Below are 115,343 nucleotides of genomic sequence, written 5' to 3' on the forward strand. Positions count from 1 at the left end.
GTCAGAACAGGAAGTAGCGCTGTGCCATCGGCAGGACCTCGGCCGGTTCACACCACAGCAATACACCGTCGGCCTTGACCTGATAGGTCTGCGGGTCGACTTCGATCGCGGGCAGATAGCCGTTGTGGATCAGATCCTTTTTCTGCACATCCCGGCAGCCCTTTACCACCGCGATTTGCTTTTGCAAACCCAGCGCTGCGGGGACGCCCGCGTCAAACGCGGCCTGGCTGATAAAGGTCAGGCAGGTGGCGTGGCGCGAGCCGCCGTAGCTGGCGAACATCGGGCGATAGTGAACCGGTTGCGGCGTGGGGATCGAGGCGTTGGCATCGCCCATCAGGCTTGCCGCAATGGCCCCGCCCTTGATGATCAACGTCGGTTTGACGCCGAAAAACGCCGGGCGCCACAGCACCAGGTCGGCCCACTTGCCGACTTCGATCGAGCCCACTTCATGGCTTACGCCATGGGTGATCGCCGGGTTGATGGTGTATTTGGCGATATAGCGCTTGGCGCGGAAGTTGTCGTTGCCCGGTGCATCTTCAGGTAGCGGCCCGCGCTGTTTTTTCATCTTGTCGGCAGTTTGCCAGGTGCGCGTGATCACTTCGCCCACCCGGCCCATGGCCTGGCTGTCGGAGCTGATCATCGAGAACGCGCCCAGGTCATGGAGGATGTCTTCGGCGGCTATGGTCTCGCGGCGGATCCGGCTTTCGGCGAAAGCCACGTCCTCGGCGATGCTCGGGTCGAGGTGATGGCAGACCATCAGCATGTCGAGGTGTTCGTCGATGGTGTTGCGCGTAAAAGGCCGCGTCGGGTTGGTGGAGCTGGGCAGCACGTTGGTCAGGCCGCAGGCCTTGATGATGTCCGGCGCATGCCCGCCACCGGCACCTTCGGTGTGATAGGTGTGGATGGTGCGGCCCTTGAAGGCGGCGAGGGTGGTTTCGACAAAGCCCGATTCGTTCAGGGTGTCGCTGTGGATCGCCACTTGCACGTCATAGAGGTCGGCAACGGTCAGGCAGTTGTCGATGGACGCCGGGGTGGTGCCCCAGTCTTCGTGCAGCTTGAGGCCGATGGCTCCGGCTTCGACCTGTTCGATCAGCGGTTGCGGCAGGCTGGCGTTGCCCTTGCCGGTAAAGCCCATGTTCATCGGGAACGAATCGGCGGCTTGAAGCATGCGCGCCATGTGCCACGGCCCCGAAGTGCAGGTGGTGGCATTGGTGCCGGTGGCCGGGCCGGTACCGCCGCCGATCATGGTGGTCACGCCGCTGTTGAGCGCTTCTTCGATCTGTTGCGGGCAGATAAAGTGGATATGGGTGTCGATGCCGCCTGCGGTGAGGATCATGCCTTCGCCGGCGATCACTTCGGTGCTGGCGCCGATGGCGATGGTGACGTTGGGCTGGATATCCGGGTTGCCGGCCTTGCCGATGGCGTGGATGCGCCCGTTCTTGAGGCCCACATCGGCTTTGACGATGCCCCAGTGATCGATAATCAGCGCATTGGTGATCAGCGTGTCGACCACTTCACTGGCGAGCAGTTGGCTCTGCCCCATGCCGTCACGAATCACCTTGCCACCGCCGAACTTCACTTCTTCGCCGTAGGTGGTGAAGTCGTGCTCGACCTCAATCCACAACTCGGTGTCGGCCAGGCGGATCTTGTCGCCGACGGTGGGGCCGAACATGTCGGCGTAAGCCTGACGGGAGATTTTCATGGTGAGTTCCTAAAAATTGGTCCGGACCCTGTGGGTCAATCCAGATTGCCCATCACCCGCCCGGCGAAGCCGAACACCCGGCGCAGACCGGCCAGTTCCACCAGTTCCACTTCACGGGTTTGCCCCGGCTCGAAACGCACGGCGGTGCCAGCCGGAATGTTCAGGCGCATGCCGCGACTGTCGCCACGGTCAAACATCAGGGCGTCGTTGGTTTCAAAAAAGTGATAATGCGAGCCGACCTGGATCGGGCGGTCGCCACGATTGGCTACGCTCAGGACCAGGGTGCGGCGGCCGACGTTCAGTTCGATCTCGCCCGACTCAATGCGGTATTCGCCCGGGATCATTGCGGCTCACTCAGGGTTTTGAAGTAGATGGCCGTGGGGCTGTAGTGGCCGTCGGGGCTTTGGCAGTAGTTGGGCAACTCGCCCACGCGGGTGTAGCCCAGGGCACTGTAGAAGTTCTCCGCCGGGGAGCCGGCTTCGGTGTCCAGGTGCAACAGGCCGCGCTTTTGCTCGCGGGCGCCTTGCTCCAGGGCGTGGATCAGTACCTGGCCCAGGCCGCGGCGACGCACTTCATTGAGCACCAGCAGCTTTTGCACCTCGGCACGGTTCAGGCCGTTGGCCTTCTGGCACAGCACCAGTTGCACGCTGGCCAGCACGCGCTGGTCTTCGACCAGTACCCACAGCAGCAGATTGCCTTGTTCCAGTTGCCCGTGAACTTCGTTGAAGTAACGGCTGGCCTGAGGCTGATCCAGGTCGTTCATGAAACCCACCGATGCACCGTGCCCGACCGCATCGAGCAGCAGCACAATCAAGTCATCGCGGTATTGAGCAAAGCTCTGCGCCGTCACGCGTACCACCTGTTCGGCGTTCATTGTGCGAGCTCCTTGGGCGGCAGGGCGCCGGGGTTAAGCATCAGTTGCATAAAAGTCAGGTCTAGCCAGCGGCCGAACTTGATCCCCACTTGCGGCATGCGCCCGCTGGTGACAAAGCCCAGTTGCCTGTGGACATGGATCGAGGCCGCGTTGGCGCCTTCGATGGCGGCAACCATCACATGCTTGTCGCAGGCACGGGCGCGCTTGATCAACTCGGCCAGCAACTGTGGCCCGAGTTTTTTGCCGCGCTGCTCGGGGTGGATATACACCGAGTGCTCAACGGTATGGCGAAAGCCCTCGAACGGCCGCCAGTCGCCGAACGAGGCATAGCCCAGGGCGATATTGGTGTCGTCGACGATCACCAGAATCGGGTAACCCTGGGCCTGTCGTGCGTCGAACCACCGCTGGCGGTTGTCCAGGTCTACGGTGTTTTCGTTCCATATGGCCAGGGTGTTGAGCACCGCATCGTTGTAGATATCGCGAATCGCCGGCAGATCCGCCGCGACTGCATCACGAATGACATAAGACATGCTCGGCCTCAGGCGATGGGTTGGTGGACGGTGACCAGCTTGGTGCCATCCGGGAAGGTGGCTTCGACCTGGATATCGGGGATCATTTCCGGAATGCCTTCCATCACCTGGTCGCGGGTCAGCAGGGTGGTGCCGTAGTGCATCAGCTCGGCGACGGTGCGGCCATCGCGGGCACCTTCGAGCAGGGCTGCGGAGATATAGGCGATGGTTTCCGGGTAGTTGAGAATCACACCGCGGGCCAACCGACGCTCGGCCAGCAGGCCGGCGGTGAAGATCAGCATCTTGTCTTTTTCGCGTGGAGTCAGGTCCATGGTCGGGTCCGTGTTCGGCAGTTAAAAATGAGTCGGGCCTTGGCCCTCACCCTAACCCTCTCCCAGAGGGTGAGGGGCTCTTCAGGTACTCCAGATGCGTGGCGCCAACGCCTCGCGCCCCAGCAATGCCGGGCGCAGCAAGCGCCATAAATCGATCAGCCAGCTGCGCGCCTGCAAGGCTTCACTGGCCAGGCAGCGCGCTACCAGTAAACCCGGTAATTGAGTCAAATCACCGCGTACCGGGTTGGCCAGCGCGCGGCAGCGTTCCAGCAGCTCGGCACTGACTTCACCCGTTACCAGCAAGGTGGCAAACACCGGGTTGCCATCCAGGCCGATGGGCGAGTCCAGCAGCCCGTCGCCGCCTGCAATGCGCTGGCGTTCATGCCAGAGCAACTGGCCGTCGCGGCGGATATCCAGGCGTGACTGAAAATGCCCGTGCTCAAAACGCTCGCCGCTGGCCAGCCGCCCCAACGCCACCATGTCCCAGTAAAACAGCCGTGCATCGCCTGCAAGTTCGATACGGGTGGTGAGTTCGGCCTGGGCTGCGCTGAACACGATGGTTTCTTGCGGTAGCCATTCCAGGGTCGCGCCGGCAGCCACGTTCAATTCGACTGTCTGGTAAGCCGGGCCCGCCGCGCGATACCACTTGGCCGCGCCGGGGCTGGTCAATTGCGCCCAGGCATCGGGGCCGACGCTGGCGCTGATATTCAGTTGGTCACCCCCGGCAATTCCCCCCGGCGGGTGGACGATGATGTGCTGGCACACCTCGGGGCCTTCGGCGTACAAATGCTTTTGCACCCGCAACGGGCCGAGGTGGCGCCGCAGGGTAGGGCGGGTGCTGTCGCCAAAACGGCCATAGCCCAGCTCCAGCTCGGCGAGCCAGCTGGGGGTGAACAATGCGGTATTGGCCGGCAGGTTCATATGTAGGACTTCTTTGTAAGAAAAGCACCAGGAAAGAGGGACAGATTAAATCGTCACCAGCCCGCGCACACCCTCTGTTTGCATATTTTCGCCACGCCCCTGTTGCACGATTTCACCTCGCGACATCACCAGATACTGATCGGCCAGTTCTTCGGCAAAGTCATAAAACTGCTCCACCAGCAAAATCGCCATATCGCCGCGGGCGGCGAGCATTTTGATCACTGCGCCGATCTCCTTGATCACCGAGGGCTGGATGCCTTCGGTGGGCTCGTCGAGGATCAGCAGACGCGGGCGGCTGGCCAGTGCGCGACCGATGGCCAGCTGTTGCTGCTGGCCGCCGGACAAATCGCCGCCGCGCCGGTGTTTCATTTGCAGCAGCACCGGGAACAGTTCGTAGATAAACGCCGGCACTTCCCTGGCCTCGGCGCCGGGAAAGCGCGACAGGCCCATCAGCAGGTTTTCTTCCACCGTCAGGCGCCCGAAAATCTCCCGGCCCTGGGGCACATAGGCGATCCCTGCGTGGACCCGCTGATGAGGCTTGAGCGTGGTGATGGGCTGGCCCTCCCACTGCACGCTGCCTTCCTTGACCGGCAACAGGCCCATCAGGCATTTGAGCAGGGTGGTCTTGCCCACGCCATTACGGCCGAGCAGGCAGGTGACTTCACCGACTTTGACCTCGAAGGACAGGCCGCGAAGGATATGACTGCCGCCGTAGTATTGGTGCAGTTTTTCGACGTTAAGCATGTTCAGTTCTCTCCATGCCCCCTGTGGGAGCGGGCAGTTTTCAGCGACCCAGGTAGACTTCGATCACCCGTTCATCCGCCTGCACCTGCTCCAGCGAGCCTTCGGCCAATACGCTGCCCTGGTGCAGCACGGTGACGTGGTCGGCAATCGAGCCGACAAAGCCCATGTCATGCTCCACCACCATCAGCGAATGTTTGCCCGCCAGGCTCTTGAACAGCTCGGCGGTGAATTCGGTTTCGGCATCGGTCATGCCCGCCACCGGCTCGTCGAGCAACAGCAGTTGCGGGTCCTGCATCAACAACATGCCGATTTCCAGAAACTGTTTCTGCCCGTGGGACAACAGCCCCGCAGGCCGCAGGGCTGAGCCGGTCAGGCGGATGGTATGCAGCACTTCGCCGATACGGTCCTTTTGCTCTCCTGTCAGTTTCGCGCGCAGGCTGGCCCACACCGACTTGTCGGTCTTCTGCGCCAGCTCCAGGTTCTCGAACACGCTCAGGGCCTCGAATACCGTGGGCTTCTGGAACTTTCGGCCAATCCCGGCCTGGGCGATCTGTACTTCGCTCATCTGGCGCAGGTCGAGGGTTTCGCCAAACCAGGCCTGGCCTTCGCTGGGCCGGGTCTTGCCGGTGATCACATCCATCATGGTGGTCTTGCCCGCACCATTGGGGCCGATGATGCAGCGCAGTTCACCGACGCCGATATACAGGTTGAGGTTGTTCAGGGCCTTGAAGCCATCGAAGCTGACGCTGATGTCTTCCAGGGTCAGGAGGGTGCCGTGGCGGGTGTTCAGGCCCGGCCCGGCGGCTTGTCCCAGGCCGATGGCGTCGCGACTGCTGCCAGCGTCCAGCACCGGTTCGAGCATGAATTCGGCGGTCGGTGTGATTCTCATTGTTCGCCCCTTTTCTTCAGCAGGCCGATCACGCCTTTTGGCAGGTACAGGGTCACGACGATAAACAGCGCCCCGAGAAAGAACAGCCAGTATTCGGGGAAGGCCACGGTAAACCAGCTTTTCATGCCATTGACCACGCCTGCCCCCAGCAGCGGGCCGATCAGGGTGCCGCGCCCGCCGAGGGCGACCCATACGGCGGCTTCGATGGAGTTGGTCGGCGACATTTCACCCGGGTTGATAATGCCCACCTGGGGCACATACAAGGCCCCGGCCAGGCCGCACAGCACGGCGCTCAGTACCCAGACGAACAGCTTGAAACCGCGCGGGTCGTAGCCGCAGAACATCAGGCGGTTTTCCGCGTCGCGCAGTGCGGTCAATACCCGGCCGAACTTGCTGCGCGCCAGTCGCCAGCCAAGGAACAGGCTGGTCACCAGCAGCAGCACGGTGGCCAAAAACAGCGCCGCGCGCGTGCCCGGCTCGGTGATGCCAAAGCCCAGAATACTGCGAAAATTGGTGAAACCGTTGTTGCCGCCAAAGCCGGTTTCGTTGCGGAAAAACAGCAGCATTCCGGCGAAGGTCAGGGCCTGGGTCATGATCGAGAAGTACACGCCCTTGATCCGCGAGCGAAAGGCGAAAAAGCCGAACACCAGGGCCAGCAGGCCGGGGGCCAATACCACCAGACACATTGCCCACCAGAAATGCTCGGTACCGACCCAGTACCATGGCAGCTCGGTCCACGACAAAAAGGTCATAAAGGCCGGCAGCTCGTCGCCCGAGGCCTGGCGCATCAGGTACATACCCATTGCGTAACCGCCCAGGGCGAAGAACAGGCCATGGCCGAGCGACAGCAGCCCGGCGTAGCCCCAGACCAGATCCAGGGCCAGGGCGACAATGGCGTAGCAGAGAATCTTGCCCACCAGCGTCAGCGTGTAGGCCGAGACCTGCAACGGGCTGTCGGCGGGCAACAGCGAGAGCAGCGGCAGGGCCAGCAATACCAGCAGGACCAGAACGCCCACCAGTGTAGTGACCGCAGGTCCGGCCTTTTGTGCAGCAGTGACCATCAGAGGCTGATTCATCAGTCGATCACCCGTCCTTTAAGCGCGAAGAGCCCCTGCGGACGCTTCTGGATAAACAGAATGATCAGTCCCAGGATCAGGATTTTGCCCAGCACGGCACCGATCTGCGGTTCGAGGATCTTGTTGGCGATACCCAGGCCAAAGGCCGCATACACAGTACCGGCCAATTGGCCGACGCCGCCCAGCACCACCACCAGAAACGAGTCGATGATGTAGCCCTGTCCCAGATCCGGGCCCACGTTGCCGACCTGGCTCAAGGCCACGCCGCCAAGTCCGGCAATCCCCGAGCCCAGGCCGAAGGCGAGCATGTCCACGCGCCCGGTGGGTACACCGCAGCAGGCAGCCATGTTGCGGTTCTGGGTAACGGCGCGCACGTTGAGGCCCAAACGGGTCTTGTTCAGCAGCAGCCAGGTCAGTACCACCACGGCCAGGGCGAAGACGATGATCACCAGACGGTTATACGGCAACACCAGGTTGGGCAGCACTTGCAGCCCGCCCGACAGCCAGGCCGGGTTGGCCACTTCGACGTTTTGCGCGCCGAACAGCACACGTACCAGCTGGATCAGGATCAGGCTGATGCCCCAGGTGGCAAGCAATGTCTCCAGCGGGCGGCCGTAGAGGTGACGGATGATGGTGCGCTCCAGCAGCATGCCCACGGCTGCGGTAACGAAGAACGCCACGGGCAGGGCCAGCAGCGGGTAGAACTCGATGGCGCCGGGAGCAAAGCGCTGGAACAGCAACTGCACGCAGTAGGTGGAATAGGCGCCGAGCATCAGCATTTCGCCGTGGGCCATATTGATCACCCCCAGCAGGCCAAAGGTGATGGCCAGGCCGAGTGCAGCCAGCAGCAGGATCGATCCGAGGGACAAACCGCTGAACGCCTGCCCCAGCAGGTCGCCGATCAGCAGCTTGCGTTTGATTTGCACCAGGCTGGTTTCGGCGGCGGTGTGCACGCTGGCATCGGTTTCTACCCCTGGTTGCAGCAGGTTTTCGAGGCGGGTGCGGGCCAGCGGTTCGCCAGTTTCGCCCAGCAGGCGCACGGCGGCCAGACGCACGGCAGGGTTGGGGTCGACCAATTGCAGATTGGCCAGCGCCAGGCTTAATGCGCTGTGCACATCGCTGTCCTTTTCAGCGGCCAGTTGTTGGTCGAGGAAATTGAGTTGCGCCGGTTTGGCGGATTTCTGCAATTGTTGCGCTGCGCTCAAGCGCAGCTTGGGGTCGGCTGCCAGCAGTTGATGGCTGGCCAGTGCGGTATCGATCAAGCCGCGCAAGCGGTTGTTCAGGCGCAGGGTTTTAACCTGGCCGTCTACGGTAACCTGGCCCTGTTGCAGGCTGTTGATCAGTTCGATGCGGGCGGGCGCGGGTTGTGCGGCCCAGCTTTCCAGGAGTTGGGCTTGCTGGGCGTTATTGGCTGCGGCGAAGTCGCTGGCGTCGTCGGCGTGGGCGGCCAGGGGCAGCAACAGCAGTAGCGCGACGATAACGCGGTAAAGGGCAGTGGGCATAGTTATGGCCTTGCACAGATAGAAGCAATTCAACACACCTGTGGGAGCGGGCTTGCTCGCGATGCAGGCAACGCGGTCTTTCAGTCAAACCGTGTTGACTGCATCGCGAGCAAGCCCGCTCCCACAAAAGCACAACGATGAGGCTGGCCTCAGTTACTCTTCACCGCGTAATCCGGCTTCTTGTCATTGCCCGGGATGTAAGGGCTCCACGGCTGGGCGCGGATCGGCCCTTCGGTCTGCCATACCACGCTGAACTGCCCGTCCGGCTGGATCTCGCCGATCATTACCGGCTTGTGCAGGTGATGGTTGGTCTTGTCCATCGTCAGGGTGTAGCCCGAAGGCGCGGCAAAGGTCTGGCCCGCCAGGGCTTCGCGCACCTTGTCGACATCGGTGGACTTGGCTTTTTCGGCCGCCTGGGCCCACATGTGAATGCCCACGTAGGTGGCTTCCATCGGGTCGTTGGTCACGGCCTTGTCGGCGCCCGGCAGGTTGTGTTTTTTGGCGTAGGCTTTCCAGTCAGCCACGAATTTGGCGTTGACCGGGTTCTCTACCGACTGGAAGTAGTTCCACGCCGCCAGGTTACCCACCAGCGGTTTGGTGTCGATGCCGCGCAGCTCCTCTTCACCCACCGAGAACGCGATCACCGGCACGTCGGTTGCTTTCAGGCCCTGGTTGGCCAGCTCTTTATAGAAGGGCACGTTGGAGTCACCGTTGACCGTGGAGATCACCGCTGTCTTGCCGCCCGCCGAGAACTTTTTGATATTGCCCACGATGGTCTGGTAGTCGCTGTGCCCAAACGGGGTGTAGACCTCTTCGATGTCCTTGTCGGCCACGCCTTTGGAATGCAGGAATGCGCGCAGGATCTTGTTGGTGGTGCGCGGGTACACGTAGTCGGTGCCCAGCAGCACAAAACGTTTGGCGCTGCCGCCGTCTTCGCTCATCAGGTATTCCACCGCTGGAATCGCTTGCTGGTTCGGCGCAGCGCCGGTGTAGAAGACGTTGGGCGACATCTCTTCGCCTTCGTATTGCACCGGGTAGAACAGCAGGCCGTTGAGTTCTTCAAACACCGGCAGTACCGATTTGCGCGACACCGATGTCCAGCAGCCGAACACCACCGCAACCTTGTCCTGAGTCAGCAACTGGCGGCCCTTTTCGGCAAACAGTGGCCAGTTGGAGGCCGGGTCGACTACTACGGGTTCGAGCATCTTGCCGTTGACACCGCCCTTGGCGTTGATCTCGTCAATGGTCATCAGCGCCATGTCTTTGAGCGAGGTTTCGGAGATCGCCATGGTTCCGGACAACGAATGCAAAATCCCTACTTTGATGGTCTCGGCGGCTTGCACCGTCCAGGTCATGCCCATGGCTGCGATGGAGGCGCTCAGGGTGAAAGCCTTGATCAAGCTACGACGCTTCATGGTGCGATCTCCAGGTCTCTGATTTTTAGTGATGAATTCAATGACTGGAGAGGTCTTTAGCAAAGGCTGTGCCTATACCTGAAAAGGGCTCTGGAACAGTATTTTGCGCGAAGAGTGGGCGCGACGACGCACCCGTTTGGTGCCGCCGGGAAGGGGTGGTGCGGGGTTATGCTTCACCTTGGTGCTTTGCGGGTTTGACTCACTACCGCCCTGTCAGGCGGTGTTAGCGTTTGCGCATCAACCCGATAAAAAACAGCCCGCCAATCGCCGCCGTGGCCACGCCTATGGGCAGGTCTTCGGGGGCGATCAGGGTGCGTGCCGCCACGTCGACCCAGACCAGGAACACACTGCCCAGCAAGGCGGATACCGGCAGCAGACGTCGATGCTCCGCGCCCACCAGGCGGCGGGCGATATGCGGAATCATCAGCCCGACAAAACCAATGGAGCCACTGATGGCCACCAGCACGCCGGTCATCAGCGAGGCGATCAAAAATACCCGCAGGCGCACATTGCGCGCATTCAAGCCCAGGGTCACGGCGGTTTGTTCGCCGGCCATCAGGGCATTCAGCGGGCGTGCCATACCCAGCAGCAACACCAGCCCCAGCAGCACGCTAGCGCTGGGGATGGCCAGCAGCTCCCAGCGCGCCAGTCCCAGCCCGCCGAGCATCCAGAACAGCACCGCGGAACTGGCCCGGTGGTCGCCCAGAAACAGCAGGGTATTGGCCACGGCCATCATCACAAAGGATACGGCCACGCCGCACAGCAGCAAACGGTCGCTGTCGAGCCGGCCGTGTCGGCTGGCGATGGCCAGTACCAGAGCCATGCTCAACAGCGCCCCGATAAATGCGGCAATGGGCAGGGTCAGCAGCCCGACGATTTCGCCCACATGCAGCACCACAATCACCGCCCCCAGCGTGGCGCCGCTGGTCACACCCAGCAGGTGCGGGTCGGCCAGGGGGTTGCGGGTCACGGCCTGCAACACCGCGCCGATCAGTGCCAGCCCTGCGCCCACCAGCGCCCCCAGCAACATGCGCGGCACGCGGATCAGCCACACGATATGTTCCTGGCCCGCGCTCCAGTTAACGTCGCCGATGCCAAACAGCTTGTGCAGCAGAATCTGCCACACCACGTCCACTGGCACCCGCGCCGGGCCAAAACCCAGCGAAACCACACACGACACCAGCAGCAATGCGCCAAGACCAGTGAGCAACAGGGCGTAGCGGCTGGCTATCATTGCGGGTGAAAGCCTTTAGCCAGGGTTTCGATGGCGAGCACGTTGTCGATGCCCGGCGTGGCCTGCACATAAGGGATAACGATAAAGCGCTTGTTACGGATCGCGTCTACCGATTGCAGCGCCGGGTTGGTTTCCAGGAAGCGTTGTTTCTGCTCGGCGGTGACCTCGCTGTAATCAACGATCACGATGACTTCGGGGTTGCGCTCGACCACGGTTTCCCAATTGATACGGGTCCAGCTGGCGTCGATATCGCTGAGGATATCGTTGCCACCGGCGGCTTCGATCAATGCGTGGGGGATACCCAGTTTGCCCGAAGTCATGGCCCGGTCTTCACCGCTGTCATACAGGAAAACCCGGGGCTTCGAGGTGGGCAGGGTGTTTTGGACGTCTGCAATTTTTGCCTGCATCTGGGCGATCAACGCACTGGCGCGATCCTGCACGTCGAAGATCCTGCCCAGGTTGCGCAGGTCGTTATAGGTGTCTTCCATGCTGGCGGGCGGGCGCTTCATCACAAATGCGCAGGACTCGGTCAGCTCATACACATTGATGCCCAGCGGGGTCAGGGTTTGCGGCGTGAGGTCGCCGCCCACGCGCATGCCGTAGTCCCAGCCGGCGAAGAAGAAATCGACGTTGGCATTGAGCAGGGTTTCCACTGACGGGTATTTGCTCGCCAGTTCCGGCAGACCATCGAGGATCACTTTCATCTGCGGGGTCACGGCCTTCCACCCGCTGATCCCGCTGTAGCCGGCCATGTGTGGCTTGAGACCGAGGGCGAGCATCATCTGGGTCATGTTGATGTCATGGCTGACCGCGTGTTTGGGGGCCTGGTCGAAGGTTACGTCGCGATTGCAACTCTTGATAGTCAGCGGGTACTGCGTGGCCTCGGCAAAGGCCAGGGGCGAGGCGAGCACTGCGCCCAGGCAGAGGGCGAAACGAATCAGGTTCATGCGTGGGTTATCCAGGTTATGCGCGGGTAGCCGGACAGCGGATGGTCGTCGATCAGGGCCGCCACGCCAAACACGTCGCGCAACAGCTCCACAGTCAAAACTTCACGGGGCGTGCCGCTGGCGATGATCTTGCCGTGGTCAATGACGTACAGCCGGTCACAAAAGGCAGCGGCCAGATTGAGGTCGTGGATGCTGGCCAGGGTGCCGATGTTCAGGCGCTTGACCAGTTGCAGCAACTCCAGTTGATAGCGCGGGTCGAGGTGATTGGTGGGCTCGTCGAGGATCAGCAGTTCGGGTTGCTGGGTCAGGGCACGCGCCAGGATCACCCGTTGTTTTTCGCCGCCCGAGAGGGTGGCGAAAGCGTGGTCTTCAAAACCCTGCAGGCCGACGGATGCGAGGGCGTTTGTAGCCAGTTGGCGATCAGCTTGGGTGTCGCCATCGAACAGGCCTTTGTGCGGGGTACGGCCCATGGCGACCACTTCATCGACGGTCAGGCCGAAAGTGTCGGGGAATTCTTGCAACACCACGGCGATGCGTTGCGCGCACCAGCGGGGTGATTGCTGCCAGAGATTGTGGCGGTCGAGCTGGACAGTGCCCGATTGCGGCTTGCTGAAACGGTAGGCGCAGCGCAACAGGCTGGTCTTGCCGCTGCCGTTGGGCCCGATCAGCCCCACAAACTCACCCGCCGCGACATGCAGGTTGGCATCACGCAGCTGGAACTGGTGATGGCAATGGCCGTGGCCCAGAGGGCTCCAGGCGAGCTGGGTGAGGGTGAGGCGGGTCATAAAAGTCCGGTTGTTCTTTAAAGTCAAAAGCCCCTCACCCTAGCCCTCTCCCTCCGGGAGAGGGTTAGGGTGAGGGCCAGCGGTTAAAAGGTGTAATCAGCCGTCACGAAAAACGAACGCGGTTCGCCCATGATCCATTGCTGGCCGCCATTGTATTGGGTTACGGCGTACTGGCGGTCGAACAAATTGTTCAAACGCAAACCCAGGGTGGTTTTGGGCATCGCTTTCCAGCTCACGCTGGCGTCTACCACGGTGTAGCTCGGCAGCTCGACGTTGTTGGCCATGTCGGCATAACGCGAGTCGACATAGCGCACGCCGGCACCGGCACTTACATCATCGTTGATGGCCTTGCTCAACCACAGATTGGCGGTGCGACGGGGTACGTCGGTGGGACGGTTGCCTTTGCGCGATACGCCTTCATCGTCGAACTTGTCGTACTGCGCGCGCACCACCGAGGCGTTGGCTTGCAACGCCCAGCGCTGCGGCAGTTGCAGGTCAAGGCTGGCTTCCAGGCCGCTGGAGGACTGCTCGCCCACTTGCAGCGTATTGCCCGGGATATTCGGGTCGGAGGTCAGCAGGTCTTTTTTGACGATGTGATAGGCCGCCAGGGTCCATTCGCCGCGCTGATCCCAGAACATCTGCTTGAAGCCGATTTCGGTCTGGCGCGCATGGGCCAGCTCGAAGTTTTGCTGCTTTTCGCTCAGGCTGATCAAGCCGCCCACGCCATCAACGCTGGTGGCTTGCTGGGCATAGATCGACATGTCCGGTGTCAGTTCGTATACCAACCCGACTTTCCAGCTGTTGGCCGACAGGCTGCGGTCAGTTCGAGTGGCGTCGCCATTGACCGCGAAGTCATCGCGGTCCAGATGCACGATATCGCGGCGCACGCCGGTGACCAGCGACAGTTGATCGCTCAGCTCGGTGCGGTTTTCGGCGAACAGCGAAACCTGTTGCGTGGTGGTGGTGTATTGATCGCGGTACGGCGAGTCACTTTCAAATTCGCCACGATCCGGGTGGTACAGGTCAATCGGCTGACCGTTTTCATTCACGTCTTTATACGGCGAGTTGCTGTGCAGGTTGAAGTGGATGCGGTTGTAATCCGCGCCCACCAGGGTTCTGCTTTCAAGGCCGAACAGGTCGTGGTTGAGGGTGAAGGTCTGGCGGTCGCCGACTTGTTCCTGCTCGTGCTTGATGCTGAAGTAGCCCCTGCGCAGCAAGGTCTGCTGGCTTTCATTCCAGGCGTGGTTTTCGGCGTTCTGCCAGCGGCGTTGGGCCTTGAGGTAATACAGCTCGTTGTTGGCACTGAGGGCGTCGTTGATCTGCCATTCAGTATTGAGGCGCGTCCACTGGTCGTTGTAATGCAGTTTTGCATCGCGCACGTTGTAGTTCTTGTCCCGCAGGCTCTGGTGATACCGGCCATTGATCAGCGGTACGCCGAAATCGTTTTGCGGCTCCTGATCGCCATAGTCGTGGCTCAGGGTAAACGCCAGGTCATCGCTGGCTTGCCAGCGCAGAGCGGCGCTGACAAAGGTGTTTTCGGAGTCGCCGTGGTCGATCCAGCCATTGCTCTGGACGTGGTTGATATTCAACCGATAGCTCAGGGTATCGGTCAGCGAGCCGCCGCTGTCGAGTGCCTGCTGGCGGGTGTCGTACGAGCCGTAGCCCACACGGACATGGTTTTCTATGGCACCGGAGAAGGGTTTTTTCGGGATTACGTTAATCACTGCGCCGGTAGCGCCTTCGCCATACAGCACCGAGGCCGGGCCGCGCAGCACGTCGATGCGTTCCACCGACCAGTCGTCCACCGGGAAGGTCACGGTGCCCGCGCCGCTGTACATGCGTACGCCGTCATAGAGCTGCATCACCGAGCCTTCGCCGACAAAACCCCGGGCCGAATAGGCGGAGCCGCCGTTACCCGGTGTGCCGGTGTTGCTGATGCCGGTCGTGCGGGTCACGGCGTCCTGCACGCTGCGGTCGCCACGGGCGCGGATTTGCGCGCCGGTCAGGCTTTCAACGCTGGCAGGCGTTTCGAGACCGGTAAGGTTCAGGCGTGAGCCGGCGCTGGTGGCGGTCTTGAGGTCGATGCTTTCAATCTCGACTTCAGGCGCGGTAACGCTCGCGGCAGGCAGCATCAGAGAGGGGGCGGCGTCATCGGCCTGGGCGCTGTTCAGCGCCAGCAGGCAGAGACTGGACAAAAAGTACTTGTTCATCAGGGCAGTGAGTCGCTTATTTCAGAGGGTGTCCCCGCTGCCTCCTGGCGGCGGGTGATGGAGCTTAAATGGTTTTGTTATACAGTAACACTTATTTCGCGCATGATATTGGCGTGCCATTATAGGGGTGGCTCTGCAATGCGCCTCTCGGATGGTTCATGCTGGTTATGAAAGGCGCTCATCCGGCCGTAGTTTGCGCACCATCAGCCATAACCGGTCGAGCCCCCACACTGCGATCAACGAGGCGCCCACCAGCGGGAACGCGATAGCCAGAGCGAGCATGATGGCAACGCCGGCCTTCCAGGTCGGCAGGTCGTGACGCAGCGGCGGAACCCCCAAACCGCCTTGCGGGCGACGCTTCCACCAGATCACCAGGCCGCTTACGGAACTGAGCAGGATCATCAGGCACACCAGCAGCATCACGATCTGGTTGAGCGGGCCAAACAACTTGCCTTCGTGCAGCATCACGCCCATTTCGGTGGCGCGGGCGACATTGCTGTAATGCTGCCAACGCACGTCGGCCAGTACCGTGCCGGTGTATTGATCGACATGCAGGGTGGCGTCGTTACGCGGGTCGTCGGCGAATACGGCAATGGTGAATACGCCGGTAGCGGTGGTCGGCAGGGTGATGCTGTAGCCGGCCTCGACCTGGCGGGCCGTGGCGGTGTCGACCACCGCTTGCAGGGTGATGCCGGGGGCGGCGGGGCCTGAGGTGTGCGCGGCGTGGGCCATATGTTCGGCGTGGGCGCCGGAGACCGGCATCGGTGTGTTTTCCATTGCCCAGGGCACGGTCTGGCGATTGGCGGTATTGAGGCTGCGGGCCTCGATATCAGACTTCGGCACGTCGTTCCACATGGCTACCGGGAAACGGTTCCACAGGTCGGCATATTGCTTGCCCCAGAAGCCGGTCCAGGTCATGCCGCTGATCAACATGAACAGCAGCAAGGCGGCCCCCCAGAACCCTGTGACAACGTGAAGGTCGCGCCATAGCACGCGCCCGCGCCTGCTCAGGCGCGGCCATAGAATTCCGGCAGCCGATTGCCCCCGCGGCCACCACAGGAACAGGCCGGACACCACCAGCACCACGCCCCAGCCAGCGGCCAGTTCCACCAGCCGGTCGCCGAGGGTGCCGATCATCAATTCGCCGTGCAGGGTGCGCGCCACGGCTTGCAGGTTGAGCTTGGCATCCTGCTCGCCCAGCACCTGGCCGGTGTAGGGGTTGATAAACACATTGAGCTCGTGCCCGCCGTTGTGAACCACGAACTGGCCGCTGCGTTGCGGATTGATCGGCGGCAGGTACTGGCTGATATGGCCCTGTGGATAAGTGGCCTGCACACGGCTGAGTTGCTCATCGGCGCTGAGGCTGTGATGGGCCGGGGTGACGTTGAGCAGATGGTCGTACAGCAGTGGATCAAGCTGGGGTTTGAACAGGTAAATGATCCCGGTCAGGGCCAGCAGGATCATAAACGGGGCGACAAATAACCCGGCGTAGAAATGCCAGCGCCAGGCCAGGTTGTAGAAAGACGGTGTTGGTCGGCTCATGTGAGCGGCTCCGCAAGGTTGAAATTGTTGTCGTCAGCAAAGACCCTCACCCTAGCCCTCTCCCAGAGGGAGAGGGGACTGACCGCTGCGGGTTCAAGCACGGCGCAAATCAGCTCCCTCTCCCTCCGGGAGAGGGTTGGGGTGAGGGCTGGCGGTTTGTCAGAAACTCACATCCACCTTGGTCCACAGCGTGCGGCCCGGTTCATTGATGGCGCGCGGGTCATTGGCCGGGTAGCCGTAACCGGCGTTGCCCGCCATGTTCAGGTGCTCGCTGTAGTTTTTGTCCAGCAGGTTGTCGACCCCGGCGCTGACCTTGAGGTTTTTGTTGATGCGGTATGCACCGTTCAACGAGAACACGCCAAAGCCGGCACTTTTGCCAAAATCCTTGCCGACCACATTGCCCGCGTTGCGGTCTATGCGGTCCTGGCGCGCCACGACGCGCCACAGGGCGCCGGCACTCCAGTCGTCTTCGCTGTAGGTCAGGCCCAGGCGGGTGTCCAGCGGCGGCATTTGCGGCAGGGCCTTGCCATCGCTGGTGTTCTTGCCCCAGGCGTAGGCCAGGGTGGCGTCGGCTTTCCAGTTTGACGTCAACTGATACGCCGCGCCCAACTCGCCGCCCATGACCCGGGCGTTGATGTTTTGCGCTTGGGATGAGCCCTTGGCGTAGTCGAACAGGATGTAGTCGCGAATCTCGCCGGCGTACACCGAGGCCCAGGCCTCCAGGGTGTCGGTCTTGTATTGCAGGCCCGCATCGAGCTGCGTGGTTTTCTCGGGCTTGATGGCGTCGAATGCATTCACCGAACCGGTCGGGCCGGAGCTCGGCGAAAACAGCTCCCAGTAATCGGGGAAGCGCTGAGTGTGGCCCAGCCCGGCGTACAGGGTGGTCGGGCTGTCGCTCAGGTCATGCTCGTAACGCACAAAACCGCTGGGCAGGGTGTCGGCGCGGGTCTTGTCCAGGGTCGGGTTGGGCTTGCTCATCATCCCCGAGCCGAGTCGGGCGCGGTAATCCTTGGCGGATGCGCGGTCAAGACGAGCACCGGTAATCAGCCGGTCGCGCTCGGCGGCGTACCAGGTCAACTCGCCAAAGGCGCCGTAGTTGTGGAAATCGGCGTCCTTGCTCCAGTTCTGGTCCTTGTAGGTATCGATGCCCATGCCCATGCGTTTGCGGTGTTCGTTGGTCTGCGCATCGATGCCGCTGATTAGCTGGTAATCGGCCCAGCGCCAGGTGGCCTTGATCCGCGCACCGAGGGTGCGGCGGTCGACGTTGGACGCCATCGGCCCTGCCATCATGCCGGTGCCCGACGGGGTACGCAGTGTGTAGTTGTCCATCACATGGTCGGCGTAGTTGTAGTAGACCTGGGCTTCGATCTTGTCGAGAACGTCGCCGATATTGGACTTTTCAAAGCGCAGTCCCAGGCTTTCGCGCTTGTACTGGCTGCCGTCCATGCCGCGTCCGGCCGAGCGCGCTTCACCGTCGCCCTTGCCGGCGGTGAGTTCCAGCAGGGTGTCGGCGTCCGGGGTCCAGCCCAGGGCAATGTCGCCGTTCCATTTGTCGTAACGCGACGGCACGGTGTCGCCGTTGCCGTCCTTGTAGTCATCGGCATGGGCGGTGTTGCCGATGACCCGCACATAGCCCAGCGGGCCACCGGCGGCGGCGTCGATGGTTTTGTCGAAACGGCCGTTGGAACCCACCAGCAGGCTGGCATTGACCCGTGTGCCCAGTTCGCCGAAGTGCTCGGGCTCGCGTTCGAAGAGGATGGTGCCCGCCGAGGCGCCCGGGCCCCAGAGCACGGTTTGCGGGCCTTTGATCACCGTGAGCTGGTCGTAGGTTTCCGGCGAGATGTAGGAGGTGGGTGCGTCCATGCGCCCGGGACAGGCGCCGAGCATCATGCCGCCGTTGGTAAGGATATTCAGGCGCGAGCCGAACATGCCGCGCAGCACCGGGTCGCCGTTGGTGCCACCGTTGCGGATCAGGGCGAAGCCGGGGATGGTCTTGAGGTAGTCGCCGCCGTCACTGGCAGGCACGGGCTGGCGCGGGTCCTTGGGGTTGGTGACGATGGTCAGCGGTGAGCTGGGGGCGATGGCGGTGATCACCAGCGGGCTCAGCTCATTGCTGTGCCCGGCATGTTCGTCGGCCACAGCGGTGGTTGCCAGAATCGCACAGCACAGGGTGCTGAGGGTAAAGGGCAAACGGGAGGCAGCAGTAAAGCGGGACATAGACATTCCAATAGTCAGACGAATACAACTCGGCCACGCACCTGCGACTGTCTGAAACAGTGCATGCAGGTCGGCCAGATGATGTGTTGTGGTGTCGGTAGCTAAAGGAATACGGGAGGCGCGCGGGAGCGGGAGCCCGGGAAGACCGGTTGCCGGGCGTGGCCCAGGCGGGGATTGGCGGCCAGGTAACTGCGGGGTTCTGGTGAGTTATAGAGGGTCAGGCCCGGGGTGCCGGGCAAGGCCGGGCAACTGAACAGCAGGGTGCAGTAGCCGCACTTTTCCCAGATGGCATGGTGGTCGGCTGAAGGCTGTTCATGTTCGGCGTGCGCAGACATGTCCATGCTCATATCCATCGACATGGGCATGGAGGCGTGATGATCCATCGGCATCGCCTGGGAAATCAGCGGGCCGATAAAAATCATCAACATGGCAAACAGGCTCAGCCAACTGCCGCGAATGTGCGACATGGAGTGCCTGGCGCGAGGTTCGCGCACGGGGATCAGCAACCTTGGCCGTTAGTGGGCGTGCATGTGTTCCATGCTGTCTTCAGGTGCCTGCTTCTGCACATTGACCTCAACCGGCACGGCGCCGGCTTTTTCAAAATGCAGGGTCAGCGGGAAGTGCTTGCCGTCCTGCAGCAGGCTGCGGTCCTTGAGACCGAACATCATCACGTGGTACGCCATGGGCGCAAAGGTGACGGTGCCGCCGGGCGGCACTTCGACGCTGGCCACGGGCAGCATCTTCATCAAGTCGCCTTCCATGATGTGCTGGTGCAGTTCGGCCTTATCGGCAATCGGCGTGTCGACACTGACCAGCCGATCGGCCGTGCTGCCGGTGTTGTGAATGATGAAATACGCGGCCACGGTGGGCGCATTGGGCGGCAGCTCCTGGGACCACGGGTGGGCGATTTCGAGGTCGCCGCTTTTGTATTCGTGGGCGTTGGCAAAACAGGCATGCAGCAACACAGCCGCCGCAATCACGACGTGCTTGAACAGGGAAAGGTTCAACATGGCAATTCTCCGGAATGATTCAAAACGCAAAGGGGTTGCGAGGAAGAATCAGACCAGGGGCGATGCGCGGGGGTTGAGGCTCGGCCATTGCTGTCGCGGGGTGGGGCGCTTGAGGTGATCCGGGACCAGGCTGTGGCCCCGCTCGATGGCGGCAAAGTAGAGCTTGGGAATATGCGCGGGCAGCGCCACCACCGGCGCGGCGCCCGAGCAGCACCAGCAATGCTGCATGGTGGAATGATCGTCATGCTGGTTGTCGGCGGGCTCGAACGTGCCCAACGATACGGCGACCATCTTGGTGCCGGTGGAGGAGCAGAAGCTGCTCCACATGAACTGCTCGGTGGGCCCTCGCTCAACGGATTGGGTCGCTCCGGCCATCGACATGGCGAGCATGTTGAACAGCACTGCAAAGCAGGCGATCCAGGCAAATGCAAACCGTTGTCGGGACATGACGAATTCCGTGAGTGGAGCGATCAAGGGGCTATTTAGCCTGAATGCTCGGCGTAAGTAAAAAGTGCGGGTGTGGCGAAGTGTCGCGATCGGCCAGTACGCGCAAATTTCAGGCTGCTGTGGCATGCAGCTTGAGCCCCAGCGCCTTCATCACTTTGATGATAGTCGCGAACTCGGGGTTGCCCTTGCTGCCCAGGGCCTTGTACAGGCTTTCACGGCCCAGCCCGGCTTCGCGGGCGATTTGAGTCATGCCTTGGGCGCGGGCGATATCGTTGAGCGCCGCTCGGATCAGACTGCCGTCGCCGGGGTCCTCTTCGAAACAGGCGTCCAGGTAAGCCGCCATATCCTCCGGGGACTTCAGGTAGTCAACGGTATCGAAACGGGTAAGTTGCTCGGTCATGCGTCAGTCCTCATTACCCAGTGTGTGTGCCATTTGTTTTGCGCGTTTTATATCTCGTGTCTGGCTGGTTTTATCGCCGCCAACAAGCAGCAGGTAGAACACTTCGCCTTTGCGGGTGTAATAGACTCGATAACCGGGCCCGCAGTGAATCCGCATTTCGTAAACACCGCCACCGACGCACTCGCAGTCGGCGAAGTGACCCAAACCGGCTGCTTTCAGGCGAGCAAGAATGCGGGCTTGCCCGGTTTTGTCTTTAAGTGCGCCCAACCATTTGGCGAATTCGCGTGTTTGTTCGAAAGTGATCATGGGGCATGATCGTATTCTGAAGGATACACCATCGCCAGCTTTTACACATTCACAAATAATTCCCCTGCGCCAACCCTTCCATCAGCTCCTCGACCGTCCGGAACTCCCGATCCACCTGCGCCAGCGTCGGCCGCTTGAGGATCAACACCGGCACTGCGCGCTCGCGGGCAACTTGCAGCTTGGGTTCGGTGGCGCTGCTGCCGCTGTTTTTGCTGATCAATACGTCGATGCGCCGTTGTGCAAACAACAGGCGTTCGTCATCGATGAGGAACGGCCCGCGTGCGCCGATCACGTCGCAGCGTGCAGTGCCGGGGTAAGCGTCGAGGGCGCGCAGGGTCCAGAACTGCTCTGGCGGAATTTCGTGCAGGTGCTCCAGCGGCTCACGGCCCAAGGTGAACAAGGGGCGCTGGAAGGTGGCGAGCGCTTCCACCAGTTCGCTCCAATCTGCCACTTCACGCCAGTCATCGCCCGTCTGCGCCACCCAGGCCGGGCGGCGCAGCGCCCAGCACGGGATGCCACTGGCAGCAGCAGCGAGGGCCGCGTTATGGCTGATTTTCGCCGCGTAGGGGTGGGTGGCGTCCAGCAGGATGTCGATGCGCTGTTCGCGGATGTACTGTGCCAAACCTTCAGCGCCGCCATATCCGCCCACCCGTACCTCGCAGGTCAGGTCCGTCGGTACCCGGCCAACCCCGGCCAGGCTGTAGACATGCTGCGGGCCCAGGGTACGGGCAATGGCCAACGCCTCGGTGACGCCGCCCAATAACAAAATACGTTTCATGCAAAGGCTCCGGCGTGACCGACAATCCCGCCCTGGCGGTCGATGGCAAACACTTCGACCTGTACCTGGGCCGGCACCACGCTGCGGGCAAAGTCCAGAGCGTGCTGGCACACCGCATCGCCCAACGCGATACCGGCCGCACTGGCCATCGCCAGGGCTTGCTGGCTGGTGTTGGCCTGGCGGATGGCCTCCTGGAGTGGATGGTCGGCCCCGATATCCGCTGCCCATTGGGCCAGTTGCGGCAGGTCGATGCTGGAGTGGCGACTGTGCAAGTCCATATGCCCGGCGGCCAGTTTGCTGATCTTGCCGAAACCGCCGCAAATGCTCAGTTTATCCACAGGCACTTTGCGCAGATGCTTGAGCACTGCGCCGACAAAGTCGCCCATTTCGATCAGGGCGATTTCCGGCAAGTTGTAGACCCGGCGCATGGTGTCTTCGCTGGCATTGCCGGTGCAGGCGGCAATGTGCAGGTAACCGTTGGTCTTGGCGACGTCTATGCCCTGGTGGATAGAGGCGATATACGCCGCGCAGGAAAACGGCCGCACGATGCCGCTGGTGCCCAGGATCGACAGCCCGCCGAGAATCCCCAGGCGCGGGTTCATGGTTTTCAGGGCCAGGGCTTCGCCGTCCTGTACGTTGACAGTCACTTCAAAGCCACCGCCGTAACCCAGTTCGGTTGCCAGTTGCTGCAGGTGCTCGGTGATCATTTTGCGTGGCACAGGGTTGATCGCCGGCTCGCCCACGTTCAATACCAGACCCGGGCGGGTTACGGTGCCGACACCTTGCCCGGCAACAAAGCCAATGCCCGGTTCCGGTCGCAAGCGCACCCGTGAATAGAGCAGTGCGCCGTGGGTCACGTCGGGATCGTCGCCGGCGTCCTTGATGGTGCCCGCTTCGGCGCCGTCTTGCCACAGACGGCAGAACTCCAGGCGCATTTGCACCTGTTTACCCTTGGGCAAAGTGATTTGCACGGCGTCGTTACACACGCCGCCCAGCAGCAGGCGGGCAGCGGCCAGGCTGGTGGCGGTGGCGCAGCTGCCGGTGGTCAGGCCGCTGCGCAGGGGGGCGGGTTGTTCGGCAGTTTCGTCACGCATCGAGAGGCTTGGTCATGTCCAGAAGGGTAATCGGCAACGCCTGACGCCAGGTGTCGAATTCACCCAGGGGCTGGGCCTGGGCAATATGGATGCGGGTCAGTTCGCCGCCGTGGCGCTCGCGCCAGCTCATCAGCAGCATTTCGCTTTGCAGGGTGACGGCATTGGCCACCAGCCGCCCGCCGGGCTTGAGTCGCTGCCAGCAGGTGTCGAGCACGCCTTCGCGGGTTACGCCGCCACCGATAAAAATCGCGTCCGGGGGCTCCAGACCGTCAAGAGCCTGGGGTGCCTTGCCGCGAATCAGTTGCAGGCCGGGCACACCAAGGGTATCGCGGTTACGTTCGATCAGTTGCTGGCGGCCTTCGTCGGCTTCAATCGCCAAGGTGCGGCAACTCGGCCAGGTACGCATCCACTCGATGCCGATCGAGCCGCTGCCCGCGCCTACGTCCCACAGCAATTGGCCTGGCAGTGGCGCGAGGCGGGCGAGGGTTACGGCGCGCACATCGCGCTTGGTCAACTGGCCATCATGCTCGAACGCGCTGTCGGGCAGCCCACCGATACGTGACAGCGGCCGGGCGCTGGCGTCGGCCAGGCAATCGATGGCGACCAGGTTAAGCGCCGCGACGGGCGGGTCACTCCAGTCGCAGGCGCGGGTGTCGATCCTGCGTTCAGCCTGGCCGCCCAGGTGTTCCAGCACCGTCATGCGGCTGGGACCAAATCCCTGCTCGCTCAGCAGACGGGCGATGATGGACGGGCTGCTGCCATCGTTGCTCAGTACCAGCAGACGTACACCGCTGTGCAGGTGGGCATTGAGGGCGACGACGGGGCGTGCCACTACCGACAGCGTGACTACGTCCTGCAGGGCCCAGCCCATGCGTGCTGCGGCCAGGGAAAAGGACGATGGCGCTGGCAGCACCTGCATTTCATCCCGCGCTACCCGTCGCGCCAGGCTGGCGCCGACACCAAACAGCATGGGGTCGCCGCTGGCCAGTACGCAGGTCGGCGTGTTGCGCAGGGCCAGCACTGGGGCCAGTGAAAACGGGCTCGGCCAGGTCTGGCGCTCGGCGCGAATGCAGGCGGGCAGCAGGTCGAGCTGGCGCTGGCTGCCGATTACGCGGGTCGCGCCCAACAAGGCGCGGCGCGCATTTTTGCCCAGCCCGGCAAAACCGTCCTCACCGATTCCCACAACTGTTAGCCAGGGCGACATGCCGATCCTCTTGATAAACGCCGGGTTGTTCCTCCGCTACCGGGCGAAGGCCCTGCGGAAACAGGTGCGCATGATAACGCGCCTTGCCCTGCACCAGAGTTCATCTTTACAGGTGGTAGCCGGTTAATGCCGTTGTACCGGAGATTCGGGCCAAGATTTGCCTTCCGTGGGTTCTGAGGCAGTCGCCAGTGACAGATGATCAGCTTGAGCCGGATGACTGGCTCGCCGCCATGCAAACAGGGTATCTGGACAACCTGGCGCGGCTCGATGCCGCGGGGCAACTCACGGCGCAAGAGTTTATCTGTCTGCAGCAGGTCATTGCGGTGCAACCGCAGCATGTCTATGCCCTTGAGCTTGGCGCGGACAACGCCCCGGCCGCCGATCTTGCCGGCCATTTCATCGTAACCCGGGCAGACAGCAACCCGCCGGGCGCATTCCTGTATTCCCCTCTCGGTGGATTGGAGCGCATCGCCAATTCAACCGCGCTGCGCATAACCCTCAAGCGGCGTCTGGCCGACCCGCTGGTACGTGACACCTTGCTGCGCTTTATGCCGATCGAGGTGCGTGAAGACCTGAAAAAACTGCGCTCCCTGAGGATCAGGCGGTGCTTGATTGAAGGTCGGGTATTTGAGCATCGCACACGCTCGTTGCAGGATCTGCGTTTGCACAACCTTGAGTTGTTGAGGGCGCGCCTGCTCGATCTTCCGTCCCTGCGCGGGGTGCTCAATGCCCAGCTCACGCTGGCCCTGGAGCACGAGTTCCAGGGGTTGGGCCTGTCTGCTCAGACGCTGCAGGTCAACAGCTATGCGATGGCGACGGCTGGCAGCCAGCCACCGTTGTCGAGCATGAGCCTTCTGGATCTGGCACTGGCGTACCTGGGCAAAGGCGAGTGGCCGGGTAATCACATCCGCGAGTATCTGAGCCCGACCGTAGCCTTCGATGCAGCTCAAGCACGATCACCCTCGCTGGATGTGCGCATGTACCAGTTGGTCAGGGAAATTGTCGGGGGCATTCAGGCCGTGATGCAGCAGCAACTCGAAGCCTGGTGGTATCTGGACATAAAAGGGTTGAGCCTGAGGGTGCTGGCTGTTCAGTTTATGGGCGACCGGTTTTTCAATGGGTTGTTACAGGCTCGTCACGAGGGGCGGATTGATCCCGTGCAGTTCGATGCACTGCTGGCTGTGGGGCGCTCGCGCCTGAATGATGATCGATATGCCCATGGGCAATGGCGGCCCGCCCGCCTGTCATTGCTGGGGCAGGGGGGCGCCAGGGTAGAACTGGCCGGGCTGTTCAGTGTGTCTGTACCGGTCTCCACTCCCGAGCTGTTTTTGTTCAGCGAACAGGCTGCACTTGAGCGCTTTGACAATGACGAGACGCTCAAGGGCCAGGTGCTCGCACGGCTCAAGGAGCCCCGCGACAGAGACAACCTGCTCGGTCATGTGTCACGCGATCAGCGGCCGGTATTGCGCCTTATGCTTGACCCGGTCCTGAGTGTCGAGACCATCGAGGGTGATCTGTTCGAAAACCGTGTGCGCTCCATCATCGACAAGCAGGCGCGGGATTTTACCTTTCTGCTCGGTGCCATACGTGGCAAGGACTGTAATGTGAATGCCGTGGTGGATCACGGGCTGGATGTGCGTGCGCTGCTCGATCCACGCTTGACGGAGCCCAACCAGCAAGGGCGCTGGAGTACCCGGCTGGCGCTTGATGGCCCGGCGACAGCTGCGGCTACGGCAGGTGACAGCGCTACGTTACCTTTGATCCAAAGCAAACTGCAGGTGCTCAACGGGCAGGTAGCCCTGATGCTGCTGGGCCGGCCCGAGCTCAGGGGCTTTGCCCACCGACGGCTCAAGCAGCATCTGGCGTCGCCTGGTTTGAGCCATTTGATCCCCGGGGATCTGGTGCTGCGTATTTATGGCACCGCGACCTTGCGCAAGCAGTTGGAGCCGTTGCGGGTTATCCCGCTGGTCGATGCGTTGCTGGATCGGGTCACAGGCTGGAGTCCGCTCCCGGTCGATGGCGCGCGAATACGTCTTGGCGTGCAAAAAAACAGCCCGGACATCAAGCCGATCCATTACCCCGATGGCGCAGCCGTCCTGGCCTTGCTCGACCACGCTTCTGAGGGCCTCGTTGCGCAATTCATGCAGCAACTGCACGGGTTTTACTATATGGGGATGGCCGCATTGGCGGGTTCGGCCGTGATTAGCCGATTGGCCCGGTTCCGGGGCTCGGCGCTGCGTTACGAGGCATTCTTCAGGCAGATGGACGGGCGCCTGGACAGTAACGGGAGTGCCATTGTCAGGGCTGTGCTGGAGCATTCGACTTACCTTGCACGACGGGCGCTCAACGGGTTTATCCCCGATGTCTGCGAGCTGGCGTTAACCCTGCCGGGCAGACGCCCAAGCATCACGCTGCGCAACTGCCTTGTGATGACCGGGCGCGGTGGCACTGACAGCGTCAACTCCGGGCAAGCCGTCTTGTGGACGGCAGCCTGGAGCCTGGAATGTTTCGATTCACTGGCATCATGCCTTGAGACCTTGCAGGCCCGCTTGCGGGATCGTGTTGAACAATGGCATCTGTTGCGCTGTATCAGCTTGCGTGAGCGCGAAAGGGTGCAGGCCGCCGTTGATGTGAAATGGACTGCCAGCGTGATCGACACCGACTGGCTTGAAGCCTGCCAGCGCCGGGAGACAGAAAAACACCTCAGTGATATCGGCTTCCTGCTGGAGCGAGGTGTGGTGCAGCAGGTGTCGGCACCGGAACTGGTCAACCAGGTGGATTGCTACTGGTCGGAGCAGGCGCAGTTCAATGTTGACGCAACGCTCGCCGCCGCCCGCCAATGGCAGTTCCGTGAGGGTTTGCCTGACTGGCTCAAGCACGCTGCGGCCAGTGACCAGCAGGCCTACGGTCGGATCCTGCTGCGAATTCAACAGGCCGGGAGCGAGGGGTATTCGCAAGACGTGCCCGAGCTGCTCGACTATGCCCGCGAGCGGTTGTTGGCACGCTTGAGGGCTGACTTTCCGGGCGTGGCAATTGACCCGGACAAGGTCGAAATCAGCGTGGTGCAATACAGCGGACCGGCTGGCGGAGAGATCGCCGGAGGCGCGGCAGTCTCCAGGCTGAGGCGATCGCTGACGTATTTTGCCCTGAGTCATTTTTTCAATGTGCACTCTGGCGTGCGCAGCTATCGCTCACTGGGCGAAGAACCTTTGCCTGCGGGGCTGGATGACCACTATGTGAGTGAGCTGGTGCGTTCGCTGGATCTTGGCGAAAGCTATCAGGCCCTGCTGGTCGAAAAGCTCACCCCGGGCCATGAGGGGGCTGCACGGCGTCAGGGTTTGTTCTGTCAGCAGCTGCCTGCGCAGGTGCTCGAATACGCGCTGCAAGCCCGAATCAAGGGCGCATTGAGCCAGACGGCCCATGATTTCGTTGAGCATGTACTGAACAGCCCGGACGCCAAAGCCCGCGAACGCTTCAAGGGCATCGAGCTGGTTGTGCGGCCACTGGCTTTTTGCGCCGTAACCGGTCGTCATCCCGACCGGGCGCAGGGCATGTACCTGATTGGTCCGGCTGCTCTGGATAGCGGGCCGCAGGTGTTGTATGTGCTCTACGGCAAGGGGCCTGCGCTTCGAGAGTACAGCAGCCAGTCCGATTTTCTGCATCGGTTGCACGGTTCTGGAGCCTTGCAGGACGAGGTGCTGGAGCGGCTGGAACCCCGGGTTCGTAAAATTTATGAATATGGGGGATTTCGCGAGCCGCATATCGGCTATGTCGATCCGACCTTGAGCTCGCCGCAGGTGGCCAATCCTCCCGCCAGCCTCGATCCCGGTCAGTTGACCGGTAACTGCCTGAACAGGTTGTACGTCGATACCCTCAATGTGCGGCTGGCCCTGGCTCGTACCCAGGCCCGCAGCGCAGCGCAGGCGGACTGGGCTTCCCTTGTGTATCTGCTGTCGCTGCTGGCGGACACTGCTTTGCTGATTCTGCCGGGCAAGCTGAGTGTGCCCTTGATGATCTGGCAGGCCCAGACCAGTGCACAGTCAGCTGTTCAGGCCGTGGCAGATGATCGCTGGGGGCAGGCTGTGTTTGATTTTGCCACGGCGTTGTTGATGATCGCGGGTAGCCATGGCGCACTGAGGCGCACAACCGGGGAACCCCACGTCGTTGCTGCCTTCGAGGCCCCTCTGGAGACCATGACCCGTGAGCAGCAGGCCAGCTTGCGGCCCTATGCGGCCAATCATGTGTCGTTGAATAACCTGCATGAAGACACTGGCTCCGGGTTGTTTACTGACCCCGAGTCAGGCCACCGCTTTATCGTTCTGGACGGGCAGGTGTTTCAAGTCGCAGCCTGGCAGGATCGATGGCGTATTCATATTGGTGAAGACCGCGATGGCCCTCTGGTCAAACGCAGCCCCCATCAGCGCTGGGTACTCGATCTCAAGGAACCGTTGCCAGGCGGTGGTCAGGCACTGGGCACGCGGTCGGGTACATCGGGGAGCGTTTCGTTTGGCCGGGAGCACACAGTTACGGTCCTGGGCATGCCTGCCATCGAACGTCTGCAGCCACGCAAGGCCCAGGTGATTCGGGAGGCGCACGAACAGGCTATTCGCTATCTGACTGATTGCAGGGAGCATCTGCAATCAGTCGGCTCCGCCAGCCAGCTGAATGCCCAGACCCGGCGCTTTCTTGCCAGGGTGTTCAGTGTGAGCCAAGTCGACGACCCCTTGCTCGACAAGCTCAAACGCATCGTCGACAAACTGCTGACGGCCCTGCAATCCACCGAGTTTTCACCACAGCACTCCAGCCGCTACGGCTTGTACTCACCGCCCAACCCGCGAGAAGTGGCGCGAGTTTCTTCGCTGGGCAGCGTGATCAAACGCAAGACCGTGCTTTTTTCTCAGGGTTACTTCGCCTCGGCCGACGAGATTTTCAGCCTGTCAGTGATGGGGGTGGACGGCCGCGAGTTCGACCGGGTCAAGCATTCGACGGCCACCATTCTGCTCCATGAATTCAGCCACCTGGTCATGGGCACCATTGATATCAATTATCTGGGTGTAAGCCATCCCTTCGAAGAGTTGCTGGTTCCCGAGCGTGACTGGGATGGTCAGATACGTACGCTTAAAAGGCAGATGCAGGATCACCGTTATCGTCAACTGACCACCGAAATTCGCAAGGCAGATCTTTTCAAGGAGAAGTACAGCAACCGGCGCAGTTACCTGCCCCTCCCTTTCAAGCTGGCACACAGCTTGATCCACAAGACCCGCAGCAAAAACATCGAAGAGGTGCGTGACCGGTTTTTCAGTGACCCGGTGTTTCGCGAGAGGGTGATCCTGATGAATGCCGACTCTCAGACGTTGTTGATTACCTGGCTCGGGTACTTCAAACCGGCAACTGTCGCTGTCGTTTGATCCCCCGGAAAGTGCCCGGGTATCTATGTAGTGCCGTTGTCGTCCGGGGGCGCGATAGCGTGTTGTGCATTGTCCGCAAGCGAAGAGAGATCACCCATGAAGGCAATCACTTCCACATTTAATTCCGGCTCTGCATCGAACGAAACCTTCAATGTCCGCCCGATGGCTGCTGGCAACGGCGGGCAGGCCGAGGGGCTGGTGATGCAGTTAATGAACATCGCTTCCCAGGTTGATGAATTGTTGCGGCCATGGCCTGCACCGTTTTCGTATGCGTATTCAAGGCTGGTGAAAGCGCTGGCCCGCGCGGGGCATGACGTGCTGGAGCTCGACCGTATGCGGTTACGGGTCGCTGGCTTGCGTGAGCCGGTGTCGCTGATGGAAGCATTGTTGCAACAGGTCACCGGACTACAGCCGCTGCCGCGTGATCCCGAAAGAATAGAGGCGGGCCTGCACTTGCTGGATACCCCGGATCTCAATCCGCCCAAGCCACTTTCAGGCAGTGAATTAATCAACGTCATGGATCAGGCCGCAGCGGGGTTTTTCCAGGGGTATGTCAATCAGCTCCGTGCGTTTTTCTATACTCCGGCCCCACCGCCGAGGGCCGATACGTTGATCGACAGGCTGTGTACCCTGAGGTTGGCGATGCTACGGGCCGAATTGCAGCTGATGCAATCGGGCAACCGGCTTTCAGCGGCGGACCTGGCGGTGCTGGGCGCGGTGCTGAGCCAGCCGGTGAGCACCCGGCGTCCAGCATTGGCAGGGTTTGTTCCCGATGTGTTTGCCATTGCACTATCAATCAATGGCGCACAGGCCGGGCTGGATATCGTCAACTGTCTGTTGTTCACCGAACGCGGTGGTCAGCAGCCGGCAACTGCCGGCCGGGCCATATTCTGGAGCCCGGATTCGGGGTTCGAAGGCTTTGCGTCGGTGGGCGAGTGCACCACCCAACTGCAAGCCCGCCTGGCGGACAAGGCACGGCGCTGGGAACTGCTGAGCCATGTCAGCACGGGCACGCAGCCGCAGGTTACGGCCTGGCTGGACAGCACCGCTAACGGGAAAATTGGCGGGCTTCAATTCGAACGTGTTGAACACGACTTTGTCCGAGAGACCCAGCTACGGGCTATTGCCAAGGTGCTGGCGGACGCCGGCTTTGCCTGCCGTACGGCTCAAGCCATCCCCTTGTCGGCGCAAGCCTTTGAAAATCTTATCCACAGTGAACTGGTACAAGGTCGGGCAGGGCTGGTGTTGGAACCTGTGGTTGAAATGGCGCGCCTGCAAGCGTTTGAGGCGGCAATACCGCAGTGGTTGAAAAACGCCTCGCAGGCAGACAAGTTGGCTTATGCCGGGTTGTTGCAGCGCTATCCAGGGGCAGGGCAGGAACAGCAAAACTACCTGCATGATATCCCGCCGCTTGCCGAGTACGCCCGCGCGTTACTGAAACTGCGTCTGGAGCTCGACTTCGCGGGGCAGGCGCCAGACCCGGATGCGATCGAGGTGGTGATCGACACCTATGTGCCTTCCCCGGTACCGGTTGGTAGCACGCCCTCTTTTTTGCCAGCGGCGACGACGCGCACTGTTCAGACCCTCACGCAATTTTCGCTTAACGGTTTTTACCGGCTCAATGCAGGCGCGATTTCCTTGCGAGTCCCTAATGGCAGTGCGTTGCCGACGGCCTTGAATGCGACGTATGTAAAACGACTGACCCGACAACTGGAAATCGGCGCGCATTACCGTGCTTTGTTGCAAGACAAGCTGGCGCCCGGAAAACCGGGGGTGACCTTGCGCCAACAACAATTCTCCGAGCAGCTCTCGCTGCAGGTGATGGAACAGGCCCTGCGGGAAAAACTGATCGACCCTGGCCAGGAGATGGCGTATCGGTACATACAGCAGGTCATCAACATGCCAGATGGAGCGGCCCGCCTGACGTTGGACAGAATGCCGATCATCGTCCGGCCATTTGAGCTGGTAGCCGAGCCCGAAGCCGATCCTGATCGGGCCAGGGGGCTCTACATCATTGGGCCTGTGGAGTCAGGCGCCGGGCCGCAGATCCTGTGGGTCAACTACAGCGAGCGCTTTACATTCAAAGCGTACAACAACGAAGCCGCCTTGCTCGACGACCTGCGTATCAACACGGACCTGCAAGCGCTGGTGCTCCAGCGTCTTGAGCCCGAGGCCCGTAAAACCTACAACTATGGCGGTTTTGTGGAGCCCCATATCCCGCAGTATGTGGACGCGTCCCTCGGCAGTTTCATGCTCAGGCCGGCCCCCCCGACCCTGGCGCCAAGGCCCATCGCGGGCAATCTGTTTGAACAGTTGTATGTCGACAACTACCACCTGTTGCTGGACATGGCCGCCGCCCAGTCGAAGACCTCCGCCGAAGCCGACTGGGAGTCATTCAAATACCTGTTTTCGTTGATTGCATCGACTGCGTTGATGTTTTTGCCTGCCAGGCTGAGTATTCCCATGGTGGTCTGGCAAACGGCGGGTTTTGTGCAGCAGGGTTTCGAGGCCGCGCAAAAAGGCGAGTGGGGTGAAGCCGTGGCTGATTTTGCCTCGTCGCTGGCACAGATAGGCAGTGGTTATCTGACACTGCGCCAACTGAAAACAGTGACTCCGACAGTCTTGCGTCAGCCGCAGTCCGAAGTGGCGGTGCACCTCACGCCTGAGCAGGAGATCGGCTTGCAACCCTTTCAGGCCAATGATGTGGCCTTGCTGGAGCTCAAGCAGGACAGCCTGACCCGGTTGTACCGTCACCCGGGCACAGGTCTTCACTATGTGCTGCTGGGCGGGCATGTTTTTCAGGTGCAGGCCTGGCGCGAGCGCTGGCGCATTTTTATCGGAGAAGGCCGCGAAGGGCCGCTGGTAGAAATCAACGAACGTGAGCATTGGGAGCTTGATCTCAAGGAACCGCTACTGGGGGGCGGCCCTGTGCTGTCGACCACGGCTTCGATATCCGACCGCCTGACCCATGAGATGCAGGCCATCGGCATGGCCAGCATTGAGCGGCGCTTTCCTGACAAGGCACAGGCCATTCGCGAGGCCCATGCCCAGGCCGTCACCTACCTGCAGCGCAGTCAAAGCGCCCTGCACACCTTGCTCGAACCGGGGACGCAGAATGCCCGGAACCGAGCGTTGATACAGACGTTCTTTGATGTGGAACACGTTGATCAGCCGTTGCTTGACCGACTCAATGAAACGGTCGGGCCCCTGCTTTCGAGGTTTTTGCATCCCGATCTGTCGCCGCTGACTTCCAGTAAATACGTGGTCTGCCGCTCCCGGTTCAACGACAAGGCCGTCGCCTGGATACACCGCTGGGATTTGCACAAGCGCCTGTACTTGAGTGAGCATTTTTTCAGCACTCTATTTGAAACACCCACCGCCTTGAGCCAGGCGTTTGTGAAAGCCACCCAGCCACCTTTCAGGATCAACGTGCATTATCGGGCGGCCTTTATGCTGCATGAGATCAGCCATCAGGCGCTTGATACCGAGGACATCAACTATCTGAATCCCGGCTTTCCTTACGAGGACCTGCTGGATGAATCTACCCCCCTGGGCAGCCAGATCAAGTCGTTTAACCAGATCGTCCAGAGTTGCCATTCACCCTATATCTCGACCGAGCACCTGTTTCAGCAATTTGATCCTGAAGAGCGCACCTGGGCGGATATACCCGCTAACCCGGGCAAGGCCAAAATCAAGGCGCTTAGCGGTGTCAGGACCCTTGAGCAAGCGCGGCCGATCTTTAAACACGATGCTCGTAAACGCATTGACCTCATGCTGGCCAATGCCGATTCCGTGGTGTTGTTGATCACCCGTCTGGGCCGGGATCATCCACAACTGCCCGAGGTTAATACACGGGAGTAGTCATTCCGTCCGGCAGGCTTTTCATGCACTCGCCCAAAGCAGGCATAATGCGCGACCTGCAATAGCGTATTGCCTGCTCTGGATAGCTCCTTGAACTTGCCACCTGAACTTTCTGTCACGACGCCTGTGCGCCCTTCGGCTTGCCCGGGGTTACTGCGTATCGTCCAGGCAATGGATGGCGGTATCTGTCGGGTCAAGCTGGATGGCGGCGCGATTAACGCCGATCAGGCTCGCACGGTGGCAGATGTGGCTCAGCGGTATGCCAGTGGTGTGATCGAAGCGACCAACCGTGGCAATTTGCAAATCCGTGGTGTGGGGCCGCAGCACAGTGCATTGATTGCGCCCTTGCTGGCGGCCGGGCTTGGGCCTGCTACTGCCGCCAGTGACGACGTGCGCAACTTGATGCTCAGCCCGAGTGCCGGCATTGATCTGCAGATGCATATCGATACGTGGCCGCTGGCCCGGCAGATACTGGCCAGCCTGCAAAGCACGCCAAGGTTCACCGAGCTGTCGGCCAAGTTCGCCGTGCAACTGGATGGCGGCGAGGCCCTGGCCATGCTGGAGCATCCGCATGATCTGTGGTTGTCGGCATTTGTGCGTAATGGCCAGACGCTGTTGGCTTTTGGCCTGGCCGGGTGCCCGGCGCACGATTGCGCGTTGGCAGCCGTACCCGTGGAGTACGGGCATGAGCTGGTGTTGGCCGTGCTGATGCAGTTTCTGGATCTGGCGCGACCTGAGCAAACCCGCATGCGTCATCTGCTGGAGGAGGTCACCACTGAGTCATTTGTCGGGCAGCTGGCACAGCGAATCAGCGTGGCACTGTTGCCTGCTGGCGACTGGCAGTGCAGGACCATTTCGGCGTCCATGCACCTTGGCACTTGGCCACAGCAAGCGCCTGGTCGGGTCTATATCGGCGGGGCGCCGGCACTGGGGCGGCTGGATGCGGCGATGCTCACGGGGTTGGCCGAGCTGGCCGAGCGCTACGGCGATGGCACTTTACGGTTCACGCCATGGCAGAGCGTCTTGTTGCCCAACATAGCGGCCGCTCAGGCCGCTGCGGTGATGAGCCAGTTGATGGTGCTCGGCTTGATCGTAGAGGCTGGCAACCCGCTGGCGCATCTGGTGGCCTGTACCGGCTCCAGTGCCTGTGCCAAAGGGCTGGCCGACACGAAGCAGGATGCCCGTCAGTTGGCCGCGTTGCTGCCAAAGCCTTTGAATATTCACCTGACCGGCTGCCAGCGCTCCTGCGCGGCAGCCCACGTCGCGCCGGTCACTTTACTGGCCGTGGCGCCCGGTCATTACGACCTCTATTTACGCACCCCGGAGCACGCCGGTTTCGGTGTTCTGCGCGAGCGCAATCTTACAATTGAAGCGGCGGGCGCCTGGCTTGAGGCCCGCCAATGGAGCAACACCGATGATTGATTACATCCGCGATGGTCAAGAGATCTATCGCAATTCGTTCGCCATTATTCGTGCCGAGGCCAACCTCGACAGCATCCCGGCGGACCTCGAAAAACTGGCCGTGCGTGTGATCCACGCCTGCGGCATGGTCGATGCCATTGAAGACCTGCGTTTTTCGCCGGGTGCCGGCAAGGCCGGGCGTGATGCGCTGGCGGCAGGTGCTGCCATTCTGTGCGATGCGCGGATGGTTTCCGAAGGCGTCACCCGTACCCGTTTGCCAGCCAACAACCCGGTGATCTGCACCCTGCGCGAAGAAGGCGTACCTGAGCTGGCGCTGGAGAAGGGCAACACCCGTTCGGCGGTGGCCCTTGAGCATTGGCGCCCGTACCTGGAAGGCAGTGTGGTTGTGATCGGAAACGCGCCCACCGCGCTGTTTTACCTGCTGGAAATGATCGATGCCGGCGCTCCCAAGCCGGCACTGATCCTGGGCTTCCCGGTGGGCTTTGTCGGCGCCGCGGAATCCAAGGCCATGCTTGCGGCAGACAGCCGTGGCGTGCCGTTTGTGATCATGCAAGGCCGCCGTGGCGGTAGTGCGATGGCGGCTGCGGCCGTCAACGCCCTGGCCACGGAGATCGAATAATGGCGCAACCAGGACGTTTGATCGGCTTGGGCGTAGGCCCCGGCGACCCTGAGCTGATCACGGTTAAAGCCCTGCGCCTGCTGCGCGAATCGCCGGTGGTGGCGTATTTCGTGGCCAAGGGCAAGAAGGGCAATGCGTTCGGCATCATCGAAGCCCATCTGCAAGACGCGCAAACCCAGATGCCGCTGGTGTACCCGGTGACCACCGAGGTGTTGCCGGAGCCGTTGTCCTACGAACAGGTGATCAGTGATTTCTACGATCAGGCTGCGGTTGAAGTGGCCGTGCATCTGGATGCCGGCCGTGATGTGGCAGTGATCTGCGAAGGTGATCCGTTCTTCTACGGCTCCTATATGTACCTGCACGACCGTCTGGCCCAGCGTTTTGAAGCACAAGTGGTACCGGGCGTGTGCTCGATGCTGGGCGGCGCTTCGGTATTGGGCGTGCCGTTGGTGTATCGCAACCAGAGCCTGTCGGTGCTCTCGGGTGTGCTGCCCCACGAAGAACTCAAGTCGCGGCTGGCGGTTGCCGATGCGGCAGTGATCATGAAGCTGGGGCGCAACTTTCATAAAGTGCGCGAAGTGCTGGGCGAGCTGGGGCTGGCCGAGCGGGCGTTGTATGTCGAGCGCGCCACCATGAGCAATCAGAAGATCGTGCCGCTCAATGAAGTGGAGCCGATGTCTTCGCCGTATTTCTCGCTGATTATCGTCCCAGGCGAAAGGTGGCAGGGTTGAGTCGCCCGGCACCGGCCATTGTCATTCTGGGCAATGGCAGCCTGGACACTGCACGCCGTATCCAGCAGTTGCTGCCCGGCGCTTCTGTCCTCGGGCTGGCAGGGCGGGTAGACGGCGGTGATCGCAGTTACAGCGATTTCGGCGACACCCTGCGTCAGCTTTATCAGCAGGACACACCGATTATTGCGCTATGCGCTGCGGGTATTGTGATCCGCACGCTGGCGCCGTTGCTGCTGGAAAAAGGCGCCGAGCCACCGGTACTGGCGGTTGCCGAAGACGCCAGCGCGGTGGTGCCGTTGCTGGGCGGGCTGGGCGGGGTGAATGATCTGGCGCGGGTCATTGCGGCGGGTCTGGGCATTGCTCCGGCGATCACCACCAGCGGCGAACTGCGCTTTGGCACCTGTCTGCTCAATCCGCCTGCGGGCTATGTGCTGGCCGATCTGGAGCTGGGCAAACGCTTTGTTTCGGACCTGCTGGCCGGCGAATCAGTGCGTATCGAAGGCGATGCGCCGTGGCTGGCGCGGGCGCAACTGCCCGAAAGCGGGCAGGCGCGTCTGGCGATCCATGTGGGCAGCGCCGAGCGCCTGCCAGTGGCAGACGAGTTGCTGATTTATTCGCGCAATGTACTGGCGCAGGTGTGTGCCGAGGTTTCGCCACAGTCAGTCCTCGAATCGTTGTACCAGGCCGGGCTGGCACGTCAGTCGCTGGCGTGCATCGTCGCACCGGAAACCTTGATGGCCAGTGCAGCGCTGCGTGAAACGGCCCTTGAGCTGGCGGTGCCGTTGCGGTTTGTGGGCAGCGATGCAGCGTTGCTGCCTGTTGCCTGGTGTGAACCGGGCAATGGCGTGGTGCTGGGTGTTGCCGCGGCGCCGCTGGAACCTGAAACGATTGGCCGGGCCCGTGGCCGTCTGGCTGTAATTGGCCTGGGCCCCGGCGCTGCCGAACTAATGGTGCCTGCGGTCAAGGCCGAGCTGGCGCGGGCCAATGATGTGCTGGGTTATGAAACCTATGTGCGTATGGCTGGCCCGTTCCGCGACGATCAGGTGATGCATTGCACCGATAACCGCGAAGAGATGCAGCGCGCCCGCCACGCCTTCGAGCTGGCGGCGCAGGGGCGTTCGGTGGTGGTGGTGTCTTCGGGGGACCCTGGGGTTTTTGCCATGGCCGCGGCCGTGCTCGAAGCCTTGCATGAGTCTGTGGACCCGCAGTGGCACAGCGTCGATCTGGAGATCCTGCCGGGTGTGTCAGCTTCACTGGCAACGGCCGCGCAGGCCGGGGCGCCGCTGGGGCATGACTTCTGCGTGATGTCGCTGTCGGACAACCTCAAGCCGTGGAGCATTATTGAGAAGCGTCTGGACCTGGCTTGCGAGGCGGATCTGGCGTTGGCGTTCTACAACCCGATTTCCCGTTCACGGCCATGGCAGCTGGGCGTTGCGCTGGATATCGTCAGGCGCCATCGCACGCCGCAAACGCCGGTGGTGCTGGGTCGTGACATTGGCCGTCCGGGCCAGACCCTGCGCACCCTGACCCTGGGCGAGTTGACCCCGGAGCAGGTGGATATGCGCACCATGGTGCTGGTGGGGTCGTCGACGACGTGCACCTTTGCCCGTGCTGACGGCATGCAATGGGTGTACACGCCGCGCTGGTATGGCGAAAAACCCTGAGCCCTGTGGGGGCGAGCCTGCTCGCGAAGCGGCTGTCAGAGCCTTTCGCGAGCAGGCTCGCTCCCACAGTTCTATGTGTTTTCAGGGGACCATATAGCCCCTGATCCCGGTAAAGATGATCTGGGCTGCAAGGGCGCAGACAAACAGGCCCATCAGGCGGCTGACGATCTGCAAACCCTGCTCACCGAGAATCCGTTCGATGCGGTTGGACAGGTAAAGCACCACGCCCACCGTCAGGCTGGCCAGGGCAATACTGACAATCGCCATTAGCTTGTCATCCCAGTGGGGCTGGCTGACACCCATGACCAGCAACGCACCGATCGTGCCGGGCCCGACAGTGAGCGGGATGGTCAAGGGCACAATCGTCACGTCCTGCTGCACATTGTCTGTTTGCACCGCAGACTTGCCTTGGGCCATGCCCAGCGCCGAGATAAACAGCACGCTGCCGGCACCGATGCGGAATGCATCGACGGTGATGCCGAAGACGCTGAAGATCGTGCGCCCGAACAGGTACAGCAATACACTGGAGATCAGCGTGGCCAGGGCCACTTTCCAGGCCAGCCGGCGGCGTTCCTTGTTCGAGTAACCCCGGGTCAGGCTGATAAAGCACGACAGCACGAAAAACGGGCTGTAAAGCACCAGCATCTTCAAGTACACACTGAACAGCACATGGAGCATGGTCTGAGCTCACATCGATAGGGGGCGCCGAAAGTCTATCAGGGGGATTGGCTGTCTGTTAGGACAGTTGCGTACGGGATTGACGCAGCTCACGTTGTTCGACCCAAAACTCCACCAGTTCGCGCAGTTGCGACAGTTCCACGGGTTTGGACATATGCCCGTCCATACCGGCCTGCCGGGCGCGTTCCTTGTGTTCGGTAAGGATGTGGGCGGTCAGGGCGACAACCGGAGTTCGTACCCGCTGGTGGCTGACTTCCCAGGCGCGCAACTGCTCGGTGGCGGAAAATCCGTCGAGTACCGGCATTTCACAGTCCATCAGCACCAGGTCATAGCGCTGGGTCTTCATCGCCTTGAGCGCTTCGGCACCATTGCAGGCCGTGTCCGGGTTCAGGTTGAGCTTGCCCAGCATGCCGCGGATAACCTTGGTCGAGATGTTGTTGTCTTCGGCCACCAGAATGCGGAAGTCGCCGGGCACGGAGACCGCAACGGCAGCGGGGCCATTGGCGGTGGTTTGTGCGGCGGCATGGCCTTTGTTGCGCTGGGTCAGTTCGTCCGCCAGGGTGGTCTTGAGGGTGTAGCCGGCCACCGGTTTGGCGAGGATGCGCTTGATCCCGCAGTTACGCGCAATGATCTTGCTAGGGGCATTACTGATACCGGTGAGCATGACCAGCAGGATGTCGTGATTGAGGCTCGGGTCTTCCTTGATCTTGGCGGCCAGTTGCATGCCGGTCATGCCGGGCATGTTCTGGTCCAGCAGGACAATGTCGAAGTAGTCACGCAAGTGCGCCTTGGTGCGCAGCAAGGCCAGGGCTTCCTTGCCCGAGGCGGCGGCGCTGACATTCAAGCCCCAGGCGGAGCATTGCTGCACCAGCACTTTGCGGCAGGTGTCGTTGTCGTCCACCACCAGTACCCGCGCGCCTTTGAGCGGGCTGTCGAGGTCCGAGGTGGGGTGTTCCAGGTGTTGCGGGTCCAGGGGCAGGGTCAGCCACAGGTTGCTGCCGGTGGTTTGACCGGACTTTATGCCGAATTCGCCGCCCATCAGCATGATCAGCTGGCGGGCGATCACCAGCCCCAGGTGGCCGCCCAGGCGGGTGGCGGCAAGGAAGTTCTTGCTGTGCAGTTCGGCGTGCAACAGGGCGTCACGCTCCTGCTCATCCATCGGCTGGCCGGAGTCCTGGATGGCAATGCGCAAGCGTGGCGGGCCATTACGCTCCTCAAGGGCCACGACGATCAGGATCTCACCCTCGTCGGTCTTTTTCAGGGAGCTTTCGAGCAGGCTGAGCAGGGTCTGGCGCAAGCGTGTGGGGTCGCCGCTGATCACCCGTGGCACTTGTGGCTGGATAAAGCTGATGAGTTCGACGTTCTGCTGTTCGGCCTTGGTGCGGAAGATGCTCAGGCAATCCTCGATCAGGGCATTGAGGTCGAACTGCACGTCATCCAGTTCGATCTGCCCTGACTCAAGCTTGGAAATGTCGAGGATTTCGTTGATCAGCGTCAGCAGCTCATTACCGGCGCTGTGGATGGTCTGTACGTAGTCGCGCTGCTTGACCGAAAGCGGTGTGCCCAGCAGCAGCTCGGTCATGCCCAGCACGCCGTTCATGGGGGTGCGGATTTCATGGCTGATCTTGGACAGGAACTCGGCCTTGGCATTGACTTCGGCCGTGCTGGCCGCCAGTTCGCGGCTGATGCTGAACTGGGCCTGGGTGATGCTGCGGTTGCGTTCGCTCAGGGCGAAGCTCATCAGCAAGCCGCTGATGCACACCACGCACATCAGCGCCAGCACCAGCTCCTGCGGTGCGATGAGGGTCAGGCCCAGTAGCGCCGGGAGAATCACCAGGGTGCCGATATTGAAAATCACCATCGCCATGGCAAACATGCGTGCCGGTTTGTAGCCCTTTTGCCAGTGGTAAACCGATACGGCCAGAATGCTGACACTTGCCAGTCCGACCAGGGCATAGGTAATGAGGTTCAGCGGCAGGTTGTCGATAAACAGCAGCAACAGGCCACCGAGGGCGATAATAAGAATGTCCAGCAGCAGCAGTTTGAGCAGCCGATGGGCACCGCGACTCGCGAAAAAACTATAGGTGAACATCAGCCCGCACGGCGCGGTCAGCAGCAGTGTCAGGTAGGCGCCCGGGGTTTGCAGGCTGTGCCACTGCCCCAGCCAGGGGTCGAGCAGGTTCAGGAACAACACTGAACTGGCCATGAGCAATGCTTCGCAGATCGCCAGCCACAGGCTGCTGGGCGAGCGGCTGAAGGCAAAGCGCACAATGTTGTGCAGCAACAGCATCGTCATGCAGCCCAGCAACAGGCCATAGAGCAGGGGCTTGCTCTGGCTGGCGGCCAGCATCACGGCAGTGTCGAGAGTAATGTGGGGGCGCAGCTGGTGGTCAGAGACCATGCGCAGGTAAACATCCAGCGGTTCGGCGCTTTGCGGCAGGGGCAGCAGGTAGTCACTGCTGGGCACCGGTTTGCGGTTGGTGGGCAATGCCGAGCCGGTGTTGATTTCGCTGATCAGTTTTTGATCATCGAATACATACATGTCCAGGCGCGCCAGGTCAGGGGCAAACAGCCGCAGGATCTGCTCGTGCTTGTCGGGTTGCAGGCGTACACGCAGCCACAAGGCTTCGCCGGGTTCAGCAGCACCAATGCGGTCAAGGTCGACAGGGCTGAACTGGCTGGACAGGCGAGGGGAGCGTACATCGCTCAGTTGCAGGCTGGCCTGCGGGTCTGACAGAACAGACCAACTGGTCGCTGTAGCGGCTTGCGCAGGCATCATGCCAAGCACAGTGGCCAGTAGGGCGGCGGTAAAAGCTATGGCGATCCTGAGCCAGCGCACGGCGAAATCCCTTCATGGATTGAAGCTAGACGGTAACTATGCGCGGGCCTGGAACGGTTAGGCAAGGGCGCAGACGCCCCGCCTATCCGTATGGAGTGTTTACTCCTGAGGTTCACCACGTTCGCGAGCAATGGCACGGTAGCCGATATCGTTACGGTAGAAGCAACCCTCCCACTCGATGGCCTTGGCCAGCTCGTAAGCCTTGTGCTGTGCCGCTTCTACGGTGTCGCCCATGGCGGTTGCGCACAACACGCGCCCCCCCGAGGTCACCACCTCACCGGCTTGATTGAGTGCAGTACCGGCATGGAACACTTTGCCTTCCAGCTTGGCGGCTGCGTCCAGACCCTGGATGACAGTACCTTTTGCGTAATCGCCAGGGTAGCCGCCGGCGGCCAGCACGATACCCAGGCTCGGGCGCGGATCCCATTGCGCTTCAACCTTGTCCAGCGCTTGAGCCAGAGCCGCTTCAACCAGCAGTACCAGGCTCGATTGCAGGCGCAGCATCACCGGTTGGGTTTCCGGATCGCCGAAGCGGCAGTTGAACTCGATCACTTTCGGGTTACCGGCCTTGTCGATCATCAGCCCTGCGTACAGGAAACCGGTGTAGACGTTGCCTTCTTCGGCCATGCCACGCACGGTTGGCCAGATGACCAGGTCCATGACGCGCTGATGAACGTCAGCGGTGACCACCGGGGCAGGGGAGTAAGCGCCCATGCCTCCGGTGTTCGGGCCGGTGTCGCCGTCACCGACACGCTTGTGGTCCTGGCTGGTGGCCATCGGCAATACGTTCTTGCCGTCGACCATCACGATAAAGCTGGCTTCTTCGCCGTCGAGGAACTCTTCGATCACCACGCGCGAACCGGCTTCGCCAAAGGCGTTGCCTGCGAGCATGTCACGCACGGCGTCTTCGGCTTCGGCCAGGGTCATGGCAACGATAACGCCTTTACCTGCGGCCAGGCCGTCAGCCTTGATCACGATCGGCGCGCCGACTTTTTGCAGGTAAGCCAGAGCCGGTTCGATTTCGGTGAAGTTCTGGTAGTCGGCGGTCGGGATCTTGTGACGCGCCAGGAAGTCTTTGGTGAACGCCTTGGAGCCTTCCAGCTGGGCAGCGCCAGCGGTCGGGCCGAAGCAGTCCAGGCCACGGGAGCGGAACAGGTCAACCACACCGGCAACCAGCGGGACTTCCGGGCCCACGATGGTCAGGGAAACGTTTTTCTCGGCAAAGTCTGCCAGTTGCTCAAGGGCCAGCACGTCGATGGCGACGTTCTCGCATTTGGCTTCAATGGCGGTGCCGGCGTTGCCCGGGGCAACGAATACTTTGGCGACACGTGGGTCCTGAGCTACTTTCCAGGCCAGTGCGTGTTCGCGGCCACCGCTGCCAATGATCAAAACATTCATTTCAAAAACCTCGGATGACGCTGAATTCTGATGAGCACCGCTGAGGTGCCTGAAGGCCGGGCTTTTGTGGGAGCCGGGCTTGCCCGCGATACAGGCACCTCGGTGTTTCAGACACTACCGAGGTGTTGCTGTCGCAGGCAAGCCAGCTCCCACAAAAGCCGGTGCCTACATGGGATCGTGCTGTTAGTGACGGAAGTGGCGCATGCCGGTGAACACCATGGCAATGCCCGCTTCGTCAGCGGCTGCAATCACTTCGTTGTCACGCATCGAGCCGCCTGGCTGGATCACGGCAGTGATACCGGCTTTGGCTGCGTTGTCGATGCCGTCACGGAACGGGAAGAATGCGTCCGATGCCATGACCGCGCCCTGCACTTGCAGGCCGGCGTGTTCAGCCTTGATCGCAGCGATACGGGCCGAGTTTACGCGGCTCATCTGGCCTGCGCCGACACCGATGGTCTGACGACCCTTGGCGTAAACAATGGCGTTGGATTTTACGTACTTGGCCACTTTCCAGGCAAAGATCAGGTCGTTGATCTCTTGCTCGCTCGGGGCGCGCTTGGTCACGACTTTCAGGTCTTCGCTGCCGATCATCTCGATGTCGCGGCTCTGTACCAGCAAACCGCCGTTAACGCGTTTGAAGTCCCAGGCCGGGGCGCGATCTTCGCTCCACTGGCCGCAGGCCAGCAGGCGCACGTTGGCTTTGGCGGCCACGATGGCGCGAGCTTCTTCGCTCACGGACGGGGCGATGATCACTTCAACGAACTGACGCTCGACAATGGCCTTGGCCGTTTCGGCGTCCAGCTCACGGTTGAAAGCGATAATGCCGCCGAAAGCCGACTCGGTATCCGTGGCGTATGCCAGCTCGTAGGCCTGGCGAATGCCGCCTTCGGCGTCCGGGCTGACGGCAACGCCGCACGGGTTGGCGTGCTTGACGATGACGCATGCCGGTTTGACAAAGCTTTTTACACATTCCAGCGCGGCATCGGTATCGGCCACGTTGTTGAACGACAGTTCCTTGCCTTGCAGCTGGGTTGCAGTGGCAATGCTGACTTCGGTCGGCTTGGCTTCAACGTAGAACGCCGCTTTCTGGTGCGGGTTCTCGCCGTAGCGCATTTCCTGGGCCTTGATGAACTGGCTGTTGAAGGTGCGCGGGAACAGGCCGCGGTCTTCGGTGCTCAGTGTTTCAGCGGCCTGGTTCACGGTGCCCAGGTAGTTGGCGATCATGCCGTCGTAGGCGGCAGTGTGTTCGAAGGCCTTGAGCATCAGGTCGAAACGCTGCGCGTAGGTCAGGCCGCCGGCCTTGAGGTTTTCCAGAACATTGGCGTAGTCGCTGGCATTGACCACGATGGCCACGTCTTTGTGGTTTTTCGCTGCCGAGCGAACCATGGTCGGGCCACCGATATCGATGTTCTCGATGGCGGTCGGCAGGTCGCAACCTGGTTTGGAGATGGTGGCTTCGAACGGGTAGAGGTTGACCGCGACCAGGTCGATCGGCTTGATGCCGTGCTCGTTCATGATGTCGTCGTCGATGCCGCGACGGCCCAGGATGCCGCCGTGGATTTTCGGATGCAGGGTTTTCACCCGACCGTCCATCATTTCTGCAAAGCCGGTGTAGTCCGCGACTTCAACAGCGGCCACACCGTTGTCTTGCAGCAGCTTGAAGGTACCGCCAGTGGACAGGATCTCGACGCCGAGGGCTTCCAGTTCACGGGCGAAATCAAGGATTCCGGTTTTGTCGGAAACGCTGATTAGAGCGCGGCGGATCGGCAGGCGGGTAGTCTGATCGGTCATCTCGATTTCCATCAAAAGCAAAGGAGTCAGCAAAAAAGGCGGCCTGTTTTATCAGGACGCCTTTCAGGTTTGATTGAATGCTTACAGCAGATCGTACTGTTTGAGCTTTTTGCGCAAGGTGCCGCGATTGAGGCCCAGCAGCTCGGAGGCCTTGGTCTGGTTGCCCTTGACGTAGTTCATGACGCACTCGAGAAGGGGAGCCTCGACTTCGGAAAGTACCAGGTTGTAGACGTCCGTGACTTCAGCGCCCTCCAGATGGGCGAAATAATTGTGCAGCGCCTTCTCGACACTCCCGCGAAGGGTCTGGCCTTCTTCGCTCGGTGTATTGAGGTGCTGTTTCAAGTTGACGTTGTCGCTCACGGGCGTTGTTCCACTCACTAATGTCTCGGTCATCATCGTCATGCGGCCACCCATCCTTCGTCCCCTGTCACCAGGCTCTTGTGTCGTTCGGCGAAAAACGCCTGAACGTTGGCGCATTGTGCTTCCGTATCTTCCAAACGATTGAAGTGGGCGCGAAACTCCTTGGCGCCCGGCAAGGTTGCCAGATACCACCCGACATGCTTACGGGCGATACGTACGCCCAGCACCTCCCCATAGAAGGTGTGCAATGCAGCCAGGTGCTCTAGCAGAATACGTTCCACTTCGATCATCTCCGGTGCCGGCAGCAGTTGCCCGGTACGCAGAAAGTGATCGACTTCGCGGAAAATCCAGGGCCGCCCCTGGGCCGCCCTGCCAATCAACAGTCCGTCAGCCCCGGTCGCGCTCAGCACGTGCAGGGCCTTTTGGGGTGAATCGATATCGCCGTTGGCAAACACCGGTATCGACACGGCCTGCTTGATCGCGGCAATGGTGTCGTACTCGGCATCACCGGTGTACAGGTCGGCACGGGTTCTGCCGTGCACCGCCAGTGCGCTGATCCCGGCTTGTTCGGCGATCTTTGCCACCGTGATGCCGTTCTTGTTGTCCCGGTCCCAGCCGGTGCGGATCTTCAGGGTAACCGGCACATCAACCGCAGCCACGACGGCCTGCAGGATCTCGTTTACCAGTGCTTCGTCTTTCAGCAACGCGGAGCCGGCGGCCTTGTTGCAGACCTTCTTTGCCGGGCAACCCATGTTGATATCAATAATCTGTGCGCCCAGCTCCACATTGGCTCTGGCGGCGTCTGCCAGCATTTGCGCATCACCGCCGGCGATCTGTACCGAGCGTGGCTCGGGATCACCGTCGTGAATCATGCGCAGGCGCGATTTGCGACTGTTCCAGAGACTCATGTCACTGGTGACCATTTCCGAAACAACCAGGCCTGCACCCATGCGTCGGCAAAGCTGACGAAAGGGCTGGTCGGTGACACCCGCCATGGGGGCGAGAATCAAACCGTTGTTCAATGTATATGGGCCGATGCGTACCGCCGACATAGGACTTCCCTGTTGTGGGGCCGGATCTTGGGAGTTCGAAAAAGGGTTGGCATGATACCCGCTCTCGATGACTGGTTAAAGCTGCAATTGAGTGAATTTTGAACAATAAGCAGCAAGTTTCAAGGGTCAAGCGGCAAGCCGGTGCGCTTTAAACGTGTCGGTTACAGCTTAAAGCTAGCAACTTGTGCGAAACCCGCTCATTCGGGCGAGTGAAAACTCAGGCTGTAGTTCACGGCCTTGGGGCCCGGGTCGAGGATGTCCAGAGCAATGTGGATAGGGGTTTGCGGTGGCATTTCGGCTTTGGCCAAGTCGCCGCTGAGGTATTCGCCAGGTTTAAACCGACGACTGGCGATCATTTTGCCGTTGAGATCGGCAAATCGCAGCTCCAGCAGCGGGAAGGGCTGAGAGAACGGTGCGCGATTGTAGAGGATTGCATCCACCACCAGCGCACCGGCGAATTCCGGATGACTGCGTACCACCAGATTGCTGCTCTTGATCCGGTCGATATCGACCTTGGAGGGCACCGTACAGCCGATCTGCGGGCACAGCTGCTGGAAGATCGGGCGGTACTGGTCCTGGCGTGCCAGTTCGTCGAAGTGGTTGGCAATGTACTGCCCGGCCAGTGCGCCTGCGGCAAGGAGTACCAGCAAGCTCCAGAGCAGGCGTTTGCCCCAGGGCGTACGGCGTTTTTGCCAGTCCAGCTGCAGCGGATCGTCCACCAGATCCATCAGCGGGTCTTCGCCCATGGCCGGTTCATTGCGTTTGCGTCTGTCCTTGCTGACGGGCGCAGGCTCAGGGAGTGCGTCGTCCTCGTCCTCGGTGGCAGACAGTCGTTCGCCTGTCAGCGGCGGTTCGAGGTCGTCGTCCAGGGAAAGCTGAAGCGGCGGGGTATCGTCGGGTTCATCGAGGTCCAGTGACAATGACGGCTCGGTGCGTCCGGTTTGCGCAATCTCGGCGGCTTGCCCGGCAACCTTGGCGGATTCGGCGCGGTCTGCCGCAGATTCGCTGAACAGGCTGTCTGACCACTCACCTTCTTCTGCGTCAGAGGTTTCGCGACGAGCGCTTAGCGACGTGGTTTTGGGCTTGTGCGGTTGGCCAAAGCTTTTGCTGGGCTGGATTTCACGCTCTTCGAGCTTGGCCAGTTCTTCGTCCAGATCCAGATGGTCGAGATCGATCGTGCTGGTCTGCCACGGTGCCGGGTTGACCGGCACGGTTGGGGCAGGTACTTCGACAGGGGTAGGTTCGATCACTTCGGGCGCGGCGACGACGGGCATCTCCACGGCGGGCGGCTGCCCTGTTTCAGTGCTCTGGTTCAGCAGCTGCTGCGCGGCATTGAACACTTGCAGGCAGGCGCCACAGCGCACCACACCGCGCGCCATGCCCAACTGGGCGTGGCTGACGCGAAAACTGGTCTGGCAATGTGGGCACTGGGTAACGAAGCTATCGCTCATGCGGCCATCCGGATTGGGCATGGTTTCATTCTAGCGCCGACGGCCGCTGATGCGCACCCAGCCATCGCGATTGGCAATCGGGTCCAGATCGAAGTCCTGGGCGTAAGCGGCGGCCACTTCTTCGCCCTGTTCGGCGAGGATGCCCGACAGTGCCAGGCGACCACCCGGTTTGACCAGGCTCGACAGTTGCGGGGCCAAAGCAACCAGTGGGCCGGCGAGGATATTGGCGACCACGACATCGGCCTGCACTTGTGGCATGTCTTGCGGCAGGTACAGCGGGAACAGGGCCGGGTCGATGCCGTTGCGGTTGGCGTTGTCGCGTGAGGCTTCCAGCGCCTGCACGTCGATATCGGTGCCGACGGCTTCCTTGGCTCCCAGCAACAGGGCTGCGATGGCGAGGATGCCCGAGCCGCAGCCGAAGTCCAGTACGTTGCAGTCTTTCAGGTCCTGACCGTCCAGCCATTCCAGGCACAGGGCGGTGGTCGGGTGGGTGCCGGTGCCGAAAGCCAGGCCCGGATCGAGCAGCAGGTTGACGGCATCCGGCTCGGGAGCCGCGTGCCAGCTTGGCACGATCCACAGGCGCTGGCCAAAACGCATCGGGTGGAAATTGTCCATCCAGCTGCGTTCCCAGTCCTGGTCTTCGATCACTTCGGCGTGATGCTCAGGCAGTGGCGAACCGGTCAGCAGTTCCAGATGGGAGAGTACGAGTTCGGCTTCGGTGCCGCCTTCGAACAGTGCCAGCAAATGGGTGTGCGACCACAGCGGGGTGGTGTTGAGCTCAGGTTCGAAGATCGGTTGGTCTTCGGCGTCCATGAACGTAACCGAAACGGCACCGACTTCGAGGAACGCGTCTTCGTAGGTTTCGGCTTGTTCCGGGCTGATGGCGAGGCGTACTTGCAGCCAAGGCATGGCGGGCACCTTTGAAAAATTGGAGTGTGCAGCCGGTCGGGCCGCGAGAAGCGCGCAAGTTTACGCGAGCGTAGGCATGGGGGGTAATCAAAAAACGATGAATGCAACGGATCCCTGGTGGGAGCGGGCTTGCTCGCGATACAGGCGACCTGGTCTGGCAGGTTGGCCCGTGTGAGGCCACCGCGAGCAAGCCCGCTCCCACAAGGGCAGTTGCCTGCCTTGCAGAAACAACAAAGCCGCTCGAAAGCGGCTTTGTTGATCAGAATACAAACTTACTGATTAGCCAGTTTGTGTTCCAGGTAGTGAATGTTGACGCCGCCTTTGCAGAAGCCTTCGTCATTCACCAGATCACGGTGCAACGGGATGTTGGTTTTGATCCCGTCGACCACGATTTCGTCCAGGGCATTGCGCATGCGCGCCATGGCTTCGTCACGGGTCGAGCCCCAGGTGATCAGCTTGCCGATCAGGGAGTCGTAGTTGGACGGAACCTTGTAGCCGCTGTACAGGTGCGAATCGACGCGAACGCCGTTGCCGCCCGGAGCGTGGAAGTGCTTGACCATGCCTGGGCTCGGCATGAACGTCGCCGGGTCTTCCGCGTTGATCCGGCACTCCAGCGAGTGACCGTGAATGTTCACGTCAGCCTGGGTGAAGGACAGCTTGTTGCCGGCTGCGATGCTCAACATCTCTTTGAGGATGTCGATGCCAGTGACCATTTCGGACACCGGGTGCTCTACTTGCACACGAGTGTTCATCTCGATGAAGTAGAAACGACCGTTCTCGTACAGGAACTCGAAAGTACCCGCGCCGCGGTAGTTGATGTCCACACAGGCCTGTACGCAACGTGCCAGAACTTCGGCGCGTGCGGTTTCGTCGATGCCCGGTGCCGGAGCTTCTTCCAGCACTTTCTGGTGACGACGTTGCAGCGAGCAATCGCGGTCGCCCAGGTGGATGGCATTGCCCTGGCCGTCGGAAATGACCTGAACTTCCACGTGACGCGGATTGGTCAGGTATTTCTCGAGATAGACCATCGGGTTGCTGAACCAGGCGCCGGCTTCTTCGCGGGTCTGCTTGGCAGCTTCGATCAGGTCTTCTTCACGGTGCACAACGCGCATGCCGCGACCACCACCGCCGCCAGCGGCCTTGATGATTACCGGATAGCCGACTTCACGGCCAATGCGCAATGCGGTTTCAGGGTCTTCCGGCAGCGGGCCGTCAGAACCTGGAACGGTCGGAACGCCTGCTGCGATCATGGCGTGCTTGGCCGATACCTTGTCGCCCATCAGGCGAATGGTGTCGGCTTTCGGGCCGATGAAGGCAAAACCGGATTTCTCGACCTGTTCGGCGAAGTCGGCGTTTTCAGCCAAAAAGCCGTAGCCCGGGTGAATCGCCGTGGCACCGGTCACTTCCGCGGCCGCGATGATGGCCGGAATGTGCAGGTAAGACAGGTTGGCCGGTGCCGGACCGATGCAGACGGTTTCGTCTGCCAGGCCCAGGTGCATCAGCTCTTTGTCGGCAGTGGAGTACACCGCGACAGTCTTGATCCCCATTTCCTTGCACGCCCGCAGGATGCGCAAAGCAATCTCGCCACGGTTGGCGATCAGGACTTTTTCCAGCTTCTGAGGCTTCAACATCGTTGGCTCCCCGTGGTTCAAACGATGGTGAACAGCGGTTGGTCGAATTCAACCGGCTGACCGTTTTCTACCAGGATGGATTCGATAACACCGGCTTTTTCGGCGGTGATGTGGTTCATCATTTTCATCGCTTCCACGATGCAAATGGTGTCGCCGACCTTGACGGTCTGGCCCACTTCAACGAAGGCAGGCGAGGTAGGCGCCGGGGTGCGGTAGAAGGTACCGACCATTGGCGACTTGACCACAAAACCGTTCAGTTTCGGTGCAGCAGGCGCTTCGGTCACGGTGGCAACCGGGGCAACAGCCACTGGCGCTGCAGCAGGCGCTTGCATTGGGGCTGGCGCGTAGTACTGCTGGGCAGGTGTCTTGCTGTGACGGCTGATACGTACGGACTCTTCGCCTTCTTTGATTTCCAGCTCGTCGATGCCGGACTCTTCCAGCAGCTCGATCAGTTTCTTAACTTTACGGATATCCATGAATCGTCAACTCCCAATGGGTCGGTCAGGGGCGTTTAGCTTGTAGTTCAAGCTGTTCCAGGGCGGCCTCCAAGGCCAGTCGATAACCGCTGGCGCCAAGGCCGCAGATCACACCTACCGCAACGTCGGAGAAGTAGGAGTGATGGCGGAAAGGTTCGCGTTTGTGCACGTTAGACAAATGCACTTCGATGAATGGGATGCTCACCGCCAGCAGCGCGTCACGTAATGCCACGCTGGTGTGGGTAAAAGCCGCCGGGTTGATCAGAATAAAATCCACCCCTTCGTTGCGGGCAGCGTGTACGCGGTCGATCAATTCATACTCGGCGTTGCTTTGCAGGTAGAGCAAATGGTGGCCGGCATCACGGGCCCTTTGTTCCAGATCCTGATTGATTTGCGCCAGGGTGGTAGCGCCGTAGACGCCCGGCTCGCGGGTGCCGAGCAGGTTCAGGTTGGGGCCGTGTAGTACCAGGAAAGTCGCCATCTGCTGTTCCTTATTATCTGTGTGCAGTTGTCAGTGCCGGGCGACTATGCCGAAAAGCGGATTCGCTGTCCAGTTAACTGCAATAGCCAGCACGATGACCGATGTTCGCGAAAAGTTTGTGACTGAGGCTCTAGATCTGGTCATTCGCGATCGCAACACGTTCGGCGAAGTCCGCGGCATTGATCTCGCCGATGACCCGTTGGTCACTTATTTCGGCTCCCTCCTTGCCGAAGAACATCAGTGCCGGAGGGCCGAACAATTTGTAGTGATCGAGCAGGGCGCGTTGTTCGGCATTGCTGGCAGTCATATCGAAACGCACCAGTCGGTAACCCTTGAGCAGATCCAGCACCCTGGGGTTATTCAGCACCTCATGTTCGATCACTTTGCAACTGATGCACCAGTCGGCGTACCAGTCCAGCAACAGTGGTTGCCCAGCGGCTTTGGCCTGGGCCAGTGCGCTGTCCAGTTCGGCCGGGGTGCTGACAGTGAGCCATTGGCCTGCTGGTACTGCAGAACCATTTGCGGCGCTGGCAACCGCTTGGGAATGGCCGATGGGGTTGAGCGGATCGCTCTGACCGCTCAGGGCGCCAAACCAGCAGGCCAGGGCATAGACCAGTAAAAACAGGCCCAGCAGTTGAGCCAGACGCTGGCGCGGGGCTTTGCTGGTGAACTCGAGGGTGCCAAGGAACAAACTGACACCCGCCGCCAGCGCGCCGATCAGCAGCAGCGTGACCGGCCCGGGCAGCACGCGGCTGAGCAGGCCGATTGCCAGGCCGAGCAGCAGTACGCCAATCGCGTTTTTCACACTGACCAGCCACGGTCCGCTTTTTGGCAGCCAGGCCGCACCACCGGTTGCGACCAACAGCAACGGTGCGCCCATCCCCAGGCCCAGGGCGAACAGCTTCAAGCCGCCACCCAGCGCATCGCCACTGGCGCTGATGTACAGCAGCGCCCCGGCCAGCGGCGCCGATACACAAGGAGAAACCAGCAGGCTGGAGACCACGCCCAGCACCGCCGCGCCCCACAGCGAGCCACCCTGGGTGCGATTGGCGACACGGTCGAGGCGATTGCTGATGGCTTGCGGCAGTTTCAGTTCAAATACACCGAACATGGCGAGGGCGAAAATGGCGAAGAACAGCGCGAAAGGCACCAGCACCCACACCGATTGCAAACGTGCCTGCAAATTGAGTTGCGCACCGAACATGCCCATCAAGGCGCCCAGCAGGGCAAAGCAGGCCGCCATCGGCAGCACGTAGGCCAGCGACAGGCTGAAACCGCGCAGCCCGCCCACCTGGCCGCGCAACACCACGCCCGACAGAATCGGCAGCATCGGCAGTACGCAGGGAGTAAATGTCAGGCCCAGGCCGGCCAGGAAAAACAGCGCCAGTTCGCGCCAGTTCCACGCGGTTGCCGGTTCGCCGGTGCTGCTGGCTGTGCCGCCATCGATGCTCAGGCGCTCGGTTTCCGGCGGGTAGCACAGGCCCTTGTCGGCACAGCCCTGGTAGGTGACCACCAGGGTGAAGGGGCGCTGGTCTTTGGCCGGGCGCGGGATATCGACGTCAAGAATGCCGTGATAGACCTCGACATCGCCAAAGTACTCATCGTGTTTGGCTTCGCCGGGGGGCAGTTGCGCGGTGCCCAGGGCGATATCGGCGGGTTCGGTCTTGAAGGCGAACTTGTGCCGGTACAGGTAATAGCCTTCGGTGGGCACGAAGCGCAGCTTGATCGACTCGGGTGTGCTGCTGATGAGGTTGAGCTTGAAGGCTTCGCGTACTGGCAGAAAGTCGCTGCTGTTGTTGATGGCGCCCAGGGTTGCGCTGGGGCGGTTATCCAGCAAGCCCGCGCCCATGGCAGGCACGGCAAACAGTAGACACAGGAGCAAAAGCAGGCGGCGCATAGGAATCTCGCAAATCAAACGTGGGGGCATGATAGCGCGGTGCATGGGTATGTGGGTGTGTGGGAGCGGGCTTGCTCGCGATTGCATCACCGTGGTCATGCAGGTAGACCGAGTCGTCGGTATCGCGAGCAAGCCCGCTCCCACAAGGGGGGCGGGTTACACCCGAAACGCCTGCACCGCGGTGTTGAGTTCTGACCCCAGCGTCAGTAGCTGCTGGCTCTGGTCGCGGGCAATGCCGATGCGTTGCAGGTTTTCGTCCCCCAGCACGTGAATGCGCTCGCTGTGGTCGCGAATCTCGCTCACCGCCCCGGTTTGCTGGGCGGTGACGTCGGCGATGCGTACGGCGGTAGTGGAGATGGTGGCTATCGCGTCGACAATTTCATCCAGTGCACCGTCGGCATCCTGTGCCTGCTGGGCAGTCGCCTGCGCGTGGCTGACTTGTGCGCGGATACCTTCAACTGACTGGCGGGCGGCCAGTTGCAGGCCGCCAATCAGGGTCTGGATTTCGTTGGTCGCGCCTGCGGTGCGCTGTGCCAGCGAGCGCACTTCTTCCGCGACAACAGCAAAGCCGCGGCCCATTTCACCGGCGCGGGCCGCTTCGATAGCGGCATTCAGGGCCAGCAGGTTGGTCTGGTCGGCAATCGATCGAATCACCGTAAGCACGCCACCGATGGTGGCCGACTCTTCGGCCAGGCGTTCGATGGTTTGCGCGTTACCTTGTACTTCACCGACCAGGGCATGCAGCCCGGTCAGGCTCTGGCCAATCACCCGTTGCCCCTGGGCCACCGCAAGGCCAGCACTGCGGCTGGCATCGGCAGCCTGGCTGGCGTCGCCCGCCACTTGGGAAATGGTGGCCTCCAGCTCACCCAGCGCGTCGCGGATTTGTGCGCTATCGCCGGCCTGGCGCTCAGCGCCGCTGTGCAGTCCGGAGCTCAGCTCGGCCAGGGTCCGGCTGCTGCCGGCCACTTGCTCGGCATTCAGGCGCAAGGTGCCTACCAGGTTCACCAGATAGCTGCGCAGGCGGTTTAGTGACGCCTCGATATCACGCAATTCCCGGTTGGTTTTACCCAATTGAATGTCGCGGCTGAAATCACCTTCGGCCCAGGTCGACAGCAGCGGTGCAAGGTAGGTCAGTACCCGCGCCAGTTTGCGCTGCAAGGTGTCGATCAGGAGTGCGATCAACAGGATAAGGCCAATCATCAGGCCCTGGATCAGCCGCACTTCATTCTGGATTTGCCCGTGTTCGGCGCGCACAACGGGCTCCAGCCCGGCAATGGCCTGCTGTACGGCGTTGAGCTTGAGGTGGGTGGCGGCGCTGAGCTGGCTGCGTTGTTCGATCTGGTCCCGGGTGCGCTTGAGTTCTGCGGGGTAGCGGCTTAGCAGGCTGTTAAGTTCGCGCTTGAGAGCAATTCCTGCATCTTCGGCTTGGGTTGTTTCGGTGGGATCAAGGCCCATCATCGCGGCAAAATCATCGGTGCCCGAGGCACTTTTACTGCTCACGCCCAGCAGGGGCAGGGCGTCGATTTGCCTGGCCTGGAGCTCAATGCTGTCCAGCTCACGTTCCACATCGCCGGCCAGTTCACTGCGTCCGCTACTGACCAGTTTTTCGCGGGCGAGGGACAGCTTGGCCAGGTGTTGCGAGGCAGTAAACAGCAGGGGCAGATAAGCGCGGGCCTCGTTGGAAGTGGCGTCACTGGCATATTGGCCGAGTTGTTCCAGGCCGGCGCTCAGCTCGCGTTCGGCCTGTAGCAGTAAGGCCTGGGGGTCGCCGGCCAGTTTGCCAGCGGCCAGCAGTTCGGAATTGCTGTAAGTGCTGAGGTTTTCCAGGCTGGGGCGCAGTGCATCGGCCAGTGCGGGCGGCAAAGGAGTGAGTTCGTTTTTGAGAGTGTCGAGGGCGCTGTTGGCATCACTCAGGCGCAGGGCGTCACCGCTGGCCAGGTAGTCCTCGATATTGCGTGCCACTGTGTTGTGGAACTGCTGCGAAAGGCTCAAGTAGCGTTCCATCAGCAAAAATGGGCGTTCCAGGGCCTGTTGTGACCACCACAAGGTTGCACCCAGCGCGAGGCACACGGCGACCAGCAATAGCGTGTTGAGGTTGGTTAGCAGCTTGAGGCGCATGTGGGATTTTGCCTACTACACAGTCAGAAGCGGCAAAAGTTATTGCACTTAAGTTACAGCGTTGTGACGAAAACTCGGGATCAGGGGCAAATAGTGGCAATTGGCCTTGTCTGGTGAAAGGGTTGTACCTGATTGCGCCCATTGTTCTTGGCGCGGTACAGCGCCTCATCGGCCTGGGAGGCCATTTGCAGGCTGTCGGCTTCGCCCTGCATCTGTACCACGCCTGCGCTGAAGGAGCACGACAGGTCTGCGGGCTGGGCCGGGTAGTGGATTTCGGCAAAGCGCTGGCGAATCTGATTGAGTACCTTATAGGCCGACTCTTGATCGGTGTCAGGCATCACAATCGCGAATTCCTCGCCGCCGTAGCGGCCAATAAAGTCGCTTTTGCGCAGGCGCTGCTTGAGAAACAGCGCCAGGCTCTTGATCACCCGGTCGCCCATGGGGTGGCCGTAGCCATCGTTGACGTGCTTGAAGTGATCGAGGTCGAGCATGGCAAAGCTCAAGGGGCGGTTCTCGCGGCGGGCGCGAAAGGTGCAGTCTTCGAGCAGTTGCAGGATATGGGTGTGGTTGTACAACCCGGTCAGGCTGTCGCGCACCATCCGCGCCTTGAGATGGCGGGCGCGCACGGCACGGTTGCGTACGGTGGTGATCAGATGGCGCGGCTGGATTGGCTTGGTCAGGAAGTCATCGCCGCCCTCGCTCATGGCATCAAGCTGCTTGTCCATATCGTCTTCGGCCGACAGATAAATGATTGGCACGCTGACGTAGCGGTCGTTGTGGCGGATGACCTTGGCCAGCTCGGTGCCGGTACAGGAGGGCATGTACATGTCGAGGATGATCAGGTCTGGCTGGAAGTCTGCCAGCTCGGCCATCGCCTGAATCGGATCGATCAGGGTGCGGGTAACAATGCCTGCGCTGTTGAGCAGGCGCTCGGTGTGCAGCGCCTGGGCCCGGGAGTCGTCAATGATCAGCACTTTGTAGGGCTCATATTGGGCGACACAGGTCAGCACCTCGATTTTCTCCATCAGGCTGGAGGCTTCCAGGGTGCCGGTCAAAAACGCCTGCCCGCCTGCGCGCACCGCTGCAAGGCGGGTCGGGGTGTCGGTTTCATGCAGGCTGAAAAACAGCAGCGGCAATTTTTGCTCAAGACCGGCCTGGGCCTGGGCGGCCAGTTCAAGGCCAAAACCGGGGCTGGCAAAGTCCACGTCCATCACAATGGCGGCCGGATGACGCTCGGCCATGGCCTGACGAAATGCTGCCGGGCTGCTGATCGCCTGGGCGCTGAGCTCGAAAAACTCCAGCTGCCTGGCTAGTCGGTCGGCGCGCGACAGGTCTTGCAGCAGGATATACACCGGCTTGCGCAGCGGTGGCAGGTTGATATTTCCCATCAAGTCGCCCTGACGCAGGCCGGTGCGTGACAGGCGCTGCATAAGGCGATTGAGTTCGGTGATGATCGAGCTGCTCAGGCGGCTCTGGTTGGCGGCCATGTCCTGCAGCGCCAGGCCGATGGCCCGCGCCAGCGCGGTATGCTCCGGTTGCTCGAAGCGCTCGGCAAAGCGCAGCAGGCGCAAATTGGCGTCGTCGAGCTCGGCCAGGCCGGCAGGCGACCACTCATTGGCCTGCAGACGTTGCCAGATCTCAAGGATCTGGCGGGCCTGGTGGGTGACACGCTGGGCAAAGTGGTTTTTCAGACGCTCGCGACTGGGATCTTCTTGCTCGGTCATAACCTGGCTGCTGGGTAGGGAGGCATGCTGAAATCGAATGATGGCTCTATGCTAGCAGCTCATTGCAAATCTACGAGTTTCTCCTTGAAATTAACTGTCGGGCAGCCATATTGCCCATCACCTGTGCGCTTGTTCTATAGTGCCGGGCGTAGTGGCCCCCTGAGATAAAAAGCGTGCATGCAAGGCACGATGGGTTAGGGTTGTGGTCGAACCGTTGAATCAAGCATATGAAAGGATATAGCCATGCTGGACTGGAAAAAACGTGAGGGCACAGCCCGCGAATCGGTCAAAGAGCCCAAAATACAGTCGCGTGGCTATTTCAAGAGCATCCTGCTGAGCCGTTCCATCGCGGTGCTGGTAGGGATTTTTGTGCTGGTGAACCTGGGTCTGGGCTGGTACTGGAGCCAGGAGCCGGATCTGTTCCCGGTGCAGCAAAACGCGCAATTGGCGGCCGAAAAAGAAGGCAAACAGATGGTGCCGGGCTTCACCACCGTCGAAACCCTCAAGACCGTGGCCGGCACATTGCTGAGCAAACCGGGCGGTTACCTGTCCAATGACCGTTTTCCACCGGGCATTTTTCTGGACAACATCCCTAGCTGGGAATACGGCGTTCTGGTGCAGGTGCGCGACCTGACCCGCGCCCTGCGCAAAGACTTCGCCCGTTCACAGTCGCAGTCTGCGGAAGATGCCGATCTGGCCAAGGCCGAGCCGCGTTTCAACTTCGACAACAAAAGCTGGATGCTGCCGTCCAGCGAATCCGAATACCAGGAAGGCATCAATTCCCTGAGCCGTTATCAGGCACGCCTGTCTGACCCGAATCAGAAAAACGCCCTGTTCTATGCCCGCGCCGACAACCTCAACAACTGGCTGGGCGATGTGGGCACCCGTCTGGGCTCCCTGTCGCAACGCCTGTCGGCCAGCGTGGGTCGGGTCAAGCTCAACAGCGCGCTGAAAACCGAAAGCCTGCAACCGGGTCAGGTGCCGGTGGTGGATGAAGAGGTGGTAGAAACCCCGTGGATGCAGATCGACAACGTGTTCTATGAAGCCCGTGGTCAGGCCTGGGCGCTGTCACACTTGCTGCGTGCCATTGAGGTCGACTTTGCCGATGTGCTGGCGAAAAAGAACGCCACGGTCAGCGTGCGCCAGATCATTCGCGAGCTGGAAGCGGCGCAAGAACCGGTCTGGAGCCCGATGATCCTCAATGGCAGCGGCTATGGCGTGCTGGCCAACCATTCGCTGGTCATGGCCAACTATATTTCCCGCGCCAACGCGGCGGTCATGGACTTGCGTCAATTGTTGTCGCAAGGCTAAGCAATGGCCATTTCAGCCTTGGAGGCCGCACACCGTGCGGCCTCTGATGTCGAGCAAGTTGCCTGGGTGGATCGCGATGATCGCCTGCTGGGTGGTCTGCCCCGTCATGAATTGCGCGAGCGCGGCCTGATTGGACGAGGTACGTTCATTTTGCTGTTCAACTCTGCCGGGGAGCTGTGCGTGCATCAACGCACCCTGAGCAAAGCGCTGTACCCGGGGTTCTGGGATGTGGCAGCGGGCGGCATGGTCGGGGTGAATGAAACCTACGCCGAATCGGCGGCCCGTGAGTTGGCCGAAGAACTGGGTGTGAGTGGTGTGCCGCTGACGGCCCATGAGCGCTTTTACTTCGAGGCTCCGCAAAACCATCTGTGGTGCGCAGTGTTTTCAGCGGTGTGGGACGGCCCGTTGCAGGTGCAGCCCGAGGAAGTGCAGCAAGCGTGCTTTATGCCGGTGGCCGAGGCATTGCACCTGAGTACGCAACTGGACTACTGCCCTGACTCACTGGATGCGCTCAAGCGTTATATGACCCAGGGCTGACGTTGATTCCCCCTGTGGGAGCGGGCTTGCTCGCGATTCAGTCGACCCGGTTTTTCAGTTGCACCGCTGCGATCCCATCGCGAGCAAGCCCGCTCCCACAAGTTCGTGGCTGGCGCTTTAAAAAATGCCGCCGATTGGCTATTGGGATGCAGCGATTTTGTCGTTACACTGCGCGACCTTTTTCAGGCTCAGGCGGTTTTCCCTCCTGAGTTGCGCTGCCCCTGCCAGAGTGGGGCTTCGCGGTCGGTACACCCTGGCGCAACAGCGCCAGGCACCGGCCAATTATTTGTCCTCCGAATGAGGATTGCCGGTGGCCAAAAAAGCCGCATCCTTCGCCGCCCTGGGTGGCCTGGTATTTTCCACCGACGCAGGTCGTCACTGTCCGGACTGCCGTCAGCCGGTGGACGCCTGTACCTGCAAACAAACCCTGATCCCCGAAGGTGACGGTATCGCTCGCGTGCGCCGCGAAAGCAAAGGCCGCGGCGGCAAGACGGTGACCACCATCACCGGCGTGCCGTTGGCTGAAGACGCACTCAAGGAACTGGCCACGACGTTGAAAAAACGCTGCGGCACCGGTGGCGCGTTGAAAGACGGCATCATCGAGATCCAGGGCGACCACGTCGAACTGCTGCTGGCCGAGCTGGTCAGGCACGGTTTCAAAGCCAAGAAGTCCGGCGGCTAGCAGCCTCTGTGAAAGCCACCGCACAGCCGTTCTGGCGCCCCTCGAAGGCTGGTCAGAGCGTGCTCGCCATGGTTTTCACAGAGCCTGTTATCACCGGTTTCTAAACTCGGCGCTATTGTCAGGGTCTGACTAATCGTCACGTTCACACTTTAGACTGCGCCAGCCTGCTTTCAGGCTGGGCTATTTGACTTATTTATAGGGGACTTCGATGTCCGTACGACGCACACGCAAAGACGATGGCAGCCAATGGACAGTTGCGGACAGCCGCAGTGTTTACGGGATTCGCCATTGGGGGGCCGGGTATTTCGCGATCAATGAAGCCGGTCGCGTAGAAGTCCGTCCGAACGGCCCGAACAGCTCGCCCATCGATTTGTACGAGCAGGTCGACGAGCTGCGCAAGACCAGCGGTTTGTCCTTGCCGTTGCTGGTGCGTTTCCCGGATATCCTGCAAGACCGTGTACGCCAGCTGACCGGCGCATTCGATGCCAACATCGCGCGCCTGGAATACCAGAGCGAATACACCGCGCTGTACCCGATCAAGGTTAACCAGCAGGAAGCGGTGATCGAAAACATCATCGCTACCAAGAACGTGTCGATCGGTCTTGAAGCCGGCTCCAAGCCCGAGCTGCTGGCCGTGCTGGCCCTGGCGCCCAAGGGCGGCACCATCGTCTGCAATGGTTACAAGGACCGTGAGTTCATCCGCCTGGCGCTGATGGGCCAGAAGCTGGGTCACAACGTCTTTATCGTGATCGAGAAAGAATCCGAAGTAGACCTGGTGATCGAAGAAGCGGCCTCGCTCAAGGTCAAGCCACAGGTTGGCCTGCGCGTGCGCCTGTCGTCCCTGGCGTCGAGCAAGTGGGCCGACACCGGCGGTGAAAAATCCAAATTCGGTCTTTCTGCCGCGCAATTGCTGTCGGTGGTTGAGCGCTTCCGTGCGGCCGGTCTGGACCAGGGCATCCGCCTGCTGCACTTCCATATGGGCTCGCAGATCGCCAACCTGGCGGACTACCAGCACGGTTTCAAGGAGGCGATCCGCTATTACGGCGAACTGCGCAACCTCGGCCTGCCGGTTGACCATATCGACGTGGGCGGCGGTCTGGGTGTGGATTACGACGGTACCCACTCGCGCAACGCCAGTTCGATCAACTACGACATGGACGATTACGCCGGTGTGGTCGTGGGTATGCTCAAAGAGTTCTGCGATGCGCAGAGCCTGCCGCACCCGCACATCTTCTCCGAGAGTGGCCGTTCCCTGACCGCCCACCACGCCATGCTGGTGGTGCAGGTGACCGACGTCGAGAAACACAACGACGACGTGCCGGTGATCGAAAACAAGGAAAGCCTGCCGGAAACCGTGCAATGGCTGGTGGACCTGCTGGGGCCGACCGACATTGAGATGGTCACCGAAACCTACTGGCGCGCCACGCACTACATGAGCGATATCGCTGCCCAGTACGCTGATGGCAAAATCACCCTGGCGGAAAAGGCCCTGGCCGAACAGTGCTACTTCGCGGTGTGCCGTCGCCTGCACAACTCGCTGAAAGCGCGTCAGCGTTCCCACCGTCAGGTGCTGGACGAGCTCAACGACAAGCTGGCCGACAAGTACATCTGCAACTTCTCGGTGTTCCAGAGCCTGCCGGACACCTGGGCGATTGGCCAGGTACTGCCGATCCTGCCGCTGCATCGTCTCAACGAAGAGCCGCTGCGTCGCGCCGTGCTGCAAGACCTGACCTGTGACTCTGACGGCAAGATCAAGCAATACGTCGACGAGCAGAGCATCGAAACCAGCCTGCCGGTGCACGGGCTGAACGAAGGTGAAGACTACCTGCTGGGGATCTTCCTGGTGGGCGCTTACCAGGAAATCCTCGGTGACATGCACAACCTGTTCGGTGACACCGACTCGGTGAACATCTACCAGAACGAAGACGGCAGCGTGTACCACGCCGGTATCGAGACCCATGACACCATCGAAGACATGCTGCGCTACGTGCACTTGTCGCCTGAAGAGCTGATGAACCACTACCGCGACAAAGTGGCCAGCGCCAGTATCAGTGCCAAGGAGCGTACCCAGTACCTCGACGCATTGCGCCTGGGCCTGACCCGCTCGTCGTACCTGTCGAGCCACTGATCCCCACGGGCTTCAGAGCTGACCGAAAAACGCCGGCCTGTGCTTTGCACGGGCCGGCGTTTTTTTTCGCCTCAGTGTCAGGCGCCGAACCACTGATTCTTGCGCTGCATCTGCCATGCATACACGCCCAGGGTCAGGCTGCGCAGCACCATAAACAGCAGGAAACTTATCCACAGCCCGTGGTTGCCATAGCCGTGCAGGACCCAGGCGGCGGGGAAGGCGATGACCACGCTGATGACCATGGCATTGCGCATTTCACGAGCGCGGGTAGCACCGATAAACAGCCCGTCAAGCAGGTAGCTCCATACTGCAATCAGCGGCAGCAGGGCCAGATAGGGCAAGTACTGGAAAGCGGTTTCGCGCACAACGGGAATATCGGTCTGCATTTGCACAAACAGATGCCCGCCGAACATAAACAGCAGCGCAAAACCCAGGCTGGCCAATAGTGACCAGCCGCAGGCCACCACCATCGAGCGGCGCAACGCCTCACGGTCGCGGGCGCCAATAGCGTGTCCGCACAGTGCCTCGACGGCGTGGGCCAGACCGTCCAGGGCATGGGCAGCAAGCAGCAGGCCATTGAGCAATAACGCATTGGCAGCCACGGTGGCATCGCCCAGGCGGGCGCCTTGCAGGGTGATGGAGAAAAACACCAGTTGCAGCATCAGGCTGCGGATAAAAATATCGCGATTGACCCCCAGTAACGGCTTCCAGTTGTGCCACATGCCCAGGGCGGCCCACACTACCTTGCCCGGATATCGACGCAGGGCACCGCGGGTCAGCCACAGGCCGAGCAGGGCGCCGCTCCATTCGGCAATCACCGAAGCCCGGGCCGAGCCTGCCACCCCCCAGTCCAGCCCGAGGACGAACCACAGGTTCAGCGCGATATTTACCAGATTGGTCGTCAGCAGGATCGCCAACGGTGCGCGGGCGTTTTGCGTGCCCAAAAACCAGCCTACCAGTGCATAACTGGCCAGTGCGGCGGGCAGGCCAAACAGCCGTGTGTGGAAGAACTCCAGAGTCAGCGCGTGCAGTTCGGTGGAGGGCTGCATCAGGCTCAGGGCCACGCCGCTAAAAGGAATCGCAATGGCCCCCAGCAGCATCGACAACAGCACGCTGAGCAACAGGCCCTGCAGCAGGATTTGCCGCAGCGCGGCGCCATCACCGCGTCCGGCGGCCTGCGCGGCGAAGCCGGTGGTGCCCATGCGCAGAAAACCCATCATCCAGGCCAGGAAGATATACAGGCTGGCGCCCACGGCGACGGCGCCCAGTTGATGGGCGTGGGGCAAATGGCCGATGACAGTACTGTCGACCAACGCTACCAGCGGCACGGAGATATTGGACAGGATCATGGGGGCCGCCAGCGCCCACACCCGGCGATGGGTAGGACGGTCGCGCCAGTCGGCTAACAGGGAAGATGACATGCAGGCTCCTTGGGGGAGCGCGATTGTAGCCGCAAAGCCTGCCCTCACCCCAACCCTCTCCCGGAGGGCGAGGGGGCTGATCTGCGCTTTTGTCCCCTCTCCCTTCGGGAGAGGGCTAGGGTGAGGGGCTCTTGATCTTCATCCAGCTGTTATATAGTCAACCCTTAACTGCCCGGTAAACGAGTACACCATGCTGAACAAAGGACTGCTTTTGGCCTGCACGCTGGCGCTGCTGAGCGCTTGTGATTCTTCCAGCGTCGACAAACCCGCCACGCCACAGGTGGCCACGAGCCAGCCGGCTAAACCGGTACAGGACGTCAAAGTGCTGGCCGGGCGTTATGCCGGGCGCGAGTTGAGTGTGGTAGACGTCTCTGAAGTGCAGCTGGACGGGGCCAGTACCTTGTCCGTGAGCTTTTCAGTGCCGCTGGACCCGCAGCAGAACTTTGCCGACAAACTGCATCTGGTGGACGCCAAGGCCGGCAAGGTCGATGGCGCCTGGGAGCTGTCGGACAATCTGATGGAGTTGCGCTTGCGCCACCTTGAGCCGCAGCGCAAGCTGATCCTTACCGTCGACCCCGGCCTGCGCGCCGTCAACGATGCCAAGCTCGCCGCCGAATACGTCAGTCGCCTGGAAACCCGCGACCTGCAACCCACGGTCGGCTTCGCCAGCCGTGGCAACCTGCTGCCCACGCGCCTGGCCGAAGGTCTGCCGGTGATCGCGCTGAACGTCGACAAGGTCGATGTCGAGTTCTTTCGGGTCAAACCCGAGTCGCTGCCGGCGTTTCTCAGCCAGTGGGGGCGCAACAGCAGCCTGCAAAGCTACGAAGCCAGGGATCTGCTGAATATGGCCGATCTGGTTTACAGCGGCCGTTTTGACTTGAACCCGGCGCGCAATACCCGGGAAACCCTGATCCTGCCCACGGCCGGGATCAAGCCCTTGCAGCAGCCGGGAGTTTATCTGGCGGTGATGACCGCCTCCGGCAGTTACAACTATTCGACCCCAGCCACCTTGTTTACCCTCAGCGATATCGGCCTTTCGGTGCATCGCTACCAAAAGCGCCTGGATGTGTTCACACAGGCCCTGGAAGGTGGCAGTGCACTGAGCGGCATCGATCTCGAGTTGCTTGATGGCAAGGGCAAGATGCTTGGCCAGGGCAAGACGGGCAAGGAAGGGCATGCCGAGCTGGCCTTGCCACCCAAGGCCGAAGTGCTGCTGGCGCGCCAGGGCGACCAGACCAGCCTGTTGCGCTTGAACACGGCGGCGCTGGATCTGGCCGAATTCGATATCGGCGGCCCGCAGGCGCATCCGTTGCAGTTCTTTGTATTTGGCCCCCGTGATCTGTATCGCCCCGGCGAAACCGTGCTGCTCAATGCCTTGCTGCGCGACCGCGACGGCAACCCGGTCAAGCCGCAGCCGGTCAGCGTCGAGGTGCGTCGCCCGGACGAGCAGGTGAGCCGCAAGTTCGTCTGGACGCCGGATGCTTCCGGTCTGTATCAGTACCCGCTGCAACTGGCCGCCGAAGCGCCGACCGGGCGCTGGCAACTGGTGTTCGACTTTGGTGACGGCAAGCCGCAGCTGTACGAGTTTTTGGTCGAGGACTTTTTACCCGAGCGCATGGCACTTGAACTCAAGGGCAGCGATACCCCGCTGAGCCCCGGGCAAACCGCTGAAATCCAGGTTGCCGGGCGTTACCTGTACGGTGCTCCGGCAGCCGGTAACCGCTTGAGCGGGCAGGTCTATGTGCGGCCATTGCGCGAGGCGGTCAGTGCCTTGCCGGGCTATCAGTTCGGTTCGGTGACAGAACCGGAGCTGACCCAGGATCTGGAGCTGGACGAAAGCGTGCTCAACGCCGATGGCAAGCAAACCCTCAGCATCGACAGCCAGTGGAGCGATGCCAAATCGCCGCTGCAACTGATTGTTCAGGCCAGTTTGCAGGAGTCGGGCGGGCGCCCGATTACCCGTCGCCTGGTGCAGCCGGTATGGCCGGCAGACCGTCTGCCGGGGCTGCGTGGCCTGTTTGACGGTGCTGAAACCGATGGCGACGGCCCGGTTGAGTTCGAGCTGCTGGTGGCTGACAGCCAGGGCAACAAATTGGCGGCCGACAACCTCAAGGTGCGTCTGGTGCGTGAACGCCGCGATTACTACTGGAACTACTCGGACAACGACGGCTGGAGTTATCACTACAACGAGAAGTTTCTGAACCTCAACGAAGAGACCCTCAGCCTCAAGGCGGGCGAAACCGCCAAGGTCAGCTTTCCGGTGGAGTGGGGCCCTTACCGCGTAGAGGTTGAAGACCCGCAAACCGGCTTGATCAGCAGCCTGCGTTTCTGGGCCGGTTATCGTGCCCAGGACAACGCCGAAGGCGGTGCCGTGCGCCCCGACCAGGTCAAGCTGGCGCTGGACAAGGCCGCTTATGCCGATGGCGATACGGCCAAGGTCACGGTCACGCCACCTGCGGCTGGCAAGGGCTACTTGCTGGTTGAAGGCTGCGATGGCCCGTTGTGGTGGCAGGAAATCGAAGTGCCGGCCGAGGGCAAGGCCTACGAAATCAGACTCGACCCGAGCTGGGCCCGGCATGACTTGTATATCAGTGCACTGGTGATCCGCCCCGGTGAGCGCAAGACCAATATCACTCCCAAGCGCGCTGTAGGGGTGCTGCACCTGCCCATCGATCGCAGCCAGCGCAAGTTGGCTCTTACGCTGGATGCCCCTGAAAAAATGCGTCCCAAGCAACCTCTGACGGTGAAGCTCTCGGCTAAAAATGCCGATGGCAGCATTCCCAAACAGGCCCATGTACTGCTGGCTGCCGTGGATGTGGGCGTGCTCAATATCACTGAGTACCCGACCCCCGACCCGTTCGCCAGCCTGTTCGGGCGCAAGGCCTATGGGGCGGATCAGCTGGATATTTACGGGCAGTTGATTGAGGCCGGGCAGGGCCGTCTGGCCAGCCTGGCGTTCGGCGGCGATGCGGCACTGGCCAAGGGCGGCAAGCGACCTGCCACCAGTGTCACCATCGTGGCGCTGCAAAGCGCACCGGTGACGCTCAACGAGCAGGGCGAAGGTGAAGTCAGTGTGGATATCCCTGACTTTAACGGCGAGTTGCGCTTGATGGCACAAGCCTGGACCGACGATCGCTACGGCATGGCCGAGGCCAGAACCGTGGTCGCAGCACCATTGGTGGCCGAGCTGGCTGCGCCGCGCTTTCTGGCCGGTGGCGACGAGACGCGGCTGGCGCTGGACCTGTCCAACCTCACCGACAAGCCGCAAACGCTGCACGTGAACCTTAACACCGAGGGGCAACTGAGCCTGCTGGGTGACGCGACACAGAACCTGACACTCAGCCCCGGCCAGCGCAGTACCTTGCAGGTTCCGGTCAAGGCGCTGGGCGGGTATGGCACCGGTGTGGTCAAGGTGACGGTCAATGGCCTGGACCTGCCGGGTGAAACCCTGGCGCCGTTCACCCGCGAATGGACGTTGGGGGTGCGCCCGGCGTATCCAGCATTGCTAAAGCATTACCGTGCTGTGCTCAACGACCAGCCCTGGAGCCTGCCCGAGGGCGAGCTGCAAGCCTTTGAACCGGCCGGGCGTGAAGCCTTGCTCAGCTTGTCGAGCCGCCCGCCGCTGAATCTTGGCGAGCAGATTCGTGCGCTCAAGGCTTACCCGTATGGCTGTTCCGAGCAAACCACCAGCGGCCTGTACCCGGCTCTGTATGCCGATGCAGCCCTGCTCAAACGCCTGGGCCTTGAAGGCGAGCCGGACACCGAGCGCAAACGCAAAATCGAGTTGGGTATCGAGCGCCTGCTGGGCATGCAGCGCTACAACGGCAGTTTTGGCCTGTGGGGCGCGGACGGTCAGGAAGAGTACTGGCTCACAGCCTATATCACCGACTTCCTGCTGCGCGCCCGCGATCAAGGCTACGCGGTACCTCCTGAGGCGCTGAAAAAGGCCAGCGAGCGGTTGCTGCGTTATGTGCAGGAACGCAACCTGATCGAGGCCGACTACAGCGACAACCTCGACCACACCCGCTTTGCCGTACAGGCCTATGCAGCGCTGGTCCTGGCCCGAAGCCAACAGGCGCCGCTGGGTGCGCTGCGCAGCATTTTTGAGCGCCGCAGCGATGCCCGTTCCGGTTTGCCTCTGGTGCAGTTGGCCATTGCCCTGCAGAAAATGGGCGATCAACCGCGCGCCGATCAAGCGTTGGTGGCGGGGTTGGCGGCGAAGCGCAAGGCTGATCAATGGCTGGGCGACTACGGCAGCCCGCTGCGCGATCAGGCGTTGATTCTGGCCTTGCTGGAAGAGAACAACCTGATGAGTGGTCAGCGTGAACAGCGACTGTTCGACCTGTCCGATCAACTGGCGGCGAGTCAGTGGCTGTCGACCCAGGAACGCAATTCACTGTTCCTCGCCGGTCGCGATTTGCTGGGCAAGCCTGAGGCCAGCTGGAGTGCGCAACTCACCAGTGGCGATCAGACCCGCGAGCTGAACAATGCCCGCTCAGGGCTTAAGCTCGACGGGCCGCTGCTAGCTTCGCCCCTGAGCCTGCGTAACGCAGGCAGCGCGCCGATTTATCAACAGCTGACGATTTCGGGTTATCCACAGCACGCCCCGGCGGCGGGCGGCGAAAACATGAGCATTCGCCGCGACTACCTGGGTATGAACGGTGAGCCGCTGGATCTCAAGGCGCTGAAAAGTGGTGATCTGGTGCTGGTGCATCTGGCCGTGACGGCCAAGCAGCAAGTGCCTGATGCGCTGGTGGTGGATTTGCTGCCGGCAGGCCTGGAGCTGGAAAACCAGAACCTGGGGCAGAGCGCGGCCAGCCTTGAAAACGCCAGTACTCAAGTGAAGCAATGGCGCGAGTCGATGCAGAACGCCAGCGTGCAGCATCAGGAGTATCGGGATGATCGTTATGTGGCGGCAGTCAAACTGGATGGCTACGGGACCACGCACCTGCTGTACCTGGCCCGTGCAGTGACACCAGGTACCTATCGGGTGCCGCCGCCGCAAGTGGAGTCGATGTACCGGCCCAACTGGCAGGCCGTGGGGGATGCGGTGGGGGAGATGGTGATCAAGGGGCGTTAGGTCTGTGGCCGCGGTAGGGTTTAGCAGGTACACCGGGTACATATCCGGCATTCGCGTTTGAACGGGATATTGGTTTCGCCCTTACGGCGAGTCACTTTTTCCAGACGCCGAAAAAGTAACCAAAAAGGCTTGCCCCTGGCGTACGGCCTTCGCTGCGCTCAGGTTCCCTCGCTCCGGTCCCGCTCCGTGGGCACGCCGCCACGGGCCATCCTTGGCCCATCGCGGCTCTCCCGGCATCCATGCCGGGAGGCCCACTGCGCAGAACCTCCTCTCGGCCTCCCGATGGGGCGGGCAGATCAACAGCCGTCGAGGCGGCCGACCGGCCGGCCTGTTTGAATACAGGATCTGCGACCGACATATTTCCCTGTGGGAGCCGGGCTTGCCCGCGATGCAGGCACCTCGTTCTATCTGGAGGAACAAAGTGCTGGCATCGCGGGCAGGCCCGCTCCCACAAGAGTTGGTGTTGGTTAAATTTTTTGCTTTTGCTTTTGCTTTTGCTTTTGTTGTGGCCACTCGATTGTGCAGGCGACGCGAATGCCCCTCACAGAAGGCCGAACGTAGGTGCTGTTATGGGGGTGGCGCGGCAGGACGCCGCGCCAGCCGCGATGGGCCATGGATGGCCCGTCGCGGCGTGCCCCCATAACAGTGCCGGAGAGAGGGAACCGGGGAGCCTTGGCGAGTCGGCCGTATGGTAGGGCGAGGACTTTTTGGTTCCTTTTTGGTCCTTCAAAAAGGGACTCGCCGTAAGGGCGAAACCGATACTTCAGTTAACCGCAGATGCCGGATATGTACCCGATGTACCGCTTAAACCGCCACAGCGGCTAAAGCGGCTACAGGTTTGGCGCATCGCTCCCACAGGAGTAAGAGCTCAACTGATGATCCAGCTCAAGAGCCACAGCCCCAGCACCAGCCAGATCACACCGCCGATGATCGAGGCGCGGATAAAGGCGCGCACGGCGTTGTACAAAAACAACAGGCCGATGATCAACACCGCAATGCTGATGATCGAGGTGTCCATGCCCAACGCCCGGGCCATGCCGTCGATAAAGTTGCTGCCTGCCTCAGTGATGGTGCCGAACAGGCCGTTCAGGGTCTCGACGATAAAACGCACCAGCGTGCCCAGCCACAGGCCAAGATTTCCAATAAAACTTTCGACGTGCATGGTCAGGTTCCGATGAGTAAGGTGGCCACTGTGCCAGATATACACATTAGGCATCCATTCATGGTGCAAGTTGCGTAGCGAGTGAGTTTGAGTGGGGCCAGGGATCAAAAAATTACTGGGTTGGACGGCTGGCGGCCTGCTGGCGCTGTGTACGTTGCTGTGGCTGGCTGACAGGATCTGGCCGCTGCCGTTGCCCAAGGATGACCAGGCCCGCGTTGTCCTGGCCGAAGACGGCACGCCACTGTGGCGCTTTGCCGATGCCAACGGTGTGTGGCGCTACCCGGTGCATGTCGAAGACGTGTCGCCGCTGTACCTGGATGCCTTGCTGACCTACGAGGACCGCTGGTTCTTTCAACACCCCGGGGTCAACCCGCTGGCGCTGGGCCGTGCGGCCTGGCAAAACCTTAGCGGCGGGCGGGTGTTATCAGGCGGTAGCACGTTGTCGATGCAGGTTGCACGCCTGCTCGATCCCCATGAGCGGACGTTGCCTGGCAAATTGCGTCAGCTATGGCGCACCGCTCAGCTGGAATGGCATCTGAGCAAGCCGCAGATTCTTGAGCTGTACCTCAATCGCGCGCCATTTGGCGGTACCCTGCAGGGTGTTGCTGCGGCCAGTTGGGCCTATCTGGGCAAAGCGCCGCAACAGCTCACCCGGTCAGAGGCAGCCCTGCTCGCCGTGTTGCCACAAGCGCCGAGCCGCTTGCGCCCCGACCGTCACCCGCAACGCGCACAAGTGGCGCGCGACAAGGTGCTGCGTCGCCTGGCCGAGTACCGGGTGTGGCCACAGCCGGCGGTGGATGAAGCTCTGGAGGAGCCGCTGCTGCTGGCACCGCGCCTTGAACCGAGCCTTGCACCCTTGCTGGCGCGACGCCTTAACCGCCCCGGCAGCCCGCCACTGATCCGTACCATGATCGACGCCAGTTTGCAGCGTCGCCTCGAAGACTTGCTGCTGGGCTGGCGCGCCCGTTTGCCCGATCACACCTCGGCGGCCATTGTGGTGGTCGAAACCGAAAACATGGCCGTACGCGCCTATCTGGGGTCGGTGGACATCAACGATGCACGCCGCTTTGGCCATGTCGACATGATCACCGCCATGCGCTCGCCGGGCTCGACCCTCAAGCCGTTTTTGTACGGCATGGCCATGGATGCTGGGCTGATTCACTCTGAATCGCTGCTGCAGGATGTGCCGCGGCGTTATGGCGACTATCGTCCGGGCAACTTCTCCATGGGTTTCAGCGGGCCGGTATCGGCCAGTGCCGCGCTGGTCACTTCGCTCAACTTGCCCGCTGTACAACTGCTTGAAGCCTATGGGCCCAAGCGTTTTGCCGCCGATATGCGCAACGGTGGCGTGCCCTTGAGTTTGCCAGCACTGGCCGAGCCCAATCTGGCGCTGATTCTGGGCGGCGCCGGCAGCCGTCTGGAAGATCTGGTCAGCGGTTACAGCGCCCTTGCACGTGAAGGGCGCAGCGCCAACCTGCGGCTGCAACCCGACGACGAACTGCGCGAGCGGCGCATGCTGTCGCCGGGGGCGGCATGGGTGATACGGCGCATCCTCAGCGGGCAGGCGCGGCCTGACCGCGACCCCCATGCCGACCTGGTGCTGCGCCCGCAACTGGCCTGGAAGACCGGTACCAGTTATGGCTTTCGCGATGCGCTGGCGATCGGTGTTGGGCCGCGTTACCTGATCGGTGTGTGGATCGGTCGCCCGGATGGAACCCCCGTGCCGGGGCAGTTCGGCCTGGCGTCGGCGGCTCCCTTGATGCTGCAAGTCCACGACGTATTGAGCAACCGCGACAACCAGCGTGGCATTGTCGCGCCAGTACAGGCGGTGCCGGACAGTGTTGGGGTGGCAGCGATTTGCTGGCCATTGGGGCAGCCCATGAACAAGAGCGATGCCAATTGTCGTCGCCAGCGGTTTGCCTGGACCCTGGATCACACCACGCCGCCGACCTTGCTGGCGGCGGATCAACCTCTGGGTGTGGGCCTGCGCGAAATCATCCGGGTCAATCCGCAAGGCTTGCGTGTTGGCCCGCAATGCGCCGACGGGCAACAACACGAGGTGGCATTGTGGCCAGCCCCCCTTGAGCCCTGGCTACCCAGGGTAGAGCGACGTGAAGCGCGGCTGCCTGCGGCTTCCACACAATGCCCGCCACCGGCCTTGAGTGCGCTGACCCCGCTGTCGATTGTCGGTGTACGTGACGGCGACCGACTGCGCCGTCCTGCTGCCAGCCAGGCGATGTTGCGCCTGGCGCTATCGGCCTTGGGCGGTGAAGGTCGGCGCTGGTGGTTTATCAATGGCGCGCCGCTGGGCGACAGTGCACAACCAGAGGTATTCAACACCAGCCTGGAACTACCAGGGCGTTATGAGCTGAGCGTGCTCGATGAAAGCGGGCAGACTGCCCGTGTCGAGTTCAGTGTGGTGGAGTAACAGCCCCTCTTTGTGCCTGTTTTACGCACTGAATATCAACTTGAAACCCGTCAATTATGCTTATACCTAAAGTAGAGTCGCTGCTGGCAGTGTTTTTTCGGGGAAGTAATGGCGTTGATATATATGGTTTTTTTACTGGCGTTTAAAACCAAAGTATTAATCATCAAGAAGGGGGCGAGGTGTTTTATATAAGGGGTTAATACCAAGTTGTGAATTGTTTGATAAGGCCCGCGGCGTTGTTATGTACCCAACGGACGAACGTATCCCCGACACAGAGCAGGGAACTTCGAACTCAGGCATAACAGGTGCAAGGGACTTAATCATGAATACTCAACTTTTTCTGAAAACCAGCACAGCGCTCCTCTTGGTCATGACTGTCAGCCTGGCTGGCTGCAGCGGCGGCGGTGGCGGCCACAAGAGCTATGTAGCCAGCAGTGATACCGGTACTGACGCAGGTACTGGCGGTGGCACTGACGGCGGGACTGACGGTGGTACAGGCGGTGGCACAGACGGCGGCACTGGCGGCGGTACCGGTGGTGGTACAGACGGCGGTACTGGCGGTGGAACTGGTGGTGGTACAGACGGCGGTACTGGCGGTGGAACTGGTGGTGGTACAGGCGGCGGTACTGGTGGTGGTACAGGTGGTGGTACTGGTGGTGGAACTGGTGGTGGAACTGGCGGTGGAACCGGTGGCGGCACTGGCGGCACTGGCGGCACCGGCGGTACAGGCGGTACAGGCGGTACAGGCACAACTCCTCTGGTTACAGGTCAGGTCGCAGGTCAGGTCGGCAGCGCCCTTGGCGGCGTGGGCACCACGGTCAGCGGGGTTGGTGGCACCCTGAGCACCGTGCCTGTGGTCGGTACCGTGGCTGGCGGCCTGGTGACCAATACCGGCAATGCCGTGACCTCCGTAACAGATGGCATTACTGGTGGCCTGGGCTCGCTGGGTACCGACAAGAACTCCCTCGGCCTGACTGTCGGTGGTGTTACCAACGCGGTTGGTGATGTAGGCAAAGGCGTTTCGTCAGTGGGTACCGGTCTGAGCACCGTGCTGGACAACACCCCGATCAGCCAGATTCCGCTGGTGGGTGGCGTGGTTGGCAAGGTGACTGATACCACGGGCGGGCTGGTCAACAAAGTGGGCACCACGGTGACCATGATCGGCAATACCCTGACCACCGATGTGAGCAGTGGCAAGCTGGGCGCCTTGACCGGCGGCGTAAATGACAAGGTGCTGGTGCCGGTGATTTCCCTGGTCGAGAACGTCACGGGCAAAGTGGGCACCACCACAGGGCTGGGGGCACCGGTAGATGGTCTGCTGAACAAAGTAGGCGGCACCGTGAGCGGCCTCGGCGACAAGGTGACAGCTACCGGCGGCGACAACCCGGTGACTTCTCTGGTCGGTGGTGTGCTGACCGGTGTAGGCGGTGCGGTTGACAAGGCTGGCGGCTACGTGAATCCGGCAGCGGGCTCCACAGGCAGCGGTACTGGTACTGGTACCGGGACAGGGCTGGGTGGTCTGCTGGGCGGGCTGGGTGTGGGCGCAAGCGCCGGGGCCGGTGTAGGTGCCGGTGCCGGGGTTAGTACAGGCGGTGTGAGCGCAGGTGCGGGGGCCGGTGCAGGCGCTGGTGTAGGCGCCGGGGTTGGCGGTCTGCTGGGCGGTCTGGGTGTGGGGGCAAGCACTGGCGGCAGTGTCGGAGCTGGTGCTGACACTACAGGTGCAAGTGCAGGTGCAGGTGCAGTCGGTGGTGTTGGCGGTGTCGTCGGTGGGGTAGTTGGTGGTCTTGGCGGCTTGCTGGGTGTCAAAGTGGACTCAGTCAACAACACTGTCGATACAACAGCAGGAGCCGCGGGCGCTGGTACAGGCGGTCTGGGCGGGGTACTTGGGGGCGTGGTTGGCGGGCTGGGCAACTTGGGCAAGAAATAACTGAAGAATATTGCACCTGGCCGGTTCGACGGCCTTACCTACAGCGCCTACGCTTGGTTGGGACGAGAGATTCAGATGAGTCTCTCGTCTTTTTTCATGTGCAGATTGTAGGACTGATGCTCGGGCCGCTTTGCAAAGCATTCTAAAAATAAAGCCCCTCGTTATGTCGCCGTAGTTGAACATGGAGTGTCCTATGCGTAATTGCGTTCCCTTTTTGTTGTTGGCTCTGGCCCCGTATGCGGGTGCCGAGACCCTTCCGCGTTTTCTCAACAGCAATGACAGCATGCAAACCCTGCCCACGCCCAACCTGCCGGTGGATGCCTATCGCCCTGCGGCGCCTGCGCTGGAGCTACCCAAGCCGGCGGCTGCACAACCCCGGCCACTGGAAATGGGTACCCGCCTGACCATTCGCAAGTTGCAGATCGAAGGTGGCACGATCTATCCGTTGCCAGAGCTGGGGGCGGTGTACAAACCGCTGCTGGGCCATGAAATCACCCTGGCCGAACTGATCGAGGCCACACGCAAGATCACCAAGCGTTACCAGGACGATGGCTATTTATTGTCCTATGCGTTTTTGCCTCAGCAGAACTTCGACCAGGGCCTGGTGCGTGTGGTGCTGGTTGAAGGCTATATCAGCGAGTACAAGGTTGACGGCGATATCGGGCGGGTCAAAGGGTTTGTGGATGAGCTGGTCGATAAGCTCAAGGGCGAACGCCCGCTGACCCGCAAGACGTTCAACCGCTACAGCACGCTGTTGAGCCGCATCCCCGGCGTCACCCTGGAGGCGCAAGTGCCACCACCCGGCACCACCGATGGTGCATCGACGCTGAGTATCAGTGCCAGCCGCAAGCCCTTCACCACCAGCATGAGCCTGGTCGAAGGCAATCGCAGCAGCACCCAGGCGCTGCTGGCGGCCAGCAGCAATTCGCAAACGGCCATGGCCGAACAATTGACCCTGAGCGGGTTGTTTCCCCCGGGCAATGACAAGGAGCACTACTACCGCCTTGATTACAGCCAGTACCTCAACGCGGAAGGCACGCAGTTGAACCTGTTTGGTTCCAGTTATCGCAGTGATCCAAGTACCAGTATCGTCACCAGCGACGGTTTTGAACTCAAGCCCCATCGCGAGAATGACCGCTTTTCGATCGGTATCAGCCATCCATTGATCGCTGCTCCGAATCAATGGCTCAGCGCCGCCGCGCGTTTCTACGGGGTCAATGACAAGACTGACTACGAGATCGTCGGCTACGGGCAGACCATCAGTGACAAAACCAACGTGCGGGCACTGGCGTTTGAGGGCGACTGGCGCAAGTCCGATGCCAAACAACTGCGCATCGTCAGTGCCGGCTTGTACCAGGGCATAGATGGCATGGGTGCCAAGAGCGAGACCAACCTGACCGGCACGCAGTACGATCTGGACTTCTTCCGTTTGCGTCTGTCGGGCGTGCAGAGTAACGGCTACTTCGACAATTGGCAGGGGGTGATATCGGGCGCTCTTTACTGGAGTGACGACACCCTGCCTGACAGCGAAAGGGCGGTATTTGGCGGGCAGAACTTCGGTCGCGGCTACCCGGACGATCAGGCATCCGGCGACAAGGGCTGGGGGGCGGCATACGAACTTAACTACAGCTTCAATCGCGAGGGTGAATGGGTCAAGTTGCTGCAACCCTATGCCGTCGTGGACAGGGCCAAAGTCTGGTACAACGAGTTGCCGTTAAAAGGTTCGGATATGTCTTCGGCAGCACTGGGCTTGCGTTTTGGTGACAAGCGCTATTACAACGTTGCCCTGGAAGTTGCCAAGCCCATGTCGGATATAGCGCTGGACAGTTTTAATCGCCGGCCGCGATATACATTGAGTTTTAGCTATCAGTTGTAGTGTGTGACCGTAAAAGCCCGCCTCCCCAAGTCAGGGGGGCGGGCTTTTATAGTATGGGGGTCAAGTTCTTGCCAGGTGTAAGTGTGTGGGCTGTGGAAAGAGGTTTTCGAGGGTGTCGAGCAGGCGCACGTGGTAGATGGGTTTGCGAAACAGGTCCAGCACCTGCAGGCGCAGAAGGTCGCTTACATCGTCCATATCGGCGTGCCCGGAAATGACAATCACCGGCAAATGCTGGCGCGATGTGTGCTCGCGCAGGCGCTTGATCAGCGCAATACCGCTCTCTTCCGGCATGCGCAGGTCGGTGATGACCAGCGCAATATCCGGATGTTGGGTCAACTGCGAAAGGGCGAGTTTGACTGAAGTTGCCGTATAGCAACAAAAGCCCTCGCCCTCCAGCAGCTCAGCCAACTCCAGCAGTGCGTCCTCTTCGTCATCCACCAGGAGAAGCTGTTGGCGTGATGGGGAGAGAGGCATGTTGAGTACTCTTATAGCGGTTGAATTTAACAGCTCCGCGATGAGGTGTTAAGCAGGAGGGTTTAGACCAGTTTTGATTTTGGTAAATATACCGGTAACTGCAGTTTGCACATCAGGCGAAAGCCCCGCAATAACCACCGCCACCATCGCTGCAATAATTGCATATTCAATACCCGAAGCGCCTTCGGTCCGTTTTGCAAACAACTTGGCTTGGCGCGCTACAAATACCTGGGCAGGTACATACACTTTCAGAACAGTATTTAATATCATCTGACTTCTCCTTAGTGCGCCGGGGCGGGCACTGCGTAACTTGGGTGCAGGGTGATTCCCACCTGCAGTCACAGCATTGGCAATAAATGACTTTCCCACAACTGTATCATTGGACTAATCACAAAGTATTAATCCAAATGACTATTTAAAAAATGCGTGTCAAATCAAACTATTCACAATTGATTAGAGATTTTTTAGTTCGCTAATGGCATTTTGCTTTACCTGAGCTATTTTTAAATAGCGATTGGTTTCAAACGCATTAAAGGTTCGTAGCTGCCTGATTGTGAATGGGTTTTTTAGTCTGCAGTGCGCAGTGATAAAGGGAGTTTGTGCATGAACAATCGACGCAGTCTGATACTGGCCGCCATTTTGTTTGTCGGGGCAATTGCCGCCGGTTACTGGGGGCTGGTATTGAGTCGACAGCAGCCGGTCGCCGAAGTTCCGGTGGCTCAGTCTGTAGAACAAGGTGTAGCGGCCGTTGAAGACAAAACCCGCCAGGCGGTGGTGGTACTGGTTCGCGATGTCCCCCCGAATGTGGCCTTGACGGCCGATGACCTGACCCTGGAAAAACTCCGTACCGCCCCCGCTGGCAGCCTGACTGCCATCGATCAGGCGGTGGGCCGCACCCCGTGGCGCAGCCTGAGTGCAGGCACCTGGCTCAGTGATCAAAGCTTTGACGTGGGCGGGCCGCTGGCTCGCATGATTCGCCCGGATGAGCGCGCACTGGGGGTCATGATTGACGAGGTGTCCGCTGCGGGTGGGCAACTCAGCCCCGGTGATTACGTCGATATCCTGTTGTTTTTGCGTCAGGACAGTGGCAACCCTCAGCAGTCGGCCCAGGTGGTATTGCCGGCAGTGCGGGTGCTGAGCGTGGGGGGTGAACTGGGCTTGACCAGCGATGGCAAGTTGGCCAGCCAGCCGAAAAATGCCGAGGAAGCGCTCAAGCAAGAACAAAGCCGCATCAATGCGCGATCCGCAGTCCTGGCGGTTCCCGAGCAGCTTCTCAATCAACTGATGCTGGCGACCCAGGCAGGCACCCTGCGCCTGGCCGTGCGCAGTGCCGACGAGCAACGTTTGAGCAAATATTGGGCGGGCGAGCAGGAATCTGCGACTAATCTTGATAATGCCAAGCGCAGTCTCTATCAATTTAACCAGTTAGCCATGGCCAGTCCGGCAAGAGTGCCAGTCAGCAGCAATCCCGCTGTCGCCCCTCGGGTACGCGGTATTGAAGTGATCCGCGGCAATCAAACGGCTCAGCAGTAGGCCCAATAAAAATCCTTATCTGAAAGGAAAACCAACATGAGCCACCGTTGCCCTCCACTTTATAAACGCGCTTTCTGGACGCTGCTGCTGAGCAGCTTGCCCCTGGAGATGGCCTTGGCCGCAGGCGAAAACTGCGCGGCATTCAACGCATTGCCTTCGGTATTGGAAGTGGCCCAGGGGGCCCAGAAGGCCATGGGCTTTCCGGTGAACATCTCGCGCATTGCCGTGGGCGACCCCACCATTGCCGATATTCGCTCCAATGGGCCAAACGCTTTTTTGCTCACCGGTATTGCCTCGGGCACCACCAGCCTGATGGTCTGGAGTGCCTGCTCGAAAGAGCCGCACCAGACCATGCTTTTCGTCAAGGGCAAGGCCGCCTCGGGGCTGACCGGTACGACGTTGCCGCCCTCCGAAGACCCGACCTTGCCGGTGCAGGTGCAAACCGATATCCGCTTTGTCGAAGTCAGCCGCACCAAACTGCAGGAAGCCAGTACCTCGATCTTCGGTATGGGCAGCAACTTCCTGTTCGGCTCGCCGGGCTCATTCCTCAGCACCGCTGAAGGGATCATCACCGGCGGTCCGGTGGCCAACGCCAAGTATTTCAACATCGGCTTTGGCGGCGGCAAGGTCAGGGCCATGATCAATGCCCTGGAAGGCAGCGGCTTTGCCTACACCCTGGCGCGTCCCAGCCTCGTGGCCATGAGCGGGCAGAGTGCAACCTTTCTGGCCGGTGGTGAAGTGCCAATCCCGGTGCCCAGCAGCGGCAGCGATAACGTGTCGATCGAGTACAAGGAGTTCGGTATCCGCCTCACGCTGACTCCGACCGTGGTGGGGCGTGATCGCATCATGCTCAAGGTGGCCCCCGAAGTCAGTGAGCTGGACTACACCAATGCGGTGAATATCGCCGGCACCCTGGTTCCGGGCCTGACGGTTCGACGCACCGATACCAGCATCTCACTGGCCGACGGCGAAAGCTTTGTGATCAGTGGCTTGATCAGTTCGCGCAACAGCTCCCAGGTCAACAAATTCCCGGGGCTGGGCGACATTCCGATTCTTGGCGCTTTTTTCCGCGACTCCAATATCAGTCGTGAAGAGAAAGAACTGCTGATGATCGTCACCCCGCATCTGGTCCAGCCACTGGCTGCCAATGCGGCACTGCCGACGATGCCCGGGGAGCAATTGCGCAATTACGACCCTAACTGGTATCGCCTGTATTTCCTGGAGAACGGCAAATTCAATAGCCGTAGCGGGTTATCTCAATGAGCCAAAGCCTAAGCCAGACATTTCTCGCGCTGACGCGCAACAACACCGATCTTGAGTGGCTGCAGGGAGCATTAGCGCCGTTGGGTCAAGTGGTGGGTGCAGGCACAAGTAGCCTGGATGAACTGCTGGCCCTGGTTGATGTGACGTTTGCCGGCCTGATATTTGTGGGCCTGGATCGGGACAAGGTAGTCAACCAGTGCGCGCTGATTGAAGGTGCTCTGGAAGCCAAGCCCATGTTGGCCATCGTTGCCCTGGGCGACGGTATGGATAACCAGCTGGTACTCAATGCCATGCGCGCCGGGGCGAGGGACTTTGTGGCCTACGGTTCGCGCTCCAGTGAAGTGGCGGGGCTGGTACGGCGCCTGAGCAAGCGCCTGCCACCTGTGGCACCGAATGCCCAGTTGGGTGGTCTGAGCGTGTTGTTCAGTGCGCAATGCAATGCCGATGGTGCATTGCTGGCCAGCCACCTGGGGCTGGTGGTGCAAAAGCACGATCAAAAAACCCTGTTTCTGGACCTGGGCGTGCCCCGTGGTGATGGCCTGGCCGTGCTGGGCCTGGAAAGCTCGTTCTTTTTCGGTGATGCCCTGCGTCATTTGCGGCGCCTGGACAGCACCTTGATTGACAGTGCCTTTACCAAGACTGCCAGTGGCTTGCGGGTGTTGGCCCACAGTGACAGTGACGAACCGCTGGAGCAAACCAGTGCCGCCGAACTGTATATGTTGCTCAGTGCCTTGCGTCAGCACTTCCAGCATATTGTGGTCAACCTCACCGGTCAGCCTGACAGTGAAGCGCTGCGTACCTTTGCCACCCATTGCGACAGCCTGCTGTGGTACACCGACCAAAGCGTGCTCGATTGCCGCCGCAATCTCGACGTACTCAGCCGCTGGCGGGCCAAGGGCATGAAGTTCGAGCATACGGGCTTGTTGATCGACCGCTATATGAGTGGCGTTGCTCCCAATGCCGATGCCCTGGGTAAAAGCTTTGGCCTGCCGGTGCTGACAACACTCCCACCCAGCCCGGAGCTGCGCATCAATGCCAAGAATCAGGCCACCACCCTGTTTGACCTGGCCCCGCGCGAAGCCCTGAGCCAGGCTTTGAAAAAACTCGGTGAACGGTTGGTCTTGCGTTCACAGGTGCCTGAGCAAGCGACTTCCAAATCGGGTACCTGGCTGAACCTGAACCGCCTGTGGGGGGCCAAATGAGCAATGAACAGCTGTTTGGCTCAGGCCTGTACAAGGATGGTCGTGCGGACCATGACGGCCTGAAACTGGTGCTGCACCGCTATATCATCGATGCCATTGAAGAGACCGGAAAAAACCTGCTGGAAGGTTCCCGGGTGTCTTTGGCCCAGTTTGTTACCGAGCGGGTAGCCGAGTATGTGTCGCGCCTGCATCTGGCTATTTCCCGTTATGAGATGGAGCGTCTGGCCGAGGAGATCGTCGACGAACTGACCGGATTCGGCCCCCTCGAAGTGCTGCTGCGCGACCCGGCCGTGACTGAAATTCTGGTCAACGGCCCCCATCGGGTGTTTGTCGAACGCGAGGGTCGACTTAGCCAGAGCGATCTGCGCTTTATCGATGACCATCATGTGGAACGGGTGATGCAGCGTATTCTGGCGCCCCTGGGGCGGCGTCTGGATGAGTCCTCGCCGATGGTCGATGCGCGCCTGCCCGATGGCAGCCGGGTCAACGCCATCATTCCGCCCATTGCCCTGGATGGCCCGTGCCTGTCGATCCGGAAATTTCGCAAGGACATGCTGCAAAGCAGCGACCTGGTGGCCATGCAGACCATCGACCAGGCAATCTTTGAATTCTTCCAGGAGGCGGTGGGCAAGCGCTGCAACATCCTGATCAGCGGCGGTACCGGTACCGGTAAAACCACGCTGCTCAACATCCTCAGCCAGTTGATCAACCCCCATGAGCGCCTGGTCACCATCGAGGACGTGGCTGAATTGCAGTTGGGCCACCCTCATGTGGTGCGCCTTGAAACCCGCCCGCCCAATGCCGAAGGGCATGGTGAGGTGAAATCCAGCGACCTGATCCGCAACGCCCTGCGGATGCGTCCGGACCGCATCATCCTCGGCGAGATCCGCGGTGTGGAAGTGCTCGATGTATTGACCGCGATGAACACCGGTCACGATGGTTCCATGAGCACCGTCCACGCCAACACCGCACAGGATGCCCTGCTGCGACTGGAAACCCTGGTGGGTTTGACCGGGCGTACGGTGGCGGAGAAAACCTTGCGCCAGATGATCTGCGCCGCACTGGACGTGATTATCCAGCTGACGCGCATGCCCGATGGCCGCCGTTGCGTCAGTGAAGTGCTGGAGGTGGTGGGGGTGCGTGACGATGTGTATGTGACCAACACCCTGTTCCGTCTCGACAAGCGCACCGGCTTTGGTTTTATGCGCGAGGCCTTGAACCCGGCAAGCGACAAGTTGCGTCGTGACCCCGTCCTGAACGCCCACGGCTGAGGCACTGCATATGAACCCGGCCTTACTGCTTTTTACCATCAGCTTCCTGATGTTCGCGCTATCGCTGAATCTGGTGTATCGCGCCCTGACCGACCCGACTACAGGCCGTGTGCTGGAGCGTCTGGGTGAAGGCCAGCCGCAGTTGCTGGAGAAAGCCCAGGGCGTGGCCTGGCTGGACCGGGCTTTTTTGCAGGCAGGCCTGGGGCGCCCTTCAGAGCGTCTGGGTTTGTGGCTGTCGCTATGGGCCGCTGCGGTGATTGTGGCGGGCCTGATCGGTGGCTGGGTGTTCTTGCTCGCGTTGCTGGTGTTGCCGCCGGTGCTGCTCAAACTCTTTGTCAGCTGGCGTTACCACCGCCGGGTTCGGCGCATGGTTGAGCAACTGCCATTGCTGCTCGATCACTGCGTGCGCAGCCTCAAGGCCGGACGCACCTTGGCCGATGCGGTGTTGACCGCGATCGAGGCATCCAGCGACCCGCTCAAAAGCAGTATCAGCCGGGTATCGCGCAACGTGCAGATGGGGGTGAGCCTGCCCGAGGCAGTGAACGACTTTGCCGAGCTTTATGAACGTGATGAATTTCGCATGTTTGCCCTGGGGCTTAAGGTCAACCATCGCTACGGTGGTAATGCCAGTGAGTTGCTGGAGAACCTGATCGTGCTGATTCGCGAGCGTGAGCAGGGGGCGCGCAAGTTGCGCGCCATGACCGGTGAAACCCGGATGACGGCGCTGGTATTGGGCTCGTTGCCGGTGTTTGTGGTGGGTTTCTTTATGGTGACCAACCCCAGCTACATGCTCAAGATGTGGCAGGACGGCGGAGGGCAGCAGATGCTCCTGACCGCAATGGCCATGCAGATAATCGGCAGTGTGGCGCTGTGGCGCATGGTACGGAGCGTATGACATGGCCTTTTTGATTTGTGTGGTGTTGCTGCTGGGCGCCATGGCGCTGTTGATCAATAACGTGGTTCAGGATCGCATGAGCCAGCAACGGGTCATGCAGCGCCTGGATGGTGGCAAGACCGGCCCCGGCAAGCTCAGCCTGTGGATGCGGGCGGTGGGCAACAGCAAGTTTGGCCAGCGCTCGGTGTCGATGGACAGCGAAACCCAGACTCTGCTCAACCGCATCGGCTGGCGCACCGCCAGTCAGCGCTCGCTGTTTGCCGCTTTTCAGGTTGGCACCCCGATAGCTTTTGCCGGGCTGGTGTTCTTGGGCTATGAGCTGTTTTTTCCGCGTTCGGGCAATCTGCTGGTGGTGATGCTGTTCTCCCTGGCTTTGGGCTATCTGATCCCCAAGCGATTGTTGGCCTATGCTGCAAAAAGGCGCCAGCAGGAAGTGGCGATCGAAGTTTCAACCTTTATTCCGTTGCTGCGCATTCTGTTTGAGTCGGGCATGGCAGTCGAACAGGCGCTGCGGGTGTTGAGCCAGGAAGCGCGGCACCTGCTGCCGGTACTGACCGGTGAGTTGCGGGTGATTCTGGCCCGGGTCGACTCGGGGCTGGAGTTGAATCAGGAACTGAGCAAAACCGCGAGTCTGCTGGATGTAGACGAGTTCAATGACACCTGCGTGATTCTGCAGCAATTGATTCAGCAGGGTGGTGGCGCGATGAAGTCATTGCAGGCACTCAAGGAGCTGCTGGATGACCGTCGTTTGACCCGCATGGAGGAATATATCTCCAAGATGTCCGCCAAAATGTCGGTAGTGATGATGGTGTTTCTGTTCCCCGCTTTGATGATCGTCTTGGCCGGGCCGAGTTTTGTCGCTATCTCGCGAGCCTTTCTCTCTTGACCAGGGGTATGAACATGAAAGCTGTCATCGTCGTGTGCGGGCTGCTGATGCTGGGCGGCTGTGCCACAGGAGGTCAGAGTAATCCGCCGTGGATGGCCATGGGCGGCAGTTGCACCAAGTTGAGTGGTGACCAGGAGCTGTCACTGAACCTGGCCGATGATATGGCCAAGGAAGGCAAGCTGCACGCCAGCCTGGCCAACCTGCAAAACCTGCCGCAGGGGTCGGCGCAGGTACAACTGCGCAAGGCACGGATTTATCGCCAGTTGGGCCGCGATGAGGCCGGGCCGCTGTATCAAGGGTTGCTGGGGTCGTGCCTGGCAGCCGAAGGGGAGCATGGCCTGGGCCAACTGGCAGCCGGGCACGGTGACAACGCCCTGGCGATCACCCATCTGGAGCGTGCGGCACAAATGGCGCCGACCGATGCCAAGATCCGCAATGACCTGGGTGTGGTTTATCTCAATCAACGGCGGGTTGATGAAGCGCGGTTCGAGTTTTTGACCGCTCTGGAGCTCAAGCAGGATGAATCTCCGGCGGCATTGAACCTGGTGACCTTGCTGATTTATCAGGACCAGTGGAAGCAGGCCGCAGAACTGGTAACCCGCGCGGGCCTGACCCCCGAACAGGTAAGTGATGCCCAGTACCGGGCACAAGCTTTGAAAGCTCAAGCCAGGACCGCCAGCAACCAGGTGGCTGTCGTCAAATAACGCGTTGGAGGTTTGCCATGACTTTATCTATTCGTGTGGGGGTGCTGCTGGCCCTGATGCCGCTGGGTGCGCTGGCTATCGAGCCTGGCCCCACCCCCAGAACCCAGCAGCAAACCGAGAACTGGCTGCAATTGCAAGTGAGCGGCAGCGTCCAGTCGCCCATCCACCAAACGGCTACGCCGGCGGAGCGTGAGCTCAGCCTGCAGCGCTGGCTGGACAGTTATAAACATGAAATCCCCGAGTACTACGGGCAGAAAGAGGGTGGCAAGGCCAGCCAGGAATAAGTTCTTTCCTGCAATAGCGGGCCCCCACAGGCAGTAGGCGGCGCAAGAGCTGTGGGAGCGGGCTTGCCCGCGATGGCAGCGGTGCGGCGTCACTCACCCGCCGCGCCAGTTGTATCGCGGGCAACTCGCACCGCTACAGTGAAGTGATCAGGTAGCTAGTGCGCAGTTTGCCGATGGGCGCCGGCGTTTGGCGACAGGGCCAGTTGGGTGCGGTTGTTCATATGGGTCAGGCGCAGCACTTGCGACACATAGAGCTTGACCGTGTTTTCGGTGATGCCCAGGTCACAGGCGATCTGGTAGTTGGTCTGGCCCTTGCTGACCAGCTTGGCGACGTCCAGCTGGCGTGGTGACAGCTGTTTGAAGATCGTCGGGATCTGTTGCCAGGGGCCTTCACCTGGTTCCTGGCTGTTCAAGGGGTGAGTGGCAGCTTGCGGAGGGCGCCGGGCGGACTCCATGTCCTGATACAGGTCATCGATGGATTCGGCCAGGAATTGCAATTTCTGGTTCAGGTGGCCCAGCTGATCGCTCTTGTGGCGTTCACGCAAAATAGCTTCCTGGCGCTGGATGCCCTCGAGCAGCTCATTGAGGTCGACCGGCTTTTGATAGTAGTCGGCGATGCCGATACGCAGGGCCTTGATCACATCCTGTTTATCGGCGCGACCGGTCAACAGGATGCTTTCAAAGGCGCGGTGTTTGCCGGCCAGTTTTTGCAACTGCTGGGTCAGTTCGATGCCGTTCATGTCGGGCATGTGCAGGTCGCAGAGCACCAGGCCGATTTGCGGGTCGGCCACAAACGCATCAATGGCTTCACGGGTTGTATTGCAAGGCACGCAACGGTAACCGCTGCTTTCCAGAAACTCGCACAGTTCTTCGACAATCAACGACTGATCGTCGACTACGAGCACTTTTATTAGGGGGTTGGGCGTGTTCACGTGGTTCTCCTTCCTGGTAAACCAATCAGGGACATCTTGGTCCACATACTTGCGGTGATTGAATTAAACGTAGACCTACTTTACGACTATGTACAAGGTATTAATCCCTCGTAATGACTAGTGAAGCAGAGCCATTGTCAGGGTAAAACCACCGAACAGGAAGGGTGCAAAGGGAAGCTTTTTTGACACTGTGGCGCCTTTCGCAAGCGAGAGCGTCTTAACTTGTTGATTTATTGACGGCAGTATTTTTGACGCACAAAACCACCAGATGCCACTACAGATGCCAGCACCGATAACGGTGCCAAGAATTGTCGGACGATCGGTTGTCAGCGCCAGGGCGATCAACAGCTTTACGTCGCCGGCACCCAGCTTGTTCAAGGCATAACCGGGCAGTGTCAGCACCAGCGCGATCAGCAGCGCCCAGCCTCCTTCGGTTGCGCTTGCTCCCAGCCAGGTGTGACCGGTCCACAGCAGATACAGCAGCGCCAGCGCTGCGCCACCCAACGTCAGGAAGTTGGAAATATGGCGTTGGAGCAGGTCTTGAATGGAACAGGCCACAAACCAAAGCAACACAACAGCTAACTGGATCACGTAAAGAGCCTCCGTTTTTTACCAATGATTCTATGATGATATTACTGTCGACAGTCAGGGTAGACGCAGTCATGAAAACAAGACTTGGCAAAAAGCAGCAGGGCGCGGCGGCGATTGAGTTCGCGCTGGTGTTTGTGATTTTTTTTGCGGTGCTTTATGGCGTGCTCAGCTACAGCTTGCCCCTGCTGTTGGTGCAGTCATTCAACAATGCGACGGCTGAGGCGGTGCGGCGCAGCATGGCGGTGGATCCGACGGCGGCCAACTATGGCGGGCTGGTGGAGACGTTGGCCAAGAGCGTATTGAACGAGAAACTGGCCTGGGTGCCCACTGCGGTTAAAGGCAGCCTGGTTCCGGCCGCGACCTATAACCCGACAACCAAAGTGCTGACTGCCAGTGTGACCCTGCCTGCTACGGCGTTGACCACCATCATGCCGGTGCTCAAATTGGGAACGATCACAGTGCCTAGCCTGCCAACAAATTTGAAAGCCGAATCGAGTGCTCAACTTGTCCCCTAGCGAAGGGCTGTTCGGGCGCTTGTTGGGACGGACCGACGAGCGCTTGCCTGAATCCACCGATCCGCAATCACGCACCCATGCGGGTATCCAGCTGATGCTTGATCCGCTGGGGCACGTCATTGAAATCCACGGCCTGCAGCGCTACGGCCTGGCGCGGGGCAGCGACGATGGTTCACCGCGCCTGCTCCTGAGCTATCTGGTGCCGGGGAGCACCCTGGCGCTTGAAGGCGTACCGGCAGACTGGGTTGGTCACAGTCTTGATCTCGACTTCCAGTGTGCGGGGCTGCGTGTGGTGCATACCCGGGGCTGGGTGCAACCCCAGGGGGGCAGCTGGCTTTTGCAGTTGCTGGATATCAGCGACCTGCGCCTTGGCAGTGAGCAGGCCCGCAGCCGCGAGCGCTGCACGCAACTGATCCTGGGGCTGGCCGGGCAGTTGCGCCAGTGCAGCGCGTCGCGTCTGTCCGAGGTCATGCACGAAGCGCTGCGCAGCGTCGCCCAGCATGGGCGTGTGCCCTGTATGGCGCTGGCGCTGCGTGAGGGTCCACAGGCTTCCTGGTATATGCACAGCACGTATCACGCCTTTGATGCGCCGCAACTGTGGCTGCCCGAACAAAACCTTGGCAGCCTGCTCGACCCGCTTTGCGGAACCTCACCCCAGCGTGTCGAGCGCGACGGTAACCCGCGATTAAACGATTTGTTTGGCAATGCCGATGGTGTGCTGGTGCCTTACAGCGACCAGCAAGGCTTGTGTGCCTGGTTGATGCTGGGGTTTTACCCGGCGTCCCTGCACGGCCCGCAAATGAGTGAAAGCGACTGGATGCAGGTGTGCGCTGCCCTGGCCGCACCACTGCTGGACCGTTTACGTGAGCAGCAGCATCTGCAGCAAAGCGAGCGCATGGAAGCCCTGCAAGGCCTGCTGGGCACCGGCTGGTGGGAATGGTCGAGCACCAGCGAACTGCTGGAACTGGCTCCACAACTGGCCATCAACCTGGACGCTGTGGCCGAGCCGCAGGCCATGACCCGCCAGGCATGGCTGGCGTTGTTTCACCCGGCTGACCGTGATGAACTTAGCGGTCGCTTCAATGAACTGCTGGAACATGGCAAAGAATTATTACTGTTTGCCCGGGTACATGAGCCACAGGCCACAGAGCCTGCCCGCTGGTACCGGATTCAGGGCCAGGTGCTGGGCAGCGGCACCCGGCGGCGCATCGTAGGTTTTATGCTGGATGTCAGCGATATCAAAAACCAGCAGCAACAAGTCGCCGCCGCCCATGCGCGGCTGGACAACCTGATCGCCAGTTCCCCGGCGGTGATTTATGTACAGCGTTATGTTGAAGGCGCGCTGGTACCGGCATTTTTCAGTGACAGCCTCAAGCCTTTACTGGGCTGGACGCTGGAGGAATGTACCAGTGAAACCTTGATCGAGTGGGTCCATCCCGATGACCTCGAACAGTTTTTTGGCCGTACCCGGCAGTTGCTGCGCGAAGGCAGCGCCCGCAACCGTTATCGCCTGCGCGATCGGCGCGGCGATTATCATTGGTTGCTGGATGAGGCCAAGCTGTTGCGTAACGACCTTGGTTTGCCGGTAGAAGTGGTCGGCTTGTGGCTGGATATCACCGAAGCCACCGAAGCGGCCGAGCGGGTCAAAAACAGCGAGGAGCGTTATCGGATACTGGTTGAGGACTCACCGGCGATGATCTGCCGTTACCTGCCCGATCTGACCCTGACCTTCGGCAATCAGCCGCTGGCCAGCTACCTGGAATGCACCACTGCGCAACTGCCGGGCATCAACCTGAGCAGTTGGCTATCCACTGAGCAGCGCGAGGCCTTTGTGCAGCGTATTGCCGGCTTGACTCCGCAGGCACCGGTCAGCACGGCGGAAATCAGCCTGCAACTGCCGGGGCGTGAATATGCCTGGTGGGTGTGGTCGGACCGGGGCATTTTCGACGAGCAGGGTAACTTGCTTGAAGTGCAGGCCGTGGGCCGCGACAACACCGAAGTGCGTCGCTCGCAACAGCAACTGACCCACAGCGCGAAAATGGCCACCCTGGGCGAAATGGCCACGGGGCTGGCGCACGAAATCAACCAGCCGCTGAACGTGATGCGCATGGCCGTGGTCAACGTGCTCAAACGCCTGGGTAATGGCGATGCGCAGATCGATTATTTGCAAGACAAACTCACCCGTATTGACGGTCAGATCCAGCGTGCGGCGCGGGTGGTAGACCACTTGCGGGTGTTTGGCCGTCGTTCCGAAATCGAACAGCAAGTGTTCAACCCGGCGCAGGCCATGGAAGGCTCTGTAGCCTTGCTGGGTGAGGGCTTGAGGGGCAAGGGTGTGCAATTGCGCAGTGAGGGCCAGGCTTGCGCTGTGCAGGTGCGCGGCCATGTGGATCAGTTGGAGCAAGTGCTGATCAACCTGATGGTCAATGCCCGTGATGCGCTGATGAGCAAGCGTGAAACTGACCGCGACTTTGAGCCCTGGATAGCCCTGAGTGTTGAGTCCGATGCGCAAAGTGTGCGCTTGTGGGTGGATGACAATGCGGGTGGCATCGACCCGCGGTTGCTGGAGCGGATCTTCGAACCGTTCTTCACCACCAAGCCCATTGGCCTGGGCACCGGCCTGGGGTTGTCCGTGAGTTACGGCATTATCGACAATATGGGCGGGCGGCTGAGTGTCAGCAATACCGAGCATGGCGCGCGGTTTTGTGTGGAGTTGCCCCTGGTAGCAGCCTGAATTCAGCGTTCCACCCTTCATGTGGGAGCGGGCTTGCTCGCGATTGCATCACCTCGGTATATCAGATGTACCGAGGTGCCTGAATCGCGAGCAAGCCCGCTCCCACAAGGTATTGCACTCCATTTAGGTCAAAGCACCAGCTGGGCGCGGCCACCCTGGTTGCAGGAGAGGTTGGCGCCGACTTGAACGTCTACCAGGCTAACCCCAAGCAATTTAAGGACGTTATTAAGTATAGGGGTTAACAGCGGGTTCAATACATTCAGGATAAGGGGAGTCAAGATATTCGTTACGCCGGTGATGAGCGATTCAGCACCGACAATCAAGTTTCCAAGAGGGTTGCTTTGAGTCGGCGTGTAAGCTTGTATTTTTACACCGGCCAAGGTGTTTGCCAATGAACTTACAATGTTTGGATTGCTTGGCATGGCTTGCAGGCTGGAAGCGTCTTTTATGTTAGCAGGTACCGCGAAAAGTGGAGCGCTACTTGAATATATCATGCTGCCTGTGGATCCAACTACCGATGTACTGGTTGCAATGCCAAGTCCGCCCCCGGCAAATGCAACGCGGTCAACGCAACTACCGATGCCTAAAAGTTTCTGGCAGGTTTGAATGCCAATATCTACCAGTGGGGCAGGGGTATAAGCGGGCGGGGTAGAGCTTGAAAAGGCAGCTGTCGCATCGATGAGGCCTATTCGGATATCCGCCAGCGAAGACTCTGTACGAAGCGTCAGGCTTTTGGTTTGGTTACTTCCACTGGGGCAAGTGAAGTCTGTGACATAGGCTGTTGCCCCGCCGGCATCAATACTGATGTCGATGTGTGGGGACGCGACGAGTTGAGGGTCGATCTGTTTACATTTTTTTCCCAGCAAACAAAGTGTCGAATCAAGGGTTGTCACGAGGTTTAGTGAAAGCACACCACTTAAAACCGAGCTGAGGCTACCGATTAGCCCGCTAAGGGCATTGACTATTCCCGCTGCACCCGGAAGTCCATTAATATGGACAGAGATCAATGTTCTTACTTGGGCCGTGCGCACATAAATACGATTTGCGCCAAGTGGATCCGTTTTGGCTAGTCGAGGATCACCCATTGCAGAAAACTGTTGGGGTTCGATGATTTTAGCCTGGGTAGTGACGTTGGCGATGCCCAGCAGGCTGACGGGAAGCGTGATCGCAAGTCCGCTATTTTTATTGGCGGCCTGGATAGAGGCTTCCAGAAACTGGATGAGTTGCAGGTTTGCATCCAGCCCGGAACTCGGAGTGCCGCTCTGAAGTTTAAGAATGTCGCCGAGTTTGAGTGGGGTGGAGTTAATACCAGGTACTTTCAAATTTCCCAGTGCTGTTTTGATGTCTGCGGTTGCGCCATTGTTGTTAGCCACCGTAATAGCTGTGGTGAGAAATTGAGTGAGGTTTGTACTGGTTGATAATAGTTGGTCGTAGTTGCCCGCTGAGATGTGAAGGTCTAGCGCAAGTTGGTCCATGAACTTGAGCAAGTTAATATCGCCATTGATTAGCCCGTTCCATCCCGCAATACTGAGTACTACATCGGAGCCAAGCAGCTTGGAAAATAGAGCGTTAAGTGCTGATGCTTCGCTCTGTGATGAAATCGTCACAAGAGTACTTCTGATACTGATTTGAGCCAACGGCCCCCCTCCGACACTCCCCACCGCACTCGCCGTCAAATTGGTATTCAGATTAAACCCGTTTTTGGAAAACATACTCCACAAGCCCCCGGCCACGCTGGTCGGCACAGTGGTGGTGGCGATTACGCGAATGGCATCGGATTTGGTTGCGTCGGCAGTGAATACCCGCAACTGGCTACTGTTGGTGCTCAGGGTGCCGCAAGTGGTGTTTACTTTTTGCACGCTGCCGGGGGTGAAGCTGTTGCGAGTGGCACTCTGGTTGGCGAAACCGGCAGCAGTACTGGCGCCAGCACAGTTACCGCCCCGACTCACCGCCTCCAGCACCGCCATATCCGCCACGCGCTGCAACTTGCGCTGCTCCAGGTACAGGCGCCCGCTGTCGACCACCAGCAGCATAAACAGCAGCACCATGCCCAGCGTCACGGCAGCCATCAGGCCGATTGCGCCATGCTGCTGCCGGGGACCATAAAAACCCATACCGCGTAGTTGGGGAGACATCGAGCACTCCTGATGCTGGAACAGTGCCCAGCGCTAACTCTCCAAAGTTTCAGCGAGTGTAGACAAGAAGTGATCGGTGCGCTGGCCAGTTGCCAGTTTTATAAGCGCGATGTGAGCGGTTAATCAAAAGACAACGACAAGTGGTCAGAAAAGCAGTGTAAAAACCAACTTGCTCACGAAAGTATTAATACCAACTTACTTATATACATCGTGAGCAAGTTAATGCTGCGTAACTTACTTAGGCGGATACGTACTCAGGATCTTGGTGACTGCTTGCTGGATTGCAGCACTGCGTTCAGCCGGGGTCGGGCTGCTGTCGACGACTTTCTCTGCACTCCCTCGCCACACCAGCTTGCCGTCTTTGGCATCGATCAGGTCGATCTGCAGCGTACCAACCTGGTAGACCACGTTGCGGGTTTCGTTATACATCGGTGCGCCCCAGTAACCTTCCCACGGGCCGCCCCAGTAACCCCCCCACGGCCCACCCCAAGGGCCACCGTAGCCGTAGTTGGTCACCACCTGTTCCTGGCGGTTGGCCACGATCAGCCAGGTTTGCACCAGCAAGTCCGGCTTGCTGCCTGCCGCTACCGGGCGCAGGCCGCGCTGGTCCAGCTGGCTGCTGACGGCCTGGACAATGCGCTGCTCGGTCAGGTCGCTTCTAAGCATCGGGTTGTTGGGTTGGTATTGCACGGCAGGGTCTTTCCAGGCCCAGGTACGGAACTGGGCGAAATCGACAGCAGGGTTGTAATCATGGCTGACCTGCATGGTTTCGCAGGCACTGAGCAGCAGGGCCAGGCCCAGTAATGCAATGCGACGAAGCATGATGATTTCTCCACTTCACTATTGAGACTCAATGGGGAGGGTAAGCCTGTACTGCCTTGTTCAGTGATTCGCGCAGGGCGTCACTGCGTTCGCTCAGGCTGCCTTTACTGCTGGTTTCTGCACTGGAACTCCACACCGGCTGGCCGGTTTTACCGTCATACAGGTTGAGTCGAACCACGATGACCTCAACCTCATAAGTACGTATGACGGGGACAGAGTTGTACATGCCGTATTGGCTGCCGTAGCGGCCGTAACCGCTGCCGTAGCCGGCCCCGTAACCATAGTCGTCCTGTACCTGGCGCAAGCGTTTTTCGGTGTGCAAATCAGCACTGACCCAAAGATCCGCCGGACGGTTGGGTTGTGCCGGGCGCAAGCCGCGCTGGTCCAGGGCATTGTTAACCGCTTCGGCGATTTGCGCCGAGTCGGCCCATGCCGTGCCAACCGGCAGCCGACCATTGAGCCAGGCCCAGCTCTGGTAGCGCCCGTAATCCCGTGGCGGGGCCGGGTAGGCACTCAAGTCCAGGGTATTGGCTGCCTGTGCCGGAGCCGGAGGCATGGGCATTGAGGTGGCGGTGTACGGGTTGGGGCTTTGGCAAGCGCCCAGCCCCAGGCTCAAAACGATCAAGGCAACGCGGCGATACATCATGCTCTCCCCCGCAGGGCGATTTAAACCGGGCGACACACCCAATGAAGATAACGTCCCAGCCCGGCAAACGCAGGGTGGCGACGGTGGGCCAGCTCCATTTCAACCAGGGCTTCAAGCTCGGCGCGGGCCTGGAACTCCATTGGCATGTAATCGTGAAACACCCGCACGCCGCTTTGGGTTTCGACCTGCCACAGCCCTTCGAGTGCTATGGCCAGCTCCCGTGGGTCGAGTGGCTGCTGCGGGGTGAGGCTCTGTTTTTCGCCGGCCATGTCGTTCTTGCGCATCTTGCGAAAGTGCCCCTTGAGCAAGTTGCGATAGATCAGCGCGTCGCGGTTGTAAAACGCCAGCGACAACCAGCCATCTTTGGCGGTCAATTGATGCAGCACCGGCAGGATCGCGTGGGGCTCGGCCAGCCACTCCAGCACGGCGTGGCACAACACCAGATCGTACGGTTGAGTCAGTTGGCCGAGCAGCTCCTGCCACGGCGCCTGAATAAAGGTGCCAGTCTGGCCAGCTTCGGCAAAACGCTGGCGGGCGCCTTCCAGCATCGGCGCGGCCGGTTCGGCCAGGGTCACATCGTGACCTTGCTGGGCCAGCCACAAGGACATATGGCCCAGCCCGGCGCCGATATCCAGCACCCGCAACGGGCGTTTGGGCAGGGCTTCCTGCAGGTCGGCCTGGAGCACGGCCAGACGAATCGCACCCTTGGCGCCACCGTAGATTTTCTCGGCGAAGCGGGTGGCCAGTTGATCGAAGTGACGGTCACTCATTTGTTGAAACGCCTTTCATTGTCGGCCAGTTTATTGCGTACCACTTCATTCATGTCCAGGCCCAGTTCGGCACAAAGCAATACCAGGTACAGCACGATATCGCCCACTTCCTGGCCGGCGTGGGTGAGCTTGTCGGCAGGGAGCTGGCGTGACTGGTCTTCGCTCAGCCACTGAAAGATCTCCACCAGCTCGGCCATTTCGACACTGGCGGCCATGGCCAGGTTTTTCGGGCTGTGGAACTGCTTCCAGTCGTTGTTATCGCGGATGCGATGCATGCGTCGGGTTATTTCGTCGAGGTTCATTGCGGGCGTGCTCTCCAGAAGGCGCAAAGCTTGCGACCGAACGGGGATTGGTGCAAGTGAAAGGCACGGGCAGCCCAGCGGGATTTTCGGCTCGCATGCCATCCTCTGTGGGAGCGGGCTTGCTCGCGATGCAGACGCCGCGGTTTAACAGGTAAAACGCGCGGATACCATCGCGAGCAAGCCCGCTCCCACAGGGGGTGGTCAGCTAACCGGTCGCCAGTTGCCGATCAAGTGCACCAGGCCGTCATGGCCATTGAGCTGGAAGTCGCCACTGGAGCCCGCCTCACTGCTGAGCAAAATCACTTCGCCGGGTAAGCGCACCGGTTTTTTGAAGGCAACAAAAACCTCAACATTGGCCGCCGGCAGGTGCGAATTGAGTGCCGCCAGCGTTCGGGCTTTTATCCACAGGCCGTGGGCAATTGCACTGGGCAGGCCAAACAGCTTGGCGCTGGCGGCACTGAGGTGGATGGGGTTGTAGTCGCCCGAGACTTTGGCATAACGCCGGCCAATATCGGCGGGGGCATACCAGCGGGTCAGTTCGCTCAGGGCCACCGGCGCAGGATCGTTGATTTGGGGCAGGTCGCCCGGCAGTTCCACGCCTTTGCACAGCAGGGTGCTTTCGGCCTCCCATATTGGCCCCAGCAGATCGTCAACCTGGGTGACCACCTCAAAGGTCGCGCCCTTGGGGTGTTTTTGCAGGTTGTGTACATATACCCCGATGCGCAGCTGCGTCACGCTGCCCATCGGGCGCAGCAGACGGATCCGATTGTTCAGATGAATCAGCCCCAGCAGCGGGAAGGGGAAGTCCTTGGCAGTCAGCAACTGCATTTGCAGACCGAAGGCCAGGATGTGTGGATAAGTGGGCGGCAGCAATGGGCTTGGCACCAGGTCGCAAACATCGCGAAACGCCGCCAGGGCCTTGGGCTCCACCTCGACCCAGCAGCGCAGACCTTGCTCAGGCAAGGGGCTGGAGGTGATCTTGCGCCGGGCCGCGGCATGGGCGTACAGCGCGGGCAAGTGCGGTGGGCCGCTGAGGTCGAGCCATTTCACGGTCATGGCTTATGCTCCCAGAATACTTTGGCCACACACCCGCAGTGCCTGGCCGCTGAGCGCGCCCGAACCCGGCTGGCCGAGCCAGGCCACAGCCTCGGCGACGTCCTGGGGCTGGCCACCCTGGCCCAGCGAACTCATGCGTCGTCCCGCTTCGCGCAGGGCAAAGGGAATATGCGCGGTCATTTGGGTTTCGATAAAACCCGGGGCCACGGCATTGATACTGATGCCACGCTCGCCCAGCGACGCTGCCCAGGCCTGAGCAAGGCCGATCAGCCCGGCCTTGCTGGCGGCGTAGTTGGTCTGGCCGCGATTGCCGGCGATACCGCTGATGGATGCGAGCAGGATTACCCGGCCGTTATCGCGCAGGGTGCCGCTATCAAGCAGGGCCTTGGTCAGCACTTGCGGGGCGTTGAGGTTAACGGCGAGTACCGAGTCCCAGAATTCCGGGGTCATATTGGCCAGGGTTTTATCACGGGTGATACCGGCGTTGTGCACCAGGATATCGATACCATCGGCTAGTTGCCCGGTCAGTTGTTCTGCGGCATCGGCGGCACAGATGTCCAGGGCGATGCTGTGCCCGCCCAAGCGCGCGGCCAGCGCATCGAGATCGCTCTTGGCGGCCGGCACGTCGAGCAGGATCAGTTCGGCGCCATCCCGGGCCAGGGTTTCGGCAATCGCGGCGCCAATGCCACGGGCCGCACCGGTAACCAGTGCCTTGCGCCCGGCCAGGGGGCGAGTCCAGTCCTGCACCTGGTTGGCGCAGGCCTTGAGGCGCAGCACCTGGCCGCTGATAAAGGCACTTTTTGGCGAGAGAAAAAAGCGCAATGCGCCTTCAAGCTGATCTTCGGCCCCCTCGCCGATATACAGCAGTTGCAAGGTACTGCCGTTACGCAACTCCTTGGCCAGCGAACGACTGAAACCTTCGAGCGCACGTTGCACGCTGGCGGCAAAAGGGTCGCTTAATGTTTCAGGGGCACGGCCCAGGATCACCATATGAGTACAGTGCTCGAGATTGCGCAGCAGCGGCTGGAAAAATTCGCGCAGTTGCTTGAGCTGCCCGGTGTGCAACAGCTCGCTGGCGTCAAACACCACGGCCTTGAGCTTTGGTCCCTGGCCTGGAATCCACGGTGTGGCATGCAAGGGTTCAGGGCCATAGCTGAACACCGCATCGGTGAGTTTGCCGCCAAAGCGGGCCACCTGTGCGGCAAGCGCACCGCCGCCAATCAGCAGAGGGCCTTCGACGGGGCGCAGGCGCCCGGCCTGCCAGCGCTCCAGTCGTCCCGGTGACGGCAGCCCCAACGCGCCGACCAGCCGCTGGCCGAGGGATGAGTTGACGAAGTCGATATAACGGTCTGACATGGAACACTCTCCGACAGGTGGGGTTCAAAGGGTTGACCACAAACAGACCGTGGTCGTTCGTTATCGGCAATAAGGCCTACGCTGGTAACGATTAATGGATTTAAGAGAATAGGGTGAATCGTATGAGTCTGCGTCGTGTAGCAATTATTGGTGGTAATCGAATCCCGTTTTCTCGCGCCAACGGGCCTTATGCGACTGCCAGTAATCAGGACATGCTGACGGCGGCGCTGGAAGGGCTGATCGAGCGATACAACCTTCACGGGTTGCGCATGGGCGAAGTAGTGGCCGGGGCGGTGCTCAAGGATTCGCGGGATTTCAGCCTGACCCGCGAATGTGTGCTGGGCTCGCGGCTGTCGCCGCAAACTCCGGCCTATGACTTGCAGCAGGCCTGCGGTACAGGGCTTGAGGCGGCATTGCTGGTGGCCAACAAGATTGCCCTGGGGCAGATCGAGTGCGGGATTGCCGGTGGTGTGGACTCTGCCTCCAATGTTCCGATCGGCATCAATGACGGGCTGCGCAAATGGCTGCTGCAGTTCAATCGCCTCAAGGCACCTGTGGACAAGCTCAAGGCGTTGCTGCAATTGCGTCCGGGCTTTTTGAAGCCCGAATTTCCACGCAACGGCGAGCCTCGCACCGGGCTGTCGATGGGCCAGCACTGCGAGTTGATGGCGCAAACCTGGAACATCCCCCGGGTTGAGCAGGACGAGCTGGCGCTGCACAGCCATCAGGCACTGACGGCGGCTTACCACGCCGGCTGGGAAGATGATCTGCTTACGCCATTTATGGGCCTGAGCCGTGATAACAACCTGCGTGCCGACCTGACCCTGGAGAAACTGGCCGCCCTCAAGCCCGTATTCGAGCGCAGCGCCAAGGGCACGTTGACGGCGGGCAACTCCACGCCACTGACCGATGGTGCGTCGACGGTCTTGTTGGGCAGTGAAGAATGGGCCAGGGAGCGCGGCTTGCCGGTCTTGGCGTATTTGCGCGATGGTGAAACAGCTGCTGTAGATTTCGTACACGGTGCAGAAGGGTTATTGATGGCACCGGTATACGCCGTCCCACGGCTGCTGGCGCGTAATGGCCTGACCTTGCAGGACTTTGACTACTACGAGATTCACGAGGCATTTGCCGCGCAGGTGCTGTGCACCTTGAAGGCCTGGGAGGACGAGCCTTACTGCAAAAGCCGGCTGGGGCTTGATGCAGCGCTGGGGGCGATTGATCGCAGCAAACTCAACGTCAAGGGCAGTTCCCTGGCGGTGGGTCATCCGTTTGCGGCGACGGGCGGGCGTATCGTGACCAATATGTCCAAGCTGCTGGCCACCGCCGGGCAGGGTCGAGGTTTGATCTCGATCTGCGCGGCGGGCGGGCAGGGTGTTACTGCAATAATTGAGCGATAGCCGTCTGTGGGAGCGGGCTTGCTCGCGATGGGCGCAATGCGGTGTGCCTGTTACGCCGTGGCGTCGGCATCGCGAGCAAGCCCGCTCCCACCCGAGATGTTGTTGTGTTTGGCTTCTGCGCGACTGCGCGTGGCATAACTCTCGGCCATCACCGAACACACGATCAACTGCAGTGGGTGGTAGATCATGATCGGCAATAAAATCAGGCCCAGCCCCGGGTTGGTCCCGAAAATCAGGGCCGCCATCGGCGCACCCGCCGCGAGGGATTTCTTGCTGGCGCAGAACACTGCAGCGATTTCATCTGCGGTGCTGAATTTCAGGGCGCGGGCGGTGCGGGTGGTCATCCACAGGATAATCGCCAGCAGGACCGCACTGCCGACCAATGCACTGACAATCACCGAACTGCCCTGCTGTTGCCACATGCCCGAGACCATCGAGTTGCAGAACGCGGCGTAAACCAGCAGCAGAATCACCACCTTGTCGCAGATATTGGTGTAGCGCTTGTGCCGGGCAAAAAAGCGTCCGCACAGCGGGCGAACCAACTGGCCCAGCACCAGCGGCAGCAACAGCATGGCGCACAGGTCGAGCAGGGTTGAACCCAGGTCGATGCCCCCTGCGCCGCTGCCCACCACGAAGCTGACCAGCAAGGGTGTCAGGAAAATCCCCAGCACGCTGGACAGGCTGGCGTTAAGAATCGCTGCCGGCACATTGCCTCCAGCACTGCCGGTCAGTGCCACCGACGAGGAAATGGTCGAGGGCAGGGCACACAGGTAGAAAAATCCCAACATCAGCAACGGCGGGATATGGGCGCCCAACAGCTTGTTGGCGACCACCCAGATCAGCGGGAAGACGATAAAGGTAAAGCCCTGCACCATAACGTGCAGGCGAATGTTTTTCAGGCCGTGACTGATCTGCTCACTGGACAGGTTCACCCCGTGCAGGAAAAACACCAGAAACACTCCGATATTGATCACCCATTCCGCGTGCATTGCGCCGCCAGTGCTACCGAAATGCGGAAACACATAGGCCAGGAAAGTCGCCAGCAGCATGCCGCACAGAAACCAGTCGGTGAACATTCGTTTGAGATGTTTGAGTACAGGCATTGTCGGCACCGCAACATTGTAAGAATTGATGACTTAGCCTAACGTCGCAGCAATCTGTCGTCTTGCGATATAAGGCCAATCAATGCCGCCAAACGGACAACGTGGGCTGCCGCGTGCCATTCCGGTACTCGATGCCCTGCCACGACCCCTGTATGCCCGGGCCGAAAGCCTGGGCGCGGGCTCGTGGACGCCGCGCCATCGACACGATTGGGTGCAGTTTTCGTACGCCATTAGTGGTGTGCTGGGCGTACATACCGACGAGGGCAGTTTTTTTGCGCCCCCGCAGTGGGGTATCTGGATTCCGGCCGGGCTGGAGCATGAAGTGATCACCTCGATGCGCGCTGAAATGCGCAGCCTCTATGTGCGCCGTGAGGACTGCCAATGGGCGCCGGGGCAGTGCCGGGTACTGGAGGTCACGCCGCTGGCCCGGGAGCTGATCAAAAGCTTTTGTGCGCTGCCCGTCGACTACCCCGAGGACGGGAGCTGCGAGCAACGCTTGGTGGCGGTGCTGCTGGACCAGTTGGCAAGCCTGCCCGAGGTCGGTTTTTCACTGCCGTTGCCCCGTCATGAACGTTTGCTGGTGCTGTGCAATGAGCTGGTCGAAACCCCTGATGCCGAGGCGAACCTGGGCCTGTGGTCGGATCGGCTGGGGATGTCCGAAAAAACCCTGATGCGTTTGTTTCAACGTGAAACAGGCTTGAGTTTCCGCAGTTGGCGGCAGCGGGTGCGTCTTCTGTCATCGTTACGGGTGCTGGAGGAGGGCGGTCATGTCACGCGGGCGGCGCTGTCTTGCGGGTATGAATCAACGTCGGCGTTTATTGCGGCGTTTAAAAAGATGTTCGGCTTTACCCCGGGTGACTTGTTTCGACAGGGTTAAGTCGGTGCTCAAAACGTGTTGCTCGTCTATCATTCAAATCGTTTGCCCTCTCCCCGTGGTGAGTGGATTGCCGTATAACGAATGACATTCGCGTGTTTGGTAATAAAGGACCCACAATAAAAGCTGATGAAGACTCCAAAACGCTTAGAACCCCTGATCGAAGACGGTCTGATCGACGAGGTGCTGCGCCCACTCATGAGTGGCAAGGAAGCAGCTGTATACGTAGTCCGCTGCGGCAATGAGCTGCGATGCGCCAAGGTTTACAAGGAGGCCAACAAACGAAGTTTCCGCCAGGCCGCCGAATATCAGGAGGGTCGCAAGGTTCGCAACAGCCGTCAGGCCCGAGCGATGGCCAAGGGCTCGAAGTTCGGTCGTAAAGAAACCGAAGATGCCTGGCAAAACGCCGAGGTAGCGGCGCTGTTTCGCCTGGCCGGTGCGGGTGTGCGGGTTCCTAAACCGTTCGACTTCCTCGAAGGCGTGCTGTTGATGGAACTGGTGGCGGACGAGTACGGCGATGCGGCTCCGCGTCTCAATGACGTGGTGCTGGAGCCGGATCAGGCCCGCGAGTACCACGAGTTCCTGATTCAGCAAATCGTGCTGATGCTGTGTACGGGGCTGGTTCACGGCGACTTGTCCGAGTTCAACGTTTTGCTGACGCCAACCGGCCCGGTCATCATCGACTTGCCCCAGGCGGTCGATGCGGCGGGTAACAACCACGCCTTCAACATGCTGGAGCGTGACGTGGGCAACATGGCTTCCTATTTCGGGCGTTTTGCGCCGGAACTGAAGAAGACCAAGTACGCCAAGGAAATGTGGGCACTATACGAAGCTGCCACCCTGCACCCTGGCAGTGTGTTGACGGGCGAGTTTGACGAGCCGGACGAGCTGGCGGATGTCGGCGGGGTTATGCGCGAAATCGAAGCTGCACGTCTGGACGAAGCTTTCCGCCAGGCAGTGCGTGCTGCCGATGATGCGCCACCGAGCAAGGCTGAAGAGCCACCACCCCCGTGGATGCAGTAATTGGCTAACTAAAAAATCCGGCTCAGGCCGGATTTTTTATGCGCCTGGGGCTGCCCGGGTTCTTGTGGGAGCGGGCTTGCTCGCGATGGAATCACCGTGTTTTACCTGTCAGAGCGAGTTGTTTGCATCGCAGGCAAGCCAGCTCCCACGGGTAATGCGCCGCTCATCAAAACCGCTGCTGCCCTGTTCCTGGCAAGTGTTTGGGCGCTCAAAACCGGTTCAGCGGAATCTTCAGGCTGCACAGGCCGCTGTCATCCGCAGGCGGCAGGTTGCCTGCACGAATATTGACCTGAATCGCCGGAATCAGCAGCGCCGGAACCCCCAGAGTGGCATCGCGGGCCGTACGCATGCCGACAAAACCTGCCAGGTCGATGCTGTCATTGACGTGGATGTTTTTTGCCCGCTGTTCACCCACCGTGGTCGACCAGCAGGCTTCGCGCCCGGCTGGCGGGTAGTCATGGCACATAAACAGGCGGGTCGACTCAGGTAATGCCAGCAGGCGCTTGATCGATTGATACAACTGCCGCGCATCGCCACCCGGGAAGTCGCAACGGGCGGTGCCCACATCAGGCATAAACAGGGTATCGCCCACAAACAGGCTGTGGTGTTCTACCTGATAGGCCATATCGGCCGGGGTATGGCCGGGCACATGCAGCGCCCGCACCTCTAGTCGCCCGATATGAAACAGCTCGTCGGGCTCGAACAGGCGATCGAACTGCGAGCCATCAAGCTTGAATTCCGGCTCAAGGTTATAGATATCGCGGAACACCCCCTGGACCTGGGTGATGGCAGCCCCGATGCCGATCTGCCCGCCCAGCTTGCGCTTGAGGTAAGCGCTGGCCGACAGGTGGTCGGCATGGGCGTGGGTCTCCAGCAGCCATTGCACCTTCAGGCCTTCAGCCTGCACGAAAGCGGCGATGGCGTCGGCACTGACGGTGCTGATACGCCCGGCGGCGGCATTGTAGTCCAGCACCGGGTCGATGATTGCACACTCCACGCTGCCAGCAGCATGGACCACGTAGCTCACGGTCGACGTCGCCGGGTCGAAGAAACCTTGAATTTCGGGATGCATGAGGGGCCTCGTGGCGGTCGTTGAATGATCAATATATTGAAAGATATATTATCGAGTCGTAGACTGTCGACCATCACGCACCGGAGCTTTTCATGACTGCTCAGCTAACCAGCGAAGAAATCGGGCTTCTGCGCGACTCTGCTTCCAAAGCCTGCACCCTTCTCAAAGCGTTGGCCAATGAAGATCGCCTGCTGCTGCTCTGCCAGTTGACTCAAGGTGAGCGCAATGTCGGCGAACTTGAAGCGCTGACCGGCATCAGACAACCCACACTGTCGCAACAACTCGGTGTGTTGCGCGATGAGGGCATGGTCAATACCCGAAGGCTGGGGAAATACATTTTCTACTCACTCGCCAGCTTTGAAGTGGTTTCTGTGATGCAGACCCTGTCGGGGCTGTATTGCGGGCAAGCGCTCAAAAAGTAACGCCCTCCCAATCCATTCATTTTAGTTGTGCCTGGAGTGCTCAATGGAGCAAAGCATCAAGCGAATCGACGCGTCATTTTCCGTGACCGGTCAGATCGAGCAGTCTGATCTCCAATCCTTGGCTGCGCTGGGTTTTGCCAGCGTGATGTGCAACCGCCCCGACCATGAAGGCGGGCCTGAGCAACCCGAACACACCGCGATGCAACAGGCCGCGCAGGCCCTGGGGCTGAGCTTTGCCTATCTGCCAGTAGCGACCAGCGGCGCAACACCCGGGCAGGTGCAGCAATTGCGTGAACTGCTCGACGAGTTGCCCAAACCGGTGCTGGCGTACTGCCGCACGGGCAATCGCTCTGCCAAGCTTTTTGAAGCGGCCACCCAGGGCACGCGTGAGGCCAGGCAGTACGATGTGGTCGTGGTGGGCGGTGGCTCGGCCGGTATTTCGGTGTCGGCCAGCCTGTTGAAGCGTAACCCGGCCTTGCGTATCGCCGTGATCGAGCCCAGCACCGAACACTATTACCAGCCCGCCTGGACGCTGGTCGGGGGAGGGGCCTACGATATCAAAAACACGGTTCGCCCCACCGTTGCGGTCATGCCCAAAGGTGCTGTGTGGGTCAAGGCGTCGCTGTGTGCCTTTGCTCCGCAGCGCAAGGTTGTGCTGCTCAGCGATGGCAGCGAGCTGGGTTACCAGCAACTGATCGTTTGCCCGGGGCTGGAACTGGCCTGGGAAAATATCGAGGGCCTGGAAGAAACCCTGGGCAAGAATGGCGTGACCTCCAACTATCGTCACGATCTGGCGCCCTATACCTGGGAACTGGTGCGCAGCCTGAAGGGCGGCAAGGCACTGTTTACCCAGCCGGGCATGCCGATCAAGTGTGCGGGTGCGCCGCAAAAAGCCATGTATCTGGCCTGCGATCATTGGCGCAAACGCGGTGCTCTGGACGCTATCAAGGTGGAGTTCAACCTGGCGGGGGCGGTGTTGTTTGGCGTGCCAGCTTTTGTCCCGCCGCTGATGAAGTACGTTGAAGCCTACAAGGCTCAATTGGCCTTCCAGTCCAATCTGGTCAAGGTTGACGGTCCCGCCAGAACGGCCTGGTTTGATGTGACTGATACCAAGGGCGGTGTGACTTGTGTTGCTAAAACCTTCGACCTGCTGCATGTGGTACCACCGCAGCAGGCGCCCGATGTGATCCGCCGCAGTGAACTGGCGGACAAGGCGGGCTGGTTCGAGACCGATCCGGCGACCCTGCAACATCCACGCTACCCCGAAATCTTCGCCCTGGGCGATGTGTGCAATACACCCAATGCCAAGACCGCGGCGGCAACCCGCAAGCAAGTGGTCGTGGTGGCCGAAAATCTGCTCGCACTGCGCAAGGGCGTGACCTTGCCCAAGCGTTATGACGGCTATGGCTCCTGCCCGCTGACCGTGGAAAACGGCAAGGTGATCCTGGCTGAATTCGGCTATGGCGGCAAACTGCTACCCACCTTTCCCCTGGACCCGACCGTACCCCGCAAATCGGCGTGGCTGCTCAAGGCCACATTGCTGCCGTGGTTTTACTGGCAAGGCATGCTCAAAGGCCGCGAGTGGTTCACTGACTGCAAGCCGGATTGACCCTGACCATGTTGATTATTTTATTTGGCATGCTGGTGGGGTTGGTGCTCGGGCTGACCGGTGCCGGTGGCGGCATCCTGGCCATCCCGGCGCTGACTCTGGGGCTGGGCTGGACCCTGGCGCAAGCGACACCGGTGGCGTTGCTGGCCGTAGGCACGGCAGCGGCACTGGGGGCGCTGGATGGCCTGCGCAAGGGGCTGGTGCGCTACAAGGCAGCGGCGTTGATGGCGCTGGTCGGCTCGACCACCTCGCCCATCGGGCTGCACCTTGCCCGGTTGATGCCGGCCAAGGTGCTGGTGTTGATGTTCAGCGCGGTGATGATGTTTGTCTCAGTGCGCATGTTCCTGCAGGCCCGGGCGGATGCCCGCGATGACGGCAGCCTGGGGGTACTGGAAAAAAACTGCATGCTCAACCCTGCAACCGGGCGACTGACCTGGAATGCCCGCTGCAGCATGACCCTGGTATCCATTGGTGCTACCTCGGGGTTGCTGACGGGGTTATTGAGTGTGGGCGGCGGGTTCTTGATCGTGCCGGCATTTCGCAAGTTCAGTGACGTGCGTATCCACGCCGTGGTGTCCACGTCCTTGATGGTGGTGGCGCTGGTATCGCTGGGCACCTTGGGCAATCTGATGAGCCAGGGCGTGAGCCTGTCGAATGAAGGCGTGATATTTATTGGCGCCACCCTGGCCGGAATGATTGCCGGGCGGGTGATTGCCCCGCACGTCTCGGCCCAGTGGCTACAGCAGGGATTCGCGGGGCTGTGTGCGGTGATTGGCGTGCTGATGCTGGCTAAAGTGCTGCTGACAGCTTTCTGATTAACGTTCCTGTGGGAGCGGGGCTTGCTCGCGATGGCATCACCTTGGTCAGCCAGATACACCTTGGCGCCTGAATCGCGAGCAAGCCCGCTCCCACAGGTTTATCAGCAGATCATGCAGATGATCATGTCTTTACGGTGCAGCATGGGCCTGACTCCAGGTCCTTGAGGATCGGGCAGTCAGGGCGGTGGTCGCCCTGACAGCTTTCGACCAGATCCTGCAAGGTGTCGCGCAGGCTGCTCAGCTCGGCGATCTTCTGGTTCAACTCTTCAATATGCTGGCGCGCCAGTGCCTTCACATCGCCGCTGGCGCGCTGGCGATCCTGCCACAGGGTCAGCAGCTTGCCGACCTCTTCCAGCGAAAACCCCAGGTCCCGCGAGCGTTTGATAAACGCAAGGGTATGCAGGTCGTCATCGCTGTAAAGGCGGTAGCCGCTGTCACTGCGTTGCGCGGGTTTGAGCAGACCGATGGATTCGTAATAACGAATCATCTTGGCGCTCAAGCCGCTGTGTCTGGCGGCCTGGCCGATATTCATGACGCCTCCTTATTCAAGATCCCTGGGCTTCCAGAATTTGAGCAGCAACGCATTGCTGACCACGCTGACACTGGAAAAAGCCATGGCCGCGCCTGCCAGCACAGGGTTCAAAAAGCCGAAAGCAGCCAACGGAATGCCGATCACATTGTAGATAAATGCCCAAAACAGGTTTTGCCGGATTTTGGCGTAGGTCTTGCGGCTGATCTCCAGTGCTGCCGGTACCAACCGCGGGTCGCCGCGCATCAGAGTGATGCCCGCTGCGTGCATGGCCACATCGGTGCCACCGCCCATGGCGATACCGATATCGGCCGCGGCCAGTGCCGGGGCGTCGTTGATACCGTCGCCGACCATGGCCACTACACCGGTTTTTTTCAGTTCGGCCACGGTCGCGGCCTTGTCGGCGGGCAACACTTCGGCGTGAACATCGCTGATTCCCAGGGCCTCGGCCACTACTTTGGCACTGCCGCGGTTGTCGCCGGTCAACAGGTGACTGCTGATATGACGGGCATTGAGCTGGGCGATGGCCGACTGGGCACCGGGCTTGAGTGTGTCACCAAAGGCGAACAGGCCCAGCACTTGGGGCTGCGGGCTTTGTTCGATCAGCCAGGACAGGGTGCGACCTTCGGTTTCCCAGGCGCTGGCCGATGCGGCGAGCGAGCCCGGATTGAGACCGGTTTCTTCCAGCAGGCGGCGGTTGCCCAGGGCCAGGCGACGGCCTTCCAGGGTGCCGGCAATACCGCGGCCGGTCAGCGACTGGCTGTCGGTAACGTCCGGCACTTTTAAATCACGCGCCGCGCAAGCATCCAGTACGGCCTTGGCCAGCGGGTGTTCGCTGCCCCGCTGCAGGGCACCGGCGGCTTGCAGCAAGTGCGCTTCATCGCCATCGAGTGCGCTGAAGTGAGCAATTTGCGGCGTGCCTGAAGTCAGGGTGCCGGTTTTGTCGAAAACCACGGCACTGACTTCGTGGGCGCGTTCGAGGGCTTCGGCGTCCTTGATCAGAATCCCGTGGCGGGCTGCAACGCCGGTGCCGGCCATGATTGCAGTGGGGGTCGCCAGGCCCAGGGCACAAGGGCAGGCAATTACCAGTACCGCCACAGCGTTGATCAATGCTGTTTCAATCGGCGCGCCGTAGAGCCACCAGCCGAGCAGGGTGGCAAGGGCGATCAGCAGCACCACCGGGACAAATACCTGGCTGACCTTGTCCACCAGTTTCTGGATCGGCGCCTTGGCGGACTGCGCGTCCTCTACCAGGCGGATAATGCGCGCCAGTACGGTCTCCGTCCCCAGGGCCATGGTCTTGATAATCAAGCGACCTTCGCCATTGATGGCGCCGCCGGTGACTTTATCCCCAGGCTGTTTCGGCACCGGCAGGCTTTCGCCACTGATCAGGGCCTCGTCGGCATGGCTTTGGCCTTCGACGACTTCGCCATCCACCGGGAACCGCTCGCCGGGTTTGACCAGCACCAGATCATTGAGACGCAAATCACTGATGGCGACATCCTGTTCCTGGCCGTCGACCATGCGCAAGGCGCGTTCGGGGCGAAGGGCTTCAAGGGCGCGGATGGCGCTGGCGGTCTGGCGCTTGGCACGGCTTTCGAGATATTTGCCCAGCAGCACCAGGGCGATCACAACCGCCGAGGCCTCGAAATACAGATGGGGCATGCTGCCGGGTTCGGCGATGGCCCATTCATACAGGCTCAGGCCATAACCGGCACTGGTGCCCAGGGCGACCAGCAAGTCCATATTGCCCGCGCCGGCCTTGACGGCTTTCCACGCGGCCACATAAAAACGTGCGCCCAGAACAAACTGCACCGGGGTCGCCAATACAAACTGGGCCCAGGCGGGCAGCATCCAATGGATGCCAAAAGGCGCAAGCAGCATCGGCAGCACCAGCGGCAGCGCCAGTACGATAGCCAGGGTCAGCGCCCAGCGCTCACGGTGCAGGCGTTTTTGCTGATCGTCTTCGGTGGTTTTTTCGCTCTGGTGCAGGCTGGCACCATAGCCGGCCTGAGTGACCGCATTGATCAGCAGGCCCGGATCAACCTGGCCGAGCAATTCGACATGGGCCCGCTCGGTGGCGAGGTTGACGCTGACGCTTTTGACCCCGGGCACCTTGGCCAGGGCTTTTTCTACGCGCCCTGCGCACGAGGCGCAGGTCATGCCACTGATATCCAGTTCCAGGCTGTGGGCGGGCACGCTATAGCCTGCCTGTTGCACAGCCTCGACCAGTGCCGGCAGGCTCTCGGCAGGCGCTTCGATACGGGCCTGTTCAGTGGCCAGGTTGACGCTGACCGAACGTACACCGGGCACTTTGGCCAGGGATTTTTCCACACGCCCTGCACAGCTGGCACAGGTCATGCCATCAATCGGCAGATCGAATTGGGTGGGCACGAGCAGTCCTCCTCAAGAAGTTATCTATCCATAGAATCGACCTTGACCCCATGGCAAGGTCAAGGCTTCTTGCTGTTCGTTGTTTGCCGCTCAATATTCCAGTTTGGCGGGCTTGAGGTACATACCCTGTTTACCCAGGGCGATGCGGTATTTGCGCACATCCCCGGCCTTCAGGGTGAACTGCTGCGCGGGCGGCACCAGCATGCCGGGCAGGCAGCCGGGGGCTTGCCCGGGGAGCAGCTTGAGGCGGATATCGACGCTGGCGGGCGGCAGGTTAAAGGCCAGGGCCTGCTCCTGAAACAATCGCCCGGCCAGTTGATCGTCGATGTACACACCCACTTCGCAGTTGGTCGGCACCTCAAGGCGTTCGCGGGAAATGATCAGCACTCCGTAGTCCTGATCGGCATTTGCCCACAGCGGCACACTGGCAAGACCCAAAAGGCTGACTAGGCTCAAAGCGGTCCAGCGCATGGCTAAGTATCCTGTTATCAAATCGCAAGGCTTGCAGCTTGGCCGAGCACGGGATGGATTGCCAGTCAGCGCGTGAAACAACGGGCTTGACCTTGCCACGATGGCAAGGTCGAAGCTGTAGGCATATCTCAAACAGGAGGCGTAATCATGCAAACGTTCAAGGTAGACGGTATGACCTGTGGTGGCTGTGTGGGCGCGGTGACCCGTGCAGTGCAGACGGTGGATAAAGACGCGAAGGTTGAAGTGGACCTAGCGAGCAAAACCGTCAAGGTGGACAGCAACGTATCACCGTTGCAAATTATCGACGTGATCACCAATGCCGGGTTTGAGGCGCGCACGGCGCACTAAACCTGTATGTAGCAGCTGCCGAGGAACGAGGCTGCGTTCGGCGACGTAGTCGTCGTGAATGCTAAGAGCAAGTTCTGACTGGCGCACCGCAATGTCAGACTTACGACGGCTGCGCCGCCGAACGCAGCCTCGTACCTCGGCAGCTGCTACGGGGGTGTTGTTTCAGGACGGGTTCAAGGTGATTTATTAGCTAGCTCGCTAACTTAATGTTCAGGGTCGATAACCACAGCTAAACTGTCAGCTTGCGCTAACCGCAGCCTGATCCCTGGATACCTGATGAACCTTCGAACAATCTTGATTCTTGGCGCCCTGAGTGCCTTCGGTCCTTTGGCGATCGACTTTTACCTGCCGGGCTTCCCGGCGATGGCACAAGCCTTTGCAACCGACGAAACCCAGATACAACTGACGCTGGCCGTGTACTTTCTGGGCCTGTCCATCGGTCAGCTGGCCTATGGCCCGGTAGCGGACCGCTTCGGCCGGCGCGTGCCGCTGCTGGTGGGCGTCGGGCTATTCACTGTCGCGTCACTGGCATGCGCCTTTGCGCCGACCCTGGAGTGGCTGATTGGTGCCCGGTTTGTCCAGGCCCTTGGCGGCTGTGCGGGCATGGTCCTTTCGCGGGCAATTGTCAGTGACAAATGCGACGCGGTGCAGTCGGCCAAAGTGTTTTCACAATTGATGCTGGTTATGGGCCTGGCGCCAATCCTGGCGCCGATGTTGGGTGGGTTGCTGGTCAACCTGTATGGCTGGCAATCGATTTTCCTGGTGTTGACGGTGTTCAGCGCATTGGCGGCAACGGCCGTAGCGCTTGGCTTGCCTGAAAGCCTGCCGGCCAACGTGCCACGTCAGCCGCTGTCGGGGGCATTGCGCCAGTACGGGCGGTTGCTCAAGGATCGCGAGTTCCTTGGCCATGCCCTGACGGGGGGGATCGCAATGGCCGGGATGTTTGCCTATATCGCGGGTTCACCTTTCGTATTTATCAAACTCTATGGCGTGCCTGCCGAGCATTACGGCTGGTTGTTCGGCACCAACGCGGCCGGCTTTATCCTGGTGGCGCAGTTGAACGCCCGCCTGCTGGCCAAGCGTGGCCCGGCCTTTTTGCTGTCGCGCATGGTGTGGGTGTATCTGGCGGCGGGTCTGGTCTTGCTGGGCGTCAGCAGTTTGCATACCGAACAACTGTGGCCGCTGCTGGTGCCGCTGTTTATCTGCATTGCCAGCCTGGGCTGCATCATTCCCAATGCCTCGGCCTGCGCCATGAGCGGGCAGGGCGCGCGCGCCGGCAGTGCCTCGGCGATGCTGGGTTGCTTACAGTTCAGCGTGGCGGCGGGGGCGGCATCACTGGTGGGGGTATTGCACGACGGCAGCGCAATGCCAATGGCGATGGTCATCACCCTGTGCGGGCTTGTGGCAGTGGGCCTGGCAGTGGCGACCCGGCGCCTGTACACCGCACGGATCGCCGCTCAGCAGCCGGTCTGATTCAGCCAGCCAAACGTTCGGGCAGGCGGTGCGGGGCATGCAGGCGCGATTGCAGCTTGTCGACAAAGGCCCGGGCCTCGGCCTCGCTGCGAAAGTTGACGGCTTGCTGGTCGATTTGCACCTGCCATTTGCAGTCGCGGGATCTTGCTAACGCTTTTATCAGGATTTTCATGACTGGCCTCCTTCGGTTCGCAAAGGAGGCCAGTGTATGCCGAAAAACTTTGATTAAAATGCCCGGAATCAAGTCTCTGACTGACGGTTAAAAAATGACTACATGGGTCCCGTCAGACGTCCTCTCAGAAGCCTTCGAGCACAATCTTGCCCTTGGCCTTGCCGCTTTCCAGCAGTGCATGGGCGCGGCGCAGGTTGGTGGCATTGATGCTGCCAAAGTGCTCGCCGACCGTGGTACGCAGGGTGCCCGCATCGATCAGCCCGGCGACACGATTGAGCAGGAGATGTTGCTCGATCATGTCCGGGGTCTGGAACAGCGAGCGGGTGTACATGAACTCCCAGTGCAGTGACAGGCTCTTGCGTTTGAGTTTGGTGATATCCAGCGCCTTGGGATCATCAATCAGCGCCAGTTTGCCCTGTGGTGCCAGTGCTTCTACCAACTGATCGAGATGCTGGTCAGTCTGGGTCAGGCTGGCAACATGGGTGACGGCGTCGATGCCGTGACGCTTGAGCTCTTCGCTCAGCGGCTGGCTGTGGTCGATAACCAGATCGGCGCCCAGCTCACGGACCCAGGCCTGGGTTTCAGGGCGAGATGCGCTACCAATCACCTTGAGCGCAGTCAGTTGGCTGGCCAGTTGCGTCAGGATTGAACCCACACCACCCGCCGCGCCGACGATCAGCAGGCTTTGTTGCTCGTCGGTCTTGCCCTCGTTGACGCCAAGGCGCTCAAACAACAACTCCCAGGCAGTGATGGCGGTCAACGGCAACGCTGCGGCCTGTGCGAAATCGAGGCTTTTGGGCATATGCCCGACGATGCGTTCATCCACTACATGACGTTCACTGTTGGCCCCGGCACGGGCAATGGAGCCTGCGTAAAAGACCTTGTCGCCGACCTTGAACAAGCTGACTTCACTGCCGACGGCCTTGACCACACCGGCCACATCCCAGCCCAGTACCTTGGCAGTGTCGGCCTCGGGCTGCACGTTCTGGCGCACTTTGGTGTCCACCGGGTTTACGGAAATGGCTTTGACCTCGACCAGCAAATCCCGGGGGCCGGCCACCGGCTCTGGCAACTCGATATCTTGCAGGGCCAGCGGGTCTTGAATCGGTAACGAGTGGTAGTAGGCGACAGCTTTCATGGGACATGTCCTGAAGATGATTAAGAAACTGGCAGTGATAATTGGCTATTTCACCGCGCGATAAAACCGGCTAAAACAGCAGTCTCTTTCAATTTTTTATTGATAATGGTCGGGTGGATTGTGAATGCTGCGTTTCGATGATCTGCAATTGTTCGTTCACGCGGCTGACTTGGGCAGTTTGTCTGCGGCGGCCCGGGTGATGGATATGTCCCCGGCGGTGGCCAGCGCTGCTCTCAAACGGATAGAAGCTCAACTGGGCGCGCGCCTGCTGGCGCGTTCAACCCGAAGTTTGCGTCTGACGGCCGAAGGCGAAGGCTTTCTTGAATATGCGCGTACGGCACTCGCTAGCCTCGATGAGGGGCGACGCTTGTTGGCGCGTGGGCAAGATCAGGTTAGCGGAGTGTTGCAACTGTCGGCACCTTCAGACTTCGGCCGTAATCTGTTGCTGCCCTGGCTGGATGAGTTCCAGCGTGAGCATCCGCAACTCACCGTGCGCCTGTTATTGGGTGACCGGATTGCCGACCTGTTCCGCCAGCCTGTGGATATCGCCTTGCGTTACGGCGAGCCGGAAGACTCCAGCCTGGTGGCGCTGCCGGTGGCCCCGGATAACCGCCGGGTGCTGTGTGCGTCCCCCGACTACCTGGCGCGCAAGGGCGAGCCGCGTCAGCTTGAGCAGTTGCTGCAACACAATTGCCTGTTGTACATGCTCGGCACGCGGGTTCACGACCATTGGCAATTCAATGACGGCAAGCGCGAACTGGGGCTGACGGTAAGCGGCAATCGTTTCAGCGATGATGCCGACGTGGTGCGCTTGTGGGCGGTTGCCGGGCAGGGCATTGCCTACAAGTCGTGGCTGGATGTGGCGGGAGATGTGCAGAGCGGGCGGCTCAAGGTGTTACTGCCGGGGCTGATGTGCGAGCGGGCGCCGCTGAATCTGCTGTGTGGTCACCGGGCGCAATTGAGTAAACCGGTGCGGCTCTTGCGCGACATGCTCAGTGAGCGCTGTGCGATGTTGAGCAAGTTGTACCCGGGGAAACAGTAAAACTGCTGTGGTAGTGACGGTGTTGCAGTTTCAAATGTCTGTGGGAGCGGGCTTGCGCGCGATGCTGACAATCAGGTGTGTCTGCCTGATCGAGTTGATGCCATCGTGGGCAAGCCCGTTCCCACAGGGGAGACCGCGTGTTACGGCTTGACCAACCGCGCATCCAGACCGTTTTGCGCCAGGCGTTTGGCCTGGTCCTGGGTCATGCCCAGATCGGTGTATAGCGCGTGGAAGTTCTCAGTCATATAACCGCCAAAGTAGGCCGGGTCATCAGAGTTGACGGTCACTTTTACGCCACGCTCAAGCATGTCGAGAATGTTGTGTTGCGACATGTGATCAAACACACAGAGTTTGGTGTTGGACAACGGGCATACGGTCAACGGGATCTGCTCGTCGATGATGCGTTGCATCAGACGTTCGTCTTCAATGGCGCGCACGCCATGGTCGATACGCTGGATCTTGAGCAAGTCCAGGGCTTGCCAGATGTACTCCGGCGGGCCTTCTTCACCCGCGTGGGCAACGGTCAGGAAGCCTTCATCACGGGCGCGGTCGAATACGCGCACAAACTTGCTCGGTGGGTGGCCCATTTCTGAACTGTCGAGGCCAACGGCGACAAAGGCATCGCGAAATGGCAGGGCCATATCGAGGGTCTTTTCTGCTTCTTCTTCGCTCAAATGGCGCAGGAAGCTGAGGATCAGGCCGCTGGTGATACCCAGTTGCTGCTCGCCATCTTTAAGTGCGCTGGCAATGCCATTGAGCACGACTTCAAACGGCACGCCACGATCGGTGTGGGTTTGCGGGTCGAAGAAGGGTTCTGTGTGAATGACGTTCTGTTCTTTACAGCGCAACAGGTAGGCCCAGGTCAGGTCGTAGAAGTCCTGGGAGGTACGCAGTACGTCGGCGCCTTTGTAATAAAGATCGAGGAATTCTTGCAGGTTGTTGAAGGCATACGCCTTGCGCAGGGTTTCAACGTCGTTCCAGGGCAGGGCGATCTTGTTGCGCTCGGCCAGCGAAAACAGCAACTCGGGTTCCAGGGAACCCTCCAGATGCATGTGCAGTTCAGCTTTTGGCAGGGCGTTCAGCCAGTCATACATAAAAGGTTTTCTCATCAAATCGGGTACAGATGGCGACATTCTACAGGTCGGAGGGGGCACAATTCCCCCGCCATTTGTCGCAGGCTGCCTACCAGGGAATCGTCTGGCCCTTGTAGTCGATAAAGTGATGGCCGCCTTTTCCGGCAAATGCCTTGACCTGTGCCACCAGGCCACGGGTGCTGGTTTCGACATCAATGTCGGCGCCTTCGCCGCCCATATCGGTTTTTACCCAGCCCGGGTGCATGGACAGCACAGTCGGGTTATTGTCGCCCAGTTCATACAGTACAAAGGTATTGGTCATCGAGTTGAGAGCCGCTTTGCTGGCCTTGTAGAGGGCCATTTCGGGGGCATCAGGTTGAGTGACACTGCCGAGTACTGAGCTCATAAATGCCAGTACGCCACTGTCCTTACGGATCCGGCTGACAAACTCCCGGGCCACATTGATCGGTGCCACGCTGTTGGTGAAAAACAGCTGCCCCACCTCGGCCAGCGTTGCATTGCCCGACAGCTGGTCGTCCGGGCCTTTGACCCCGGCATTGATAAACAGCAGATCGAAGACTTCATTGTGCAAGGTATTGCCCAATGCCTTGATCGCCTGTTGATTGTTCATGTCCAGTTGTTCGATGCGCACCGGCCCCAATGCCTTCAGGGCATCGGCTTTTTGTGGGTGGCGCACAGTGGCGGTTACGTCCCAGCCATCGGCAAGCAACTCCTTGACCAGACCCAGGCCCAGGCCACGTGAAGCTCCGATGATCAGTGCTTTTTTTGCGGTCATGAGTAGCGTCCTCTACAAAGTTGATATGAGTTGGTTAAAAATCGTACAAGTGCTTCAAGCCCCCAGCACACAAGGGCTGTGGCCGCATGTGCTCAGGTTATCCACAGGTGGGTGCACAGTGACTGTGGGCAACTATGGATGTCGGAAAATAGCATTTTTATGGGGCTGGCTCGACAGCGTCACGATGCAGCAGGATCCTGCCGCGGCTAAGGTCCGCTAAAAGCTGTCGCGCGGGAGCAATCTGTTCTTCGACCAGCGCCAGTTGCAGGTCAACGCCATTGGCAGTGAAGGCTTCGCCGGTGATCAGGCCGTTGAGTTCACCCAGGCGCAGTTTGACCAATGCCAGCTCGCTGAAACTGCAAGAGCAACTGAGTGCTATACGGCTGACCAACGGCAGTTTTTCGGCGTTTTGCAGGCATTTGTTAGCGCCACCGCCATAGGCCCGAGCCAGGCCGCCGGTGCCCAGCTGAATGCCGCCATACCAGCGGATAACCAGCACCGCGACCTGATCGCAGTCCTGCGCTTCAATGGCCGAGAGTATCGGGCGGCCCGCGGTGCCGCCAGGTTCGCCATCATCACTGCTGCGGTACTGCCCACCAAGTTTCCACGCCCAGCAATTGTGCGAGGCATTCAGGTCGCTGTGTTGCTCGATAAATTCGAGGGCCTGCTGGGCGCTGGTGATGGGGGCAGCAAAAGTAATAAAGCGGCTTTTACGGATTTCTTCGCGGTACTCGCAAAGCCCCGTGAGGGTCGAAGGCATGTCGGTTCCAGGCTTAGACTGCGGGCGTCAGGCCGCAGCCTTTGAGAATGATACGGATCAGGTTGTCGCAGGCCGCATGCATATCCTGTTTGGTCAGGTGCTTGCGCCCCGTTACGCGGCAAATCTGTGTCGAAAAGTCGGCGTAATGCTGGGTGCTGCCCCATAGCAGGAAAATCAGATGGACCGGGTCGACCGGGTCCATCTTGCCTGCATCTATCCAGGCCTGGAACACAGCTGCACGACCTTGAAACCAAGCTCTGTAGTCTTGTGAGAAATACTCGGTCAGGCAGGCCCCGCCACTGATGATTTCCATCGCAAACACTCGCGAAGCCTGGGGCTGTCGCCGGGAAAACTCCATTTTTGCGCGGATATACTGAGTCAGGGCCTGGGCCGGGTCATCGTCAGCGGTCAAAACGTTGAAGGTACGGTCCCATAGCTCGATGATATTGCTCAGTACTGCGATATACAGGCTTAGCTTGTTGGTGAAGTAATAATGCAGATTGGCCTTTGGCAGCCCGGCACTCAGGGCGATGGCGTTCATGCTGGTGCCTCTGAAGCCGTGACGGGCAAACTCATCTTCGGCGGCCTTGAGAATGGCCTCTTCGTTTTTCTGCCGGATACGGCTGGGAGGCTTGCCGTCATGGGCAGGAACTTCAAGGGTCATGGGCGCTCCGGGCAACCTGTTTGTGTAGCGAAGTTTTTCACGTTAACGCGTCGCTTCCAGGCTCTCAAGGAAACTTTCCAGGACCAGATGCGGGCGCCGGCCTTTACGTGTCACCGATGCCAGGCTCAAATCGTAGAAACGTGTTTTTGCCTTCAGTGCCCGCAAGCGGCCCTGCTGAACCCACAGGCTGGCGTAATGGTCGGGCAGGTAACCGATATAGCGCCCGGTCAAAATCAAAAAGGCCATGCCTTCGCGATCCGACGCGCTGGCGGTGCAATTGAGCGCCTGGTAGTGGGCCTGGATATCCGAGGGCAGGCGAAAGGTGGGGGCAATGGCATCCTGCGCATTCAACCGTGCATCTTCCAATTGCCTGTCGTCGACATAAAACAGCGGATGGCCTACGGCGCAATACAACAGTGAACGCTCACTGTAGAGCGGCTGGTACTCAAGCCCGGACAATGTGCTGGCCTGGGGCACCACACCCACATGCAGGCGGCCGTCGAGCACACCCTGTTCAACTTCATGGGGCGAGATCATGCGGATATGAATCTGTACATCAGGCCCACGCTCCTTGAGTTGGGCCAGTGCATGGGT

97 protein-coding genes and 1 pseudogene (1 of these 98 only partly in view) are annotated in these 115,343 nt (G+C 60.5%); 34 read left to right on the plus strand and 64 right to left on the minus strand.

The window, feature by feature from the left end:
- Position 1: 1 nt before the first annotated feature.
- The 25 genes and pseudogenes from ureC to cbiE form a co-directional block, all read right to left on the minus strand.
- Positions 2–1,702, minus strand: coding sequence for an urease subunit alpha (gene ureC / locus EQV96_RS19055; RefSeq protein ID WP_095025263.1), 1,701 nt, complete (start codon positions 1,700–1,702; stop codon positions 2–4).
- 35 nt (positions 1,703–1,737) lie between these two features.
- A complete protein-coding gene (locus EQV96_RS19060) occupies positions 1,738–2,046 on the minus strand; it encodes an urease subunit beta (protein ID WP_095000999.1) in 309 nt (102 codons plus the stop codon).
- Positions 2,043–2,576 (minus strand): GNAT family N-acetyltransferase, encoded by a 534-nt coding sequence (locus tag EQV96_RS19065; protein ID WP_095017663.1) that lies wholly within the window; start codon positions 2,574–2,576, stop codon positions 2,043–2,045. Before EQV96_RS19065 ends, EQV96_RS19060 begins: the two co-directional genes overlap by 4 nt.
- Entirely contained in the window at positions 2,573–3,106 is a 534-nt protein-coding gene (locus tag EQV96_RS19070; protein WP_095038947.1) for a GNAT family N-acetyltransferase, read from the minus strand. Before EQV96_RS19070 ends, EQV96_RS19065 begins: the two co-directional genes overlap by 4 nt.
- 8 nt (positions 3,107–3,114) lie before the next feature.
- Complete coding sequence (gene ureA / locus EQV96_RS19075; protein WP_016783355.1) at positions 3,115–3,417, minus strand: urease subunit gamma; 303 nt, start codon at positions 3,415–3,417, stop codon at positions 3,115–3,117.
- 81 nt (positions 3,418–3,498) lie between these two features.
- Positions 3,499–4,338 (minus strand): urease accessory protein UreD, encoded by an 840-nt coding sequence (locus EQV96_RS19080; protein ID WP_095017662.1) that lies wholly within the window; start codon positions 4,336–4,338, stop codon positions 3,499–3,501.
- A gap of 45 nt (positions 4,339–4,383) precedes the next feature.
- A complete protein-coding gene (gene urtE, locus EQV96_RS19085) occupies positions 4,384–5,082 on the minus strand; it encodes an urea ABC transporter ATP-binding subunit UrtE (protein ID WP_095024332.1) in 699 nt (232 codons plus the stop codon).
- Positions 5,083–5,122: 40 nt separating this feature from the next.
- Positions 5,123–5,971 carry an urea ABC transporter ATP-binding protein UrtD gene (gene urtD, locus EQV96_RS19090; protein ID WP_095001004.1) on the minus strand — a complete coding sequence of 283 codons (849 nt, stop codon included), beginning with the start codon at positions 5,969–5,971 and terminating at the stop codon, positions 5,123–5,125.
- Positions 5,968–7,047 (minus strand): urea ABC transporter permease subunit UrtC, encoded by a 1,080-nt coding sequence (gene urtC, locus EQV96_RS19095; RefSeq protein WP_095020797.1) that lies wholly within the window; start codon positions 7,045–7,047, stop codon positions 5,968–5,970. The genes urtD and urtC overlap by 4 nt, the downstream gene beginning before the upstream one ends.
- Positions 7,047–8,549: an urea ABC transporter permease subunit UrtB gene (urtB, locus tag EQV96_RS19100; RefSeq protein ID WP_095025265.1), complete on the minus strand. Its 1,503-nt coding sequence runs from the start codon at positions 8,547–8,549 to the stop codon at positions 7,047–7,049. Before urtB ends, urtC begins: the two co-directional genes overlap by 1 nt.
- A 149-nt stretch (positions 8,550–8,698) precedes the next feature.
- A complete protein-coding gene (gene urtA / locus EQV96_RS19105) occupies positions 8,699–9,964 on the minus strand; it encodes an urea ABC transporter substrate-binding protein (RefSeq protein WP_095024330.1) in 1,266 nt (421 codons plus the stop codon).
- Positions 9,965–10,187: 223 nt separating this feature from the next.
- A complete protein-coding gene (locus tag EQV96_RS19110) occupies positions 10,188–11,198 on the minus strand; it encodes an iron ABC transporter permease (protein WP_095017658.1) in 1,011 nt (336 codons plus the stop codon).
- Positions 11,195–12,145: an ABC transporter substrate-binding protein gene (locus EQV96_RS19115; protein ID WP_095001009.1), complete on the minus strand. Its 951-nt coding sequence runs from the start codon at positions 12,143–12,145 to the stop codon at positions 11,195–11,197. The genes EQV96_RS19110 and EQV96_RS19115 overlap by 4 nt, the downstream gene beginning before the upstream one ends.
- Positions 12,142–12,930 carry an ABC transporter ATP-binding protein gene (locus tag EQV96_RS19120; RefSeq protein ID WP_095001010.1) on the minus strand — a complete coding sequence of 263 codons (789 nt, stop codon included), beginning with the start codon at positions 12,928–12,930 and terminating at the stop codon, positions 12,142–12,144. Before EQV96_RS19120 ends, EQV96_RS19115 begins: the two co-directional genes overlap by 4 nt.
- 83 nt (positions 12,931–13,013) lie before the next feature.
- On the minus strand, positions 13,014–15,140 hold the full coding sequence (locus EQV96_RS19125; RefSeq protein WP_095031347.1) for a TonB-dependent receptor: 2,127 nt from the start codon (positions 15,138–15,140) through the stop codon (positions 13,014–13,016).
- A 165-nt stretch (positions 15,141–15,305) separates the two neighbouring features.
- Complete coding sequence (locus tag EQV96_RS19130) at positions 15,306–16,682, minus strand: PepSY domain-containing protein (protein ID WP_240882250.1); 1,377 nt, start codon at positions 16,680–16,682, stop codon at positions 15,306–15,308.
- A gap of 159 nt (positions 16,683–16,841) precedes the next feature.
- A pseudogene (locus tag EQV96_RS19135) lies at positions 16,842–18,851 on the minus strand (TonB-dependent copper receptor); the annotation flags it as partial.
- A 149-nt stretch (positions 18,852–19,000) separates the two neighbouring features.
- A complete protein-coding gene (locus EQV96_RS19140) occupies positions 19,001–19,366 on the minus strand; it encodes a DUF2946 domain-containing protein (RefSeq protein ID WP_095020802.1) in 366 nt (121 codons plus the stop codon).
- Positions 19,367–19,414: 48 nt separating this feature from the next.
- The gene (locus tag EQV96_RS19145) at positions 19,415–19,909 is read right to left on the minus strand and encodes a copper chaperone PCu(A)C (protein WP_240882252.1); all 495 of its coding nucleotides are present in this window, start codon (positions 19,907–19,909) and stop codon (positions 19,415–19,417) included.
- 48 nt (positions 19,910–19,957) lie between these two features.
- Positions 19,958–20,356 carry a DUF2946 domain-containing protein gene (locus EQV96_RS19150; RefSeq protein ID WP_095001016.1) on the minus strand — a complete coding sequence of 133 codons (399 nt, stop codon included), beginning with the start codon at positions 20,354–20,356 and terminating at the stop codon, positions 19,958–19,960.
- 109 nt (positions 20,357–20,465) lie between these two features.
- Positions 20,466–20,756, minus strand: coding sequence for an addiction module antidote protein (locus EQV96_RS19155; protein ID WP_095024324.1), 291 nt, complete (start codon positions 20,754–20,756; stop codon positions 20,466–20,468).
- A 3-nt stretch (positions 20,757–20,759) separates the two neighbouring features.
- Positions 20,760–21,062, minus strand: coding sequence for a type II toxin-antitoxin system RelE/ParE family toxin (locus tag EQV96_RS19160; protein ID WP_240882253.1), 303 nt, complete (start codon positions 21,060–21,062; stop codon positions 20,760–20,762).
- Positions 21,063–21,111: 49 nt separating this feature from the next.
- Positions 21,112–21,840, minus strand: coding sequence for a cobalt-precorrin-6A reductase (locus EQV96_RS19165; protein ID WP_240882254.1), 729 nt, complete (start codon positions 21,838–21,840; stop codon positions 21,112–21,114).
- Positions 21,837–22,934, minus strand: coding sequence for a cobalt-precorrin-5B (C(1))-methyltransferase (locus EQV96_RS19170; RefSeq protein WP_095025273.1), 1,098 nt, complete (start codon positions 22,932–22,934; stop codon positions 21,837–21,839). Before EQV96_RS19170 ends, EQV96_RS19165 begins: the two co-directional genes overlap by 4 nt.
- On the minus strand, positions 22,927–24,138 hold the full coding sequence (cbiE, locus tag EQV96_RS19175) for a precorrin-6y C5,15-methyltransferase (decarboxylating) subunit CbiE (protein ID WP_095001019.1): 1,212 nt from the start codon (positions 24,136–24,138) through the stop codon (positions 22,927–22,929). Before cbiE ends, EQV96_RS19170 begins: the two co-directional genes overlap by 8 nt.
- A gap of 188 nt (positions 24,139–24,326) precedes the next feature.
- Here cbiE and EQV96_RS19180 point away from each other — a divergent pair, with 188 nt between their 5' ends.
- From EQV96_RS19180 to cobJ, 6 genes are all read left to right on the plus strand, one after another.
- Positions 24,327–29,546: a DUF6543 domain-containing protein gene (locus EQV96_RS19180; RefSeq protein ID WP_240882255.1), complete on the plus strand. Its 5,220-nt coding sequence runs from the start codon at positions 24,327–24,329 to the stop codon at positions 29,544–29,546.
- Between the two features lie 96 nt (positions 29,547–29,642).
- On the plus strand, positions 29,643–33,407 hold the full coding sequence (locus tag EQV96_RS19185; protein WP_240882256.1) for a DUF6543 domain-containing protein: 3,765 nt from the start codon (positions 29,643–29,645) through the stop codon (positions 33,405–33,407).
- A 90-nt stretch (positions 33,408–33,497) separates the two neighbouring features.
- Positions 33,498–34,829 carry a precorrin-3B synthase gene (cobG, locus tag EQV96_RS19190; RefSeq protein WP_276616879.1) on the plus strand — a complete coding sequence of 444 codons (1,332 nt, stop codon included), beginning with the start codon at positions 33,498–33,500 and terminating at the stop codon, positions 34,827–34,829.
- Positions 34,822–35,448, plus strand: a complete 627-nt coding sequence (locus tag EQV96_RS19195; protein ID WP_016783380.1) for a precorrin-8X methylmutase — start codon at positions 34,822–34,824, stop codon at positions 35,446–35,448. The genes cobG and EQV96_RS19195 overlap by 8 nt, the downstream gene beginning before the upstream one ends.
- Complete coding sequence (locus EQV96_RS19200) at positions 35,448–36,179, plus strand: precorrin-2 C(20)-methyltransferase (protein WP_086798974.1); 732 nt, start codon at positions 35,448–35,450, stop codon at positions 36,177–36,179. Before EQV96_RS19195 ends, EQV96_RS19200 begins: the two co-directional genes overlap by 1 nt.
- Positions 36,176–37,843 (plus strand): precorrin-3B C(17)-methyltransferase, encoded by a 1,668-nt coding sequence (gene cobJ, locus EQV96_RS19205; RefSeq protein WP_240882257.1) that lies wholly within the window; start codon positions 36,176–36,178, stop codon positions 37,841–37,843. The genes EQV96_RS19200 and cobJ overlap by 4 nt, the downstream gene beginning before the upstream one ends.
- 81 nt (positions 37,844–37,924) lie before the next feature.
- Here the strand turns inward: cobJ and EQV96_RS19210 are convergent, their stop codons facing one another.
- The 14 genes from EQV96_RS19210 to EQV96_RS19275 form a co-directional block, all read right to left on the minus strand.
- The gene (locus EQV96_RS19210; protein ID WP_095001023.1) at positions 37,925–38,521 is read right to left on the minus strand and encodes a MarC family protein; all 597 of its coding nucleotides are present in this window, start codon (positions 38,519–38,521) and stop codon (positions 37,925–37,927) included.
- Between the two features lie 58 nt (positions 38,522–38,579).
- Positions 38,580–41,360, minus strand: a complete 2,781-nt coding sequence (locus EQV96_RS19215; RefSeq protein WP_095001024.1) for a hybrid sensor histidine kinase/response regulator — start codon at positions 41,358–41,360, stop codon at positions 38,580–38,582.
- A gap of 99 nt (positions 41,361–41,459) precedes the next feature.
- Positions 41,460–42,758 carry a phosphoribosylamine--glycine ligase gene (gene purD, locus EQV96_RS19220; protein ID WP_095001025.1) on the minus strand — a complete coding sequence of 433 codons (1,299 nt, stop codon included), beginning with the start codon at positions 42,756–42,758 and terminating at the stop codon, positions 41,460–41,462.
- 183 nt (positions 42,759–42,941) lie between these two features.
- Positions 42,942–44,549 carry a bifunctional phosphoribosylaminoimidazolecarboxamide formyltransferase/IMP cyclohydrolase gene (gene purH / locus EQV96_RS19225; protein WP_095019746.1) on the minus strand — a complete coding sequence of 536 codons (1,608 nt, stop codon included), beginning with the start codon at positions 44,547–44,549 and terminating at the stop codon, positions 42,942–42,944.
- A gap of 81 nt (positions 44,550–44,630) precedes the next feature.
- Complete coding sequence (gene fis, locus EQV96_RS19230) at positions 44,631–44,951, minus strand: DNA-binding transcriptional regulator Fis (RefSeq protein ID WP_003439210.1); 321 nt, start codon at positions 44,949–44,951, stop codon at positions 44,631–44,633.
- Positions 44,948–45,961 (minus strand): tRNA dihydrouridine synthase DusB, encoded by a 1,014-nt coding sequence (gene dusB, locus EQV96_RS19235; protein WP_095020812.1) that lies wholly within the window; start codon positions 45,959–45,961, stop codon positions 44,948–44,950. Before dusB ends, fis begins: the two co-directional genes overlap by 4 nt.
- 197 nt (positions 45,962–46,158) lie before the next feature.
- The gene (locus tag EQV96_RS19240; RefSeq protein ID WP_240882258.1) at positions 46,159–47,412 is read right to left on the minus strand and encodes a DUF3426 domain-containing protein; all 1,254 of its coding nucleotides are present in this window, start codon (positions 47,410–47,412) and stop codon (positions 46,159–46,161) included.
- Between the two features lie 30 nt (positions 47,413–47,442).
- Entirely contained in the window at positions 47,443–48,321 is an 879-nt protein-coding gene (prmA, locus tag EQV96_RS19245) for a 50S ribosomal protein L11 methyltransferase (protein WP_095019748.1), read from the minus strand.
- Between the two features lie 272 nt (positions 48,322–48,593).
- On the minus strand, positions 48,594–49,952 hold the full coding sequence (accC, locus tag EQV96_RS19250) for an acetyl-CoA carboxylase biotin carboxylase subunit (RefSeq protein ID WP_095001029.1): 1,359 nt from the start codon (positions 49,950–49,952) through the stop codon (positions 48,594–48,596).
- 17 nt (positions 49,953–49,969) lie between these two features.
- Complete coding sequence (gene accB, locus EQV96_RS19255) at positions 49,970–50,428, minus strand: acetyl-CoA carboxylase biotin carboxyl carrier protein (protein ID WP_095001030.1); 459 nt, start codon at positions 50,426–50,428, stop codon at positions 49,970–49,972.
- Between the two features lie 25 nt (positions 50,429–50,453).
- Positions 50,454–50,909 (minus strand): type II 3-dehydroquinate dehydratase, encoded by a 456-nt coding sequence (aroQ, locus tag EQV96_RS19260; RefSeq protein WP_048360251.1) that lies wholly within the window; start codon positions 50,907–50,909, stop codon positions 50,454–50,456.
- A gap of 130 nt (positions 50,910–51,039) precedes the next feature.
- Complete coding sequence (locus EQV96_RS19265; RefSeq protein ID WP_240882259.1) at positions 51,040–52,806, minus strand: protein-disulfide reductase DsbD; 1,767 nt, start codon at positions 52,804–52,806, stop codon at positions 51,040–51,042.
- A gap of 156 nt (positions 52,807–52,962) precedes the next feature.
- On the minus strand, positions 52,963–54,924 hold the full coding sequence (locus tag EQV96_RS19270; RefSeq protein WP_240882260.1) for a methyl-accepting chemotaxis protein: 1,962 nt from the start codon (positions 54,922–54,924) through the stop codon (positions 52,963–52,965).
- A gap of 80 nt (positions 54,925–55,004) precedes the next feature.
- On the minus strand, positions 55,005–56,648 hold the full coding sequence (locus tag EQV96_RS19275) for a PleD family two-component system response regulator (protein WP_095019751.1): 1,644 nt from the start codon (positions 56,646–56,648) through the stop codon (positions 55,005–55,007).
- Positions 56,649–56,891: 243 nt separating this feature from the next.
- On the opposite strand from EQV96_RS19275, the gene EQV96_RS19280 reads away from it, so the two are divergent.
- From EQV96_RS19280 to speA, 4 genes are all read left to right on the plus strand, one after another.
- A complete protein-coding gene (locus EQV96_RS19280; RefSeq protein ID WP_095001034.1) occupies positions 56,892–57,959 on the plus strand; it encodes a DUF2333 family protein in 1,068 nt (355 codons plus the stop codon).
- A 3-nt stretch (positions 57,960–57,962) separates the two neighbouring features.
- A complete protein-coding gene (locus tag EQV96_RS19285) occupies positions 57,963–58,496 on the plus strand; it encodes an NUDIX hydrolase (protein ID WP_095026017.1) in 534 nt (177 codons plus the stop codon).
- A 310-nt stretch (positions 58,497–58,806) separates the two neighbouring features.
- Positions 58,807–59,178, plus strand: a complete 372-nt coding sequence (locus EQV96_RS19290) for a translation initiation factor Sui1 (RefSeq protein WP_095026016.1) — start codon at positions 58,807–58,809, stop codon at positions 59,176–59,178.
- A 208-nt stretch (positions 59,179–59,386) separates the two neighbouring features.
- Entirely contained in the window at positions 59,387–61,306 is a 1,920-nt protein-coding gene (gene speA / locus EQV96_RS19295) for an arginine decarboxylase (protein WP_095001036.1), read from the plus strand.
- A gap of 77 nt (positions 61,307–61,383) precedes the next feature.
- Here speA and EQV96_RS19300 read toward each other — a convergent pair whose 3' ends face one another.
- Positions 61,384–62,727 carry an MATE family efflux transporter gene (locus EQV96_RS19300; protein WP_150629269.1) on the minus strand — a complete coding sequence of 448 codons (1,344 nt, stop codon included), beginning with the start codon at positions 62,725–62,727 and terminating at the stop codon, positions 61,384–61,386.
- Between the two features lie 190 nt (positions 62,728–62,917).
- Here EQV96_RS19300 and EQV96_RS19305 point away from each other — a divergent pair, with 190 nt between their 5' ends.
- On the plus strand, positions 62,918–67,807 hold the full coding sequence (locus EQV96_RS19305) for an alpha-2-macroglobulin (protein WP_240882261.1): 4,890 nt from the start codon (positions 62,918–62,920) through the stop codon (positions 67,805–67,807).
- 868 nt (positions 67,808–68,675) lie between these two features.
- On the opposite strand, the gene EQV96_RS19310 is transcribed toward EQV96_RS19305, so the two are convergent.
- The gene (locus tag EQV96_RS19310) at positions 68,676–68,969 is read right to left on the minus strand and encodes a hypothetical protein (protein WP_240882262.1); all 294 of its coding nucleotides are present in this window, start codon (positions 68,967–68,969) and stop codon (positions 68,676–68,678) included.
- Positions 68,970–69,084: 115 nt separating this feature from the next.
- On the opposite strand from EQV96_RS19310, the gene pbpC reads away from it, so the two are divergent.
- The 4 genes from pbpC (at position 69,085) to EQV96_RS19325 (ending at position 75,200) form a co-directional block, all read left to right on the plus strand.
- Positions 69,085–71,397, plus strand: coding sequence for a peptidoglycan glycosyltransferase PbpC (pbpC, locus tag EQV96_RS19315; RefSeq protein WP_095019757.1), 2,313 nt, complete (start codon positions 69,085–69,087; stop codon positions 71,395–71,397).
- Positions 71,398–71,831: 434 nt separating this feature from the next.
- Positions 71,832–72,239, plus strand: coding sequence for a hypothetical protein (locus tag EQV96_RS23295; protein ID WP_346769630.1), 408 nt, complete (start codon positions 71,832–71,834; stop codon positions 72,237–72,239).
- A complete protein-coding gene (locus EQV96_RS19320; protein ID WP_346769631.1) occupies positions 72,203–73,324 on the plus strand; it encodes a collagen-like triple helix repeat-containing protein in 1,122 nt (373 codons plus the stop codon). Before EQV96_RS23295 ends, EQV96_RS19320 begins: the two co-directional genes overlap by 37 nt.
- Before the next feature lie 193 nt (positions 73,325–73,517).
- Positions 73,518–75,200 (plus strand): POTRA domain-containing protein, encoded by a 1,683-nt coding sequence (locus EQV96_RS19325; protein WP_095027243.1) that lies wholly within the window; start codon positions 73,518–73,520, stop codon positions 75,198–75,200.
- A gap of 60 nt (positions 75,201–75,260) precedes the next feature.
- On the opposite strand, the gene EQV96_RS19330 is transcribed toward EQV96_RS19325, so the two are convergent.
- Entirely contained in the window at positions 75,261–75,674 is a 414-nt protein-coding gene (locus tag EQV96_RS19330) for a response regulator (protein ID WP_095001042.1), read from the minus strand.
- Positions 75,675–75,722: 48 nt separating this feature from the next.
- A complete protein-coding gene (locus EQV96_RS19335) occupies positions 75,723–75,944 on the minus strand; it encodes a Flp family type IVb pilin (protein WP_095020821.1) in 222 nt (73 codons plus the stop codon).
- A 333-nt stretch (positions 75,945–76,277) separates the two neighbouring features.
- Between EQV96_RS19335 and cpaB the strand changes: the two genes are divergently transcribed.
- From cpaB to EQV96_RS19375, 8 genes are read left to right on the plus strand one after another with little or no spacing between them, the layout of a single operon-like run.
- Positions 76,278–77,207: a Flp pilus assembly protein CpaB gene (gene cpaB / locus EQV96_RS19340; protein WP_095001044.1), complete on the plus strand. Its 930-nt coding sequence runs from the start codon at positions 76,278–76,280 to the stop codon at positions 77,205–77,207.
- A 36-nt stretch (positions 77,208–77,243) separates the two neighbouring features.
- On the plus strand, positions 77,244–78,470 hold the full coding sequence (locus tag EQV96_RS19345; RefSeq protein WP_095001045.1) for a type II and III secretion system protein family protein: 1,227 nt from the start codon (positions 77,244–77,246) through the stop codon (positions 78,468–78,470).
- A complete protein-coding gene (locus tag EQV96_RS19350; protein WP_095001046.1) occupies positions 78,467–79,672 on the plus strand; it encodes a pilus assembly protein in 1,206 nt (401 codons plus the stop codon). Before EQV96_RS19345 ends, EQV96_RS19350 begins: the two co-directional genes overlap by 4 nt.
- Positions 79,669–80,943 (plus strand): CpaF family protein, encoded by a 1,275-nt coding sequence (locus tag EQV96_RS19355; protein WP_095001047.1) that lies wholly within the window; start codon positions 79,669–79,671, stop codon positions 80,941–80,943. Before EQV96_RS19350 ends, EQV96_RS19355 begins: the two co-directional genes overlap by 4 nt.
- Before the next feature lie 10 nt (positions 80,944–80,953).
- On the plus strand, positions 80,954–81,838 hold the full coding sequence (locus tag EQV96_RS19360; protein WP_095001048.1) for a type II secretion system F family protein: 885 nt from the start codon (positions 80,954–80,956) through the stop codon (positions 81,836–81,838).
- A gap of 1 nt (position 81,839) precedes the next feature.
- Positions 81,840–82,724 (plus strand): type II secretion system F family protein, encoded by an 885-nt coding sequence (locus EQV96_RS19365; RefSeq protein WP_240882264.1) that lies wholly within the window; start codon positions 81,840–81,842, stop codon positions 82,722–82,724.
- A gap of 14 nt (positions 82,725–82,738) precedes the next feature.
- Positions 82,739–83,428: a tetratricopeptide repeat protein gene (locus EQV96_RS19370; protein ID WP_095001050.1), complete on the plus strand. Its 690-nt coding sequence runs from the start codon at positions 82,739–82,741 to the stop codon at positions 83,426–83,428.
- Between the two features lie 17 nt (positions 83,429–83,445).
- Entirely contained in the window at positions 83,446–83,712 is a 267-nt protein-coding gene (locus EQV96_RS19375) for a DUF3613 domain-containing protein (protein WP_095001051.1), read from the plus strand.
- Positions 83,713–83,867: 155 nt separating this feature from the next.
- Here EQV96_RS19375 and EQV96_RS19380 read toward each other — a convergent pair whose 3' ends face one another.
- Both EQV96_RS19380 and EQV96_RS19385 read right to left on the minus strand, forming a co-directional pair.
- Positions 83,868–84,644, minus strand: coding sequence for a response regulator transcription factor (locus tag EQV96_RS19380; protein ID WP_240882265.1), 777 nt, complete (start codon positions 84,642–84,644; stop codon positions 83,868–83,870).
- Between the two features lie 117 nt (positions 84,645–84,761).
- Complete coding sequence (locus EQV96_RS19385; RefSeq protein ID WP_095001053.1) at positions 84,762–85,235, minus strand: prepilin peptidase; 474 nt, start codon at positions 85,233–85,235, stop codon at positions 84,762–84,764.
- A gap of 71 nt (positions 85,236–85,306) precedes the next feature.
- On the opposite strand from EQV96_RS19385, the gene EQV96_RS19390 reads away from it, so the two are divergent.
- Together EQV96_RS19390 and EQV96_RS19395 are read left to right on the plus strand one after the other, a co-directional pair.
- Positions 85,307–85,750 carry a TadE/TadG family type IV pilus assembly protein gene (locus tag EQV96_RS19390; RefSeq protein WP_095020824.1) on the plus strand — a complete coding sequence of 148 codons (444 nt, stop codon included), beginning with the start codon at positions 85,307–85,309 and terminating at the stop codon, positions 85,748–85,750.
- The gene (locus tag EQV96_RS19395) at positions 85,740–88,484 is read left to right on the plus strand and encodes an ATP-binding protein (protein WP_240882266.1); all 2,745 of its coding nucleotides are present in this window, start codon (positions 85,740–85,742) and stop codon (positions 88,482–88,484) included. The genes EQV96_RS19390 and EQV96_RS19395 overlap by 11 nt, the downstream gene beginning before the upstream one ends.
- Before the next feature lie 128 nt (positions 88,485–88,612).
- Here the strand turns inward: EQV96_RS19395 and EQV96_RS19400 are convergent, their stop codons facing one another.
- From EQV96_RS19400 to EQV96_RS19430, 7 genes are all read right to left on the minus strand, one after another.
- Positions 88,613–90,619, minus strand: a complete 2,007-nt coding sequence (locus EQV96_RS19400) for a pilus assembly protein TadG-related protein (protein WP_240882267.1) — start codon at positions 90,617–90,619, stop codon at positions 88,613–88,615.
- Positions 90,620–90,853: 234 nt separating this feature from the next.
- The gene (locus tag EQV96_RS19405) at positions 90,854–91,441 is read right to left on the minus strand and encodes a DUF4136 domain-containing protein (protein WP_095001057.1); all 588 of its coding nucleotides are present in this window, start codon (positions 91,439–91,441) and stop codon (positions 90,854–90,856) included.
- A 28-nt stretch (positions 91,442–91,469) separates the two neighbouring features.
- Positions 91,470–92,084, minus strand: a complete 615-nt coding sequence (locus EQV96_RS19410; protein ID WP_240882268.1) for a DUF4136 domain-containing protein — start codon at positions 92,082–92,084, stop codon at positions 91,470–91,472.
- 23 nt (positions 92,085–92,107) lie between these two features.
- Positions 92,108–92,857, minus strand: coding sequence for a methyltransferase domain-containing protein (locus tag EQV96_RS19415; RefSeq protein ID WP_240882269.1), 750 nt, complete (start codon positions 92,855–92,857; stop codon positions 92,108–92,110).
- A complete protein-coding gene (locus EQV96_RS19420) occupies positions 92,854–93,159 on the minus strand; it encodes a nucleotide pyrophosphohydrolase (protein WP_095001060.1) in 306 nt (101 codons plus the stop codon). Before EQV96_RS19420 ends, EQV96_RS19415 begins: the two co-directional genes overlap by 4 nt.
- 201 nt (positions 93,160–93,360) lie before the next feature.
- Positions 93,361–94,215: a MaoC/PaaZ C-terminal domain-containing protein gene (locus tag EQV96_RS19425; protein WP_240882270.1), complete on the minus strand. Its 855-nt coding sequence runs from the start codon at positions 94,213–94,215 to the stop codon at positions 93,361–93,363.
- Between the two features lie 3 nt (positions 94,216–94,218).
- Positions 94,219–95,571, minus strand: a complete 1,353-nt coding sequence (locus EQV96_RS19430) for a 3-oxoacyl-ACP reductase (protein WP_095001062.1) — start codon at positions 95,569–95,571, stop codon at positions 94,219–94,221.
- Positions 95,572–95,693: 122 nt separating this feature from the next.
- Here EQV96_RS19430 and EQV96_RS19435 point away from each other — a divergent pair, with 122 nt between their 5' ends.
- Positions 95,694–96,968 (plus strand): acetyl-CoA C-acetyltransferase, encoded by a 1,275-nt coding sequence (locus EQV96_RS19435; protein ID WP_095019798.1) that lies wholly within the window; start codon positions 95,694–95,696, stop codon positions 96,966–96,968.
- A 50-nt stretch (positions 96,969–97,018) separates the two neighbouring features.
- On the opposite strand, the gene EQV96_RS19440 is transcribed toward EQV96_RS19435, so the two are convergent.
- On the minus strand, positions 97,019–98,071 hold the full coding sequence (locus EQV96_RS19440; RefSeq protein ID WP_095019799.1) for a bile acid:sodium symporter family protein: 1,053 nt from the start codon (positions 98,069–98,071) through the stop codon (positions 97,019–97,021).
- A gap of 82 nt (positions 98,072–98,153) precedes the next feature.
- Here EQV96_RS19440 and EQV96_RS19445 point away from each other — a divergent pair, with 82 nt between their 5' ends.
- On the plus strand, positions 98,154–98,948 hold the full coding sequence (locus EQV96_RS19445) for a helix-turn-helix transcriptional regulator (RefSeq protein ID WP_095020828.1): 795 nt from the start codon (positions 98,154–98,156) through the stop codon (positions 98,946–98,948).
- Positions 98,949–99,074: 126 nt separating this feature from the next.
- The gene (locus EQV96_RS19450) at positions 99,075–99,968 is read left to right on the plus strand and encodes a PA4780 family RIO1-like protein kinase (protein WP_016783575.1); all 894 of its coding nucleotides are present in this window, start codon (positions 99,075–99,077) and stop codon (positions 99,966–99,968) included.
- 208 nt (positions 99,969–100,176) lie between these two features.
- Here the strand turns inward: EQV96_RS19450 and EQV96_RS19455 are convergent, their stop codons facing one another.
- Positions 100,177–101,040 carry an MBL fold metallo-hydrolase gene (locus tag EQV96_RS19455; RefSeq protein WP_095020829.1) on the minus strand — a complete coding sequence of 288 codons (864 nt, stop codon included), beginning with the start codon at positions 101,038–101,040 and terminating at the stop codon, positions 100,177–100,179.
- 92 nt (positions 101,041–101,132) lie between these two features.
- Here EQV96_RS19455 and EQV96_RS19460 point away from each other — a divergent pair, with 92 nt between their 5' ends.
- Genes EQV96_RS19460 through EQV96_RS19470 form a run of 3 tightly spaced genes read left to right on the plus strand, consistent with a single transcriptional unit; the run spans position 101,133 to position 103,886 of the window.
- Positions 101,133–101,462 (plus strand): metalloregulator ArsR/SmtB family transcription factor, encoded by a 330-nt coding sequence (locus EQV96_RS19460; RefSeq protein WP_095001067.1) that lies wholly within the window; start codon positions 101,133–101,135, stop codon positions 101,460–101,462.
- Between the two features lie 43 nt (positions 101,463–101,505).
- Positions 101,506–103,071, plus strand: coding sequence for a bifunctional protein tyrosine phosphatase family protein/NAD(P)/FAD-dependent oxidoreductase (locus EQV96_RS19465; RefSeq protein WP_153400572.1), 1,566 nt, complete (start codon positions 101,506–101,508; stop codon positions 103,069–103,071).
- Positions 103,072–103,079: 8 nt separating this feature from the next.
- Complete coding sequence (locus EQV96_RS19470) at positions 103,080–103,886, plus strand: sulfite exporter TauE/SafE family protein (protein ID WP_095001069.1); 807 nt, start codon at positions 103,080–103,082, stop codon at positions 103,884–103,886.
- A gap of 124 nt (positions 103,887–104,010) precedes the next feature.
- On the opposite strand, the gene cueR is transcribed toward EQV96_RS19470, so the two are convergent.
- The 3 genes from cueR to EQV96_RS19485 all read right to left on the minus strand — a co-directional run bounded on the left by cueR (position 104,011) and on the right by EQV96_RS19485 (position 107,283).
- Positions 104,011–104,421 carry a Cu(I)-responsive transcriptional regulator gene (gene cueR / locus EQV96_RS19475; protein ID WP_095020831.1) on the minus strand — a complete coding sequence of 137 codons (411 nt, stop codon included), beginning with the start codon at positions 104,419–104,421 and terminating at the stop codon, positions 104,011–104,013.
- A 9-nt stretch (positions 104,422–104,430) separates the two neighbouring features.
- Positions 104,431–106,818 carry a heavy metal translocating P-type ATPase gene (locus EQV96_RS19480; protein ID WP_153328845.1) on the minus strand — a complete coding sequence of 796 codons (2,388 nt, stop codon included), beginning with the start codon at positions 106,816–106,818 and terminating at the stop codon, positions 104,431–104,433.
- A gap of 84 nt (positions 106,819–106,902) precedes the next feature.
- Positions 106,903–107,283 carry a hypothetical protein gene (locus EQV96_RS19485; RefSeq protein ID WP_016783583.1) on the minus strand — a complete coding sequence of 127 codons (381 nt, stop codon included), beginning with the start codon at positions 107,281–107,283 and terminating at the stop codon, positions 106,903–106,905.
- A gap of 147 nt (positions 107,284–107,430) precedes the next feature.
- Between EQV96_RS19485 and EQV96_RS19490 the strand changes: the two genes are divergently transcribed.
- Together EQV96_RS19490 and EQV96_RS19495 are read left to right on the plus strand one after the other, a co-directional pair.
- Positions 107,431–107,631 (plus strand): heavy-metal-associated domain-containing protein, encoded by a 201-nt coding sequence (locus tag EQV96_RS19490; protein WP_016783584.1) that lies wholly within the window; start codon positions 107,431–107,433, stop codon positions 107,629–107,631.
- A gap of 276 nt (positions 107,632–107,907) precedes the next feature.
- Positions 107,908–109,104: a multidrug effflux MFS transporter gene (locus EQV96_RS19495; protein ID WP_095020833.1), complete on the plus strand. Its 1,197-nt coding sequence runs from the start codon at positions 107,908–107,910 to the stop codon at positions 109,102–109,104.
- Between the two features lies 1 nt (position 109,105).
- On the opposite strand, the gene EQV96_RS19500 is transcribed toward EQV96_RS19495, so the two are convergent.
- Together EQV96_RS19500 and EQV96_RS19505 are read right to left on the minus strand one after the other, a co-directional pair.
- A complete protein-coding gene (locus EQV96_RS19500) occupies positions 109,106–109,276 on the minus strand; it encodes a sensor domain-containing protein (RefSeq protein WP_130872246.1) in 171 nt (56 codons plus the stop codon).
- 124 nt (positions 109,277–109,400) lie between these two features.
- Complete coding sequence (locus EQV96_RS19505) at positions 109,401–110,414, minus strand: zinc-binding alcohol dehydrogenase family protein (RefSeq protein ID WP_095019806.1); 1,014 nt, start codon at positions 110,412–110,414, stop codon at positions 109,401–109,403.
- A gap of 124 nt (positions 110,415–110,538) precedes the next feature.
- Between EQV96_RS19505 and EQV96_RS19510 the strand changes: the two genes are divergently transcribed.
- On the plus strand, positions 110,539–111,456 hold the full coding sequence (locus tag EQV96_RS19510) for a LysR family transcriptional regulator (RefSeq protein WP_095001074.1): 918 nt from the start codon (positions 110,539–110,541) through the stop codon (positions 111,454–111,456).
- 140 nt (positions 111,457–111,596) lie between these two features.
- On the opposite strand, the gene EQV96_RS19515 is transcribed toward EQV96_RS19510, so the two are convergent.
- The 5 genes from EQV96_RS19515 to EQV96_RS19535 form a co-directional block, all read right to left on the minus strand.
- Positions 111,597–112,550, minus strand: a complete 954-nt coding sequence (locus EQV96_RS19515; RefSeq protein WP_016783589.1) for an adenosine deaminase — start codon at positions 112,548–112,550, stop codon at positions 111,597–111,599.
- An 88-nt stretch (positions 112,551–112,638) separates the two neighbouring features.
- The gene (locus EQV96_RS19520; RefSeq protein WP_095001075.1) at positions 112,639–113,325 is read right to left on the minus strand and encodes an SDR family oxidoreductase; all 687 of its coding nucleotides are present in this window, start codon (positions 113,323–113,325) and stop codon (positions 112,639–112,641) included.
- A 157-nt stretch (positions 113,326–113,482) separates the two neighbouring features.
- Positions 113,483–114,085, minus strand: a complete 603-nt coding sequence (locus tag EQV96_RS19525) for a YigZ family protein (protein ID WP_095019807.1) — start codon at positions 114,083–114,085, stop codon at positions 113,483–113,485.
- Between the two features lie 13 nt (positions 114,086–114,098).
- Positions 114,099–114,749, minus strand: coding sequence for a TetR/AcrR family transcriptional regulator (locus EQV96_RS19530; RefSeq protein WP_095019808.1), 651 nt, complete (start codon positions 114,747–114,749; stop codon positions 114,099–114,101).
- Positions 114,750–114,791: 42 nt separating this feature from the next.
- Positions 114,792–115,343, minus strand: the 3' portion of a protein-coding gene (locus EQV96_RS19535) for a LysR family transcriptional regulator (protein ID WP_095001078.1). It continues 369 nt past the right edge of the window; 552 of the gene's 921 nt are visible here — the last part of the coding sequence; its start codon lies beyond the right edge, outside the window; the stop codon is at positions 114,792–114,794.

Origin of the sequence: Pseudomonas sp. TMW22080, from assembly GCF_022496745.1 — a bacterium.
GTDB classification, from domain to species: Bacteria; Pseudomonadota; Gammaproteobacteria; order Pseudomonadales; family Pseudomonadaceae; genus Aquipseudomonas; species Aquipseudomonas bubulae.

Excerpts from the sequence above, each read along its gene's own strand:
- accB (WP_095001030.1), bottom strand. The coding sequence starts at position 50,428 with ATGGATATCCGTAAAGTTAAGAAACTGATCGAGCTGCTGGAAGAGTCC.
- EQV96_RS19495 (WP_095020833.1), top strand. The coding sequence starts at position 107,908 with ATGAACCTTCGAACAATCTTGATTCTTGGCGCCCTGAGTGCCTTCGGT.
- EQV96_RS19465 (WP_153400572.1), top strand. The coding sequence starts at position 101,506 with ATGGAGCAAAGCATCAAGCGAATCGACGCGTCATTTTCCGTGACCGGT.
- EQV96_RS19410 (WP_240882268.1), bottom strand. The coding sequence starts at position 92,084 with ATGTATCGCCGCGTTGCCTTGATCGTTTTGAGCCTGGGGCTGGGCGCT.
- cbiE (WP_095001019.1), bottom strand. The coding sequence starts at position 24,138 with ATGTCGCCCTGGCTAACAGTTGTGGGAATCGGTGAGGACGGTTTTGCC.
- EQV96_RS19420 (WP_095001060.1), bottom strand. The coding sequence starts at position 93,159 with ATGAACCTCGACGAAATAACCCGACGCATGCATCGCATCCGCGATAAC.
- EQV96_RS19125 (WP_095031347.1), bottom strand. The coding sequence starts at position 15,140 with ATGAACAAGTACTTTTTGTCCAGTCTCTGCCTGCTGGCGCTGAACAGC.
- EQV96_RS19185 (WP_240882256.1), top strand. The coding sequence starts at position 29,643 with ATGAAGGCAATCACTTCCACATTTAATTCCGGCTCTGCATCGAACGAA.
- EQV96_RS19065 (WP_095017663.1), bottom strand. The coding sequence starts at position 2,576 with ATGAACGCCGAACAGGTGGTACGCGTGACGGCGCAGAGCTTTGCTCAA.
- EQV96_RS19530 (WP_095019808.1), bottom strand. The coding sequence starts at position 114,749 with ATGACCCTTGAAGTTCCTGCCCATGACGGCAAGCCTCCCAGCCGTATC.
- cpaB (WP_095001044.1), top strand. The coding sequence starts at position 76,278 with ATGAACAATCGACGCAGTCTGATACTGGCCGCCATTTTGTTTGTCGGG.
- EQV96_RS19450 (WP_016783575.1), top strand. The coding sequence starts at position 99,075 with ATGAAGACTCCAAAACGCTTAGAACCCCTGATCGAAGACGGTCTGATC.
- EQV96_RS19490 (WP_016783584.1), top strand. The coding sequence starts at position 107,431 with ATGCAAACGTTCAAGGTAGACGGTATGACCTGTGGTGGCTGTGTGGGC.
- urtA (WP_095024330.1), bottom strand. The coding sequence starts at position 9,964 with ATGAAGCGTCGTAGCTTGATCAAGGCTTTCACCCTGAGCGCCTCCATC.
- EQV96_RS19115 (WP_095001009.1), bottom strand. The coding sequence starts at position 12,145 with ATGAACCTGATTCGTTTCGCCCTCTGCCTGGGCGCAGTGCTCGCCTCG.
- EQV96_RS19460 (WP_095001067.1), top strand. The coding sequence starts at position 101,133 with ATGACTGCTCAGCTAACCAGCGAAGAAATCGGGCTTCTGCGCGACTCT.
- EQV96_RS19345 (WP_095001045.1), top strand. The coding sequence starts at position 77,244 with ATGAGCCACCGTTGCCCTCCACTTTATAAACGCGCTTTCTGGACGCTG.
- EQV96_RS19445 (WP_095020828.1), top strand. The coding sequence starts at position 98,154 with ATGCCGCCAAACGGACAACGTGGGCTGCCGCGTGCCATTCCGGTACTC.
- dusB (WP_095020812.1), bottom strand. The coding sequence starts at position 45,961 with ATGTCGGCGGTACGCATCGGCCCATATACATTGAACAACGGTTTGATT.
- EQV96_RS19210 (WP_095001023.1), bottom strand. The coding sequence starts at position 38,521 with ATGCTCCATGTGCTGTTCAGTGTGTACTTGAAGATGCTGGTGCTTTAC.
- urtB (WP_095025265.1), bottom strand. The coding sequence starts at position 8,549 with ATGCCCACTGCCCTTTACCGCGTTATCGTCGCGCTACTGCTGTTGCTG.
- EQV96_RS19130 (WP_240882250.1), bottom strand. The coding sequence starts at position 16,682 with ATGAGCCGACCAACACCGTCTTTCTACAACCTGGCCTGGCGCTGGCAT.
- EQV96_RS19280 (WP_095001034.1), top strand. The coding sequence starts at position 56,892 with ATGCTGGACTGGAAAAAACGTGAGGGCACAGCCCGCGAATCGGTCAAA.
- purH (WP_095019746.1), bottom strand. The coding sequence starts at position 44,549 with ATGACCGATCAGACTACCCGCCTGCCGATCCGCCGCGCTCTAATCAGC.
- EQV96_RS19505 (WP_095019806.1), bottom strand. The coding sequence starts at position 110,414 with ATGAAAGCTGTCGCCTACTACCACTCGTTACCGATTCAAGACCCGCTG.
- EQV96_RS19300 (WP_150629269.1), bottom strand. The coding sequence starts at position 62,727 with ATGTCATCTTCCCTGTTAGCCGACTGGCGCGACCGTCCTACCCATCGC.
- fis (WP_003439210.1), bottom strand. The coding sequence starts at position 44,951 with ATGACGATGATGACCGAGACATTAGTGAGTGGAACAACGCCCGTGAGC.
- EQV96_RS19310 (WP_240882262.1), bottom strand. The coding sequence starts at position 68,969 with ATGCACGTCGAAAGTTTTATTGGAAATCTTGGCCTGTGGCTGGGCACG.
- EQV96_RS19060 (WP_095000999.1), bottom strand. The coding sequence starts at position 2,046 with ATGATCCCGGGCGAATACCGCATTGAGTCGGGCGAGATCGAACTGAAC.
- EQV96_RS19425 (WP_240882270.1), bottom strand. The coding sequence starts at position 94,215 with ATGACCGTGAAATGGCTCGACCTCAGCGGCCCACCGCACTTGCCCGCG.
- EQV96_RS19150 (WP_095001016.1), bottom strand. The coding sequence starts at position 20,356 with ATGTCCCGACAACGGTTTGCATTTGCCTGGATCGCCTGCTTTGCAGTG.
- ureA (WP_016783355.1), bottom strand. The coding sequence starts at position 3,417 with ATGGACCTGACTCCACGCGAAAAAGACAAGATGCTGATCTTCACCGCC.
- EQV96_RS19360 (WP_095001048.1), top strand. The coding sequence starts at position 80,954 with ATGAACCCGGCCTTACTGCTTTTTACCATCAGCTTCCTGATGTTCGCG.
- EQV96_RS19200 (WP_086798974.1), top strand. The coding sequence starts at position 35,448 with ATGGCGCAACCAGGACGTTTGATCGGCTTGGGCGTAGGCCCCGGCGAC.
- EQV96_RS19405 (WP_095001057.1), bottom strand. The coding sequence starts at position 91,441 with ATGCTTCGTCGCATTGCATTACTGGGCCTGGCCCTGCTGCTCAGTGCC.
- EQV96_RS19170 (WP_095025273.1), bottom strand. The coding sequence starts at position 22,934 with ATGCGTGACGAAACTGCCGAACAACCCGCCCCCCTGCGCAGCGGCCTG.
- EQV96_RS19375 (WP_095001051.1), top strand. The coding sequence starts at position 83,446 with ATGACTTTATCTATTCGTGTGGGGGTGCTGCTGGCCCTGATGCCGCTG.
- EQV96_RS19145 (WP_240882252.1), bottom strand. The coding sequence starts at position 19,909 with ATGTTGAACCTTTCCCTGTTCAAGCACGTCGTGATTGCGGCGGCTGTG.
- accC (WP_095001029.1), bottom strand. The coding sequence starts at position 49,952 with ATGTTGAAGCCTCAGAAGCTGGAAAAAGTCCTGATCGCCAACCGTGGC.
- EQV96_RS19335 (WP_095020821.1), bottom strand. The coding sequence starts at position 75,944 with ATGATATTAAATACTGTTCTGAAAGTGTATGTACCTGCCCAGGTATTT.
- EQV96_RS19160 (WP_240882253.1), bottom strand. The coding sequence starts at position 21,062 with ATGATCACTTTCGAACAAACACGCGAATTCGCCAAATGGTTGGGCGCA.
- EQV96_RS19365 (WP_240882264.1), top strand. The coding sequence starts at position 81,840 with ATGGCCTTTTTGATTTGTGTGGTGTTGCTGCTGGGCGCCATGGCGCTG.
- EQV96_RS19500 (WP_130872246.1), bottom strand. The coding sequence starts at position 109,276 with ATGAAAATCCTGATAAAAGCGTTAGCAAGATCCCGCGACTGCAAATGG.
- EQV96_RS19240 (WP_240882258.1), bottom strand. The coding sequence starts at position 47,412 with ATGAGCGATAGCTTCGTTACCCAGTGCCCACATTGCCAGACCAGTTTT.
- cueR (WP_095020831.1), bottom strand. The coding sequence starts at position 104,421 with ATGAATATCGGCCAGGCCGCCAGACACAGCGGCTTGAGCGCCAAGATG.
- EQV96_RS19110 (WP_095017658.1), bottom strand. The coding sequence starts at position 11,198 with ATGATAGCCAGCCGCTACGCCCTGTTGCTCACTGGTCTTGGCGCATTG.
- EQV96_RS19120 (WP_095001010.1), bottom strand. The coding sequence starts at position 12,930 with ATGACCCGCCTCACCCTCACCCAGCTCGCCTGGAGCCCTCTGGGCCAC.
- EQV96_RS19440 (WP_095019799.1), bottom strand. The coding sequence starts at position 98,071 with ATGCCTGTACTCAAACATCTCAAACGAATGTTCACCGACTGGTTTCTG.
- urtE (WP_095024332.1), bottom strand. The coding sequence starts at position 5,082 with ATGCTTAACGTCGAAAAACTGCACCAATACTACGGCGGCAGTCATATC.
- EQV96_RS19470 (WP_095001069.1), top strand. The coding sequence starts at position 103,080 with ATGTTGATTATTTTATTTGGCATGCTGGTGGGGTTGGTGCTCGGGCTG.
- aroQ (WP_048360251.1), bottom strand. The coding sequence starts at position 50,909 with ATGGCGACTTTCCTGGTACTACACGGCCCCAACCTGAACCTGCTCGGC.
- EQV96_RS19435 (WP_095019798.1), top strand. The coding sequence starts at position 95,694 with ATGAGTCTGCGTCGTGTAGCAATTATTGGTGGTAATCGAATCCCGTTT.
- EQV96_RS19155 (WP_095024324.1), bottom strand. The coding sequence starts at position 20,756 with ATGACCGAGCAACTTACCCGTTTCGATACCGTTGACTACCTGAAGTCC.
- EQV96_RS19275 (WP_095019751.1), bottom strand. The coding sequence starts at position 56,648 with ATGACCGAGCAAGAAGATCCCAGTCGCGAGCGTCTGAAAAACCACTTT.
- EQV96_RS19330 (WP_095001042.1), bottom strand. The coding sequence starts at position 75,674 with ATGCCTCTCTCCCCATCACGCCAACAGCTTCTCCTGGTGGATGACGAA.
- ureC (WP_095025263.1), bottom strand. The coding sequence starts at position 1,702 with ATGAAAATCTCCCGTCAGGCTTACGCCGACATGTTCGGCCCCACCGTC.
- EQV96_RS19350 (WP_095001046.1), top strand. The coding sequence starts at position 78,467 with ATGAGCCAAAGCCTAAGCCAGACATTTCTCGCGCTGACGCGCAACAAC.
- EQV96_RS19305 (WP_240882261.1), top strand. The coding sequence starts at position 62,918 with ATGCTGAACAAAGGACTGCTTTTGGCCTGCACGCTGGCGCTGCTGAGC.
- EQV96_RS19455 (WP_095020829.1), bottom strand. The coding sequence starts at position 101,040 with ATGCATCCCGAAATTCAAGGTTTCTTCGACCCGGCGACGTCGACCGTG.
- EQV96_RS19390 (WP_095020824.1), top strand. The coding sequence starts at position 85,307 with ATGAAAACAAGACTTGGCAAAAAGCAGCAGGGCGCGGCGGCGATTGAG.
- EQV96_RS19370 (WP_095001050.1), top strand. The coding sequence starts at position 82,739 with ATGAAAGCTGTCATCGTCGTGTGCGGGCTGCTGATGCTGGGCGGCTGT.
- urtC (WP_095020797.1), bottom strand. The coding sequence starts at position 7,047 with ATGAATCAGCCTCTGATGGTCACTGCTGCACAAAAGGCCGGACCTGCG.
- EQV96_RS19285 (WP_095026017.1), top strand. The coding sequence starts at position 57,963 with ATGGCCATTTCAGCCTTGGAGGCCGCACACCGTGCGGCCTCTGATGTC.
- EQV96_RS19525 (WP_095019807.1), bottom strand. The coding sequence starts at position 114,085 with ATGCCTTCGACCCTCACGGGGCTTTGCGAGTACCGCGAAGAAATCCGT.
- urtD (WP_095001004.1), bottom strand. The coding sequence starts at position 5,971 with ATGAGAATCACACCGACCGCCGAATTCATGCTCGAACCGGTGCTGGAC.
- EQV96_RS19265 (WP_240882259.1), bottom strand. The coding sequence starts at position 52,806 with ATGCGCCGCCTGCTTTTGCTCCTGTGTCTACTGTTTGCCGTGCCTGCC.
- EQV96_RS19355 (WP_095001047.1), top strand. The coding sequence starts at position 79,669 with ATGAGCAATGAACAGCTGTTTGGCTCAGGCCTGTACAAGGATGGTCGT.
- EQV96_RS19165 (WP_240882254.1), bottom strand. The coding sequence starts at position 21,840 with ATGAAACGTATTTTGTTATTGGGCGGCGTCACCGAGGCGTTGGCCATT.
- EQV96_RS19080 (WP_095017662.1), bottom strand. The coding sequence starts at position 4,338 with ATGAACCTGCCGGCCAATACCGCATTGTTCACCCCCAGCTGGCTCGCC.
- EQV96_RS19270 (WP_240882260.1), bottom strand. The coding sequence starts at position 54,924 with ATGCGCCTCAAGCTGCTAACCAACCTCAACACGCTATTGCTGGTCGCC.
- EQV96_RS19195 (WP_016783380.1), top strand. The coding sequence starts at position 34,822 with ATGATTGATTACATCCGCGATGGTCAAGAGATCTATCGCAATTCGTTC.
- EQV96_RS19510 (WP_095001074.1), top strand. The coding sequence starts at position 110,539 with ATGCTGCGTTTCGATGATCTGCAATTGTTCGTTCACGCGGCTGACTTG.
- EQV96_RS19140 (WP_095020802.1), bottom strand. The coding sequence starts at position 19,366 with ATGTCGCACATTCGCGGCAGTTGGCTGAGCCTGTTTGCCATGTTGATG.
- EQV96_RS19520 (WP_095001075.1), bottom strand. The coding sequence starts at position 113,325 with ATGACCGCAAAAAAAGCACTGATCATCGGAGCTTCACGTGGCCTGGGC.
- EQV96_RS19430 (WP_095001062.1), bottom strand. The coding sequence starts at position 95,571 with ATGTCAGACCGTTATATCGACTTCGTCAACTCATCCCTCGGCCAGCGG.
- speA (WP_095001036.1), top strand. The coding sequence starts at position 59,387 with ATGTCCGTACGACGCACACGCAAAGACGATGGCAGCCAATGGACAGTT.
- EQV96_RS19070 (WP_095038947.1), bottom strand. The coding sequence starts at position 3,106 with ATGTCTTATGTCATTCGTGATGCAGTCGCGGCGGATCTGCCGGCGATT.
- purD (WP_095001025.1), bottom strand. The coding sequence starts at position 42,758 with ATGAATGTTTTGATCATTGGCAGCGGTGGCCGCGAACACGCACTGGCC.
- prmA (WP_095019748.1), bottom strand. The coding sequence starts at position 48,321 with ATGCCTTGGCTGCAAGTACGCCTCGCCATCAGCCCGGAACAAGCCGAA.
- EQV96_RS19325 (WP_095027243.1), top strand. The coding sequence starts at position 73,518 with ATGCGTAATTGCGTTCCCTTTTTGTTGTTGGCTCTGGCCCCGTATGCG.
- EQV96_RS19515 (WP_016783589.1), bottom strand. The coding sequence starts at position 112,550 with ATGTATGACTGGCTGAACGCCCTGCCAAAAGCTGAACTGCACATGCAT.
- EQV96_RS19415 (WP_240882269.1), bottom strand. The coding sequence starts at position 92,857 with ATGAGTGACCGTCACTTCGATCAACTGGCCACCCGCTTCGCCGAGAAA.
- EQV96_RS19400 (WP_240882267.1), bottom strand. The coding sequence starts at position 90,619 with ATGTCTCCCCAACTACGCGGTATGGGTTTTTATGGTCCCCGGCAGCAG.
- EQV96_RS19485 (WP_016783583.1), bottom strand. The coding sequence starts at position 107,283 with ATGCGCTGGACCGCTTTGAGCCTAGTCAGCCTTTTGGGTCTTGCCAGT.